Origin of the sequence: Streptomyces sp. NPDC052701, assembly GCF_040678355.1 — a bacterium.
In the GTDB taxonomy this organism is placed as follows: domain Bacteria; phylum Actinomycetota; class Actinomycetes; order Streptomycetales; family Streptomycetaceae; genus Streptomyces.
The window spans coordinates 113,371-212,941 of the sequence record NZ_JBFATO010000010.1 but is presented as its reverse complement, the minus strand read 5'-3'; the positions used below and the strand labels follow the sequence as shown (position 1 = coordinate 212,941).

General features: G+C 72.7%; 70 protein-coding genes and 5 pseudogenes. 35 read left to right on the top strand and 40 right to left on the bottom strand.

What is annotated here, in order from left to right; genetic code table 11:
• Positions 1-177: 177 nt before the first annotated feature.
• From AB0L29_RS14875 to pglX, 4 genes and pseudogenes are all read left to right on the top strand, one after another.
• A pseudogene (locus AB0L29_RS14875) lies at positions 178-380 on the top strand (Scr1 family TA system antitoxin-like transcriptional regulator); the annotation flags it as partial.
• Positions 377-561, top strand: a pseudogene (locus AB0L29_RS14870) (DUF397 domain-containing protein). The pseudogenes AB0L29_RS14875 and AB0L29_RS14870, both read left to right, overlap by 4 nt.
• A gap of 180 nt (positions 562-741) precedes the next feature.
• Positions 742-5,409 (top strand): BREX system serine/threonine kinase PglW, encoded by a 4,668-nt coding sequence (gene pglW, locus AB0L29_RS14865; RefSeq protein WP_365827026.1) that lies wholly within the window; start codon positions 742-744, stop codon positions 5,407-5,409.
• A complete protein-coding gene (pglX, locus tag AB0L29_RS14860; RefSeq protein WP_365827024.1) occupies positions 5,406-9,032 on the top strand; it encodes a BREX-2 system adenine-specific DNA-methyltransferase PglX in 3,627 nt (1,208 codons plus the stop codon). The genes pglW and pglX overlap by 4 nt, the downstream gene beginning before the upstream one ends.
• On the opposite strand, the gene AB0L29_RS14855 is transcribed toward pglX, so the two are convergent.
• Positions 8,959-9,519 carry an ATP-binding protein gene (locus tag AB0L29_RS14855; protein WP_365827022.1) on the bottom strand — a complete coding sequence of 187 codons (561 nt, stop codon included), beginning with the start codon at positions 9,517-9,519 and terminating at the stop codon, positions 8,959-8,961. The two genes, pglX and AB0L29_RS14855, sit on opposite strands and share 74 nt — an antisense overlap.
• A 192-nt stretch (positions 9,520-9,711) precedes the next feature.
• Between AB0L29_RS14855 and AB0L29_RS14850 the strand changes: the two genes are divergently transcribed.
• The 3 genes from AB0L29_RS14850 to AB0L29_RS14840 all read left to right on the top strand — a co-directional run bounded on the left by AB0L29_RS14850 (position 9,712) and on the right by AB0L29_RS14840 (position 11,874).
• On the top strand, positions 9,712-10,542 hold the full coding sequence (locus tag AB0L29_RS14850) for a helix-turn-helix transcriptional regulator (RefSeq protein WP_365827020.1): 831 nt from the start codon (positions 9,712-9,714) through the stop codon (positions 10,540-10,542).
• Positions 10,539-10,742 carry a DUF397 domain-containing protein gene (locus tag AB0L29_RS14845; RefSeq protein ID WP_365827018.1) on the top strand — a complete coding sequence of 68 codons (204 nt, stop codon included), beginning with the start codon at positions 10,539-10,541 and terminating at the stop codon, positions 10,740-10,742. The genes AB0L29_RS14850 and AB0L29_RS14845 overlap by 4 nt, the downstream gene beginning before the upstream one ends.
• Positions 10,743-10,998: 256 nt before the next feature.
• On the top strand, positions 10,999-11,874 hold the full coding sequence (locus AB0L29_RS14840) for a hypothetical protein (RefSeq protein ID WP_365827016.1): 876 nt from the start codon (positions 10,999-11,001) through the stop codon (positions 11,872-11,874).
• A gap of 120 nt (positions 11,875-11,994) precedes the next feature.
• Here the strand turns inward: AB0L29_RS14840 and AB0L29_RS14835 are convergent, their stop codons facing one another.
• A complete protein-coding gene (locus AB0L29_RS14835; RefSeq protein WP_365827014.1) occupies positions 11,995-12,633 on the bottom strand; it encodes a DUF6879 family protein in 639 nt (212 codons plus the stop codon).
• Entirely contained in the window at positions 12,626-12,895 is a 270-nt protein-coding gene (locus AB0L29_RS14830; protein ID WP_365827012.1) for a hypothetical protein, read from the bottom strand. The genes AB0L29_RS14835 and AB0L29_RS14830 overlap by 8 nt, the downstream gene beginning before the upstream one ends.
• 228 nt (positions 12,896-13,123) lie before the next feature.
• Here AB0L29_RS14830 and AB0L29_RS14825 point away from each other — a divergent pair, with 228 nt between their 5' ends.
• The 4 genes from AB0L29_RS14825 (at position 13,124) to pglZ (ending at position 22,867) form a co-directional block, all read left to right on the top strand.
• Positions 13,124-13,534, top strand: coding sequence for a hypothetical protein (locus AB0L29_RS14825; RefSeq protein WP_365827010.1), 411 nt, complete (start codon positions 13,124-13,126; stop codon positions 13,532-13,534).
• Positions 13,531-15,666 carry a tetratricopeptide repeat protein gene (locus tag AB0L29_RS14820; protein WP_365827008.1) on the top strand — a complete coding sequence of 712 codons (2,136 nt, stop codon included), beginning with the start codon at positions 13,531-13,533 and terminating at the stop codon, positions 15,664-15,666. The genes AB0L29_RS14825 and AB0L29_RS14820 overlap by 4 nt, the downstream gene beginning before the upstream one ends.
• A 383-nt stretch (positions 15,667-16,049) precedes the next feature.
• On the top strand, positions 16,050-19,937 hold the full coding sequence (locus tag AB0L29_RS14815; RefSeq protein ID WP_365827006.1) for a phage resistance protein: 3,888 nt from the start codon (positions 16,050-16,052) through the stop codon (positions 19,935-19,937).
• Positions 19,934-22,867 (top strand): BREX-2 system phosphatase PglZ, encoded by a 2,934-nt coding sequence (pglZ, locus tag AB0L29_RS14810; protein WP_365827004.1) that lies wholly within the window; start codon positions 19,934-19,936, stop codon positions 22,865-22,867. Before AB0L29_RS14815 ends, pglZ begins: the two co-directional genes overlap by 4 nt.
• A 79-nt stretch (positions 22,868-22,946) precedes the next feature.
• On the opposite strand, the gene AB0L29_RS14805 is transcribed toward pglZ, so the two are convergent.
• The gene (locus AB0L29_RS14805) at positions 22,947-23,075 is read right to left on the bottom strand and encodes a DUF397 domain-containing protein (RefSeq protein WP_365827002.1); all 129 of its coding nucleotides are present in this window, start codon (positions 23,073-23,075) and stop codon (positions 22,947-22,949) included.
• Here AB0L29_RS14805 and AB0L29_RS14800 point away from each other — a divergent pair.
• A complete protein-coding gene (locus AB0L29_RS14800; protein WP_365826997.1) occupies positions 23,043-23,468 on the top strand; it encodes an ATP-binding protein in 426 nt (141 codons plus the stop codon). The two genes, AB0L29_RS14805 and AB0L29_RS14800, sit on opposite strands and share 33 nt — an antisense overlap.
• Before the next feature lie 19 nt (positions 23,469-23,487).
• Here the strand turns inward: AB0L29_RS14800 and AB0L29_RS14795 are convergent, their stop codons facing one another.
• The 4 genes from AB0L29_RS14795 to AB0L29_RS14780 form a co-directional block, all read right to left on the bottom strand.
• Positions 23,488-24,540 (bottom strand): CBS domain-containing protein, encoded by a 1,053-nt coding sequence (locus tag AB0L29_RS14795; RefSeq protein ID WP_365826995.1) that lies wholly within the window; start codon positions 24,538-24,540, stop codon positions 23,488-23,490.
• Entirely contained in the window at positions 24,537-26,354 is a 1,818-nt protein-coding gene (locus tag AB0L29_RS14790) for a DUF262 domain-containing protein (RefSeq protein WP_365826993.1), read from the bottom strand. The genes AB0L29_RS14795 and AB0L29_RS14790 overlap by 4 nt, the downstream gene beginning before the upstream one ends.
• 221 nt (positions 26,355-26,575) lie before the next feature.
• Complete coding sequence (locus tag AB0L29_RS14785) at positions 26,576-26,842, bottom strand: hypothetical protein (protein ID WP_365826991.1); 267 nt, start codon at positions 26,840-26,842, stop codon at positions 26,576-26,578.
• A gap of 352 nt (positions 26,843-27,194) precedes the next feature.
• A complete protein-coding gene (locus tag AB0L29_RS14780; RefSeq protein ID WP_365827040.1) occupies positions 27,195-29,306 on the bottom strand; it encodes an RNA-directed DNA polymerase in 2,112 nt (703 codons plus the stop codon).
• Between the two features lie 464 nt (positions 29,307-29,770).
• On the opposite strand from AB0L29_RS14780, the gene brxD reads away from it, so the two are divergent.
• Both brxD and AB0L29_RS14770 read left to right on the top strand, forming a co-directional pair.
• The gene (gene brxD, locus AB0L29_RS14775) at positions 29,771-31,120 is read left to right on the top strand and encodes a BREX system ATP-binding protein BrxD (RefSeq protein WP_365826989.1); all 1,350 of its coding nucleotides are present in this window, start codon (positions 29,771-29,773) and stop codon (positions 31,118-31,120) included.
• The gene (locus AB0L29_RS14770) at positions 31,120-33,327 is read left to right on the top strand and encodes a DEAD/DEAH box helicase (protein ID WP_365826988.1); all 2,208 of its coding nucleotides are present in this window, start codon (positions 31,120-31,122) and stop codon (positions 33,325-33,327) included. The genes brxD and AB0L29_RS14770 overlap by 1 nt, the downstream gene beginning before the upstream one ends.
• An 89-nt stretch (positions 33,328-33,416) precedes the next feature.
• Here the strand turns inward: AB0L29_RS14770 and AB0L29_RS14765 are convergent, their stop codons facing one another.
• The 3 genes from AB0L29_RS14765 to AB0L29_RS14755 form a co-directional block, all read right to left on the bottom strand.
• Positions 33,417-34,028 carry a hypothetical protein gene (locus AB0L29_RS14765; RefSeq protein ID WP_365826987.1) on the bottom strand — a complete coding sequence of 204 codons (612 nt, stop codon included), beginning with the start codon at positions 34,026-34,028 and terminating at the stop codon, positions 33,417-33,419.
• Positions 34,029-34,206: 178 nt separating this feature from the next.
• Positions 34,207-40,878 (bottom strand): DUF3320 domain-containing protein, encoded by a 6,672-nt coding sequence (locus tag AB0L29_RS14760; protein ID WP_365826985.1) that lies wholly within the window; start codon positions 40,876-40,878, stop codon positions 34,207-34,209.
• Positions 40,879-41,891: 1,013 nt separating this feature from the next.
• On the bottom strand, positions 41,892-42,668 hold the full coding sequence (locus AB0L29_RS14755) for a CDP-alcohol phosphatidyltransferase family protein (RefSeq protein WP_365826983.1): 777 nt from the start codon (positions 42,666-42,668) through the stop codon (positions 41,892-41,894).
• Between the two features lie 108 nt (positions 42,669-42,776).
• On the opposite strand from AB0L29_RS14755, the gene AB0L29_RS14750 reads away from it, so the two are divergent.
• From AB0L29_RS14750 to AB0L29_RS14730, 5 genes and pseudogenes are all read left to right on the top strand, one after another.
• On the top strand, positions 42,777-43,757 hold the full coding sequence (locus AB0L29_RS14750; protein WP_365826981.1) for a zinc-binding alcohol dehydrogenase: 981 nt from the start codon (positions 42,777-42,779) through the stop codon (positions 43,755-43,757).
• 170 nt (positions 43,758-43,927) lie between these two features.
• A complete protein-coding gene (locus AB0L29_RS14745) occupies positions 43,928-44,326 on the top strand; it encodes a 6-carboxytetrahydropterin synthase (RefSeq protein WP_365826979.1) in 399 nt (132 codons plus the stop codon).
• Positions 44,323-45,522 carry a glycosyltransferase family 4 protein gene (locus tag AB0L29_RS14740; RefSeq protein ID WP_365826977.1) on the top strand — a complete coding sequence of 400 codons (1,200 nt, stop codon included), beginning with the start codon at positions 44,323-44,325 and terminating at the stop codon, positions 45,520-45,522. The genes AB0L29_RS14745 and AB0L29_RS14740 overlap by 4 nt, the downstream gene beginning before the upstream one ends.
• Positions 45,519-46,619, top strand: a complete 1,101-nt coding sequence (locus AB0L29_RS14735) for a methyltransferase domain-containing protein (protein ID WP_365826975.1) — start codon at positions 45,519-45,521, stop codon at positions 46,617-46,619. The genes AB0L29_RS14740 and AB0L29_RS14735 overlap by 4 nt, the downstream gene beginning before the upstream one ends.
• Before the next feature lie 113 nt (positions 46,620-46,732).
• Positions 46,733-47,536: pseudogene (locus tag AB0L29_RS14730) on the top strand (lysylphosphatidylglycerol synthase transmembrane domain-containing protein); the annotation flags it as partial.
• Positions 47,537-47,679: 143 nt separating this feature from the next.
• Here the strand turns inward: AB0L29_RS14730 and AB0L29_RS14725 are convergent.
• Complete coding sequence (locus tag AB0L29_RS14725; RefSeq protein ID WP_365826973.1) at positions 47,680-48,477, bottom strand: creatininase family protein; 798 nt, start codon at positions 48,475-48,477, stop codon at positions 47,680-47,682.
• Between the two features lie 41 nt (positions 48,478-48,518).
• Between AB0L29_RS14725 and ribA the strand changes: the two genes are divergently transcribed.
• Together ribA and AB0L29_RS14715 are read left to right on the top strand one after the other, a co-directional pair.
• Positions 48,519-49,178, top strand: coding sequence for a GTP cyclohydrolase II (gene ribA, locus AB0L29_RS14720; RefSeq protein ID WP_365826971.1), 660 nt, complete (start codon positions 48,519-48,521; stop codon positions 49,176-49,178).
• A 310-nt stretch (positions 49,179-49,488) separates the two neighbouring features.
• Positions 49,489-50,535, top strand: coding sequence for a saccharopine dehydrogenase (locus AB0L29_RS14715; RefSeq protein WP_365826969.1), 1,047 nt, complete (start codon positions 49,489-49,491; stop codon positions 50,533-50,535).
• A gap of 138 nt (positions 50,536-50,673) precedes the next feature.
• On the opposite strand, the gene AB0L29_RS14710 is transcribed toward AB0L29_RS14715, so the two are convergent.
• Positions 50,674-51,906, bottom strand: a complete 1,233-nt coding sequence (locus AB0L29_RS14710; protein ID WP_365826967.1) for a serine hydrolase domain-containing protein — start codon at positions 51,904-51,906, stop codon at positions 50,674-50,676.
• Positions 51,907-52,101: 195 nt separating this feature from the next.
• On the opposite strand from AB0L29_RS14710, the gene AB0L29_RS14705 reads away from it, so the two are divergent.
• Positions 52,102-52,539, top strand: coding sequence for a PPOX class F420-dependent oxidoreductase (locus AB0L29_RS14705; protein ID WP_365826966.1), 438 nt, complete (start codon positions 52,102-52,104; stop codon positions 52,537-52,539).
• 198 nt (positions 52,540-52,737) lie between these two features.
• Here the strand turns inward: AB0L29_RS14705 and AB0L29_RS14700 are convergent, their stop codons facing one another.
• Genes AB0L29_RS14700 through AB0L29_RS14670 form a run of 7 tightly spaced genes read right to left on the bottom strand, consistent with a single transcriptional unit; the run spans position 52,738 to position 60,144 of the window.
• Entirely contained in the window at positions 52,738-54,201 is a 1,464-nt protein-coding gene (locus AB0L29_RS14700; protein ID WP_365826964.1) for a membrane-associated oxidoreductase, read from the bottom strand.
• 46 nt (positions 54,202-54,247) lie between these two features.
• The gene (locus tag AB0L29_RS14695; RefSeq protein ID WP_365826962.1) at positions 54,248-54,835 is read right to left on the bottom strand and encodes a histidine phosphatase family protein; all 588 of its coding nucleotides are present in this window, start codon (positions 54,833-54,835) and stop codon (positions 54,248-54,250) included.
• 5 nt (positions 54,836-54,840) lie between these two features.
• Complete coding sequence (gene gnd / locus AB0L29_RS14690; protein WP_365826960.1) at positions 54,841-55,725, bottom strand: phosphogluconate dehydrogenase (NAD(+)-dependent, decarboxylating); 885 nt, start codon at positions 55,723-55,725, stop codon at positions 54,841-54,843.
• Position 55,726: 1 nt separating this feature from the next.
• A complete protein-coding gene (gene pgi / locus AB0L29_RS14685) occupies positions 55,727-57,394 on the bottom strand; it encodes a glucose-6-phosphate isomerase (RefSeq protein ID WP_365826958.1) in 1,668 nt (555 codons plus the stop codon).
• Positions 57,387-58,322, bottom strand: coding sequence for a glucose-6-phosphate dehydrogenase assembly protein OpcA (gene opcA / locus AB0L29_RS14680; RefSeq protein WP_365826956.1), 936 nt, complete (start codon positions 58,320-58,322; stop codon positions 57,387-57,389). The genes pgi and opcA overlap by 8 nt, the downstream gene beginning before the upstream one ends.
• Positions 58,319-60,010, bottom strand: a complete 1,692-nt coding sequence (gene zwf, locus AB0L29_RS14675) for a glucose-6-phosphate dehydrogenase (protein WP_365826954.1) — start codon at positions 60,008-60,010, stop codon at positions 58,319-58,321. The genes opcA and zwf overlap by 4 nt, the downstream gene beginning before the upstream one ends.
• Positions 60,007-60,144, bottom strand: coding sequence for a hypothetical protein (locus AB0L29_RS14670; protein WP_365827042.1), 138 nt, complete (start codon positions 60,142-60,144; stop codon positions 60,007-60,009). Before AB0L29_RS14670 ends, zwf begins: the two co-directional genes overlap by 4 nt.
• A gap of 430 nt (positions 60,145-60,574) precedes the next feature.
• Here AB0L29_RS14670 and AB0L29_RS14665 point away from each other — a divergent pair.
• A pseudogene (locus tag AB0L29_RS14665) lies at positions 60,575-60,882 on the top strand (AraC family ligand binding domain-containing protein); the annotation flags it as partial.
• Positions 60,883-61,224: 342 nt separating this feature from the next.
• Here the strand turns inward: AB0L29_RS14665 and AB0L29_RS14660 are convergent.
• The 3 genes from AB0L29_RS14660 to AB0L29_RS14650 form a co-directional block, all read right to left on the bottom strand.
• A complete protein-coding gene (locus tag AB0L29_RS14660; protein ID WP_365826952.1) occupies positions 61,225-61,635 on the bottom strand; it encodes a DUF6069 family protein in 411 nt (136 codons plus the stop codon).
• The gene (locus tag AB0L29_RS14655; protein ID WP_365826950.1) at positions 61,632-62,243 is read right to left on the bottom strand and encodes a TetR/AcrR family transcriptional regulator; all 612 of its coding nucleotides are present in this window, start codon (positions 62,241-62,243) and stop codon (positions 61,632-61,634) included. The genes AB0L29_RS14660 and AB0L29_RS14655 overlap by 4 nt, the downstream gene beginning before the upstream one ends.
• A 442-nt stretch (positions 62,244-62,685) precedes the next feature.
• Positions 62,686-64,080 carry a glycoside hydrolase family 16 protein gene (locus AB0L29_RS14650; protein ID WP_365826948.1) on the bottom strand — a complete coding sequence of 465 codons (1,395 nt, stop codon included), beginning with the start codon at positions 64,078-64,080 and terminating at the stop codon, positions 62,686-62,688.
• 458 nt (positions 64,081-64,538) lie between these two features.
• Here AB0L29_RS14650 and AB0L29_RS14645 point away from each other — a divergent pair, with 458 nt between their 5' ends.
• On the top strand, positions 64,539-65,876 hold the full coding sequence (locus AB0L29_RS14645; protein WP_365826946.1) for a 6-phospho-beta-glucosidase: 1,338 nt from the start codon (positions 64,539-64,541) through the stop codon (positions 65,874-65,876).
• Between the two features lie 20 nt (positions 65,877-65,896).
• Positions 65,897-68,959, top strand: a complete 3,063-nt coding sequence (locus tag AB0L29_RS14640) for a glycoside hydrolase family 38 C-terminal domain-containing protein (protein ID WP_365826944.1) — start codon at positions 65,897-65,899, stop codon at positions 68,957-68,959.
• A 324-nt stretch (positions 68,960-69,283) separates the two neighbouring features.
• Here the strand turns inward: AB0L29_RS14640 and AB0L29_RS14635 are convergent, their stop codons facing one another.
• On the bottom strand, positions 69,284-70,411 hold the full coding sequence (locus tag AB0L29_RS14635) for an ATP-grasp domain-containing protein (RefSeq protein ID WP_365826942.1): 1,128 nt from the start codon (positions 70,409-70,411) through the stop codon (positions 69,284-69,286).
• A gap of 306 nt (positions 70,412-70,717) precedes the next feature.
• Here AB0L29_RS14635 and AB0L29_RS14630 point away from each other — a divergent pair, with 306 nt between their 5' ends.
• Together AB0L29_RS14630 and AB0L29_RS14625 are read left to right on the top strand one after the other, a co-directional pair.
• Positions 70,718-71,578 (top strand): metallophosphoesterase, encoded by an 861-nt coding sequence (locus tag AB0L29_RS14630; protein ID WP_365826940.1) that lies wholly within the window; start codon positions 70,718-70,720, stop codon positions 71,576-71,578.
• Positions 71,575-72,252: a 4'-phosphopantetheinyl transferase superfamily protein gene (locus AB0L29_RS14625; protein WP_365826938.1), complete on the top strand. Its 678-nt coding sequence runs from the start codon at positions 71,575-71,577 to the stop codon at positions 72,250-72,252. Before AB0L29_RS14630 ends, AB0L29_RS14625 begins: the two co-directional genes overlap by 4 nt.
• 25 nt (positions 72,253-72,277) lie before the next feature.
• Here the strand turns inward: AB0L29_RS14625 and AB0L29_RS14620 are convergent, their stop codons facing one another.
• The 3 genes and pseudogenes from AB0L29_RS14620 to AB0L29_RS14610 form a co-directional block, all read right to left on the bottom strand.
• Positions 72,278-72,514 carry a hypothetical protein gene (locus AB0L29_RS14620; protein ID WP_365826936.1) on the bottom strand — a complete coding sequence of 79 codons (237 nt, stop codon included), beginning with the start codon at positions 72,512-72,514 and terminating at the stop codon, positions 72,278-72,280.
• A 259-nt stretch (positions 72,515-72,773) separates the two neighbouring features.
• Positions 72,774-73,207 (bottom strand): annotated as a pseudogene (locus AB0L29_RS14615) (toxin-antitoxin system, toxin component).
• A gap of 32 nt (positions 73,208-73,239) precedes the next feature.
• Positions 73,240-73,896: a helix-turn-helix transcriptional regulator gene (locus tag AB0L29_RS14610; RefSeq protein WP_365826935.1), complete on the bottom strand. Its 657-nt coding sequence runs from the start codon at positions 73,894-73,896 to the stop codon at positions 73,240-73,242.
• Positions 73,897-74,134: 238 nt separating this feature from the next.
• Here AB0L29_RS14610 and AB0L29_RS14605 point away from each other — a divergent pair, with 238 nt between their 5' ends.
• The gene (locus tag AB0L29_RS14605) at positions 74,135-74,794 is read left to right on the top strand and encodes a hypothetical protein (RefSeq protein ID WP_365826933.1); all 660 of its coding nucleotides are present in this window, start codon (positions 74,135-74,137) and stop codon (positions 74,792-74,794) included.
• A gap of 160 nt (positions 74,795-74,954) precedes the next feature.
• Here the strand turns inward: AB0L29_RS14605 and AB0L29_RS14600 are convergent, their stop codons facing one another.
• Together AB0L29_RS14600 and AB0L29_RS14595 are read right to left on the bottom strand one after the other, a co-directional pair.
• Positions 74,955-75,887 carry a hypothetical protein gene (locus AB0L29_RS14600; RefSeq protein ID WP_365826931.1) on the bottom strand — a complete coding sequence of 311 codons (933 nt, stop codon included), beginning with the start codon at positions 75,885-75,887 and terminating at the stop codon, positions 74,955-74,957.
• Positions 75,884-76,693 (bottom strand): phosphatase PAP2 family protein, encoded by an 810-nt coding sequence (locus AB0L29_RS14595; RefSeq protein WP_365826929.1) that lies wholly within the window; start codon positions 76,691-76,693, stop codon positions 75,884-75,886. The genes AB0L29_RS14600 and AB0L29_RS14595 overlap by 4 nt, the downstream gene beginning before the upstream one ends.
• A gap of 187 nt (positions 76,694-76,880) precedes the next feature.
• On the opposite strand from AB0L29_RS14595, the gene AB0L29_RS14590 reads away from it, so the two are divergent.
• Entirely contained in the window at positions 76,881-77,495 is a 615-nt protein-coding gene (locus tag AB0L29_RS14590; protein WP_365826927.1) for a TetR/AcrR family transcriptional regulator C-terminal ligand-binding domain-containing protein, read from the top strand.
• 144 nt (positions 77,496-77,639) lie between these two features.
• On the opposite strand, the gene AB0L29_RS14585 is transcribed toward AB0L29_RS14590, so the two are convergent.
• Positions 77,640-78,662 carry a DUF2510 domain-containing protein gene (locus AB0L29_RS14585; protein ID WP_365826925.1) on the bottom strand — a complete coding sequence of 341 codons (1,023 nt, stop codon included), beginning with the start codon at positions 78,660-78,662 and terminating at the stop codon, positions 77,640-77,642.
• A gap of 286 nt (positions 78,663-78,948) precedes the next feature.
• Between AB0L29_RS14585 and AB0L29_RS14580 the strand changes: the two genes are divergently transcribed.
• The gene (locus tag AB0L29_RS14580; protein WP_365826923.1) at positions 78,949-81,633 is read left to right on the top strand and encodes an AAA family ATPase; all 2,685 of its coding nucleotides are present in this window, start codon (positions 78,949-78,951) and stop codon (positions 81,631-81,633) included.
• 540 nt (positions 81,634-82,173) lie between these two features.
• Here AB0L29_RS14580 and pcaD read toward each other — a convergent pair.
• From pcaD to AB0L29_RS14550, 6 genes are all read right to left on the bottom strand, one after another.
• Positions 82,174-83,292, bottom strand: coding sequence for a 3-oxoadipate enol-lactonase (pcaD, locus tag AB0L29_RS14575; RefSeq protein WP_365826921.1), 1,119 nt, complete (start codon positions 83,290-83,292; stop codon positions 82,174-82,176).
• The gene (pcaB, locus tag AB0L29_RS14570) at positions 83,289-84,611 is read right to left on the bottom strand and encodes a 3-carboxy-cis,cis-muconate cycloisomerase (protein ID WP_365826919.1); all 1,323 of its coding nucleotides are present in this window, start codon (positions 84,609-84,611) and stop codon (positions 83,289-83,291) included. Before pcaB ends, pcaD begins: the two co-directional genes overlap by 4 nt.
• Positions 84,608-85,213, bottom strand: a complete 606-nt coding sequence (gene pcaG, locus AB0L29_RS14565; RefSeq protein WP_365826917.1) for a protocatechuate 3,4-dioxygenase subunit alpha — start codon at positions 85,211-85,213, stop codon at positions 84,608-84,610. The genes pcaB and pcaG overlap by 4 nt, the downstream gene beginning before the upstream one ends.
• Before the next feature lie 5 nt (positions 85,214-85,218).
• On the bottom strand, positions 85,219-85,992 hold the full coding sequence (pcaH, locus tag AB0L29_RS14560) for a protocatechuate 3,4-dioxygenase subunit beta (RefSeq protein WP_365826915.1): 774 nt from the start codon (positions 85,990-85,992) through the stop codon (positions 85,219-85,221).
• A 62-nt stretch (positions 85,993-86,054) separates the two neighbouring features.
• Entirely contained in the window at positions 86,055-86,699 is a 645-nt protein-coding gene (locus tag AB0L29_RS14555) for a CoA transferase subunit B (RefSeq protein WP_365826913.1), read from the bottom strand.
• Positions 86,699-87,454 carry a CoA transferase subunit A gene (locus tag AB0L29_RS14550; protein WP_365826911.1) on the bottom strand — a complete coding sequence of 252 codons (756 nt, stop codon included), beginning with the start codon at positions 87,452-87,454 and terminating at the stop codon, positions 86,699-86,701. The genes AB0L29_RS14555 and AB0L29_RS14550 overlap by 1 nt, the downstream gene beginning before the upstream one ends.
• Positions 87,455-87,664: 210 nt before the next feature.
• Here AB0L29_RS14550 and AB0L29_RS14545 point away from each other — a divergent pair, with 210 nt between their 5' ends.
• Entirely contained in the window at positions 87,665-88,129 is a 465-nt protein-coding gene (locus AB0L29_RS14545) for a MarR family transcriptional regulator (RefSeq protein ID WP_365826909.1), read from the top strand.
• Here AB0L29_RS14545 and AB0L29_RS14540 read toward each other — a convergent pair whose 3' ends face one another.
• Positions 88,130-89,128 (bottom strand): DUF3048 domain-containing protein, encoded by a 999-nt coding sequence (locus AB0L29_RS14540; RefSeq protein WP_365826907.1) that lies wholly within the window; start codon positions 89,126-89,128, stop codon positions 88,130-88,132. It abuts the gene before it with no gap.
• Between the two features lie 205 nt (positions 89,129-89,333).
• Here AB0L29_RS14540 and AB0L29_RS14535 point away from each other — a divergent pair, with 205 nt between their 5' ends.
• Positions 89,334-90,524, top strand: a complete 1,191-nt coding sequence (locus AB0L29_RS14535; protein ID WP_365826905.1) for a zinc-dependent alcohol dehydrogenase — start codon at positions 89,334-89,336, stop codon at positions 90,522-90,524.
• Positions 90,525-90,697: 173 nt separating this feature from the next.
• On the opposite strand, the gene AB0L29_RS14530 is transcribed toward AB0L29_RS14535, so the two are convergent.
• Both AB0L29_RS14530 and AB0L29_RS14525 read right to left on the bottom strand, forming a co-directional pair.
• Entirely contained in the window at positions 90,698-92,845 is a 2,148-nt protein-coding gene (locus AB0L29_RS14530; protein ID WP_365827038.1) for a family 16 glycoside hydrolase, read from the bottom strand.
• Between the two features lie 44 nt (positions 92,846-92,889).
• Positions 92,890-95,373 carry a ThuA domain-containing protein gene (locus AB0L29_RS14525; RefSeq protein ID WP_365826903.1) on the bottom strand — a complete coding sequence of 828 codons (2,484 nt, stop codon included), beginning with the start codon at positions 95,371-95,373 and terminating at the stop codon, positions 92,890-92,892.
• A 197-nt stretch (positions 95,374-95,570) separates the two neighbouring features.
• Here AB0L29_RS14525 and AB0L29_RS14520 point away from each other — a divergent pair, with 197 nt between their 5' ends.
• The gene (locus AB0L29_RS14520) at positions 95,571-96,569 is read left to right on the top strand and encodes a multicopper oxidase domain-containing protein (RefSeq protein ID WP_365826901.1); all 999 of its coding nucleotides are present in this window, start codon (positions 95,571-95,573) and stop codon (positions 96,567-96,569) included.
• 265 nt (positions 96,570-96,834) lie between these two features.
• Positions 96,835-97,911 carry a LacI family DNA-binding transcriptional regulator gene (locus AB0L29_RS14515; RefSeq protein ID WP_365826899.1) on the top strand — a complete coding sequence of 359 codons (1,077 nt, stop codon included), beginning with the start codon at positions 96,835-96,837 and terminating at the stop codon, positions 97,909-97,911.
• A gap of 330 nt (positions 97,912-98,241) precedes the next feature.
• Here AB0L29_RS14515 and AB0L29_RS14510 read toward each other — a convergent pair whose 3' ends face one another.
• Positions 98,242-99,024 carry a VOC family protein gene (locus AB0L29_RS14510; RefSeq protein WP_365826897.1) on the bottom strand — a complete coding sequence of 261 codons (783 nt, stop codon included), beginning with the start codon at positions 99,022-99,024 and terminating at the stop codon, positions 98,242-98,244.
• 190 nt (positions 99,025-99,214) lie between these two features.
• On the opposite strand from AB0L29_RS14510, the gene AB0L29_RS14505 reads away from it, so the two are divergent.
• Positions 99,215-99,514: a WhiB family transcriptional regulator gene (locus AB0L29_RS14505; protein WP_365826895.1), complete on the top strand. Its 300-nt coding sequence runs from the start codon at positions 99,215-99,217 to the stop codon at positions 99,512-99,514.
• Positions 99,515-99,571: the final 57 nt, after the last annotated feature.

Below are 99,571 nucleotides of genomic sequence, written 5' to 3'. Positions count from 1 at the left end.
GGGGTGCGGGGGTGGGCGTTGGTCTGCTTGGTCCCCTCCGTCGGGGGGGGGGTGGGGGGGGGGGGGGGGTTGGGGGGGGGGGGGGGGGGGGGGGGGGGTGGGGGCGGGGGGGGGGGGGGGGGGGGGGGGGGGGGGGGGGGGGGGGGGGGCCCGCCCCCCCCCCCACCCCGGGCGGCAGCGGGGACTGGCGGTCCGACGCGGCTGCTGGAGACGCAGGACCACCCGTGGCTGGGGTACTCGGAAGGACAATAGACCGGGCGTTGATCTCCAGCCCGAAAGACGTCAGCCTCATGCAGATGCGCTGTGCCAGGATGCGCTCACAGGCACTGTCCCCGGCGGCCCCGGCGGAACTCTCGACGCGAATGCGAGGAGCGCTATGAGCACCGGCGGCGAACTGCACTGGTTCAAGAGCAGCTACAGCAGGTCCCAGGGAGACGACTGCGTAGAGGTCGCGCACGCGCCGCGGGCCGTGCACGTCCGGGACTCCAAGGACGCGGACGGCCCGAGGTTCGCCGTCTCCCGTCCGTCTGGGTCGATTTCACCGGATACGCCACAGACTGAAGCTTCCCTCGCCTACAGGGATGTGACGTCGAAAACCGGCATTTCGGCGGCACGGTCCGAATGCCCTATAGTCCCGTCCTTCGACTCCTCTTCCCATGTATCCGGCAACCACTAAGATCGGTCCGCTGGGCCCGGACGGTGGGGTGACGGGTCCTGTGGGAACGACGAGTGGGGACAGGCATGCGGGAAGGCCGGTGGGTCACGGTCACCGAGTCCGAGTTCGATCACGAACGCCGCGGCCTGGAGGCGATCCGGGAGCGCTTGCCGGACTCCGACACCTGGCGTGCCTGGTCGAACTTCACCTTCACCGCGCACACCGGCCACGTCCGCGAGGTCGACCTGCTGGTCGTCGCGCCCGGCGGCGTGTACATGATCGAGCTGAAGGACTGGCACGGCTCGGTCACCTCCGAGAACGGCACCTGGGTGCAGACCACCCCCGGTGGCCGGCGCCGCACGCACGGCAACCCGCTGCACCTGGTCAACAAGAAGGCCAAGGAACTGTCCAGCCTGATCGGGCCGGGCCAGGGCGGCCGGCGCGTCTGGATCGGCGAAGCGGTCTGCTTCACCGACGACCGGCTGCGCGTGCGCCTGTCCGCCCACGACCAGAACGGCGTGTACACCGTCGACGAGCTGGTCGAGATGCTCAAGCAGCCCCCGCGCGACGAGCGGCGCCGCCTCACCGCGATCGACTCCCGGCACGTCAAGGCGGAGCTGGACCGCATCGGCATCCGCCGCAGCGAGGCCGAGTACAAGGTCGGCCCCTACGAGCTGAAGCGGCGCCCCTTCGACTCCGGCCGGACCTGGGCCGACTACGAGGCGCACCACACGGAGCTGCCCGAGCGCGCCCGGGTCCGGGTGTACCTGAGCGAACGCGGCTCGGACGCCTCGCTGCGTCAGTCCGTGGAGAACGCCGCACGCCGCGAGGCGGCCGTCCTGCAGCGGTTCCGGCACCCGGGCGCGGTCTCCTACCGGCAGTACTTCCCGACCGGGCACCCCGCGGGCCCCGCGCTGGTCTTCGACTACGACCCGCGGACGATGAAGCTGGACGAGTACCTGGTCCAGTACGGTGCCAAGTTGGACATTCTCGGCCGGATGGCCCTGGTCCGGCAGCTCGCCGAGACCATCCGGTCCGCGCACGCCAAGCGCATCCACCACCGGGCCCTGACCGCCCGCTCCATCCACGTCCTGCCCCGCCCGGACGGCGGCCAGGGGAAGGCGGTCGGCGAGGAGGCCGCCTGGCTCAGCCCGCGGCTGCAGATCTCCGACTGGCAGATCGCCACCCAGCGCGGCGGGGACTCCTCCCAGGGCGGGACGCGCCTGGCCCCGACCGCCCTGTCCGCGATGCACCTGGCCGACGACGAGGACCCCTACCTCGCGCCCGAGCTGACCGCACTGCGCCCCGACCCGGTCTCCCTGGACGTCTACGGCCTCGGCGTCCTCACCTACCTGCTGGTCACCGACAAGGCCCCGGCCGCCAGCCAGGCCGAGCTACGCGCCCGCCTTGAGGCCGGGGAGGGCCTGCGGCCCAGCTCCCTGGTGGACGGCCTGTCGGAGGACGTCGACGAGCTGGTGCAGGCGGCCACGGCGTACAACCCCGACCGGCGCCTGCACAGCGTCGACGACTTCCTGGAGATGCTGGAGGTCGTCGAGGACTCCCTCACCGCCCCCGCCTCCGTTGGTGCGCCCGAGACCGCCGCCGCACCCGAGAAGGACCCGCTCGACGCGGTTCCCGGCGACGTGCTCGACGGCCGCTGGGAGGTGCGCCGCCGGCTCGGTACGGGCTCCACCAGCCGCGCCTTCCTCGTCCGTGACCTGGAGGCCGAGGCGCGCCGCACCCGCCCGCTGGCCGTGCTGAAGGTGGCCCTGTCCGACAGCCGGGGCGACATCCTCGTCCGCGAGGCCGAGGTCATGAGTCGCCTGCGCCCCCACTCGGGCATCATCCGCCTCGTCGAACCGGAGCCCCTGCGCATCGCGGGCCGCACCGTCCTCGCGCTGGAGTATGTGGGCGACGAGCGGGACGACAGCGGCGAGCCGGGCGAGCGGAAGGCGCCCCGCCGCCGCGAGGAGACGGTGGCCCGCCAGCTCCGCGACGAGGGCCGGCTCCCGGTCGACCAGCTGGAGGCATACGGCGACTACCTCTTCGGCGCCGTCGACTTCCTGGAGGGCGAGGGCGTCTGGCACCGCGACATCAAGCCGGACAACATCGCCATCCGCGTCCGCCCCAACCGCACCCGCGAGCTGGTCCTCATCGACTTCTCGCTCGCCGGGTACCCGGCGAAGAACACCGACGCGGGCACCGAGGGCTATCTCGACCCGTTCGTCGACGTCATCACGCGCGGCACCTACGACTCCCACGCCGAGCGGTACGCGCTCGCCGTCACCCTGCACCAGATGGCCTCGCGCGAGCTGCCCAAGTGGGGCGACGGCAGCGTCCCGCCCCGCATGACGGACCCGAAGGAGTGGCCGTACCCGACCATCGCGGCCGAGGCGTTCGACCCGGCCGTGCGCGACGGGCTCGTAGCCTTCTTCCAGAAGGCCCTGCACCGCGACGTCGGCAAGCGGTTTCCCGAGCTCAAGCCGATGCGGGACGCCTGGCGCAAGATCTTCCTCGACGCCTCGCGCACCGTCCCCTCCAGCCACCGCACCCGCCACCCGGCCCCGGCCGGCACCGGCTCCGCCGCGGACGCCACCGGCACGGAGCAGACCCCCCGCGGCGCCATCGCGGACGCAGAGCCGGAGACCGCGGAGCAGCAGCGCGACCGCCTCGCCGCCGAGGTGACCCGCGACACCCCGCTGACCGTCTCCGGCCTCACCGGCGCCGCCCAGTCCTTCCTCTACGGCCTGGGTATCACCACCGTCGGCGAACTCCTCGACTACAGCCGCCGCAAGCTCGTCAACGCCCCCGGCCTCGGCGCCAAGACCCGCAACGAGGTGCAGAAGCGGCAGCGGGAGTGGGGCGAGCGGCTGCGCGCCACCCCCGTCTCGCCGCTCACCCCCCAGGGCCGCGCGGAGGCGAAGGAGGAGCTGGAACAGCTCACCGCCGCCGAGTCCGCCCTCGCGGGCACCCTGGCGACGGCCGACGCCGCCCGCGGCCTGTCCGCCCGCGCCCTGCGTTCCGTCAGCCTCGACGCCCTCGCCACGATCTTCGTGCCGGTCGTCAACAACAACGGCTCCAACCGCAACAAGGCCGAGATGGTGCGGCTGCTGCTGCGCCTGCCCGACGAGCACGGCGTCCTGCCGGACATCGGGGTGTGGCCTAAGCAGAAGGACGTCGCCGAGGCGCTGGGCCTCAGCGCCGGGCGCATCCCGCAAATGCTCAAGGAGGAGCGCAAGCGCTGGAAGGCCGACCCGGCCGTCCGCACCCTGCGGGCCGAGATCATCGACATCCTCGTCGGCATGGGCCGGGTCGCCTCCGCCGTCGAGATCGCGGACGCCCTCGCCGTGCGGCGCGGCAGCCAGCTCGCCACGCGCGAGCAGCGGCGCGCGCTGGCCCTGGCGGCGGTGCGTGCCGTCGTCGAGGTCGAGCAGCTCGTCCCCGACGAGGCCGAGTTCCAGCACCAGCCCAACCGCAAGGCCACCGAGGAGTCGCTGGGCGCGGGCCTGCTCGCCCTGGACGTGCGCGAGGACGACGCGCCTGACACCCCGACCGCGCCCGGCCTGCTGGACTACGCGACCAAGCTGGGCCGCGCCGCCGACCGCCTCGCCAAGCTCGACACCCTGCCGACGGCCGCGACCGTCCTGGCCGAGCTGGGCGCGGTGGCCATGCCGCCCGGCGCGATCGACTGGGACGAGCGGCGCATGGTCGAACTGTCCGCCGCCGCGTCCGTCAATGCCGCCGCCACCCCCCGCCTGGAGATCTACCCGCGGAACCTGCCGCTGGTCCGCGCGCTGCGCCTCACCCAGGCCGGCCTGGTGCGCCGGATCGACGGCGTGCCGGAAGGGCGGCAGCCCGGCCTGACCGCCGAGGACATCCACGAGCGGGTCCGCGCCCGCTTCCCCGAGCTGGTCGTCCCGGACGGACGCGGCGGCACCACCCACGAACTGCCCACCGGCGGCCCGCTCACCAAGGCCCTGCGCGACGCGGGCTTCGAGCTGTCGCTCAGCATGCGCGAGGACACGGGCACGCTCCGCTACCTGTCGGCACGGGTGGACGATGCCTCCAGCTACCTCACGACGGGCGCCTGGCGGCACTCGACGCGTACGGGAACGGTGACCCGGTACGCGGACGACCCGCTGCTCGCGGGCGCGGTGCGTGCGGAGGAACGGCTCCTCGCCTCGGCCCGCCGGGACGGCTACCGGGTGTTGACCGTACGGCAGCAGCTCGTCCGGGACGCGGTGCGGGAACTGGGCGCCGAACGGCTGGGCGCGCGGGCGGTGTCGGTGACCGAGCTGTTCCTCCAGGCCCTGCGCGCGCAGGTCACGCCGGGCACCAAGCCCACCTGGGAGACCCTGCTCAAGGCGGACGCCGCCGAGCCGGGCTCGAAGGGCGCGGTGCGGTTCGCGGAGTACGCGCGGACGGCGTGGGGCTCGGTCGAGCCCCGCATAGTCGAGCTGCTGGGCAACGGCGCCGACGGTCCCGTCCTGCTGACGGAGGCCGGGGTGTTCGCCCGGTACGACGCGATGGGCGTCCTGGACCGCCTGGCGTCGGCGGCCCGGCGGGGCGGGCGGGGGCTGTGGCTCCTGGTCCCGCAGAGTGACCCGTTGCGCGAGCCGAGGCTCGGGCAGGTGGCCGTGCCGTACCAGGCCGGCCTGGGGGAGTGGATCCAGCTTCCGGACACGTGGGTGGGCAACCGCCACCGCGGGTCCGGCGAGAACGTGGCGAGTGGTGTCGAGGGAGACGCGAAGTGATCGACCGCAAGGTTCTGTTGGACGACCTGAAGCAGCAGGTCAAGGCGGTCGAGGCCGACCTGGGCAAGCAGGTCAAGGCACTCGGTGAGGTCGAGGCGCGGCTGCGGGCCGAGTACGACCAGGCCCGCAAGCTCGGGCGTACGGCGGCGACGTGGAACTCGTGGCTGGACGAGCGGGTCACGCAGGTCGCGGTGGCCTGGGTGCTGGGCACGGTCTTCGTCCGGTTCTGCGAGGACAACCGGCTGATCCCCGAGCCGTACCTGACCGGGCCGGACGGCGACCGGCGCGAGCTGGCGGAGGCGCGGTACGACGCGTACGTGGAGACGGACGACAACCCGACTTACCGCGGCTGGCTGGAGAAGGCCTTCGACGAACTGGGCCAGGGCCAGGCGGGCCGGCTCCTCTTCGACAAGCGGCACAACCCGCTGTACCAGATCCCGCTCTCGCACGACGGCGCGCGCGAGCTGGTCGAGTTCTGGCGCCGGCGCGACGAGGCGGGCGTCCTCGTCCACGACTTCACCGACCCGCTGAACGAGGACGGCACCGAGGGCTGGGACACGCGGTTCCTGGGTGACCTGTATCAGTGGTTGAGTGAGGCCGCGCGGAAGACGTATGCGTTGCTCCAAACACCGGAGTTCGTGGAGGAGTTCATCCTCGACCGGACGATGAATCCGGCGGTGCGGGAGTTCGGGTACGAGGAACTGAAGATGATCGACCCTACTTGTGGGTCGGGGCACTTTGTGCTGGGGGCATTCCGGCGGCTCGTGCGAATGTGGGGTGAGGGCCAGCCGGGACGAAATGCGCATGAGCGAGTACGAGAAGCGTTGAACTCGGTACATGGAGTGGACGTTAATCCGTTCGCGGTGGCTATTGCGCGCTTTCGATTGTTGGTCGCGGCTATGGCGGCGAGCGGTGTTCGGACACTGTTGGAGGCGGCGAAATATGAATGGCCGATCCATCTGGCGGTGGGAGATTCGCTCATCAAGGCTCGACAGTTGGAGCTGACTCTAGGAGATGGCGAAGACGACTTTAATGATCCGCTGGCTTCATTCACCTACGCTACAGAGGATGTCCAGGAACACCCAGGGATTCTTCAGCCTGGGCGCTACCACGTAGTCGTGGGAAATCCTCCGTACATTACGGTGAAGGACAGGAAGCTGAACGCATTGTACCGCGAGCTGTATGATGCCTGTGCAGGTACTTACGCCCTGTCGGTACCATTTGCCCAGCGGTTTTTTGAACTCGCCAAGCGGGGAGATCCTGAAGGTCGCGGGTACGGCATGGTGGGGCAAATTACCGCCAACTCCTTTATGAAACGTGAGTTTGGAGTAAAGCTTATCGAAAAATATTTTCGTGATCAGGTTGAGCTCACTGAGGTTATCGACACCTCAGGTGCATATATTCCGGGTCATGGAACACCTACTGTTATTCTCGTAGGTAAGCGGCGTGCAGGTAGCGGGCGTCGATCGACCGTTCGAACGGTGCGAAGTGTTCAGGGCGAGCCTGCCGTGCCAGTGAATGGTGGGGATAGTGTTGTCTGGCGCGCTATAGTCAATCAGATTGACAGGCCTGGTTCTCTAAGTCCTTGGGTTTCTGTCGAAGACTTGGATCGAAAACGCTACTTCGCCAAAAAGCCTTGGATCTTGACTGATGGCGGCCTTGAGTTGGTTGAGTCTCTTTCGGCTGCATCTGTGGGATCGCTCAAGTCGCATGCTGTTCGCATTGGCTTCTATGGTGATACTCATGCAGACGATGCGCTCACACTGCCGACGCGGGCGCTGGAGGTGCGCAACGCTGAGCAAACTTTCGTTAAGTTGATTGGCGTTGGGGATGAGGTGCGCGACTTTGTCATCGCAGAGGGAAGCTCTGTGATTCATCCGTATGACGCCTCGCGAAACATTGCGCCTATCACATCAATGCCAAATATCGAGCGAATCTTGTGGCCTAATCGCACCGAACTTGGAAATCGGTCAACCTTTTCTGGGCGTACGTACTTCAGTGAAGGTCGCCCGTGGTGGGAATGGCATCAACTCCCCAAGGATTCCGGTGCTCATGCATGGTCGCTGAACTTTGCATTTGTAGCTACTCATAATCACGTAGTTCTTGACCGGAGCGGCCGTGCATTTACTAGGACGGCTCCGGTGATCAAGCTGAGAAAGGGGGCGAAAGAGGAGGAATTCTTTCAGTTGCTTGGATTGCTCAATAGTTCCACAGCTGGGTTTTGGTTGAAGCAAGTGAGCCACAATAAGGGCAGTACCGTCGATTCGAAAGGTGCCCGGCAGTCAACGATCCCGTTTGAGGATTTCTATGAGTTTACCGGTACCAAGCTTTATGAATTTCCCCTCCCCTCCACGTACCCGACTGCCGTAGGCGCTGCTCTTGACAGTCTCGCTCAGCAGCTCACTGCCACCAGCCCTGCCGCAGCGGTCGCCGACGCGACCCCTGATGCTCTGGCTCTCCGTGAGGCTAGGACCCGTTGGGAATCCGCCCGCGCCCGCATGATTGCCCTCCAGGAAGAGTTGGACTGGCAGGTATATTCCCTCTACAACCTTCACTCCGAAGACCTCCGCGTCTCCGACAATCCCAACCACCCAAACATCCCTGAGATTTCCCTCGGCGAGCGCGCCTTCGAGATTGTGCTAGCGCGCCGCGTAGCCGCAGGCGAAGCCAGCGATGAGTGGTTCAAGCGGCACGGCTCCACTCCCATCACAGAGATCCCCGCCCACTGGCCCGCCCCCTACCGGGAGATCGTCCAGAAGCGCATCGACGCCATCGAGTCGAACCGCGCCATCGGCATGATCGAGCGTCCCGAGTACAAGCGCCGCTGGGCCACTGAGGGCTGGGACGCGCTCCAGGAGAAGGCCCTGCGCTCCTGGCTGCTCGATCGCATGGAAAACCGGGACTTGTGGTTCAACGAGAACGGGCAGCCCACCATCCTCACCCTGGCCCGCCTCACCGACGCCCTCTCCCGGGACGAGGACTTCGTCTCCGTTGCCAAGATCTACGCGCCCCGCAAGGACCTGCCCAAGGTCGTCGCTGAGCTGATCACCGACGAGCATGTGCCCTTCCTCTCCGCCCTGCGCTACAAGCCCTCCGGGCTGAAGAAGCGCGCCGACTGGGAAGAGGTGTGGGACCTCCAGCGCAAGGAGGACGCCGCCCCGGACGAGCAGGCCAAGCGGAAGATCCGGGACTCCATCCCTGTGCCGCCGAAGTACACTTCGGCCGACTTCCTCCGCCCGTCCTACTGGAGGGCGCGCGGCAAGCTGGACGTGCCCAAGGAGCGGTTCATCTCCTACGGGCAGACCAACGCCGCCACTCCGGACCTCTACGGCTGGGCTGGCTGGGACCACCGGGAGCAGGCTCAGGCGCTGGCGACGTACTTCACCAACACCGCGCTGTCCACCGAGGAGATCACGCCGTTCCTCGCCGGCCTGCTGGAACTCCAGCCGTGGCTGTACCAGTGGCACAACGAGTTCGACATGCTCTACAGCGGCTCCCCGGCGGACTTCTTCGCCGCTTACCGTCAGCAGAAGCAGGGCGAGCACGGTCTCACGGACGACGACCTCCGTGGCTGGCGTCCTCAGGCCGCGACCCGAGGTCGTCGCGCAGCAGTGAAGCGGTAGCCAGGAGCAGATCGATTTCCGACGGTTCAGGGGCCACCCGGTGCGTGGGCGGGTGGCCCTGGGCCCGCACGTGCAGCTCCGCCCACACGGTCTTGCCCGGGGCTGCTGGGCGAGGGCTGACGCCCCAGTCGTCCGCGAGGGTGGCGACGAGGAGCAGGCCCCGGCCGGACTCGGAAAGCGAGTCGGTCGCCGGGGAACTGGCCGGAGGCCGTTTCTCGGCGCGGGTGTCGGTCACCTCGATGCGGAAGGTGCCCCCGGCCAAGGTGAGTTGGACGTGGAAGTCCCTGCCGGGGACGTGGCCGTGGCGTACGGCGTTGGCGGTGAGTTCCGCCGTAATGAGGGTGAGCGTCTCGTTGACCGGGGTCGTGTAGGGGTGGCCCCAGTCGTTCAGCCGGTGCGAGACGAGTCGGCGGGCGAGGCGGGCACCGCGCGGCGTCGACGTGAAGCGCATGGTGAACTCGCGTTCGGGTGCGGAACGCTGCGGCATATGCCCGTTCGGGGGAGTTGCTGACTTCATAGGGTCAACGGTCTTGGACCCTGCGTAGCTTTGACCAGGAGTGACGCGCTGACGGGTACGGGCTGTACACGCGGTCGGTGCGCTTGTATGTGGTGGTGGGCGTGACCGGTTCCCGGGCTCCGAGTTGGCCTGACGGGGCGGTTGCACGAGAGGAGCTGCGGCGTGGACGACGAGGTTCAGCAGCCGGAGTACGAAGTCGGGACGGGCATGCTGTGCGTGTTCGGGCGGCAGTTGAAGTTGTTCCGGGAGCGGGCGGGCCTGGACCGCGCGGGGTTGGGGTCGCTGACCGGGTACTCGGCCTCGACGATCGCGTCGTTCGAGCAGGCGAGACGTATTCCGCCGCCGAAGTTCATCGACCAGGCGGATGAAGTGCTGGGGGCGGGTGGGGTGCTGAGCGCGAGCAAGGAGGAGGTGGCTCGGGCTCAGTATCCGGCGTTCTTCCAGGGTGCGGCCAAGTTGGAGGCCGAAGCGGTTGTGCTGCACGTGTACGCCACTCAGGCTGTGCCAGGGCTCTTGCAGACCGAGGATTACGCGCGGGCCGTGTTCGCCATGTGGCGCCCGCAGCTGGACGAAGAGGTCATCGAGCAGCGGTTGGCCGCCCGGCTGGCACGACAGGAGATCATCGAGCGCCGACCCGTCCCACACCTGAGTTTTGTGATCGAGGAAGCTGTACTGCTGCGCCCGCTCGGTGGTGGGGCGGTATGGCGGGGGCAGCTGGAGCAACTCCTGCTCATCAAGGAAAAGCGGAACGTGGAGGTCCAGGTGATGCCGCTCTCCCGCCAAGAGCACGCGGGATTAGCTGGCCCGTTCACCTTGATGGAGATGAAGGATGGGCGCAGGATCGCCTATGCGGAGGTGCAAGGTGACAGTCGGGTCCACACGGAGCGTCAGAAGGTCCGAGAGCTTGAACGTACGTATGGGTCCCTGCGCGCACAAGCACACACTCCGGCAGAATCGCGAGCGTTGATCGAGAAGCTGTTGGGAGAGAGATGAGCGGGGAAAACACCAGGCTTGGCCTGGACGGCCTTGCCTGGTTCAAAAGCAGTTACAGCGCGGGTGATGGCGGCGAATGCGTCGAGGTCGCCGTCCGTCCCGCCAGGGTCCACGTCCGCGACTCGAAGGACACAACCCGTGCCGCACTCGCCGTACAACCCGCGGCGTGGGCCGCGTTCGTCGAGTTCGCGGCACGCTGACAGACGTGGCGCCGATCGCTGGGCCCTCCGGCGAGCACCCGCTCGCCGGAGGGCCCAGCGCGTCCCGTCTCCACAGCATCTTCAACAGCTCGGCGCCTCGCCGAGCGACCGGATCTCGGCGGAGGTCGCGTCCCCGGGTGGTGATCGGAATCGTGGTAGACCCGGCCCGCAACGCCACCGTCACTCACACAACGAGGTCCTAACGGAGCTGACATTGTCCGGCCCCTACGGCGCGGAACTACTGTAGGTTCCTGCCATGAAGCAGGGTAAAGAGGTCGAGAACCCCGAGTCGCGTTTCTTCGCGCTGCTGGTGGCGGCAGCGAAGCTTCCGGGTGTGCGTATCCACAGGGAGGCGTACCTCCGGAGTGCGCTGGCTCGCCACTGCTCCGAGGAGGACATCCGACGAGCGATCGAAGAAACCCCCGCCGCGGCGGGCATCACCGTCGAGGTTCTCGACAAGGTGGCCAACGACTCCATCCGCTACGAGACGGCCAAGGTCAGCGCCCTCTCCGCCGCCGCAGGGATACCCGGCCTCTTCGCCCTTCCCGCCACGGTGCCCGCCGACACGGCCCAGTACGTCGGCCACATGCTGCGCATCGCGCAGAAGCTCGCCTATCTCTACAGCTGGCCCGATCTGTTCTCCGACGAGGGCGATGACGTCGACGACGCGACCAAGGGGGTGCTCACGCTGTTCTTCGGCGTGATGTTCGGCACCAAATCGGCGAACGTCGCGGTGGGGAAAGTCGCGGGGATGATGGCGGAGCAGGTCGCCAAGAAGCTGCCCCAGAAGGCACTCACCCACGGGGTCGTCTACCCCATGGTGAAGAAGGTCGCGGGCTACCTCGGTGTCAGGATGACGACGCAGTCCTTCGCGACAACCGTCTCGAAGGCCATCCCTCTCGTAGGGGCTGCCGTTTCCGGCGGACTCGCCCTTGCGACCTACCTCCCGATGGCCAAGAGGCTCAAGAAGCACCTCGCCGGCCTGCCGCTGGCGGAGCCGTCACACCGAGTGAGGGACGGGGAAGTCGTGGACGGCGAAGTCGTCGAAGAGCACGAGACGTTCGCCGCAGCACACGCTGAACAGCACGGTGCGGACACCACTGCCCCCGAGCTGGAGGAACCCAGGTCCTGACGCCGCGAGTGCCCTCCTGCCCCCGAAGGGGCGGCCGATGCGGAGGGGGCGTTCTCGTCATCGCCGCCGGGGGCGGTGATCCGTCGGCATGATGGCTCACCCCTCACCCCGTCTCGCTGATCACCGCGACCCGCGAGAATCCGTCGGAGCACCGGACACCCGCGGCGGGGCCAGGGGGACGATCTCCCGGTCGAAGAAATCGTGGAACTCCTCACCACGCTCATACAGCGCATCGAATCCGGCGTTCGTTTCCCGGATCAGTGAGGGGTCCGTGTAGCGGTTGGCTCCGGCCGCATTGCCGTCCTCGTCGTACACGACTTCGTACATGACCACATCGCCGAGAACCACTACTTCCGGTACCGGGTGATTCCGCTCGATGCCGGTGATGTCGCGAGCGTCGATAACCTTGATCGCGTCGCCCACGTCCACGCGCACGCGCAGGACGAACAACTCCCATTGCACATACGGTGTGACAGGGAATTCCACCACCCGGAGGCGGCGGTGCGCGACGCCCATTTCCGATGCCCGCCGGATTTCCCGGGCGTAGTCCTCGCGCCTCTCGTCGGCCAGGGACAGAGCCCTTTCCCAGTCGCCGGCGGCGAAGGCCTCCCAGCTCGGGAAGCCGCGCTCCTTGAAGTGCTGGCCGCGCTCGAGCTTGTTGAGGAAGCCGATCCCGCTGGAGTAGATCCGGCCGAGGTCCGCGTGGTACGTGGGGCGGTCCAGGCGTTCGGAGACGCCGCCCGCGAAGGAGTCAAACACCGGGGATGTCCGGCTTTGCCGCGATGAGCGTGTTCCTGGGGATGACCACGAGGCGTTCGTCCGATCCGATCGAGACCCCGTCGGGCAGGTTCCTGCCGAGTGACTGGGTGAGGTCCCGGCCGATGACGGCGATGTCGCCGTTGGTGAGTTCCCAGATGTCCGGGCAGTCAGGAGTTCCGGTGGTGTTTCCCAGTTCCTGGGGTGTTTTTCCCAGGCGTTGCTTGAAACCCGTGTCCGGATCCGCTTCCCACGGCCTGGCCATTTCCCTCGCCCCCTCGATCGGTCGGGATGCCTCACTGTAGCGTGCGACTCTCCCGCCCGACCATGTGTCAGGCCCGGCCCACAGGGGTATTGGCGAGGATTGATTCCTCCTTGTTCCCTGTCGCTCGGGGGCGGAATGATATTGATCGCAATGAAGATCACGCCAACGCCTGACAGGTGACACTTTCCATCTGCGCTGTCGGACGATCGGGTGAATGGAGGGGCGGCTGTGGACGCGGAAGTGGCCTTGCTCGCGCAGAGCGCGGGGACCACCTTGGTCGCGTTGATGGCGACCGATGCCTGGCACCACGTGCGTGACGGGATCACACAGCTCTGGCGCCGGACGCGACCCGAGCGTGCCGAGACCGTCGCCGCCGAGTTGGAGGCCGGTCGCGAGGACGTGCTGGCCGCCGTGGCCGCGGACGACCAGGAGAGCCTGGACGAACTACGCCTCCAGTGGCAGGGGATGGTGCGGCGGCTGCTCGTCGCCCGGCCCGCCGCCGCCGAGGAACTGCGCGCACTGCTGGACCGACTCGATCCCGGTGGCTCGGCCGCCCGGCAGGTCACCCAGCACGCCACCGCGTTCGGTCAGGCCCGGGTCTACCAAGCGGGACGCGACCAGCACATCGCCGAGCGATGACGGGCGGGACGGACGGCCACGCCGAGGACCAGGGACGCGTCTACCAGTCGCAGGGCGACCAGCACATCAACGAGCACCACCACTACGGCGGTGGCGGGCCGGAGCACGGCGGACCGGACTCGGTGCGACGCCCGGCGGTCGGCCGGCCCCCCGTCGCGCTCCGCGACCGCAGCGAGGTGATGGAACGCCTGCGGGCGGGCGTCGAGGCGGAGCGCGGTGGTCAGGTCTACGTGCTGTACGGCATGGGCGGCTCGGGCAAGACGGCGGTCGCCTGCGCCCTGTTCCAGGAGGTCACCGGAGAACCGGGCCGGGTGGGCCTGTGGGTCAACGCCTCCGACCGCGCGAGCCTGCGCGCCGGCATGCTCGCCGTCGCCGCCGACCGAGGGGCGGGCGACGGCGAACTGCTCGCCGCACGCAACGGCCTCAGACCTGCCGCCGATCTCGCCTGGACGTATCTCGACCGTTCCGCGGAACCCTGGCTGCTGGTCCTGGACAACACCGACGAGCCGGAGATCCTGCGGGACGGCGACTGGCTGCGCACCAGCCCGCGCGGCACCGTCCTGGTGACCACACGGCGAGCGGCGGCCCGGTGGTGGCCGGGCGCCGAGCTGCAGTACATCGGCGTACTGCCCCGAGAGGACGCCGCGCTCGTGCTGCGCGATCTCGCACCGCACAGCGGTACGACGGAGCAGGCGGCGCGGGTGGCGGACCGGCTCGGGCGGCTGCCCCTCGCCCTCACCCTGGCGGGCGGCTTCCTCTCCCGTCAGGTCATCGACCCCTGGACGATGGACACCTACGGGGACCAGCTCGACTCGGACGACCGGGTCCAGCTGATCGACCGGGGAGCCGACGCGCTGTCCGAGGCGGACCCCCGGCGTCTGGTCGGCCTGACCTGGCAGCTGACCCTCGACGCGTTCGAATCGCGCGGGCTGCCCGAAGCGGTGGCCCTGCTCAGACTGCTGGCCCGGTTCGCCGCCGAGCCGCTGCCGCTGACCCTGCTCAACCACGCCGGCATCGGCGCCGTACTGCCTCGTGCCCGAACCGAGACGGCCCTCAGAGCCCTCCTCGACCAGTCGCTGTCCGAACTGGTCGACGCCGCCGGCGCACGCTGCGTACGGAGTCACGGCATCCTGCTCGACAGCGTCTCGACGGCGACCCCCGCGGACCTGGTGCCCGCCCTCGACACGACAGCCGTCCGGCTGCTCGACGCGGCCGTGCCCGGCGTGCCCGACGCCGGTCCGCACGATCCCCGACTGCGCCTACTGGTACCTCACGCGCTGGCCCTTCTGGGGCACATCCGCGGGCCGTCCGCCGCCGACGCCCTGGCCGTCGCGACCCGGCTGTCCGTCGCCCTGCACCGGACCGGTGACTACCTCTCCGCCTGGGAGACCGCCCGGAACGCCGCGGACCTCGCACAGCGACACCTCGGCGCGGACCACCGCACGGTCCTCGCCGCCCGCTCCAGGGCAGGGCGGGCACTGTTCCGGCTGGGCAGGTACGCCGAGGCCGAAGCGGCGCTCAGAGCGGTCCGGGACGCCCAGGAGCGACTGTTCGGCGCCGACGACCCCGACACCACGGACAGCGGCTACGGCCTCCAGCTCGTGCTGGCGAACCTCGGCAGACGGGAGGAATCCGTCGCGCTGCTCCGCGCCACCGTCGCCGGGCGGCGCTCGGCGCTGGGCCCCGCGCATCCGCTGACCCTGCGGGCCCGCGCCGGCCTGCTGGAGATGCTGCCCGCCGCCGAAGTGGTCACCGAGGAGGGCGGCACCCTGCTCACGCTGCCGTCGGAGTACGAACGCGTCCTCGGCCCCGACCACACCGTGACCCTGGGCGCCCGGCACAACCACGCGTGGGCGCTGTACCTCCTGGGCCGCTTCGAAGCGGCCGACCGCGAGATCCGGCAGGTCACCGAGGCGTATGAGCGGCGCTTCGGGCCCGAGTACCCGATCGTGCTCGCCGCCCGGCAACTGCTCTCCCGGACCCGTGCCGCGCTCGGACACGTGGAGGAGGGGATCGCGCTGATGACCGACGTCGTCGAGCGGCGGGAACGCGGCCTGGGCCCCGAACACCCCTTCACGGTCGCGGGCCTGCACCTGCTGGACGCCTACCGGTCGGGGCGACGGCGGCCGTAGTGCCCACGGCGGGACCGAAGCGGCCCGCGGGGACGGTGCGCCAGGGCATATGGCAGGAGGGCGAAGGGAGTACCGATGTAGGGTGCTGTGCGCAGGCCGTGCGGGTGACGTTCAGTACGAGGGGGACGACGAAGAGTGCAGACGCCGCGAAACCGTCCGACCTGAACCGGGCCGACGCCGTGAGCGTCGTTCCCGCCCGGTCACCGCACGACCGGATCCGTCCCCGCCGCAGGCCAGGCCGGCCGGCCCGCCGCACCGGCCATCCGTATCTCTGCCCCCCCACACCACCCCTCGGACCGGCCCCGGGCCTCGGCGGCGGACCCCGCACGACACCGAGTACGAGCAGCAGCACCGACCACCGTCAGGGAGAGCGAGAACCCGCAATGGCCCAGCCGCCCCTCCTCCGCGATGTCATCGACATCAAGGAGTCCATCTCCACCTCGGACTTCGTGCTGTCCCTCGCCGAGGCGACGACGCCCGAGGGCGCCCAGCACGCGCTCAAGGACTACGTCGTCACCGAGCGGCTGCTGGAGAACTTCGACGAGGCGCTGGCCCTCATCAAGTCCGCGCTGGACGGGCACCGCTCCAAGGCGGCGTACCTGCACGGCTCGTTCGGTTCCGGTAAGTCGCACTTCATGGCCGTGCTGTACGCGCTGCTCAGCGGCAACCAGGCCGCCCGCGCCCGCACCGAGTTCGACCCGGTGCTGACCAAGCACGAGTGGCTGCAGTCGGACGGCAAGAAGTTCCTGCTGGTGCCGTACCACATGCTCGGCGCGAAGGCCCTGGAGCAGCGGGTGCTCGGCGGGTACGTGCACCACGTCAAGAAGCTGCACCCGGAGGCGCCCACCCCGCAGGTGTACCGAACGGACTCCCTCTTCGCCGACATCCGCGCCATGCGCGCCAACATGGGCGACGAGGCCGTCATCCGGGGCCTCGGCACCGGCGTGGACGACGATGACGAGGACGAGTGGGGCGAGGGTTTCGCCTGGACCCCGCAGCTCCTGGACGTCGCGCTCGCCGCCGAGGAGAACCACGAGGCGGGCGTCCCGCTCAACCTCCGCAACCCCTCCACCCCGGCCGAGCTGCGGGCCAAGCTGGTCAACGACGCCAGTACGAACCTGCTGCCCGGCTTCACCAAGAACGCCTCCGAGGACGAGCACGGCTTCATCTCCCTGGACGCCGGTCTGTCCGTCATCGCCGAGCACGCCAAGTCGCTCGGCTACGACGGGCTGATCCTGTTCATGGACGAGCTGATCCTGTGGCTGGCCACCCTCATCCACGACCAGAAGTTCGTGGCGCGCGAGGCCAGCAAGATCACGAACTTCGTGGAGGGCGGCGACGCCCGCCGCGCCATCCCCGTCGTGTCGTTCATCGCCCGCCAGCGCGACCTGCGCGAACTGGTCGGCGAGGAGGTGTCCGGCGCGGCCGAGTCGTCCATCCAGGACACCCTGAACCTGGCCTCCGGCCGCTTCGACAAGATCACGCTGGAGGACCGCAACCTCCCACAGATCGCCCACGCCCGCCTCCTCAAGCCCAAGAACGACGAGGCGAAGAAGCTCATCGACGCGGCCTTCGAGCAGACCAAGCGGGTCGGCCCGCAGGTGTGGGACACCCTGCTCGGCTCGGAGAAGGGCACCACCGGCGCGGACGCGGAGTCGTTCCGGCTGACGTACCCGTTCTCGCCGGCGTTCATGGACACCCTCGTCCACATCTCGTCCGCGCTGCAGCGCTCCCGCACCGGTCTGAAGCTGATGGGCCAGCTCCTGGCCGACCACCGCAACGAGATCCGGCTCGGCCAGCTCATCCCCGTCGGCGACCTCTACCCGGTGATCACTGCGGGCGGTGACAAGCCGTTCACCGACAGCCTGAAGGTCGTGTTCGAGGCCGCCGACAAGCTGTACAAGACCAAGCTGCGGCCCTACCTGCTCAGCTCGTACGACATCACCGAGGACGACGTCGAGCAGTACCTCAACCGGCCCGAGACGATCACCGACCCGCAGCGCGCCAACCGCTGCCGGATGTTCGTCGGCGACAACAGGCTGGTGTGCACGCTGCTGCTGTCCGCGCTCGCGCCCAGCGTGCCCTCCCTGTCCGAGCTGACCATCCGGCGGCTCGGCGCGCTCAACCACGGCTCGGTCCTCGCACCCATCCCGGGCGCCGAGGTCGGCATCATCAAGAACAAGGTCGCCGAGTGGGCCGCCCGGTTCCCCGAGATCAAGGAGACCGGCACCGACGCCAACCCCGGCGTCCGGCTGGAGCTGTCCGGCGTCGACGTGGACTCCGTCATCGCCAACGCCCAGGTCAACGACAACCCCGGCAACCGGGCCGCGCTCGCCCGGCGCCTGCTGTCCGAGGAACTGGGCGTCGAACACGGCCAGTTGAGCGACCAGCTCCACTTCACCTGGCGCGGCACCGCCCGCACCGCGGAGATCGTCTTCGGTAACGTCGCCGACGAGGACGAGCTGCCCGACCACGACCTGATGCCGCAGGAGGAGGGCCGCTGGCGCATCGCCATAGACCTCCCCTTCGACGAGGGCGAGTGGGGCCCGGTCGAGGACGTCAACCGCATCCAGCGGCTGCGCGAGCGCCAGCAGGGCGAGCGGTCCCGCACCGTCGCCTGGCTGCCCGCGCACCTGTCCGCGCAGCGCTTCGCCGACTTCCGGCGCCTCGTCGTCATCGACAAGGCCCTCGCCGACGAGCACCGCTTCGACACCCAGTACGCCGGCCACCTCAACGCCGACAACCGCAGCCGCGCCAAGGGCCTGCTCGAAACCCAGCGCGAGGCGCTGCTCAAGCAGGTCAAGGGCGCGTTCAAGCAGGCGTACGGCCTCGCCCAGAAGCAGGCCGCCGACGTCGTGCCCGACTTCGACGACCACCTCGTCGCGCTGCCCGACGTCGACGGCCTCACCCTGTCCTTCGGGCAGAGCCTGCACGACGGCATCCGGCACATCGCGGGCAGGCTGCTCGCCCACCAGTACCCGGCCCACCCCGACCTCGACCCCGACGCCACCGGCACCGCCGTCAAGCCCGCCGACGCCAAGAAGGTGTTCACCCACGTCCGGGCCGCCGCCGAGGCCCGCGACGGGCGGATCGAGGTCCCGGCCGCCGACCGCAAGCTCATGCAGCGCATCGCCGGGCCGCTGCGCCTCGGGCAGCAGAAGGAGGCGTACTTCGAGCTGTCCCGCTACTGGGCCGACCACTTCCGCCAGCTCGCCAGCTCCCAGGGCGTCACCGGGGACCTGTCCCTGATCACGCTCACCGACTGGACCGACAAGCCGGACCCGCGCGGCCTGCCCGACTTCCTCGCCCGGCTCGTCGTCGCCGCCTTCGCCGAGATGGACGACCGGGTGTGGGTGCGCGGCGGCACCGTACTCGACCCCGCGCCCGAACTGACCGCGATCAAGGACCACGACGCGCTGCGCAGCCAGCCGCTGCCCGCCGAGTCCGACTGGGACACCGCACGGCAGCGTTTCGAGGTGATCTTCGGGGCGAAGCCGCCCGCGCTGCGGCGCGGCCGGATGGTCAACCAGTTCGCCCGCCAGATCATCGACGCCGCCCGCACCCACCGGGACCACGCGGCCGACCTCGTGCACCAACTGGAGACCCACGCCTCCTTCCTCGGCCTCGACCAGACCGCCGACACCGGACGGCTCGCCCTCGCCCGCCGCTCCCTGCAACTGCTGGACGCGCTCACGGCGGAGGCCGGCAAGGGCGCGGCCGGGGCGAAGAAGACCGTGGAGGCCCTCGCCTCCTTCGACCTGGGCGAGACCAGCGCCGACCGGTACGGCACCTCCATCGTGAAGGCCCGCGCCGTCGCGGAGGCCGTCGCCTCCGCCCCCTGGAGCACCCTGGAACTCGCCGCCGGACTCGGCCCCGAGGGCGAGGCGCTGCTCGACTCGCTGCGCAACGTGGCCCGCGACGACCAGCGCACCGCCGACCTGCGCGACGCCCTGGCCCGCACCCAGCGCGAGGTCGTCGCCCTGATCAAGCGCAGCCAGGCCGCGGCCACTGCGCGGCCCGAGTCCGTCGCGCCCCACTCCACGGCCGACGACCAGTCCCTGGACACGCCGACCAGCGACCCGCGGATCTCGTACATCAAGCCGCAGGAGACGCCCTCGCCCTCCCTGACGAGCGGCGGCACGGCGCGGAAGTCCGGAGGTCGCCGTACGACCGTGTCCCAGGCCGCCGCCGACCTCCAGGCGGAGCTGTCCGAACTGGCCTCCCGCCACCCCGACGCGACCATCGAGATCACCTGGAAGGTCGTCGAATGACGGACACCGCCACCGCCGTTGCGGGCGCGGTCCGGCTGAACACCGCGACCGTCACCCAATACCTGTCCTCGCAGACGCACCTCGCCGACTCCCTCACCGGGGACGGCAAGGGCAGGCGCCGGGTCGTGCTGCTGCGGTCCGCACCCCAGTGGGACGGTCCCGCCGAGCCCGTCTGGGGCGAGGGCCGCACGGCCGGCGTCGCGGTGGCGCCGTCCCCGCTCGCCGTCCACGAACTCGTCCTCGACCACCTGGCGGGCCGCCGCCCCGGCCCCGCCGTCCTGGTCGTCCTCACCGACCGCGAGCAGCACGAACTCGACCCGGCGATCCTCGCCCGCGTCCACAAACTGCGCATCGACACGGTCGACAGCTGGGACGTGGTCCGCGAGGCGTTCGGCGCCCGGCAGATAGACCCCCGGCTCCGGGACGTCAACTGGGCCGCCGAGGCACTGCTCGACGCCACCCCGCCCACCGCCGGCGGCTGGCCGCCCGTGCCCGGCGGCTGGCTGTCCCGCCAGTACGCCCTCACCGCGCTCGCCCAGCGCCGCCTGCGCCTCGGCCGCTACGACACCGAGGGCGACACCCGCCGCCCCGGCGACGACCGGCTCGACGCCCAGGCACTGCTGCACTGGTCCACCCGGCCCGGCGCCCCCGAACGGTTCCTCGCCCTGCGCGGCCCCGAACGCGCCGGACTGGCCGACTTCCTCGGCGAGGAGGACCAGGCGGGCCTCGCCGGACGCGCCCTGCTCGCCCTCGTCGACGCCGAGCGCGGCGCGGACGCCGCCGCCTTCGGCCTGGTGTGCGCGGCCCTGTGGCAGCACGCCGAACCCGCTCCCGAGACGTACCGGGCACGGGGCCGCGCCGAACGCTACTTCGGTGACCAGCCCCCGGCGGCCGGCGACCAGCTCGACGTCCTGGTGACCGTCTTCGGCCGGGCCGCCGAGGAGTACGTCACCACACTGCTGGCGGCCGGACACCGCACCAACGGCACCGACGCCGAACAGGCCCGCGAAGCACGCCGCACCACCGGCACCGTGCTCGACCGGGCCGCCGCGCTGGCCCGCCAGTTCGGCGCGGAGCAGGCCGTGGCGGCGAGCCCCGTCCTGCGCGGCGGGCTCGAAGCCCGGTTCACCGCCGTCGGCCACGCCCTCGCGGCGGGCGACACGGCCGCGGTGGCCGAGGCCGTACGGCGCCTGGCGGACCACCGGCTGGCCGCCGAGCCGGAGGAGTCCGCCCGCATCGAACGCGCCCGCATGGGCCAGCGCCTCGCCCGCTGGCTGGCCACCGACCCGCCCGCCGACGCCCCCACCGTCGCTGACGCCATCCAGCGGCACATCACCGAGACCGGCTGGGCGGACCTCGCCCTGGAGCACGTCGAGGCCGGCGGCGACCCGGACCCCGTCCTCAAGGCCGCCTACGACACCCTCGGCACCCGCGTCAGGGACCGGCGCCGGCAGATCGACGCCTCCTTCGCCCGCTCCCTGGCCGCCTGGACCGAGGCCGGTACCCAGCCAGGCCGGATGCTCACCGTCGAGACCTTCCTCGACCGCGTGATCGGCCCGGTCGTGCGGCGCACAACGACGACACGACGGGTGCTGCTGCTGGTGCTCGACGGCATGAGCGCGGCCATCGCGAGCGAACTCGGCGAGGAACTGCGCCGCTCCTGGGCCGAGTTCGACCCGCTGCCCGGAGACGACAAACCGCGCCGCCGGGCCATGGCCGCCGCCCTGCCCACCGTGACGGCCGTGTCCCGCACCTCGCTGTTTGCGGGCACCCTCATGAAGGGCACCCAGGCCGACGAGAAGCGGCTCTTCCCCGCGCTGAAGCTGTGGGGTGGGGCCCCGGCCGCCGTGTTCCACAAGGACGACCTGCGCACCGAGGCCGCCGGCGACACCTTCGGACCGGCGCTCACGGAGGCGCTCACCGACGGCAGGACGCACGTCGCCGTCGTCCTCAACGCCATCGACGACCGGCTCGCCAAGGAACAGAAGCTCGGCGACGGGGCCTGGCGGGTGGACGACGTGCCCGGACTGCGCGACCTGCTGCGAGTCGCTGCGGCCGAGGGCATGGCCGTCCTCCTCACCAGCGACCACGGCCACGTCGTCGACCGGCACGGCACCAAGGTCGACACCGCCGCCGACCCCGCGTCCGCCCGCCACCGCCTGCCCGGCGACGGCCCGCTGGCCGAACAGGAGATCACTCTGTCCGGACCGCGCGTGGTGTGGCCCGAGCCCGGCGCGTCCATCGTCGCCCTGTGGGACGCCGACTCCCGCTACACCGCCCTCAAGGCCGGCTACCACGGCGGTGCCTCCCTCGCCGAGTTCACCATCCCGGTCCTCGCCTTCCTGCCGTTCGGGGCGGAACCGCCCAAGGGGTGGCGGGAGCTGGGGGATCAGCGGCCGACCTGGTGGGCCCCGGAAGAAGTCGGGAGGGCACCGCTGCCGAGTGGGTACACCGCTCAGCAGGTGGTCGGGGCGGCCCCTGCTGCTCCCAAAAAACCCACCGGGAAGTCGCAGAGGAAGCAGGCGGAACTCGCGCGGACGCACGAAGCTCTCTTCGACGTGGAGCTGACCGCCGGAGGAGAAGACGCCCTGCTCACGCCGACGGTCGTCTCACGGACCGAGGTGCTCGTGACGGCACTGCTCGACTCGGAGACGTACCAGGCGCAGCTCGACGGCTTGGCGCGCAAGCCGCAGCAGGAACAGGTCCACAAGGCGCTCACCGCCCTGCTCGATGCGGGCGGCACCCTGCCCGTGACCGCGCTCGCCCAGCGCGCCGGCATGCCCGTCACCCGGAGCGACGGCTTCGCCGCCGTCCTGAGGCAACTCCTCAACTACGACGGCGTACAGGTCCTGGAAACCCTGCCGGACGGCCGCACCCTGCGGCTCCACGAGGCACTGCTGCGCGAGCAGTTCGCCCTCGGACCGGGCTGACGACACGACTCGGGGTGCCTCCGGACCTTGTCCTGGAGGCACCCCGAGCGGTACGTCCCTCGCCCGCGGCTCTCCGTCGTCAGACGGCTGCCTCCCGCGCGTAGGCGGTGAACGCGGCCCACTGTTCCTGAGGGAAGGCCAGTACCGTTTCCGCCTGCGCCTTCGAGTCCCGGACATGAACGGCACCGGGCGCGATGGCGACCTCCACGCAGTCACCGCCACCGGGCGCGGGGCGCGCCTCACCCGCCGTCTCGCCGTGCAGCAGCTCGCGGCCTGGGAAGTCCCGTACGACAGCGAGGCGTCCCACGCCGTCGCCGTCGTCACGGCGGAGCTGGCGGCCAACGCCGTCACCCACGGCCGGCTGCCGGGGCGGGACTTCAGGCTGTCCCTGCTGCGACTCCAGGAGCACGTGCCTGTCGAGGTGACCGACGCGCGCCCCGAACGGCTGCCGCCGGCGGCCCTCGCCGCCGGACCCCGCTCACTCGAAGCGGACTCGGGGCGAGGGCTGCTCCTGGTGGCGGCCTGTGCCGAACGCTGGGGCTGCGAGGTGGGGGACACCCGCACGAAGACGGTGTGGGCCGAGATCGCGTGCCCGCGGTGAGCAGCCCCGCCCCACTACTTCACGGCGCGAACGCCCGCAGTACCTTCGCGAAGGTCGTCAGCTCGTCGAGCATCTCCTGCGGAAGCGGCTTCTCGTCGAAGTGGGCGATCCGGTTGCGGATGTCCTTCACCCGCTTCAGCAGGCCGATGAACTGCTCCCGGGGCATGTTGGGCCACTTCAGTGCCTCCCAGTTGCGGTCGGCCCGCTCGGCGAGGGACTGCTTCGTCTGGTCGCCGTCCAGGAGTCTCAGGTAGTCGCCGAACATCAGGTCCGACACCTGGCCGGTGCGCTGCTCCGGCTTCCTGTTCGTCTGGACCGCCTTGATGGCCTCCGTGTCCAGTGCCGCGCCCAGGCAGCGGCGCAGCAGCGACTCGATCTCGCCCACGAGGAAGAAGGGACGCGCCGCCCCCTCGAAGCGTTCCGTGACGTCCGCGGCGGTGACGATGCCCGACAGGCAGCCGTCGTCGCCGCGGACGAGCAGGTAGCCGTGCTCGCGGATGACCGGGAGGGCGGTGAAGAACTCCTGGCGGGCGTCGGCGACGGGCAGGGAGTCCTTCTCCATCGCGTTGTCCAGCGTGGCCGGCTTCCCCGCCTCGTACATCTTGGCCACGGACCCCCAGGTGACGACCCCGTGGACCTGCGCCATACCGGTGGTCACCGGCACCTGGGAGAGACCCTTCGTGCGCATGAGGAAGGTCGTCTGGGACAGGGGCGTGCCGGGACCCACGGACACCACGCCGCGCCGCGCCGACGGGATGTCGCCGAGCAGCAGCCGCTGCGGCAGGGCGTGCGAGGGCAGCGCCTCGTCCGTCGCGTCGGTCTCGTCGTCCGCGTCGACGGGCGTGCGCTGGGCGGGGACGGACGCCAGCGGCACGACGTCGACACTGCTGCGCAGACCGCAGACGGCGAAGTCCGGCAGCGTGGTCAGTCCGGCGTCCGTCAGCGCCTGCGAGATGCGGTGCACCGTGCGGTGGTCGCGGACCCTGACCTGGAACAGGTCGAGGATGTCCTGCACGGACACGGTCCTGCCCTTGAGCGAGGCGACGTCCCGCTCGTGCGGCCTGGTCGTCATCGGGCGTCGTCCTCCGGCAGGTCACGGAGCATCGTCCTCTTGCCCATGGCGGAGTGCACCAGGTCCTGCAACTGCTTGGAGCGGTCGCGGTAGAAGCGCTCGTAGTCGTTCTCGCGCAACGCGTCCGGATCGATCAGATGGGTGGACAGGACGTCGTCGAACCACTCGGGACGCATGTCGGACGCGGCGATCATCGTGGACAGGTACGACGACGGCGCCCCCGTCATGTCCATCGCGGCGCGGTAGGACAAGGGGGTTTTGTTCACGATCGAGTTCGTGGGCAGGCCGTGGCTGTCGCCCCGCCGGAACCACGTCCTGGGGAAGATCTGCCGCACGTCCACGCTGTACTCGTCCAGCCTGCCGGGACTGAGCGGGGCGTCCGTGTAGTGCCAGTCCACCGCCCCCTGCTTGATAAGCAGAGCGTAGATCCCCTTGTAGGCGGCGCTGTTGCGGGTGGTGAGGCTGTCGAGGCGGTCGGCGAAGAAGAACGCCTCCGTGACGGTTTCGGGCGCCCTCTCGTCCTGCTGGATCCAGGGGACGAGCTGCTCGACGTCCCGGGTGAAGCGCGTCTCCGTGGAGCCGCCGTACATCTCACCGAGCACCCCGCACCAGTACCACTGCTCGATCTTCTCCTCCGCCCCCAGACTGTCGGTCGCCGTGTCGAGGATGGCGCGGACGGCCGCGAGCGGGACGAGCTGCGTCTTGTACGGCAGGTCCGCCGGGCGGACGATGCACTGCCGCTCCAGGAAGTCGCCCACCCACGCGAAGGCGTCGGCCAGCCTGGGCGCCAGACGGACGAAGTCGGCAAGGGGAAGGTCCAGCAGATCGCGGCGCTTGCAGGACACCGTCGCCCCGGTGCCCGCCTGCTTCCGCTCCCAGGTGCGCACCAGCGCGATGGCCTGCAGGAAGTCGATGCTGCTCAGCCCGTTCTCCAGGCCGCTGTCCAAGCGGCCGAAGACCGGGTACTTGTTCGCCAGTCCCTGCTTGATCTCCCGCCACACCTCGGGAAGCTGATAGTAGTCCCCGGTCTGTTCGACGTAGTCGCGGTCCCCGGCGTAGGTCGCGGTGAGCAGTTCGAAGACGTTCAAGGGCACGCCGCCCGTGTTGACGCGCTCGAACACCGCGCAGACGGCGTCCATGGACGTGGAGGCCGCCAACCGGATCATCGGGACCTGGAAGGCACGGACCTGCTGGAGGACCGCCTCGTCGAACTGGCCCCACAGGTCCCAGTTCCGGTCCTCGTCCGCCTTGATGTACGCCTTCTTCCACTCGTTCACGCGCTGGGCGTCGAAGACGAAGTGCAGGGGGAAGAGGCCGGCCGCGCACTCGGCCTCGGTGGTGCGCAGATCCAGCACCACGGTGCGGTTGAAGTCCGTCCGCAGCACCTTGTCGGCCGGGACGGACACGATGGCCTCGTCGCGGTCCGCGGACGGTCCGACGGCCTTGGCGATGTCGACGTAGTACCACCGCTGGATGGGCTTGCCCCGGGCGTCCGCCGTCTCCACCGGGGCGTCCAGCCACAGGGCCTGGAAGAGGGAGGTGAGGCGCTGTTGCCCGTCCAGCAGCAGGAGGTCGGCCGCCGGGTCCCCGTCCGGCCGCGCGCCGGTGAGAGTCCGGGAACGAAACCGGGTGGCGCCACCCGTTTGCAGCGTCATCACGACACCGAGCGGGTAGTCCAGCGTGACCGTCGCGATGATCGCCCGGATCCGGTCGTCGTCCCACTTCCAGTTCCGCTGGAAGTCGGGCAGTTGTAAGGAGCCCGAGGCCACATCCGCCAGAACGTCCTTGAGCTTCACGTTGTCGAGGGCCGCCATGTGACTCCACTTTCCACCTTGGTGCCTGTACGGAGAGTGATTTCATCAGCGCTTTGCTGTAACCGTCAACTGATTCACCGAAGAACGAGATCACCACGAGCACCGTCTGGCCGAGGTTTCAAGATCACGGCTTCGAAGAGAGCGACAGAGGGCGCGTTGCGGTCTGTACCGAACGACGAAGACAGGGGCGGCCCACTGGCGGCAGGCCGCCCCTGAGGGCACTACGCGTTGCGCTTCACATGGTTGAGCACGTTCATCCCCGCACTGAGGACGGCGATGAATGCACCACCGCTGCTCGTGAGAGTCGCCAACGGGCTGACGTCGAACGCCATTGTCGTGACGGCAGTGCCGAGAGAGACCACACCGGAGACGAGAGCGACGATGATGATGTCACGCGCCGGATGATGGCACGCCTGATGGGTCGAGTTGGCCGACACCGTTCCTCCATTGACTTGTTGGCTCGCTTGCGGGAAGAGGGCGCGGCTCACCGAGGTGAGTAGCCCTTCCCAGCGATGCGCGTACGAGCTCTACGGAGCTCGCAACCAGCAGGTTGCTGGTAAGTGCGCGCATAAAGAGCGAGTCAATGAGTCCTCCGGGAACGTGGGTGTCGTCCTGCGGAGTCATTGTGCCGCCCGTAGTGGTGCTGTACGGGCAGACCCAGGAGCGTGGCCGAATACCGCCGGTGCCTTGTCTCGACCGCAACCTCTACCTGAGTGGTGCCCCGGCCGTGGGGTGCTCGTGGGGCTGTCCCCGACTCCGTAGGGCAGCACTCGAGGAAGGGCTTCGGCGTAATCCGGCCTTGCTCTTTTTGGTCTTGTGAGGCCGAGGCGGGCGAGGAGATCACTTCTTCGGCTTCTGGAGTTTGGCGGCGGGGATGCGCTTCTTGCCCATCTCGATGATCAGGCCGGCGGCCCTGAACGTGAGGTTGAGGGCGACGGTCTCGGGAACCTGCTGGTCAGAGCCGAGATGTCCGGTGATGTAATCGCCCATCCGAACATCCGGGTCCAGGCGTTTGAGGACCATATAGGCGATGGACTCGGCCTCGACCTCGTTGCGTGCACGGATCTTTAAGGCCTCCTCGTCTGAGAGAGGCCGCGAGCACCGGTCGGGCCACGTGTCCCCGGGGCCTGCGCCGAGGTGCCCGCAGAACAAGTGGCCGAGCTCGTGGGCAAGCGTGGCGTACCGGTCCAGCAGGGGCAGGTTCCGGTTGATCTCTATTTCGAACAACGTCTGGTATGTCTCCGGCCGCCCCCCGGGCCTGCTGCCGGGACGCTTGACGGAACTGCCGGACCTGCTGCGGTAGGTGCGCCCGCAGGAGGAGGCCCCGTGGTCGACCAGGGTGAGCCGGATCCCCAGGGGCGCGAGGTTCGTCTCGGTGTGGTGCCAAACCTTGGCGACTTCCTTCTCGCCGGCTCGAGAGGACACCGATACCGGGGCGGTGATCCCCTTGGGCAGAGGCAGGGCCCCGGGCAGGGCTTCGGTGTCCCCGACGTCGTACACGAGCATGTAGGGCCCACGGGGCTGGAAGATCAGCAGTGGCTGGGCACCTGGCTTGAGTACCCGCCGGTACTTCGACTCCCACTCCGAGGAGGACAGGACGTAGCGTGCCCCCGGCTTCTGGATGTGGACCACCATCGCGTTGAACGGCGCGTACCGCTTGAACCGGCCGACGAACTCAAGCATCTGCAGGTAATCCGAGGACGAGCGATAGCGCTGGGCGCCGCGGACGAGGTCGTCGATCGACTCCTTGGCCAGATCAGCCTGGGAGACCTCGATATCCATGTCCCAGGGCAGATCGAGCCCGTGCTGTACGAGCACCGGTTCTTCGTGCTCGAAGGGAAGCTCGCGCAGCCGCTTCCAGTCCGCGAGTTGTTTCTCGGCCCAGTCGGAATCGACCATGTGCGCGAACGACAGCAGCCCGGTCACGTAGGTGTCGAGCTGGGTCAGGTCATTGAATTTCTGATGGCGGCGATGCTGCTCGATACCGAACGACGCAGCCCCTCGAACATGCTTGGTGATGCGGCGCTTGTACTCGCGCGTCAGACGCGGAGCAGGACCGTCGACGAGAATGCTCAGCACGCTGCGGCGTGCACCGGGACGGGCTACGTAGGTCTTCTTCGTGTTGAGCCTCATGCCCAGCGGTTTCAGGGCATTCTTCACTCCAGCGACGAGACGATCGACGTCATCGTGGCGAACCAGCCCACGGCTCGAGAAGTACATGTCGTCGCTGTAGCGGGTATAGCGCAGCCCCAAGGACTCGGCCTGGTGGGTGACGACCCCATCGACGTCGCGCATGACGATGTTCGACAAGTACCCGCTTGTAGGAGCGCCCTGCGGCAGGAATCCCTCGCGGGTGTGCTGGTAAACCAGGCGGGGCCGACGAACGGAGAAGTCCTGTCCTGTGGCCTCCAGACGCACGCTGCGACACCCGGTGCCACGGTTCGTCCAGGTCTGGCTCGGCTCAGGCGGCGACACGGTGACCAGCCGGGCCACTGTGTAGGTGTCCAGGGTGCGGCCGGTACGACGGAGGCCGATTTCCCGGCGACCGTCGTCGTTCTCCACAAGATCGATCCGGTATTCGTGCTCCGTCGGGCGAGTCCAGGCGTTCTTCAGAGCAGCGTGAACGTGCCGTTCCCGGATATTCCCGAAGAAGTCGGCGATGTCCAGGCGGATCACGGTATGGGCTCGCAGATGGACGGCGGCGCAGTCCACGACCGAGCGGCCCCGTCGGTAGGCGAACGCTGCCGGGTGCGGCTGGAAGCCGGTCGGAAGAGCCTCCAGACGGGCCAGGATCTCCTGCTGCATCCCGGACAACCGCGGGACCGGGGCGTGCAAGGTTCGCAGCCCGCCGCGGCGCTTTGGGATCCGGTGCTCGGTGTAGGGGTAGATCGAGCCGCTGACCACCGCCTTGACGAATTGCGTCGGGGTGAGGTCCGCGAAGTCGCCTGCCATCGTCACCGAACCGCCTCGTCCCCGCTTGTGAGACGCAGCCGACGAGCCTCACCTTGTGGTTTTTCCACGCCCGACAGGCGGGCGGTCCGCTGTATCCCTCCGCCACCCTGTGCAAGCACAGAGACCGATCCCCGGCCCACGGTGTGATCAGCACCGAGGTACCCGGACCGGAGGGCCCATCGCAAGGGATGGGTTCCTGAGACCCGCCGACTGCGTTGAGCCGGATCCTAGCCTTCCTACGAATCGAACTCACAGGCAGGTCACCTGATGACACGTCGAACTGCGGCGCTCCTCGCACCGCTTGGCGGCACGACGACGGCCGCAGCGTCGATCTGTACGTGATCGTCCTGAACGGCGAGGGCGGCGGCTGTACGGTGACGCGCTCGAACTCACATGGTCACGAACTGGACATCATGACACTTCGCCGAAGCCCCGGTGCGCGGGGAGATGGGACACTGGTCCCCGTGAGCGCCACCGGATCCAAGCGTCCCGCCCAGGTCAGTGCGGCCCGCCGCCGTGTCGTCATCGACGCCCTGCGCCGCGGCGCCGTACCCGAGAGCGGACTCGACCTGCTGGCCACCGGCCTCGACCGGTTCGAGGCGGCCCTGGACGCGGAACTGGACGCGGTGGCGTCCGGCGGGTCCGTGTTCAAGGCCGTGCGCGGTGAGTACGGGTCCGGCAAGACGTTCTTCACCCGCTGGCTGGGGGAGCGGGCCAAGCGGCGGAACTTCGCCGTGGCCGAGATCCAGGTATCGGAGAACGAGACGCCTCTGCACCGGCTGGAGACGGTCTACCGACGGCTCACCGAACGCCTCACCACCTCCAGCTTCCCGCCCAGCGCCCTGCGGCCGGTGGTGGACGCATGGTTCTACGCCTTGGAGGAGGACGCCCTCGCCGCCGGCGCGACCGAGGAGGAACTGCCCGGTGAGGTGGAGAAACTGCTCGTCGCACGCCTCGCGGAGGTGTCCCGGCACGCCCCGTCCTTCGCCACCGCCCTGCGGGGCTACCGGGCCGCCCTCGCCGACGGTGACGAGGCGACCGCCGCGGCCGTCCTGGCGTGGCTCGGCGGCCAGCCGCACGTCGCGGCCTCCGCCCGCCGCTCCGCAGGGGTGCGCGGCGACCTCGACCACTTCGGTGCCCTCGGCTTCCTGCAAGGGCTCCTCACCGTGCTGCGCGACTCCGGGCACACCGGGCTCTTCGTCGTCCTCGACGAGGTGGAGACCCTGCAGCGGGTCCGTTCCGACGCCCGCGACAAGGCGCTCAACGCGCTGCGGCAGCTCATCGACGAGGTCCACTCCGGCCGCTTCCCCGGCCTGTACCTCGTCATCACCGGCACGCCCGCCTTCTACGACGGGCAGCAGGGAGTGCAGCGACTGGCCCCGCTCGCCCAGCGGCTCGCCACCGACTTCACCACCGACCCGCGCTTCGACAACCCCCGCGCCGTGCAGATCCGGCTCCCCGGCTTCAACCAGGAGTCCTTGGTCGGCCTCGGTGTCACCATCCGGGACCTGTACGCGGACGCCGCCGCGTCGCCCGAGCGCGTGAAGACGGTCGTCGACGACGCCTACGTCGCGGACCTCGCACGGGCCGTCGGCGGGGCGCTGGGCGGGAAGGTCGGGGTGGCCCCCCGGCTGTTCCTCAAGAAGCTTGTCGGGGACGTCCTCGACCGGGTGGACCAGTTCGACGACTTCGACCCACGGCAGCACTACCGGCTGACCGTCGCGAGCAGCGAACTCACCGACGTGGAGCGGAATCTGGCCGCCAAGGTCACCGACGGCTCCGCGTCCGCCGACGACATCGACCTGGAGCTGTGATGGCGGACGCCGACAGCCCGGCCGGGGCAGGACCGGCCGGGGGAGAGCCCGACGTCCTGGACCGGCTGGATCCCGTCGTCCTGCACCACATCGTCAACACCCTCGGCTGGCCCGACCTGCGCCCCCTCCAGCGGGCGGCGATCACCCCGCTCATGGACGGCGAGGACGCCGTACTGCTGGCGCCGACGGCCGGCGGCAAGACAGAGGCGGCCTGCTTCCCGCTGCTGTCGGCGATGGCCGAGCAGCGGTGGACCGGGACCTCGGTGCTGTACCTGTGTCCGCTCAAGGCGCTCCTCAACAACCTCGTCGGCCGTGTCGACATCTACGCGCAATGGCTGGGACGGCGCGCGGCGCTCTGGCACGGCGACACCAAGGAGTCGCAGCGGCAGCGCATCCGCACCGAGGCGCCGGACATCCTGCTCACCACGCCCGAGTCGCTCGAGGCGATGCTGATCGGGGTCAAGACCGACCACGCGCGCCTGCTGGGGAGCGTACGGGCCGTCGTCGTCGACGAGGTGCACGCCTTCGCGGGCGACGACCGGGGCTGGCACCTGCTGGCCGTCCTGGAACGGCTGGAGCGGGTCACCAGGCGACCCATCCAGCGCATCGGCCTGTCCGCGACCGTCGGCAACCCGGAACAGCTGCTGCACTGGTTGCAGGGCGCGAGCGCCAGCAGTCGCACCGGGCGCGTCGTGGCCCCGGAGGTGAGGCCGCCCGTGTCCGGCGGGACGGGCGACGGCCCAAGGACCACCGCTCAGCAGCCCTCGCGGCCAGCGGGCGAGGTGGAGCTCGACTATGTGGGCTCCCTCGACAACGCCGCCAAACTCATCGCCGCCCTGCACCGGGGAGAGAAGCGGCTCGTCTTCTGCGACTCGCGCCGCCAGGTCGAGGAACTGGGCGCCGCGCTCCGGGCCCGCGAGGTGACCGTTTTCCTCTCCCACGCCTCCCTCTCCGTCGACGAACGCACCCGCTCCGAGCAGGCGTTCGCCGAAGCACGCGACTGCGTCATCGTCTCCACCTCCACCCTCGAACTCGGCATCGACGTCGGCGACCTGGACCGCGTCATCCAGATCGACTCACCGGCCACCGTCGCCTCCTTCCTGCAGCGCATCGGCCGCACCGGCCGCCGCCTCGGTACCGTGCGCAACTGTTTGTTCCTCACCACAAGCAAGGACACCCTGCTGCAGGCGGCGGGACTGTTGCTGCTCTGGTCGCGCGGCTGGGTCGAACCGGTCCTCCCGCCGCCCGAGCCGCGCCACCTCGTGGCCCAGCAGCTCCTCGCCGTCACCCTGCAACAACACAAGCTGGGCGACCAGTTGTGGGACCGACAGTGGAATGGCCTCGCCCCCTTCGACCGGTCCGCCGCCCCGATCCTGAGCTTCCTCACCGAGGAGGGTTTCCTCGACAACGACGGCGGTCTGCTGTTCGTCGGACCCGAGGCGGAACGCCGCTTCGGCAAGCGGCACTTCATCGAACTCACCGCGTCCTTCACCGCGCCGCCCCAGTTCACCGTCCTGTCCGGGCGCAGGGAGATCGGCCGCACCGACCCGAGCGTGCTCACCGAGGAACGCCCGGGACCGCGGCGCCTGCTGCTCGGCGGACGCAGCTGGCAGGTCACCTACATCGACTGGACGCGCAAACGCGTCTTCGTCGAACCCGCAGACGGCGGGGGCGTCGCCAAGTGGATGAACGGCGGCATCGCGGGCCTCTCGTACGCCCTCACCCGCGCCATGCGCGAGGTGCTGCTGGGAGCGGACCCGCCCGTCTCCCTCACCCGGCGCGCCGAGGCGTGCCTGGCCGAGCAGCGCGAGACCGACGCCCCCGACACCGTGCACCCGGGCGGGACCCTGATCACGCGTGCCGGCCGCGACGTGCGCTGGTGGACCTGGGCCGGGTACCGCGCCAACGCCACCCTCGCGGCCACCCTCCCGTCGGTCGCCGACCCCTTGCAACGGCCCACCGACTGCTGGGTACGCCTGCGGGAGGACCTCACCCCGGCCGACTGGCGCGCGGCCCGCGAAAGCGTCGGCGAGAGCCTCGTTCTGCCCGACGTGGACCGACGGGCCGTACGCGGCCTGAAGTTCTCCGCTGCCCTCCCGGAACGCCTCGCCGTCGCCACGGTGGCGGCCCGGCTGGCCGATTTCGAGAGCGCTCGCGCCGTCTTGAGCGAGCCCGTGCGTCTCGTCGGCTTGGACGGTGTTGCCTGAGACATGTGTCCCGCAGTGTGTGAAATGGGCCTTATGGGATTGCCAACCGAGGGCCCGAGCCGCCTGACCGGACGCTCGATGCCCGGACCCTAGAAGCGGGCTTGGACTGCAGTCCAACGACCTTCGCCCGCCTGTCTGCTGGGGGCTTCCACGCGTGCGGTGATGCCGAGATCCTGGCGCATCTCGTCCCGTAGGGCGGTCAGCTGGTCCCAGAGGTCCTCCACCCGCCGACTCAGTTCCTGGAGATCCTCCTCCCGGTCCGACTGCCCTGAATCCAGGCGCTGGACCAGCCCGTAGATCTTCCGCAGCGAGCCGTTGGCGGCGCCCACAACGGGCAGCACGGCATCGGACACGATCATGTGGGACTCCGCGTGCTGGACGACGTAGGCACTCCAGCGCTCATCCAGTTCCGCCCGTCGCGCTTCGTCAAGGGAGCCGCCCCGGCGCAGATCGTGCATGCACCCGGCCAGAGCGTCCCGCGCCGCTCGCGCCGTGGCGTTCAACCGTGTGTACACGGCCCGCCGTTCCTCCAGTAAACGGCTGTCCCACTCACGGATCCGGTCCTCCTCGCGGTGCCGCTCGATCCGCTCGTGCTCAAGAGTCCACCCGCGTTCCGCACCGCGCTGCGTGAGGAAAACCGACGCCAGGGAGACCCCGCCTCCGATCAACGCAGCAGCCAGCGCCAGCAGAGCCGCACCCATCACTCGCCCCCTCATCCAATGACTTCGCGGCATTCTCCCTGACATCACCCGCCGTCGCGCCGGAATCACCGTCAGTGAGGCTCTATCGCGCCATTGCCGACCGGTTGGTGAGCAGACTGCTCAAATCGCGCGAGTCGCCGGCCGTGATCGGACTGTCCCTCCAACCGGCGCACGGTCGTCATCCGGTGACGTTTTCCACCGCCACGAGCCCCGACGGGCTCGTGGCGACGAGTCCGTCGGCGATCAACTCCTCGATGTCCGCCTCGAATGCGGCGCGTATGTCCGGGCCCAGGCGCAGCCAGCCGAAGAACCGAGCGGTCTCCCTGGCCAGTTCCGTGCCCTGCAGACCGGGAGATTCGGACAGCACCCCCAGGAGGGCGACCCGGCGCTCGACCGGCGGGACGTGGGAGACCTTCTTGCGATCGAAGTCCGCGCTCGGCGTGCGGGCCGTCATGACCTCGCGGTCCGGCAGGTCCCACGTCGTCCCGGACCTCACCACGGACCCTCTGCGCACCAGCAGTTTCAGCGCGTTGCGGACACTCACCTGCACGACTTGCTTCGAACTGCCGATGTCCCAGGCGGCGCGGACCCTGCCGATAAGCACCTCCTCCTCGACGGGCCCCTCGATCGCGATGATCTGACGGGCCACCTCCGCCACCAGCCCGCGGGCCTCGGGTTCTCGGAGGTCGATGTCGCCGAGCCCCGTCTGCATGCCCAGCACCCTCCGCAGCTCGTACAGCTCATCGAGGCGCATGGCGCGGTAGGGGCGGCTCCACTCGGAGCGGTCCGACTCGGCGATGGGGACGATCTCGACCTCCGGCGCCGCGGCGGGCACCGTCACCGGCTCGGGCTCCGCCGCGGGCGCGTACGGGTCGGCGGCGCAGGCCGCCTCCACCGCCTCACGCAACCGTCGCTGCGCGTCCTTGCGGTTGCGGTACCAGTCCGTGCCCCAGATCCGGTGCAGGTTCCACCCCAGGCCACGCAGGACCTCCTCCCGCAGCCGGTCGCGGTCGCGGGCCGCGCGCGAGGAGTGGTACATCGCGCCGTCGCACTCGATGCCGAGCGCATAGGAGCCGGGAGCCCCGGGGTGCCGGACCGCCATGTCGATCCGGAAGCCCGCCACGCCCACCTGGGGCTGCACGTCGTAGCCCCAGCCGCACAGGGTGTCGAGCACGTCCTCCTCGAACGGGCTCTCCGGCGCGGCGTCCGCGTCGGGCGCGGCCGTGGCCAGGATCGCGGGCCCCTGTTCCGCGTAGTGCAGATAGCGCTTGAGGTGCTGGACGCTCTTGTTCGAGCTGTCCGGCAGATCGGCGCCGTGGAAGGAGGCCACGACCTCCACCCGGTGCCGTGCCCGGGTCACGGCCACGTTCAGCCGCCGCCAGCCGCCCTCACGGTTGATCGGGCCGAAGGAGGAACGCAGTTTGCCCTGCGCGTCGGGTCCGTAGCCGATCGACAGGATGATCACGTCGCGCTCGTCGCCCTGCACCGTCTCCAGGTTCTTCACGAAGAAGCCGCCCAGACGGTCCTCGGTGAAGTACCCGTCGAGGTCGGGCCGGGACTTGCGGGCCTCTGTGACGGCGTCCTCGACGGCGTCCGCCTGCGCCTTGGAGAGCGTGACGACGCCCAGGGTCAGGTGCGGCCGCCTCGAGAAGTGGTGGATGACCCGCTCGGCCACCAGCTCGGCCTCGCGGACGTTGTCGCGTTTGTTGCTGCGGTCGTACACGCCGTCGGCCTTGTAGAACGCGACGCCCACGTCATGGCCGTCGGTGACCGCACCGGGGAACACGACCATCGAGTTGTCGTAGAACTCGTGGTTGCTGAAGGCGATCAGGTTTTCGTGGCGGCTGCGGTAGTGCCAGCGCAGCGACAACTCACGCAGCACCCCGCTGGCCTTGCAGGCGTCCAGGATGGACTCGAAGGAGTCGGGTGCCTCCTCGTCCCACTCGTCGTCATCGTCGGTGTCGCCGCCGGCGCTGAAGAACGACGTGGGCGGGAGCTGCCGCGGGTCGCCCGCGACGATCAGGGCGTCACCGCGGTAGACGGCGTTCACGGCGTCCTGCGGAAGGACCTGGGACGCCTCGTCGAAGATCACCACGTCGAAGCGGAAGTCCGGAGGCAGGTACTGGCTGACCGTCAGCGGGCTCATCATGAAGCACGGCTTGAGCCGCTGCACGACGTCCCGGGTTTCGTCCAGGAGCCGCCGCACCGGCATGTGCCTTCGCTGCAGCTTCGCCTGACGGCTCAGGGTCGCGGCCTGGCCCGTCGTCGCCCGGCGAGGGCGTCGTGCGTTGCAGGCCTCGATCACCGTCGCGTGGGAGGCCCGCACCAGCCCGCGGTCCAGTCGGCGGTAGCGCTCCACCAACTGGTCGCGGTCGGTGGCCCGTACCACCGCGAGACGGCTGTCGGACGCCATCTGGTGCTCCACCCAGGCACGCAGCACGGTGCGCTCCACGGCCACGGGGAACAGCGATGCGGGCACCTCGCGGTCCGCGAGCTGCGCCGGCAGGTCCTCCAGTCCGTAACGGCTCAGCACCTCGTGGGCCTCGGCGGAACGGAGCCAGGCGTCCGGGCCGTAGGGGTCGTCGGACATGCGGTCGAGGAGCGTCCGGGCGGACGGGAACCCGGCCTCCAGCTCGGTGCGGATCTCCGCCGCCCGGACCGGTGTGAAGTGGCCGATGAGCACCTCCGCCCGCTCCAGCCAGTCGCGGTTGCGGCGCTCCACCGACGAGTCGGGCGCCGCGTGCAGCAGCAGGCGTGCGGCCTCGGGCTTCACAGGAGCGGCCGAGCCGGTGACGGAAGCGGTGCGCCTGATGTCGAGGGCCCAGTCCAAGGCGCTGTGGACGGTCTCCCGGGAGGTGCGCACCCCTTCGTACAGGTCACCGAGCAGACGGCGGTGGTCCGCCTCGGCGCTCAGAAGTTCCTCCTCGGCCGCGCGGACCGCCACCACGGCCGCCACGCAGGAGCGGGCGTCGCCCAGGGACAGCCGGTCGGTGTCCCCGTCCGGAAAGCCCGTGGCACGGGTCACCGAATGAATCAAGGAAGCGGCCTCGTCGAGGGGATCGAGGTGGGCGCGCAGCCAGGCCGTGCCCTCGGGGAAGGAACGGGCCCGCAGTCCGAGGGCGGCAGGGGCCAGGGCGGGGGAGTGTGTGAAGGCCTCCCAGTCGGCACACTCCACCCGCAGGCGGGCGGCCGTCTCCAGCAGACCCGGGACGGCGGACCGCTCGGCGCAGAGGGCGCGGACGGGACCGCTGCGCCGGGCCGGGTCCGCCAGGACCGGGCCGGCCAGCCGGTGGGCGTCGGCCGCGGCGGCGAGCGCAGCGGCCAGGGCGGCGGTGCGGGGGCGGCCGTCCGGTGCGTACTCGCCCAGGAGCCCAACGGTCCCGACACCGGCGGATTCCGTCCCAGACCCGTTGCCGGTGGACGACAACCGCACGGCCCGGTGCAGCAGGTCGTCCTCCACCGTTGTGCCGCCGTCTGTGTCCGGCCGGCCGTCGAGACGGGTGTCCAGGCCCGCGTACCAGGTGCACAGCAGTTCCCGGTCGTGGGCCTCCCAGGCGACGAACGCCGCGTCCTCCCGCTGTGCCGCGTGCGCCGCGGTGATCGCCGTGCGCGCCGAGGCGAGGGTGTGGCCCGCTGCCTCGGAGAACTCCCGGCGGCCGATGGACTGGACCGTGTCGATGAGCCGCGCGGCGTTCTCCAGCGCCGGCACATGAGCGCGCAGCCACGCGGCGGTCGCCGCCGGTCCGAGGCGTTCCAGGTCCGTGCCGTGCTCGCGCAGCCGCGGCTCCCGCAGCGCCGAGTTCCACCTGCTCAGGTCGTCCTCCAGCCGCTTGCCCCACTCGAGCAGGGCGGGGTCGGGAGCGGACCCGTGGGCCAGCTGCGCGACCAGGCGAGTGCGACGGACCGGGTCGGCCACCACATCCGGGGCGAGCCGGTGGGCGTCCTCGGCCTGGTGCAGTGCGCCGTCCAGGGCGTCGAGATCGGGCAGGTCGTCGCCGGCGTGGGCGGCGAGCAGTTCCGCGTGTTCGGTCACCGCGGCGCGCACGGCCCGGTGCGCCTGCAGCCAGGCCGCCGCCTTGCCCAGTTCCGCCTGCAGGCCGCTGTTCCAGGACCCATTGGTGCTGACTCCGCCGACGAGTTTCCGGTCGGCCCGAACCTGGGAGGACAGACCCGCCGCGAATCGTCGGCCGTTCTCCGAAAGGCGGTGCACCGCGTCGGTCAGACCCTCGGTGTGGGGCGTGTCGGGACCGAACACGCTCTGCGCCTCCCGGCGAGCTTCGCCGAGGGCGTTCATGAGGCGGCGCAGTTCGTCCACGGTCCGGCGTGCTCGAGGAAGTACTACCGGATCGAACCAGGCGGCCGGAGCCCGGTGGAAGGAGCGGGCCAGTGCGGCCAGTTCGGCCACGGACCGCGTCGCGGAGGCGGTGTCCGGCGGTTCGCAGCCCAGCAGGTATGCCACGTCCACCGCGCACTTGGCGGTGCCCTCAAGCATGTCGGCGAGGGTGCCCCAGCGGGAGGCGAGCGAGTCGGCCTCGTCCCGGCCGAGGACGGTGAGGTCGGCACCGGGTGGCTGCAGAGAGCCGAGCGCGGTCTCCGCGGCCTCCGGCTGCCGAGGCAGATGGGGCGGCATGTCCGCCCAGCCCGGCCCCGCGTACTCCTGCGCGGTCGTCCGTGCCGCAGCCGTACGGTCACGGCGGGCTTCGAACTCTTCCACTGCGATCGCCACGAGACCGAGGGCCGCTCGCTGTGCGGCGGCGAAGTCCTCCGGGGCGAGCCACGCCTCCAGCGGGCGGTGCGGGACGCCGGACAGGTCCGCCAGATCGCACAGGGCCGTCGCCTCGGCCAGCGAGCGCGGTTCGTCGACGCCCAGGGCCCGGGCGAGTTCGCGGGCCGAGGAGGTGGCGCCCCCCAGCAGATCAGCCGCCTTCTCGAAGTCCCGGCTCAGATCCTCCGCCTGCCGCTCGGTCAGTCCGGTCAGATCCAGACCTCGCGGCTCGAGGGAGACCAGAGCCTGCTCCGCCGTCGGCGGCTCGGGGCGAAGACGCGGGGACACCTCCTGCCAGCGGTCACCCACCAGGTCCCGCGCGGTCTGCTGGGCACGCCGTACGCGGCGCAGCGCGTCGAGGAAGGACTCGACCGGATCGGTCACGGCGTGCGCCATGTCGGGCTCGGTGAGCCACCACTCGGGCACGGGCAGCCGTTCGTTCAGCAGACGGAGCAGCCGGACGAGACGGTTCACCTGGTCCGACGTCGTGAACTGCACGCCCTCCGGGGCGAGCACCCCGTAACCGTCGAGGGCGGACAGGAGCCCGTTCAGGGCCGTGCGCGCCTCCTCCAGCGCGGGGCCGGGATGGGGCCGGTCCGTGCGCAGTCCTCGCCATGGAAAGCCCGGATCGGCCACCGCCTGCCAGGAGTCACCGACGGCGTCGGCGGCCTTGAGCACGTCGTCCAGGTCGGCCGCGGAGAGGGAGGAGGCGTCGAACCGCCGGGACGAACCGTCACCGGGGGAGGAGAGGTAGGCGACCGGGGCGTCGTCGAGACGGCCCACCTGGCCGATGACGTCGTGCAGGGTGCGGCCCAGGGGCAGGCGCACCTCGTTCATCGCTGCGGCGTACGCGGACAGCGCCTCGCGGTCGAGGCGAGCCTGGGCCTTCTCCTGGTCGGGGAGACCGGTCGCCTGCGGCTGCTCGGAGAGCGCGCGGCCCAGTTCCTGCGCCACGGCCTTGCGGCTGGTGTTGTGGCTGTGCAGGGCGAAGGCGTAGGAGTCCAGGCCCACCGACTTCAGCCGCTGCAGCACGACGTCCAGCGCCGCCGCCTTCTCACTGACGAACAGCACTTTGCGGCCGGCGTGCATCAGTCCGGCGATGATGTTGGTGATGGTCTGGCTCTTGCCCGTTCCCGGAGGACCGTCGAGCACGAAGGACCGGCCCGCCACGGCGGCCGCGACGGCCTGCCGCTGCGAAGTGTCCGCGTCCAGGACCAGCGGAGCGTCCTCCGGAGGAGCCAGCTCGTCGACCCGTTCCGCGGGCACCTCCTCGAAGTCGAAGCGATCGGGGGCGAGGGCGTCGCCGGGCCCCACCGCCACCGCGCGCACCAGGTCGCTCGCGAGGAGCCGGTCCTCGTTCTCCAGCAGGTCCCGGTACATCGACTCCTTATGAGAGGCGAAGAGCGCCATGACGACCCGCTCCTCCACCTCCCACTGGGACTTGCCGGCCACCGCCCCGCGCACGGCCGCGACCACCGCGTCCACGTCACGGCAGTCGCTCTCCGCGACGGGCGTCCAGTCGATGCCGAACTGCTCCAACTTGATGGGCAGCGCGGGATTGAGCTGCGGATCCTCGTCCTCGTTCGCCTGGAGGAGCACCTGCCCGGTGGGCGTCCGCACGATTTCCACCGGGAAGAGGATCAGCGGCGCCTGGCTGCTGGTGGTGGCCCCGTCCTCACGCCAGTGCAGCATGCCGACGCCCAGGTGAAGGGTCCACAGACCGTAGTCGTTGAACACCTGGGTCGCCTTGGAACGGAGGGAGCGCAGTGCCCTCTGCAAGGCGGGGGCCGTGGTCTTCTGCGTGACGACGTCGTGCTCACCCGGAAGAGGGCACTCCTGCTCCTCGTCCTCCGCGGGCACCTCGTCCGGGAGCGGCGCGAAGTGCAGAGCGCGGTTCTCCAGCAGGCTCACCAGGTCCGACGGCGAGGGGGCCGACAGTTCCAGCGTCGAGGTACGGGTATGCCGAAAGTTCAGCAGCCGGTTGCGCCCGCTGAGGTCCACGAGCGACGTGCGCCAGTTCGCCAGGACCGTTTTGAGGCGTTCCAGATCGCTGCCGCTCCCGAATGCACCCGGAATGGTCGTCACGGTTGTCCCTGCTCTCACGTTGTGCTGCTCAGGCACCGGAGAGGGAAAGTGTGAACTCCTTTTTCCGGGGGCACGGCAACGCGGACGGACCCGACGTTCTCCGACCAATCCCCCCTGCGCGACATGTTCGCCTTGTCGCACTCGCCCCCCACGGACAGACGGATTCTATGGGGACGGTGTGGAAATCAGAAGTGGACCTTGTGTGTACCGGGGCAGTCGTGCATCTGGTGCTGATGGCTGCTCACCGCCCTCGTCGAGTCCCAGCACCGCGAGAACGCCTGCACACACGCCATGAAGGCCAGGCCCACGCCCGCCGCCCCGTCCGGCGTCGGCCTCACCGCGCGGGCCGACGCCGGACGGGGCGTGCGTACCACTCCCGGGCCGGGCCCTCACCCGGATGAAGGGCGGGCTGCGGCTGCCGGCGCCCAACCGCCTCTTCCTGACGCTGTGCTGTACCTACGGCGCCCACCTGCTCGCCTGCGACCAGCTCCACCTGGCCCTGCCCGCCGAGGTGGAACGGGCTACCGGCTCACGGACGGCGTTCGCCTGGCTGTTCACGCTGCCTTCGCCGCCAGGAGCGACCGCTCAACTGTCGGTCACGTGCCGGGTGGGGAGCAACTCGCGCCGCGCCGGCCCATGACGGCCGGACTGCTGCTGATCGGCGCCGGGTTCGCGGCCGTGGCGGCGGTGAGGCCCGCCGCATGGACGCGGGGGCGGAGCTGGTGTCGGCCGCTCCACCGGCCGTGGCGGCGACGGTGGCAGTGCTGCCGCGACGCCTCCGGGCCAGGGGTACCCGGCCGGTTCGGATGTCATCTCCTGCGGCGTATCCGAGTTGGTCCGGGTGTCATCCCTGGTGGCGCATCCGAGCTGCTCCGGGCGCATCTCCGGGGCGCATTCCGGCCGGTCCAGTCGTCATCCCCGGCGCCGCGCCCCAGTCGCTCCGGGGGATGGGGAGCCGGGGGAGGAAGGGAGGAGAGGAGAGAGGGAAAAGGGATCGTGGCCGGGCCGGAACCTCACCCGGCGACCAGCTCGACGTCCTTCACCACGCGGGCCGTCTCCCCGGCCGGGACCGTCCGGGGCCGCGACGTGCGCCACAGCCACAGCACGTCCCGGCCGAACGACCACACCAGCAGCCCGAGCGCCAGCGCCACCACGCCCACGTTGGCCCCGTGGGGCAGCAGGTCCGCGCCCGCGAGCAGCAGGAGCACGCCCTGCAGGGCGGCCACCGTCTTGCGGGCCGTGCTCGGCGGCAGCGGCGCGGTCAGCCAGGGCCACGCCCGCGCGGCGGCGACGAACACGTACCGCATCCCGCCGATCAGCAGCACCCACGGACCCATCCGCATGGACACGTACACGCTGAGCACCAGGATCAGGAAGGCGTCGACCTCCATGTCGAAGCGGGCGCCCAGCGGGGTGGAGGTGCCGGTGCGGCGGGCGACCTTGCCGTCGACGCCGTCGAGGATGAGCGCCACCGCGGTGAGGCCGACGAACAACGAGACCGGCGGTGAGCTCTGGAAGGAGTCCGCGACCAGGGCGGTCACACCGCCGACGAGGATCGCCCGGCCGAGGGTGACCCGGTTCGCCGCGCCGAAGCTGCGCGGCCGGGAGCGGTGCAGCGCCCGGGAGAGCACCGCCCAGGTGGCGAACGCGAACGCGAGCCCGGTCAGCCAGCCCGCCGGGCCCATGCCGACCGCCGTGCCGAGCAGGGCCAGCAGCAGGACCTGCACCCCCGCTCCCACGGCGGTCTCCTGCTGGACGAGCCTCGCGTCGTACGTGTTGTTCAGGGCCACCGAACACCCTCCGGCCGTGTGACAGAGTCGATCAAGGCCGCTACCTTGTGCGCGGCCCGTGCACCACTCCGTACGCAAGCGGCTTCCCGATCGTTCAGGAGGACTTGGATGAAGCGCACCGCACGCGCGTTCTGGCTGGACTCGCCCGGACGGGGCGTGATCCGGGACGCCGAACTGCCGGAACCGGGCGAGGACGAGGTGGTGGTGCGGGCGCTGTACTCCGGGGTGAGCCGGGGCACGGAGACGCTCGTCTTCCGCGGCGGCGTGCCCGCCGGCCAGTACGCGGCGATGCGGGCGCCGTTCCAGGAGGGCGACTTCCCGGGCCCGGTGAAGTACGGCTACCTGAACGTGGGCGTGGTCGAGGAGGGGCCCGGGCACCTGCGCGGCCGGACGGTCTTCTGCCTCTACCCGCACCAGACCCGCTACGTCGTCCCGGCGAGTGCCGTGACGCCCGTGCCGGACCACGTCCCCGCCGGGCGGGCCGTGCTCGCCGGAACCGTGGAGACCGCGGTCAACGCCCTGTGGGACGCGGCCCCCCTGGTCGGCGACCGCATCGCCGTGGTCGGCGGCGGCATGGTCGGCTGCTCGGTGGCCGCGCTGCTGGCCCGCTTCCCCGGCGTCCGCCTCCAGCTGGTCGACGCCGACCCCGGGCGGGCGGCGACGGCCGAGGCGCTCGGCGTGGACTTCGCCGCGCCCGAGGAAGCACTCGGCGACTGCGACCTGGTCGTGCACGCCAGCGCCTCCGAACAGGGCCTGGCCCGCTCCCTGGAGCTGCTGGCCGCCGAGGGCACGGTCCTCGAACTGAGCTGGTACGGCGACCGGAAGGTGAGCCTCCCGCTGGGCGAGGCCTTCCACTCCCGGCGCCTGGCCATCCGCAGCAGCCAGGTCGGCACCGTCTCCCCGCGCCGCGCCGGCCGTACGTACGCCGACCGGCTCGCCCTCGCCCTCGACCTGCTCGCCGACCCCGCCCTCGACGCCCTCGTCACCGGCGAGTGCGCCTTCGGGGAACTGCCGGACGTGCTGCCCCGGCTCGCCTCCGGCGAGATCCCGGCCCTGTGCCACCGCGTCCGCTACCCCGACATCGGCTGACGAATCGCTCCGTCCGGTACGGGCGAACCGTTCCGTCCGGCACGACGGCAGCCTGACCTGAGAAAAGAGAGAGCCGGAGGCTGAACGCGGGAAGGCGGACAGCCGTACTACCCGGCATCCCCGGCAGCGATCGGCGGGGAACAGACGCGCCGCACCTGGAGGGTCGTCCGTTGTTCAGCATCACCGTCCGCGATCACATCATGATCGCCCACAGCTTCCGCGGGGAGGTCTTCGGACCCGCGCAGCGCCTGCACGGGGCCACCTTCCTCGTGGACGCCACGTTCCGGCGCGAGCAGCTGGACGAGGACAACATCGTCGTCGACATCGGACTGGCCACCCGGGAACTCGGCGCCGTCGTCGGCGAGCTCAACTACCGCAACCTCGACAACGAACCCGACTTCGCCGGGGTCAACACCTCCACGGAGTTCCTGGCCAAGGTCATCGCCGACCGGCTCGCCGAACGCATCCACAGGGGCGCGCTGGGCGAGGGCGCCAAGGGCATCGCGGGCCTCACCGTCACGCTGCACGAGTCGCACATCGCCTGGGCGAGTTACGAGCGTGCCCTGTGACCGACACCACCATCGAGAGGCCGGACGGGGCGAGCCGGGCGACCCTGGCCTACGTGCCCGCCCAGCAGGCCGCACCGACGAACGCCGAGATCATCCCCATGTCCCTGCGCACCGTGCACTTCGTCGTCCCGGGCGGCGTCGACGACCCGGCCGCACCCAGCGGCGGCAACGCCTACGACCGGCGCGTGCGCCTGGACCTGCCCGGCTTCGGCTGGCAGGTGCACCAGCACGCCGTGGCGGGCGCGTGGCCCCGGCCCCGGGCCGCCGACCGCGCGGAACTCGCCCGCACCCTGGGCGAGTTGCCGGACGGCGCCGTCGTCCTGCTCGACGGGCTCGTCGCCTGCGGCGTCCCCGAGGTCGTCGTGCCCGAGGCGGAGCGGCTGCGCATGGCCGTCCTCGTCCACCTCCCACTCGGCGACGAGACCGGACTCGACCCCGACGTCGCGGCGGACCTGGACGCGCGGGAGCGCGCGGTGCTGCGGGCCGTGCCGGCGGTGGTCGCGACCAGCGACTGGGCGGTCCGCCGCCTCGTCTCCCACCACGGCCTCGCCCCGGACCGCGTCCACGTCGCCGCCCCCGGCGCCGACATCGCGCCCCTCGCGCCCGGCACCGACGGCGTCTCCCGCCTGCTGTGCGTCGCCGCCGTGACCCCGCGCAAGGGCCAGCACCGGCTCGTGGAGGCGCTCGCCCAGGTCGCCGACCTGCCCTGGAGCTGCGTGTGCGTCGGCAGCCTGGACCAGGACCCCGAGTACGTCGCCCGGCTGCGGGCGCTCATCGCGAAGTACGGCCTCCAGGACCGGCTGGAGCTCACCGGGCCCCGGTCCGGCGCCGCGCTCGACGCCAGTTACGCCGCCGCCGACCTGATGGTCCTCACCTCCTACGCCGAGACGTACGGCATGGCGGTCACGGAGGCGCTGGCGCGCGGCATCCCCGTGCTGGCGACGGACGTCGGCGGCCTGCCCGAGGCGGTCGGCCGCGCCCCCGACGGCGGCGTGCCCGGCATCCTCGTCCCGCCGGAGGATCCGGCGGCCATCGCCGCCGAACTGCGCGGCTGGTTCGGCGAGGCCGACGTGCGCCGCCGTCTGAAGGCCGCCGCCCGCAGCCGGCGCGCCGCGCTCGGCGGCTGGGCGGCGACCGCGCAGAGCCTGGCCGCGGTGCTGCGTCGGCTCCCGGCCGAACCCCGGAGGGCCGCATGACGAACCCGGCGACGCCGGGGCGGACCCGGCACACCGGCACGATCCCGGCCCGTCCCGGTCCGGGGGAGGAGGAGCGCGCGCGGGACACGGAGGCCGCGCCGGGGCCGGTCCCGCAGGCCGGCGACCCCGTGCCGGACACCGCTCCCGGGCACCCCGTCGCGGCGCCCGGCGACCACCGCGTCATCCCGGGCGCCGGGCCCGCCCCCGCCTCCGGCGAGCGGGCCACCCTGCGGCTGCGGGAGAGCGGGCCGGACGAGCCCGGCGAGCCGCCCCGGTACGCGCCCGAGTGGCTGCGGCTGCGGGAACCGGCCGACGCCGCCGCGCGCGCCCACGACCTGCTCGATCCGCTGCGGATCCGGCTGGCCAACCTGCCGGGCCGGGCCGACGGCCTGGTCGTGCACGACCTCGGCTGCGGCACCGGCTCGATGGGCCGCTGGCTCGCGCCCCGGCTCGACGGCGCCCAGCACTGGATCCTCCACGACCGCGACCCCTACCTGCTGCACTTCGCCGCCGTCGCCACCCCGCGCGCCGCCGCCGACGGCAGCGGCGTCACCGTCGAGACCCGGCGCGGCGACATCGCCCGCCTCACCCCGGACGCGCTGCACGGCGCGTCCCTGGTGACCGCGTCCGCGCTCCTCGACGTCCTCACCCGCGAGGAGATCGACACCCTCGCCGCCGCCTGCGCCGGGGCCGGCTGCCCGGCCCTGCTGACGCTCTCCGTGGCCGGACGCGTCGAACTGACCCCGCCCCACCTGCTCGACGCGGAGATCACCGAGGCGTTCAACGCCCACCAGCGCCGCCACGGCCTGCTCGGCCCCGACGCGGTCACGGTCGCGGCCGAGGCCTTCGCCGGGCACGGCGCGACCGTACGGCTGCACCCGAGCCCCTGGCGGCTCGGCCCGGAGCAGTCGGCGCTGACGGAGCAGTGGCTGCGGGGCTGGGTCGGCGCGGCCGTCGAGGAGCGCCCGGACCTGCGGGAGCGAGCCGAGGGGTACCTGGCGGAACGGCTGCGCGCCTGCGCGGCCGGTGAGCTGCGCGTCGTCGTCCACCACATAGATCTGCTCGCCCTGTGCCGGCCGGCGGGCGGGGCGTCGTGAGCGCGCAGGCGGCGAAGGCGCCCGTGGTGGCCGGGCCCCTGCGCGGGACCGGGCGGTCCGGCGCCGGGCGCGGCGCCGCCCGTGCGCCGCTCGCCCGCCCCGCCTCCCGCGGGATGCGCACCCACCTGGGCACCGTCGCCGGCGTCGTCCTGCTCACCGTGCTGGTGTGGCGCCTGGGCACCGGCGTCCTCCTGGACGGGCTGCGGCGCATCGACGTGCCCACCCTGTGCGCGGCGCTCGGCATCGGAGCGGTGACCACGGTGTCCAGCGCGTGGCGGTGGGCCCTGGTGGCCCGCGGGCTGCGGATCCGGCTGCCGCTCGGCCCGGCCGTCGCCGACTACTACCGCGCGCTGTTCCTCAACGCGGCCCTGCCCGGCGGCGTCCTCGGCGACGTGCACCGCGCGGTCCGGCACGGGCAGCGCACCGGTGACCTCGGCCGGGGCGTCAGGTCGGTCGTCCTGGAGCGGACCGCCGGGCAGCTCGCGCTGTTCGCGGTCGGGGCCGGGATCCTGCTGACCATGCCCTCCCCGGTGCTGACCCAGGCCCGGCACATCGCCCCGCTCGCTGCGCTCGGCGCGCTGGGGGCGCTCGCGGTCGTGCTGGCGCTGCGCATGAACCGGGTGCCGTCCCGCCGGGGCCGGGCGCTGCGCGCCGCGCTCGCCGAGGCGCGCGAGGGGCTGCTCTCCCGCCGCAACGGCCCGGGGGTCGCCCTGTCGTCCGTCGTCGTCCTGGCCGGCTACGTCGCGATGTTCGTGCTCGCCGCCCGCGTCGCCGGGATCACCGCCTCCGTGGCCGTGCTGCTGCCGCTGGCCGTCCTCGCGCTGCTCGCCATGAGCCTGCCGCTCAACGTCGGCGGCTGGGGGCCCCGCGAGGGCGTCACCGCCTGGGCGTTCGGCGCGGCCGGGCTCGGCGCGGGCAAGGGGCTCGCCGTCGCCGTCGTCTACGGGGTGCTCAGCCTCGTGGCGAGCCTGCCCGGCGTCGCCGTCCTGCTCGCCCGCTGGTACACCGCCGTGCGCGCCGGTTCCGGGACGGCCCCGGCGGACCCGGAACCGGCGGCGCGTCAGACCCGCCCGGCCTCCGCCTCCCGCCCGGAGACGGGCGAGGCCAGCAACGAGAAATACGCGGCGAAGGAATCGGCGAGGCTCGCCAGCAACGCCTTCCCCTTTTCCGCCGAACCCAGTGAAGGCCGGCCGATGACACCCGAATCGGTATAGGCGGACATACCGAGGGAGAGCAGATGGCGCCGGTCGTCCGCGACGAAGTCGGAGGTCTCGTAACCGGGGCGGACCATGTCGGGATGAGCGTGCAGAAGGACGGAGGTCTCGATTTCCCCCGCGTGCATGTCGGTGAGCAACGAGGTGGCCACCCCCGCCCGCTCGCGCGCCGTCTCCCAGTCCTCCGGGGCGGGGAACAGCGCCATCCGCTCGCCCCGTGCGCAGGCTTCCTGGACGACGTTGCCCAGCACATAGTTTCCGCCATGGCCGTTGACCAGCACCAGGGCCTCGACGCCCGACCGGCGCAGCGAAGCCGCTATGTCCCGTATCACCGCGTGGAGGGTCACGGAGGAGATGCTGACGGTTCCCGGCCAGGCCGCGTGCTCGTGCGAGCAGGAGATCGTCACCGGAGGAAGGAGGTGCACCGGGTACGCCGCGGCGACCTCCCGCGCGACGGCACAGGCCACCAGCGTGTCGGTCGCCAGCGGAAGGTACGGACCGTGCTGCTCGAAGCTCCCGACCGGAAGCACGGCGACCTGCGTTGAGACGCCGGCGCCCCGCGTCCGTACGTCTTCCGTGGTGTCCGCCGGCAGCAGCCCGTGCTCCGGACCGGATGCCGCCGCCCGCGCTCCCGAACCACTCATTTCTTCACGGCCTTTCGTCTCTGCTTAGGAACTTGAGAATCATGACAGAAAAAATTGGCGTCCTCGGCGAGAAGTCCCCGCAGCGCACCGGCGCGGAACGCGTCGTGAATGCCCCGCTGCCCACGGTGTACGGGAATTTCCAGGCGGTCGGTTACCTCGATCACGACCGCGGCGACGAACAAGTGGCGCTCGTCTTCGGCGAGATAGGCACCGACAATGTGCTGGTGCGGCTGCATTCGGAGTGCCTGACCGGTGACGCCTTCGGCTCCCAGCACTGCGAGTGCGGCGGCCAGCTCGACTCCGCGCTGCGCGCCGTCGTCGCCGAAGGCGCCGGAGTCGTCGTCTACTTGAGGGGGCACGAGGGCCGCGGCATCGGCCTGCTCGCCAAGCTGCGCGCGATGGCGCTGCAGGCGGAGGGCCTGGACACCGTCGAGGCCAACCTCGCCCTCGGCCTGCCGGTGGACGCCCGGGACTACGGCGTCGCCGCCGAGATCCTGCACGACCTCGGCGTGCGCTCGGTCCGCCTGATGTCCAACAACCCGCGCAAGCGCGAGGCGCTGGTGCGGCACGGCATCCAGGTCGCCGAGCAGGTGCCGCTGCTGATCGAGCCGTGCGAGGACAACATCACCTACCTGCGCACCAAGCGGGAGCGCCTCGACCACCACCTGCCCCACCTGGACGCCGTGGCGCACTGGTCGTGACGGCCCCGGGGCGCTCCCCCGGCACGACGGCCGCCGGCCCCGGGAACCGGACCGGGGCCGCCCGCCGCAAGGAGCGTGCCCGCGGCCGGCACGCCCCGGCCGCCCCCGCGGGCGGCGGCGCCACGGGCACGTCCGCCGCCCGCCGCCCGGCCCGCGCCGGTGTCCGCGCCGGCGTCCTCGCAGGGCCCGATCGCCACCGGCACGGTGAGCTGCGCGGTCCGTGCCCGGGCCGCGTACCCTTCGTGGACGTCAGCCCGCTCAGCGCCGGCCGGTCCGCGGCCGGCGCCCCGCGCCCGGAGGGCAACCTGGTATGACCGAGCTCCACCTGTGGCTGCGCCACGAGGCCCGCGCCACCGAGCGCCGCACCCCGATCGTGCCCGAGGACGCCCGCCGCCTCGTGGCCGGCGGCGTGACCGTGACCGTCGAGGAGTCCCCGCAGCGCGTCTTTCCCGTCGGGGAGTACGAGGCGGCCGGCTGCCGGGTCGCGCCCGCGGGCTCCTGGGTGTCGGCGCCGGCGGACGCCGTCGTCGTCGGGCTCAAGGAACTTCCCGACGAGCCGCGGGAGCTGGTGCACCGCCACGTCTTCTTCGGGCACGCCTACAAGCGGCAGCCGGGGGCGGCGGCCCTGCTGCGCCGGTTCGCCGCCGGGGGAGGGGCGCTGCTGGACCTGGAGTACCTGGTGGACGACGACGGGCGGCGCCTGGCCGCCTTCGGCTTCTGGGCCGGCTACCTGGGCGCCGCCCTGGCCGTGCTCCGGCACCGGGGCCGGCTGACGGCGCCCCTGACGCCCACCACGAAGGACGAGCTGGACGAGACGCTGCGGCCCGCCGCCGGGGACGCGGAGTTCACCGCCCTGGTGATCGGAGCCCTCGGCCGCAGCGGCCGGGGCGCCCGCGTGGCGTTCGGCACCGCCGGGGTCGACCCCACCTGCTGGGACCTCGCCGAGACCCGCGACCTGGACCGCCGGACCCTGCTGGAGCACGACGTGATGGTCAACGCCGTCCTCGCCACCAGCCCCGTCCCGCCGTTCCTCAGGGACCGGGACCTCGACGACCCCGCCCGCCGGCTGCGCACCCTGTGCGACGTCACCTGCGACGTCGGCTCGCCGCTGAACGTCCTGCCGGTCTACGACCGCACCACCGACTGGGACGAGCCCGTGCGCCGGCTGCGCGAGGAACCCCCGCTCGACCTCGTCGCCATCGACAACCTGCCCTCCCTGCTGCCGAAGGAGTCCAGCACCGACTTCTCCGCCGCCCTGCTGCCCCACCTGCTCGACTTCGGCGTCGGCGGGCCCTGGGGGCGCTGCCTGGACCGGTACCGCCGGGCCTGCCGCGAACTCGGCATCGCGCAGGGGTAGTCCGTGACCGTGGACGGTGCCGGCGGACGGCACCGTCCACCGGACCGGCGCCGGGCTGCCCACCGGACCGGCGCCGGACTGTCCACCGGGTCTGGTCCGCGCCGCCGGGCGGGTCCGGGTCAGTCGGGACGGTCCGGGTCAGTCGGCGACGGCCTCGTGGACCAGCGTCCTCAGGTCCCGGAACACGGTGTGCGAGGACCTGGGCCGCACCTGCGTCATGAACTGCACCGTCAGGTCACGGCCCGGGTCGACCCAGAACGTCGTCGTCGCCACCCCGCTCCAGCCGTAGGCGCCGAGCCCGGACGGGGCCTGCGTGCGGGACGGGTCGATCACCACGGAGACGCCGAGCCCGAAGCCGACGCCGTCGTTGCCCGGCTCGTCATGGGCCGGGCGGCTGCCGAAGGAGCGCAGGTCGGCGCCGCCGGGCAGCTGGTTGGAGGTCATCAGGTCCACCGTCCGGGGCGCCAGGAGCCGTACGCCGTCCAGTTCGCCGCGCCGGCGCAGGAACTCCATGAAGCGGTGGAAGTCGTGGGCGGAGGCCACCATGCCGCCGCTGCCGGACAGGAACCGCGGCCGGCCGTGCAGGGGCAGTCCCGGGGCCGGCTCGATACGGCCGTCCTCCGTCTCGCCGTACAGCTCGGCCAGCCGGCCCGCCTGCTCCCCGGTGACGTACAGACCGGCGTCGGTCATGCCGAGGGGGCGGAAGATCCGCTCGGCGAGGAAGACGTCGAGCGGCTGCCCCGACACCACCTCCACGACCCGCCCGAGGACGTTGCTGGCCACCGAGTAGTTCCACTGCGTGCCCGGGTCGAACTGCAGCGGCAGGCTCGCGTACACCTCCATGGCCTGGGCGAGGTCGGCGCCGGGCGGCACCGACGACTCCAGGCCCGCCGCGCGGTAGAGGGCGTCCACGGGGTGGGTGTGGTAGAAGCCGAAGGTCAGGCCCGCGGTGTGGGTCATCAGGTGCCGGACGAGTATCGGACCGGCGGCCGGGCGGGTCCGCAGGTCGTCGGGGCCGGAGCCGCCGGCGTACACCCGCGGGCCGGCGAAGACCGGCAGGTGACGGTCGAGCGGATCGTCCAGGGAGAGCCGGCCCTCCTCCACCAGCATCAGCGCGGCCACCGCCGTGACCGGCTTGGTCATGGAGTAGATCCGCCACAGGGTGTCCGCCTCGACGGGCAGCCCCGCCGCCATGTCGCGCAGACCGTGTGTCGTCAGGTGGGCGACGCGACCGCCGCGGGCGACGGCCACGAGGAAGCCCGGCAGGCGCCCCTCGTCGACGTGGCGGGCGAAGTGCCGGTCCAGCCGGTCCAGCGCCTCGGGGTCCAGTCCGACCTCGCCCGGGTCGACCTCTTGTCGCAGTCGTGCCATCGCTCTCCTCCGTCGTGCTCGTCGAGGTGAGTCCGGCATACCCCGCCCGGACCTCCTCAGACCACCCCGTGACGTGGGAAGTTTCATGATCACGCGCGCGGGAGACGCGCCGTGCGCGCCGCCGGCCCGCCCCGGCCGCCGCGCGGCCGTCCGCTCGGGGGAATGCGCAGCCGCCGCCCGCGGGTTGAGTCAGGCATGACTCAGGACGCGACACAGGACGCGCTGCTCCGGCTGCTCTCCGAAGGCCACGCGGGAGTGCTGGTCACCCTCAAACGCGACGGGCGGCCCCAGCTGTCGAACGTCAGCCACGCCTACCACCCCGACGAGCGGATCATCCGGGTCTCGCTCACCGACGACCGCGCCAAGACCCGCAACCTGCGCCGCGACCCCCGGGCGTCCTACCACGCGACCACCCCCGACCGGCTGGCCTACACGGTCGCCGAGGGCACCGCCGAGCTCACGCCCGTCGCCCGGGACCCGCACGACGCGACGGTGGAGGAGCTCGTCCGCCTCTACCGCGACGTCCTCGGCGAGCACCCCGACTGGGACGACTACCGCGCCGCCATGGTCCGCGACCGCCGCCTGGTGCTGCGGCTGCACGTGGAACGGGCGTACGGGATCCCGAAGGGGTAGCGGGGTCCGGCGCGGCGGCGCGGACCGGGGGCGGTGTGTGAACCGGCCGTGGTCAGGGGCGCGGCGCCGCCGCGGAGAGCGCCACCGCCGGCCAGGCCGCCGGGGCCGGCGGTCCGCGCGGCGGAAGTGACCGCGGGCCCGGCCACGGCGCCCCGGACGCGGTCGTGCGGCCGGCCGCACGGCACGCGGTGGCACGGCCTACTGGCGGCTGACGGTCCGGGACACGCCCGCGGCGACCGTCGTGACCAGGATCCAGCCGGCCAGGACGAGGACGTACGCCAGCGTCTGGTGCCAGCCCCGGGGCGCGAACGCGGGCTCCTGCCCGAAGGAGATCACCGGCAGCAGCAGGTCGAGGGTGTAGAAGACCGGGTCGAAGTCCGGTGCCTCGGACGGTTTCAGCGGGCGCGGGTGGCGCGCGGCGAAGGCGACGGAGCCCACGGCGAGCAGCGACAGCAGCCAGCCGGCCGCGCGCAGCGGACGGAAGCCGTAGCCGACCGTGACGTCCTGGACGTGGCCCCACAGACGGCCGTACCAGGACAGCGTGGCGCGGCGGCGGCGCTGCTTGGCGAGCTGCACCAGGCGGGCGGCGTGGTCGTCGCCGACGCGCCGGTAGGCCGCGGTCAGCTGCTCGTAGGCGAGCGGGACGTAGCCGTCGCCGTCGCGCTCCAGCAGGGGGAGGCGGCGTTCGGCGGGCTCGTGCGGGGTGAGCGAGGTGTAGACGAGACCGTCCAGCAGCACCCGGTCCGGCACCGTCTCCGGCTGCAGGAAGAGGTCCTCGACCTGTGCGCGGCGCAGGTTGAGGGTGCCCTCCGGGGGCGGGCCCTTGCGCAGCCACAGCTGCCCGACGGCCGCGCCGGGGGCCCGCAGCACCGCGCCGCCGGGGTTCGACAGACGCGCGTACGACAGGTCGAGACGGCCCGCGATCCGGGCGCCGCGCAGGCCGATCCAGCCGTCCACCCGTGTGTTGCGCAGCAGGACGTCGCCCGTCACGTCGAGCGTCTGCGCGTCGAGGGCGACCTGGCCGGGGCGGGTCAGGCGGGCACCGGTGAGGTTGACCGACCCGCTGACGACGGCGCCGTTGAGGCGGACCTCGCCGTGGGCGCGCAGCTGCGGCGCCGACAGGTCGTCCTCGATCACCGCCCGCTGGAGCTTGAGGACGGGTTCCGAGTCGTCCTGGGCGGTGAGTTCGGCGCGCTCCAGGAACAGCCCCCCGGATATGTGGGCCCCGCTCAGCTGGACCCGTCCGCGCACCCGGCACTCCCGCAGCACCACCGAGCCGTCGACCCGCGCCCCGCCCAGGTCCAGGGCGGGCAGCACCGAGCCGCGCAGGCTGAGCCTGCGCAACTGGGTGCCGTAGAGGTCGGGCGGGTCGGTGAAGTGGCAGCGGCTCAGGCGGACGGGCGGGTCGACGACGGCGTGGGTGAGGTCGAGCGCGCCGGTGATCCGCGCCCCGGTGACGCGCAGCGCGGCGATCTCGCCGTCCTGCCGGGGCGCGCTGACCAGTAACGTCTTGAGCACCGAGGCCCGCAGGGTACGCTCCGGTCCCCAGCCGGCCCCCGCCGCCGCGTCCTCGTCCCTGTCGGTGCGGAAGTCCACGGTCTCCCCGCGCGGGAAGGCCCGCCACACCCGCTCCTCGGCCGGCGTCAGATCGTCGATCTCCATCGCCAGGGGACTCTGACGCAGCCGGCCCGGGGTGTCAACCGGGCCTTCACGGGCGGGCGTTCCACTCCAGGATCACCGGCCGTCCGTGTTCCGTGGACAGCCGGCTGAGCGTTCCGGTCTCCAGGCGGAACAGCCGTCCCTCCCGGGGCGGCAGTCCCAGCCGGCGGGCCGTCAGGACACGCAGGAAGTGGGAGTGGGCCACGAGGATCACGTCGCCGCGCTCCAGCGCCGGAACCACCCGGCCCAGCACCCGGTCGGCCCGCTCTCCCACCTGTTCGGGCGTCTCGCCCGGGTGCCCGTCCCGGCGGGGCGGCACGCCGTCGGTCCACAGGTCCCAGTCGGGTCGCGTCCGGTGGATCTCGTCGGTGGTGACGCCCTCGTAGCCGCCGTAGTCCCACTCGTGCAGGTCCGGGTCCCGCACGGCCCCGGTCAGGCCCGCCAGTTCGGCGGTGTGCGCCGCGCGGCGCAGCGGGCTGGTCAGCACGAGTGCGAAGGCGCGGTCCGCCAGGAGCGGGGCGAGCGAGGCGGCCTGCGCCTCGCCGGCCTCGGTGAGGGGCAGATCGGTGAAGCTGGTGTGCTGTCCCGACCTGCTCCACTCGGTCTCGCCGTGGCGGACCAGCAGCAGATCCCCCACGGTCGCTACGCCTTCTTCGCCGACTCGACGGCGTGCCCGCCGAACTGGTTGCGCAGCGCCGCGATCATCTTCATCTGCGGGGAGTCGTCCTGCCGGGACGCGAACCGCGCGAAGAGGGACGCGGTGATCGCGGGCAGCGGCACGGCGTTGTCGATGGCCGCCTCCACCGTCCACCGGCCCTCGCCGGAGTCCTCGGCGTAGCCGCGCAGCTTGTCCAGGTGCTCGTCCTCGTCGAGGGCGTCGACGGCCAGGTCGAGCAGCCAGGAGCGGATGACGGTGCCCTCCTGCCAGGAGCGGAACACCTCGCGGACGTTGTCCACCGAGTCCACGGCCTCTAGCAGCTCCCAGCCCTCGGCGTAGGCCTGCATCATCGCGTACTCGATGCCGTTGTGGACCATCTTCGCGAAGTGCCCGGCGCCCACCCTGCCCGCGTGGACGTAGCCGTAGGGCCCCTCCGGCTTGAGCGCGTCGAAGACCGGCCGGAGCCGGTCGACGTGCTCCTTGTCGCCGCCGACCATCAGGGCGTAGCCGTTCTCCAGGCCCCACACCCCGCCGGAGACGCCGGCGTCGACGAAGCCGATGCCCTTGGCGCCGAGTTCGGCGGCGTGCTTCTCGTCGTCGCTCCAGCGGGAGTTGCCGCCGTCGACGACGGTGTCGCCGGGCTCCAGCAGTCCGCCCAGTTCGTCGATGACGGACTGGGTGGCGGCGCCGGCCGGGACCATCACCCAGACCGTGCGGGGGGCGTCGAGCCTGCCGACCAGTTCGGTCAGGTCGCCGACGTCGGAGAGGTCGGGGTTGCGGTCGTAGCCGATGACGGTGTGGCCGGCGCGGCGGATCCGCTCGCGCATGTTGCCGCCCATCTTCCCCAGACCGATCAGTCCCAGCTGCATGTCAGTTCACTTCTCCCTGAGCGTCGTCGGCGTTCCTGAGCGAGCGGTACGCGGCCACCAGGGCGGCCGTGGACGGGTCGAGGCCGGGCACCTCGGCGCCCTCGGTCAGCGCGGGCTCGACGCGCTTGGCGAGCACCTTGCCGAGTTCGACGCCCCACTGGTCGAAGGAGTCGATGTCCCAGATCGCGCCCTGCACGAACACCTTGTGCTCGTAGAGGGCGACGAGCTGGCCGAGCACCGACGGGGTCAGCTCGGTGGCCAGGATGGTCGTGGTGGGGTGGTTGCCCCGGAAGGTGCGGTGCGGGACCTGCTCCTCGGGCACGCCTTCGGCCCGCACCTCCTCCGGCGTCTTGCCGAAGGCGAGGGCCTGCGTCTGCGCGAAGAAGTTCGCCATCAGCAGGTCGTGCTGCGCCCTGAGTCCGTCGCTCAGCTCGGCGACCGGCTCGGCGAAGCCGATGAAGTCCGCCGGGACGAGCTTGGTGCCCTGGTGGATGAGCTGGTAGTAGGCGTGCTGCCCGTTGGTGCCCGGCGTGCCCCACACCACCGGCCCGGTCTGCCACTCCACCGGCTGCCCGTCGCGCCGCACCGACTTGCCGTTGGACTCCATGTCGAGCTGCTGGAGGTAGGCGGTGAACTTGGACAGGTAGTGCGAGTAGGGCAGCACCGCGTGCGACTCGGCGCCGTGGAAGTTGCCGTACCAGACGCCCAGCAGGCCCAGCAGCAGCGGCACGTTGGCCTCGGCGGGGGCGTTGGCGAAGTGCTCGTCGACGATGCGGAAGCCGTCGAGCATCTCCCGGAAGCGGTCCGGGCCGATGGCGATCATCAGGGACAGGCCGATCGCCGAGTCGTAGGAGTAGCGGCCGCCGACCCAGTCCCAGAACTCGAACATGTTGGCCGTGTCGATGCCGAACCCGGCGACCTTCTCCGCGTTGGTCGACAGCGCGACGAAGTGCTTGGCGACCGCCTTCTCGTCACCGCCCAGGCCCTGCAGCAGCCAGGACCGCGCCGAGGTGGCGTTGGTGATCGTCTCGATGGTGGTGAAGGTCTTGGAGGCGATGATGAACAGCGTCTCCGCCGGGTCCAGGTCGCGGACCGCCTCGTGCAGGTCCGCGCCGTCCACGTTCGACACGAAGCGGAAGGTCAACTCCCGCGCGGTGTAGGCGCGCAGCGCCTCGTACGCCATCGCCGGGCCCAGGTCGGAGCCGCCGATGCCGATGTTGACGACGTTGCGGATGCGCTTGCCGGTGTGGCCGGTCCACGCACCGGAGCGGACCCGGTCGGCGAAGCCGGCCATCTTGTCGAGGACCGCGTGCACGCCCGGCACGACGTTCTCGCCGTCGACCTCGATCACCGCGTCCCGGGGCGCCCGCAGGGCGGTGTGCAGCACGGCGCGGTTCTCGGTCGTGTTGATCCTCTCGCCGCGGAACATGGCGTCGCGCAGCCCGAACACGTCGGTGGCGGCGGCCAGCTCGCGCAGCAGCCGCAGCGTCTCGTCGGTGACCAGGTGCTTGGAGTAGTCGACGCGCAGGTCGCCGACGTGCACGACGTACCGCTGCGCGCGCCCGGGATCGGCGTCGAACAGGTCGCGCAGGTGTGCCTGCCACCGGGCCCGGTGGTCCTGCAGGGCCGTCCACTCGGGGCGCCGGGTGAGCGTGGGGGAGTCAGACATGTGCGGGAGTCTCCTCGCTGCCCTCGCCCCGCAGGGCGACGGCGTACATCTCGTCCGCGTCGAGGCGCCGCAGCTCCTCGGCGATGAGTTCGGAGGTGGGGCGGACCTTCAGCGCGAGGGTGCGCGAGGGCTGGCCCGGCAGGTGCAGCGTCGCCAGCGGGCCCTCGGGCCGGTCGATGGCGATCTCGCCCTTCCCGGTGCCCAGCCGTACGCCCGTCACGACCGGGCCGGCGGTCTCCACCCGGTCCACCTCCACCTTCAGCCGGGCCTCCAGCCAGCGGGCCAGCAGCTCGGCGCTGGGGTTGTCGGCCTCGCTCTCCACGGCCGCCGAGGTCACCTCCAGCCGGGCCTGGTCCAGGGCCGCGGCCAGCATCGAGCGCCATGGCGTCAGCCGGGTCCAGGCCAGGTCGGTGTCGCCGGGCGCGTAGGACGCCGCCCGGGCCTCGAGCGCCTGGAGCGGGCGCTCGACGGCGTACATGTCGGTGATCCGGCGCTGGGCGAGCGCGCCGAGCGGGTCCTTGGCGGGGTTGTCGGGCGCGTCCACCGGCCACCAGACGACCACGGGCGCGTCCGGCAGCAGCAGCGGCAGGACGACGGAGTCGGCGTGCTCGGACACCTCGCCGTACATGCGCAGCACCACCGTCTCGCCGGTGCCCGCGTCGGCACCCACCCGCACCTCGGCGTCGAGGTGGGAGCGGGTGCGGTCGCGCGGGGTGCGGGCGTGCCGCCTGATGACGACCAGGGTGCGCGCGGGGTGCTCGTGCGAGGCCTCCTCGGCCGCCTTGATCGAGTCGTAGGCGTTCTCCTCGTCCGTGACGATCACCATCGTCAGGACCATGCCCACGGCGGGGGTGCCGATCGCGCGGCGGCCCTGCACCAACGCCTTGTTGATCTTGCTTGCCGTGGTGTCGGTCAGATCGATCTTCATGGCCTGCGCCAGCTCCGTCCGTCTCGTGCGAGCATCTCGTCGGCTTCCGCGGGTCCCCAGCTGCCCGCGGCGTACTGCGCGGGCCTGCCGTGGTGCGCCCAGTACTCCTCGATCGGGTCGAGGATCCTCCAGGACTCTTCCACTTCCTGGTGACGGGGGAACAGGTTGGCGTCCCCGAGGAGCACGTCCAGGATGAGCCGCTCGTACGCCTCCGGGCTGGACTCGGTGAAGGACTCGCCGTAGGCGAAGTCCATCGTGACGTCCCGGATCTCCATCGAGGTGCCGGGCACCTTGGAGCCGAAGCGGACGGTGACGCCCTCGTCGGGCTGGACGCGGATGACGATCGCGTTGGAGCCCAGTTCCTCGGTGGCCGTGGTGTCGAACGGGGAGTGCGGGGCGCGCTGGAAGACGACCGCGATCTCGGTGACGCGGCGGCCCAGGCGCTTGCCGGTGCGCAGGTAGAAGGGGACGCCCGCCCAGCGGCGGTTGTCTATGCCCAGCTTGATCGCGGCGTAGGTGTCGGTCGTGGAGGCCGGGTCGATGCCCTCCTCCTCCAGGTAGCCGCGCACCTTCTCGCCGCCCTGCCAGGCCGCCGCGTACTGGCCGCGCACGGTGTGCCTGCCGAGGTCGTCGGGCAGTCGCACGGCCCGCAGGACCTTCAGCTTCTCGGTGAGCAGCGAGGCCGCGTCGAAGGAGGCCGGCTCCTCCATCGCGGTGAGCGCCAGCAGCTGCAGCAGGTGGTTCTGGATGACGTCCCGCGCGGCGCCGATGCCGTCGTAGTAGCCGGCCCGGCCGCCGATGCCGATGTCCTCGGCCATGGTGATCTGCACGTGGTCCACGTACGACCGGTTCCAGACCGGCTCGAAGAGCTGGTTGGCGAAGCGCAGCGCCAGGATGTTCTGGACGGTCTCCTTGCCCAGGTAGTGGTCGATGCGGAAGACCTGGTCGGGCTCGAACACGTCGTGCACGATCGCGTTGAGCTCCTCGGCCGACCTCAGGTCGTGCCCGAACGGCTTCTCGATGACGGCCCGCCGCCACGCGCCCTCGGGCGCGTCCGCCAGTCCGTGCCTCTTGAGCTGCCGGACGACCTTCGGGAAGAACTTCGGCGGCACGGACAGGTAGAACGCGTAGTTGCCGCTGGTGCCCCGGGAGGAGTCCAGCTCCTCCACGGCGGAGCGCAGCTGCTTGAACGCGGTGTCGTCGTCGAAGTCGCCCGGGACGAACCGCATGCCCTCGGCGAGCTGCTGCCAGACCTCCTCGCGGAACGGGGTCCGGGCGTGCTCGCGGACGGCGTCGTGCACGACCTGCGCGAAGTCCTGGTCCTCCCACTCCCGCCGGGCGAAGCCGACGAGGGAGAAGCCCGGCGGCAGCAGCCCGCGGTTGGCCAGGTCGTACACGGCCGGCATCAGCTTCTTGCGGGACAGGTCGCCGGTGACGCCGAAGATGACCAGGCCGGAGGGGCCGGCGATCCGGGGCAGCCGGCGGTCGCGGGGATCGTGCAGCGGGTTGGCCCAGTCGACGGCGGGCACCACCGGCGGGCGCTCCTCCCGGTCCGCCCCGGCCGCCCCGGCCGTCCCGGTCCGGCCGGGGGTTCCGGCGCCCGCGGCCTGCCCGGCCGCCCCGGCTTCCCGGGCCTCCTCCGTCTTCTTGGTCCCCCGCGCCGCAGCCACGGAACGCTTCTTGCTCATTCCCCGTCAACTCCCTCGCTGTTCGGAGACTTGGTCACGGCGTCCGGCAGTTCCTGCCGGGCCGCCTCCCAGTCGGCCACGCCCTCCTCGGAGAGGTGTTCGAGCGCTCCCGCGCTCGCGGTCGCTTCGGTCACAGTGATCATCTTCTTTCCGGCGGTCGGATCAACCACGCGCGACGGCGAGTGATTCCCGGGCCGCGGCGATCGGTCCCCTCGCACGGCGCCGCCCGTCTGCCGGCGCCGAGGGCACGCCGGTCCGGTCCGGTCCGTTCGAGGCCGTCGTGCGACTGCGTGCTCATCTTCAGAAAGTCCCCGATCCGGACGAAGCGGCTGGTCCGACGTGTTCACAGACGTGTTCCCAGCCAAAAGCCCGGCTTTCCCGGGGGAAGGGGGCGGTGTGCCGGCCCGTGGCGGGAGCGGGACACCCCACGGCGGCACGGCGCGATCGAGGCGGCACGCGACGGACAGGACGGACACCACCGTGCGAGGGGCGGGCGGGGACGATGACGGCGGCGGGATCAGAACCTTCCCCTTCCCGGTCGATCCGAGCGTCCTCGGCGTCGGCATGCACGTCGGTCCCCCGGCCACCGGTCGCACCCGGCACGCCGACGCGTCCCCGGACCGCGTCCACCGCATCGCCTGCCACGTCGTCATGCCGTTCGGCGGCGGCCCGGTCCGACACGTGATCGACTTCGCCGAGTGCGAGGCCACGGCCGGTGACCTGAGGTGGACCCGCCCGGGCGGGTCCACCGCTTCTCGCGCAGCAGCGAGTACCGCGGAACGGCGCCGACCATGCAGCCCGGCTTTCCGCCCCGCGCCACCGTGCAGGCCACCGGCCTCCACCGCTACGGCCCGCCGCCCCTGCCGCGCCCCGGGAGGGACCGGCCGGCCGTGGTCGATGCGGACCCCTGGGCCGGGAACGGGGCGATCCCCCCGGACGAGGGGATCGGCCGGGTCCGCCGCCTTGTCGACCGGGTGCGAGGCGAGCCGACCGACTCACCGGGGAAGGCCACGCCCGGATCCGCTGGTGCTCCAGCCGCAGTCGTGGATCTCCATGGTGCGGCTGTGCGGCGGCGGGAGTGGCATGTGCGGGCCCTGGCTCGATGCCGGCGGCGCCATGAGGACCGGTGCGGACGGTGTCCGCGTCGGTTCCCTCCATCCGGCGCTGTTCGCGGCGTACGTGGTGCCGGCGGTCATCCCCCGGGGTGCCGGCGGTCACTCCCTGGCGGCACCGGCTCCCGCCCCGGGGGACCTGCCGCCCAGCCCCGGAATCAGCACCGCCGCCACCGCCAGGTGCATCAGAGCGAGGGCGACCCGGGCGCCGCCGTCCATGCCGTCGCCGGTGAACGGCAGGAAGGACACGGCCAGTACGGCGCCGGCCACCCAGGTCCAGACGGTGCGGGCGCGCCGCGCCCCGAACCGCTCCAGGACGGCCAGCAGTGCCCAGCCGGAGAGCGAGGCGAGCAGTGCGACGACCGCCACGGGCGCGGCGCCGATGTCGAGCGTCTGCTCGCCGTCGGTGATCCGCAGCCGGTGCCCCAGCAGTGGGTCCGCGACCAGCCACACCAGGACGGGGGCCAGGACGGCCAGGGCCGTGACCCCCAGGCGCCTTCTCCACGTGCTCACTTGGCGTCCCCCGAAAGTGCCCCGTACAGGAAGACCTCCACCAGCTCCTGCGGGGTCAGGTCGGGCTCGTCCCCCGTGCGCGGCTGGGTGAAGAGCAGTCCGAAGAAGAGGGCCGCGATCTGCTCCGGCGGCCGGCGCAGGGCGGCCTTGTCGGGCTCCAGCAGCTCCGCGAGGGCCGCGCGGATACGGGTCGTCGACTCGTCGCGGCCCGCGCCGCGCACCGCGCCGGGGTGCTTGCCGCCGCGATGCCCCAGCGAGCCGACGATCGCGCCCATCCTGGAGATGTGCGCCTGCAGCGCCTCGGCCGCCTCCGCCAGCCGGTCGGGCAGCGGCTGGGACACGTCGATCGCGTCGAGCTCGCGGACCGCGTGCTCGGGGGAGAGCGCCTCGGCCACGCAGGCCTGCAGCAGCTCGTCCTTGTCGGCGAAGACCCGGAAGATCGTCCCCTCGCCGATGCCCGCGGCGCGGGCGATCTTCGCGGTCGTCACCGCGGTGCCGTACTCGGCGATCAGCGGGATCGCGGTCTGGATGATCATCGCGCGCCGCTGCTCCGGCGACATGCCGGGGGCGCGGCGCCGGCTGGTCCGGTTCTCTTTGGGTTCTGTCATGACCGCAAGACTACGGAGTGAGTACTCACTCCGTCAATGAGTGAGTACTCACTCCGCTCTCTTTTCCCGTACTCGGCCACTTGTCGACGGCGGCCTGTCAAGATCCACAACTACGGCCGGAGAGCTGAGCGGTCACGATGGTGCGCCGCGCCCGAAACGGTGTCGTCGCCCTCGGCCTGCCCCGGATCCGCCGACCCCTGCCCGACGTCCGACCGGAGTGACCCGCATGGCCAGGGAGCCCGGGCGCCGCGCTCCGGCGGGCGTCCGGCCGGGGCGTCACCGAGGGGGTGCGCGACCGGACGGCCCGCGGGGGCGGGCCGGGGGTCCGTGCGCCGTTCACCGGTGGCCCCCCACGGCCGGCCGCCGCCCGCACGGGCTTCTCCCACGGCGAAGGGCGCCACGCGCACGCGTGACGCCCTCCTCCGCCGGAGCGGCCGGCCGGTCAGCGGCCGAAGGTGAACCAGTTGACGTTCACGAAGTCGGCCGGCTGGCCGCTGGTGAAGGTCAGGTACACGTCGTGCGTGCCCGTCACCGAGCCGATGTTCGCCGGGATCGTCCTCCAGGACTGCCAGCCGCCCGTGTTGCCCACGGCGAAACTGCCGACGGGCGCGTTGCTCCGGCTGTCCAGGCGCACCTCGACCAGCCCGCTCACCCCGGAGGCCGCGCCGCTGGCCACCCTGGCGCTGAACTGCCTGGCCGCCGTGGAGCCGAAGTCGACGCCCTTGTAGAGCGCCCAGTCGCCGTTGGCGAGGGCGCCGATGTTCTGCCCGCCGCCGGAGTCCGACGTCGACTCGGTGATCACACCGGACTGGCCGTCGTGGGACTCGGCCTGGATGGTGCCGTAGGCGTCGCGGTTGCCGGTCGGCGGAGGCGTGGTGCCGCCCCCGGCCGACAGCACCTGGACGTAGTCGACGACCATCGGGTGGCCGGGCTGGGTGCCGCCGTCCGGGCCGCCGCCGAAGGCGTTGGGGAAGCCGCCGCCCATCGCCACGTTGAGGATGAGGTAGAAGCCGTGGTCGGTGGCGTTCCGCCACGTCGTCGCGTCGACCTGGTTGGCGCGCACCGTGTGGTAGTTGACGCCGTCGACGTAGAAGCGGATCTCCTCCGGGCTCGTCGAGCGGTCCCACTCCATGCGGTAGGTGTGGAAGCCGGCCTGGCACGTGGTGCCGGGACACGCCGTGGAGCCGCCGATGCCGCTCGTCTCGTTGCAGGGGCCGCCCGGCGAGGTGCCGCAGTGCATCGTGGCCCAGACCGTGTTCAGACCCTGCGTGTTCTCCATGATGTCCAGCTCGCCGACGGCGGGCCAGTTCCAGTAGTTGCCGCGGTAGGGCGCGCCCAGCATCCAGAACGCCGGCCAGTAGCCCTTGGCCGCGGCCCCGGTGACGTTCGGCACCTGGATGCGCGCCTCGACGCGCAGCTTGCCGCCGGCCGGGGGCTGGAAGTCGGTGCGGTTGGTCTCGATGCGGCCCGACGTCCAGTTGCCGGCCGCGTCCCGGCGCGGGGTGATGCGCAGGTTGCCGTTGCCGTCCAGCGAGACGTTGTCCGTGCTGGACGTCATCCTCTCGATCTCGCCGGTGCCCCAGTTGGCGGGGCCGCCGGGGTAGCCCGTGCCGGTCGCGTACTGCCAGTTGGCGGTGTCGACGCCGGAGCCCGCGGGGCCGTTGAAGTCGTCGACGAAGACCTGGCTCCAGCCCGACGGGGGAGGCGGCGCCGAGGCGCTCGCGGACGGGGTGGCGACGGCGGTCGCGGCCGCCGCCAGGCCGAGCGTGCCGACGACCGCGACGAACGCCCGCCGCAGCGGGCGCCGTCTGCGGGACATGCCGGAGGTTTCACTCATGTGGGGGTGCCTCTCGGGTACGGAATCCTGATGCGCGGGTGACTGCGAAAGCGCCCCGGGGAGTTGGTGAGAGCGCTCTCAAAGTGCCGCCAATGTGCTCCACGCCCTCCCGGCCGTCAAGAGGTGAAGCGAGGAAAGTCCTTGCGCGGCAGGCCGGTTCACCCCATGAAGGCGTGAATCGCCGGGCCTGTCCGGCCGCCCGGCACCGGCCGGGACACGGCTCCGGCCGGGACACGGCCTCCTCCCGGGTCCGGACCGTTCGCGCGCCCGGCGGCCCCGTACGGCCGCCGCGCCGGCGCGGACCGGCCGGTGACCACGGCCTCCCGGCCGCCACCGGTCCGCCACCGGTCCGCCGCCGGTCCGCCGCCGGGGCGGGGGAGCGGCCCGATGATGGAAGGCGGCGCGCTCCTCCTCCGGGAGGCAGGCGTCGAGGCCGTCGGGAAGGGAAAGGTGCAGGCGTGAAGCTGACGATTCTGGGTGGCGGCGGGTTCCGGGTGCCGCTCGTGTACGGGGCGCTCCTCGGGGACCGCGCCGAGGGCCGGGTGACGCGGGTCGTACTGCACGACCTGGACCCCGGCCGGCTGCGGGCGATCACCCGGGTGCTGCACGAACAGGCCGCGCGGGTCCCCGGCGCGCCCGAGGTGTCCGCCACCACCGACCTCGACGAGGCGCTGCGCGGCGCCGACTTCGTGTTCTCCGCGATCCGCGTCGGCGGCCTGCAGGGCCGCGCGGACGACGAGCGGGTGGCGCTCGCGGAGGGCGTCCTCGGCCAGGAGACGGTCGGCGCGGGCGGCATCGCCTACGGCCTGCGCACGGTCCCGGTCGCCGTGGACATCGCCCGGCGGGTGGCCCGCCTGGCGCCGGACGCCTGGGTCATCAACTTCACCAACCCCGCCGGCCTGGTCACCGAGGCCATGTCCCGCCACCTCGGCGACCGCGTCGTCGGCATCTGCGACTCGCCGGTCGGCCTCGGCCGCCGCATCGCCCGCGTGCTCGGCGCGGACCCGGGCGAGGCGTTCATCGACTACGTCGGCCTCAACCACCTCGGCTGGGTGCGCGGCCTGCGCGTCGACGGCCGCGACGAACTGCCGCGCCTGCTGGCCGACCCCGCCCTGCTCGGCTCCTTCGAGGAGGGCAGGCTCTTCGGGGCCGACTGGCTGCGCTCGCTCGGCGCCGTGCCCAACGAGTACCTGCACTACTACTACTTCAACCGGGAAGCCGTACGCGCCTACCGGCAGGCCGACCGGACCCGCGGCGCCTTCCTGCGCGACCAGCAGGCCCGCTTCTACGCCCGGGTGAGCGATCCCGGCACGCGTGCCCTGGAGGTCTGGGAGCGCACCCGCGCCGAGCGCGAGGCCACCTACATGGCCGAGAACAGGCAGACCGCGGGCGCCGGCGAACGCGACGAGGACGACCTGTCCGGCGGCTACGAGAAGGTGGCCCTCGCCCTCATGCGGGCCATCGCCCGCGACGAGCGCACCACCCTCATCCTCAACGTCCGCAACCGCACCACCCTGCCGGTCCTCGACGCCGAGGCCGTCGTCGAGGTCCCCTGCCTCGTCGACGCCAACGGCGCGCACCCGGTCGCCGTGGACCCGCTGCCCCACCACGCCACCGGGCTGGTCTGCGCGGTCAAGGCGGTCGAGCGCGAGGTGCTCGCCGCCGCCGAGTCCGGCTCCCGCGCGACGGCGGTGAAGGCGTTCGCGCTGCACCCGCTCGTCGACTCCGTGACCGTGGCCCGCCGGCTCCTCGACGGCTACACCGCCGTCCACCCCGCTCTCGCCTACCTCAAGTAGCCCTGTCAGGAGGGGTCCGCATGCACGACGAACGCCGCCGGATCGAGGAACGCGCCGAACGCCTCCACACCCAGCGCATCAGGCCCGCGACCTACGCGGCCAGCGTGCCCCTCGCCGTCGAGGCCTGGCAGGCCCCGGGGGAACCGGTCCCCTTCGCCGAGGCCGCCGCCGCGCCGTACGAGCCCTTCGCCCTGCGCACCCCCTGGGGCCCGCCCTGGGGAACCACCTGGTTCCGGATGCGCGGGCGGGTGCCCGCCGAGTGGGCCGGCCGGCGCGTCGAGGCGGTCATCGACCTCGGCTTCGCGGGCGGCTGGCCCGGCAACCAGGCCGAGGCCCTCGTCCACCGCGCCGACGGGACACCGCTGAAGGCGGTCAACCCGTTCAACCAGTACGTGCCCGTCGCCCGTCCGGCGACCGGGGGAGAGACCGTCCACTACCTGGTGGAGGCGGCTTCGAACCCGGACATCCTGGCGGACGGCTTCGCCGTGCCGACCCCGCTCGGCGACGTCCTGACGGCGGGCGACCGGCCGCTGTACGTCTTCGAGCGGGCCGACCTCGCCGTCCTCGACGAGCAGGTCTGGCACCTGGACCTGGACCTGCAGGTGCTGCGCGAGCTCATGGTCCACCTCGGCGAGCACGAACCGCGCCGCCACGAGATCCTGCACACCCTGGACCGGGCCATGGACGCCCTGGACCTCGACGACGTCGCGGGCAGCGCCCCCGCCGTCCGCGCGGTGCTCGCCCCCGCCCTCGCCAGGCCCGCCCACGCCAGCGCCCACACCGTCTCCGGCGTCGGGCACGCCCACATCGACTCCGCCTGGCTGTGGCCGATCCGCGAGACCAGGCGCAAGGCCGCGCGGACCTTCTCCAACGTGACGTCCCTGGCCGACGAGTACGACGACTTCGTCTTCGCCTGCTCCCAGGCCCAGCAGTACGAGTGGGTGCGCGACGGGTACCCGCACGTCTGGGAGCGGATCGGCAGGGCCGTGCGCAAGGGCCAGTGGGCGCCGGTCGGCGGCATGTGGGTCGAGGCCGACGGCAACCTGCCCGGCGGCGAGGCGCTCGCCCGCCAGCTCGTCCACGGCAAGCGGTTCTTCATGGAGCACTTCGGCATCGAGACCAGGGGCGTCTGGCTGCCGGACTCCTTCGGCTACACCGCCGCCTACCCGCAGCTCGCCAGGCTCGCCGGCAACGACTGGTTCCTCACCCAGAAGATCTCCTGGAACCAGACCAACAGGTTCCCCCATCACACCTTCTGGTGGGAGGGCATCGACGGCACCCGCATCTTCACCCACTTCCCGCCCGTCGACACCTACAACGCCCGCTTCAGCGGCGAGGAGATGGACCGGGCCGTGCGCAACTACGCCGAGAAGGGCGCCGGCACGCGCTCCCTCGCGCCCTTCGGCTGGGGCGACGGCGGGGGCGGCCCCACCCGCGAGATCATGGAGCGGGCGCGCCGGCTGGCGGACCTGGAGGGCTCGCCCAGGGTCGTCGTCGAGCACCCCGACGCGTTCTTCGCCAAGGCCCGCGAGGAGTACCCGGACGCCCCGGTCTGGTACGGCGAGCTCTACCTGGAGCTGCACCGCGCCACCTACACCTCCCAGGCCCGCACCAAGCAGGGCAACCGCCGCTGCGAGCACCGTCTGCGCGAGACCGAGCTGTGGGCGACGACGGCGGCACTGCACGCGCCGGGCTACGCCTACCCGTACGAGCGGCTCGACCGCCTGTGGAAGACGGTCCTGCTGCACCAGTTCCACGACATCCTGCCGGGCTCGTCCATCGCCTGGGTGCACCGCGAGGCGGAGGCCGAGTACGCCCGCGTCGCCCGGGAACTGGAGGAGCTGACGGCCGAGGCCGTCGCCGCGCTGGGCGACGGCGCCCCCCGCGTGTTCAACACCGGCCCGTACGACCGTGCCGAAGTGGTCCGCACGCCCGGGGGCGCACCGGTGTACGTGAAGGTGCCCGCGGGCGGCAGCGCGCCCCTGACGGCCGCCGAGCCCCCGCACCCGGTGACCGTCACGGGCCGCGTCCTGGACAACGGCCTGGTCCGGGTGGAGATCGCCGAGGACGGCACGCTGGCCTCCGTGGCCGACCTGCGGGCGGACCGCGAAGTCCTCGCCGGCCGGGGCAACCTGCTCCGCCTCCACACCGACCTGCCCAACTACTGGGACGCCTGGGACATCGACAAGCACTACCGCAACCGCCACACCGACCTGCCGGACGCCGGGCCGGTCACGGTCGTCGAAGAGGACCCCCTGGTGGGGGCGGTCCGCGTCGAGCGGTCCTTCGGCAGGGGTTCGCGGATCACCCAGACCATCACCCTGCGCGCCGGCAGCCCCCGCATCGACGTCGAGACCGACATCGACTGGCACGAGACCGAGAAGATCCTCAAGGCGTGCTTCCCGCTGGACCTGCGGGCCGCGCACTCGTCCGCCGAGATCCAGTTCGGGCACGTCCAGCGCCCCACCCACACCAACACCAGCTGGGAGGCGGCCCGTTTCGAGGTCTCCGGCCACCGCTGGGTGCACGTCGGCGAGCCCGGCTACGGCGTCGCCGTCGTCAACGACTCCACGTACGGCCACGACGTGACCCGCACGGTCCGCGAGGACGGCGGCACGACCACCACGATCGGCCTCAGCCTGGTGCGCGCCCCGCGCGTCCCGGACCCGGAGGCCGACCAGGGCCGCCACCGCTTCACGTACGCGCTGCTGCCCGGCGCGACCGTCGGGGACGCCGTCGCGGAGGGCTACGCCCTCAACCTGCCGCTGCGGGTGGCGGACGCGGCCGGCGCGCCGGAGCCGGTGGTCTCCGTGACCGGCGAGGGCGTGACCGTGGAGGCGGTGAAGCTCGCCGACGACGCCTCCGGAGACGTCGTCGTACGGCTCTACGAGTCCCGTGGCGGCCGGGCCGCCGGTGTGCTGCACGCCGGCTTCCCGCTCGCGGGCGCCCAGGTGACCGACCTCCTGGAGCGACCGCTCCACGACGCCGGCACCGACGGCGCGGGCGGGGTCCCCCTCGCGCTGCGCCCCTTCCAGATCCTCACGCTCCGGCTGCGGCGCGGGGCGCCGGCCCCCCGGAGCTGAACGCACCGGTCCCCGGCACCGCGACGGCGCCGGGGGCCCGCGCGTTCAGCCGGTGGACCCGCGCGTTCAGCCGGTGGAGCCGACGAGAGACGAACCGCCGGATGCCGCAGCGACCGCTCCTCGCCCCGCCGTCCGGGCGAGGGCGGCCTGGGGCCTGTCGTCGAACTCCCGCCTGCCCGCGACGCCCTGCACGCCCTCTCGCCGCACCGGGCGCAGGCCCGAGTACATCCGGGTACGAGGGCCGGCGCCCGGCACGCCGGGAGCACGCACCCGACGCCGCAGGTCCCGCCCTCCGGGCGGACGACGGGAGTTCGACGACAGGCCCTACAGGGGCAGTGCCTCCGCCGCCGTGGACTCGACCGGGCCGGACGGTGCGGGCACGGCCGGCAGCAGCGGACCGTGCTCCTCCAGCCGCTGCGCCGGCAGCGACACCGGGCGCAGCGGACGCGGCCCGGACACCACCGTGTAGTCCTGGCCCAGGAACGGCGGCACGATCTCGCCCGGGTCCTCGCCCAGCGCCAGCTGCACCGCCGCCCACGGGGCGTTGATCCCGCACAGGGACAGCTGGTGCAGCCCGCCGGCCGGACGGGTGTTGACGTCCATCAGGACGGGCCGCTCGCCGTGCATCCGGAACTGGATGTTGGACAGGTGGTGCAGCCCGAAGCCCTCCGCGATCCGCCGGGCCGGCTCCAGCCACTGCTCGTGGAGGGTGAAGCCCCGGCGGCGGCCGTTCTTGGTGCGGCCCACGGCCAGCCGGATCCGGTTGTCGGGGCCGGTGAGGCAGTCCACCGACACCTCCGGCTGCTCCAGACGCGGCATCACCAGCCAGTCGACCGGCTCCTCGGCCCGGTGCAGCGCCTCCAGCACCAGGCCGAGCGGCACGTGCGGGCCCGGGAAACCGTTCAGGTGCGCGAGCGAGAACGGGGCGCGCGTGATCACACGGAAGCCCACCCCGCCCGCACCGGACGCCGGCTTGAAGCACGCCCGGTGCCCGCCGGCCTCCAACTCCTCGACCGCGGCGAGGAGTTCGTCCGCCGAGCGGACCCGCCACCACGGCGGCACCGGCACGCCGATCGCCTGCACGGCCTCGTAGGCGATCACCTTGTCCTGGAAGACGGCCACCGCCTCGGGCGGCGGTGCCAGCAGCACCGTGCCGGCCGCTTCGAACTCGGCGCGGTGCGCCACGATCGCCGCCTGGTGCAGCCGGGGCACGAACACGTCGATGCCGCGCCGGGCGCACTGGTCCAGGGCGTACTCCACGTACGCGGCCGGGGACAGGCCCTCGGGTTCCAGCTCGGCGGTGTCGGCGGCGGCCAGTACGGGGGAGTCCGGATCGCCGTGCGTCGCGTGGATCTCGACGGCCCGGTCGCTGGGATTTCTCCGCAGCTGGTCCATGAAGAACACGTTCTCCGCGTACGTGCGGTTGAGCCAGACGCGTACGCGAGAGACCATGCGGGCCGCCTTTCACGGTTCGCGGGCAGGGCTCAGCGGCCCGTGCCCGGGCAAGACGTATGGAGGGACACCGAACCGCCCCTGAGAGAGGGAAGTTCACGGCGGCGGTGTTGGGGCAGATCATACGGCTTCGGCAGGCCGCGTCGTGCACCGCGCGTGCCGCGGTTCCTCCGGTCGCGTCCCCCTCGATCGGGTTCGTCCGGACGCGCCGGCCGCCGCCCGCCGCCCGCCGGAGCGGACCGTCCTTGTCCCGGCGGCACGAATGTGATCTCGTGGTGCCGTTCGTGCGCACGGAGGGGGCGAGAGGTGACATCGACGGCCGGTCGGAGCGGGCACCTGCTGGCGATCAGCGATCTGCACATCGGCTACGAGGAGAACCGCGCCCTGGTCGAGCGCATGCGGCCCGTCTCGGACGACGACTGGCTGCTGGTGGCCGGTGACGTCGCGGAGACCGTGGCCGACATCCGCTGGGCGCTCAAGACGCTCGCCGGCCGCTTCGCCAAGGTTGTGTGGGCGCCCGGCAACCACGAGCTGTGGACCCATCCGAGGGACTCGGTCACCCTGCGCGGCGTCGCCCGGTACGACCACCTGGTCGAGATGTGCCGGGAACTCGGCGTGGTGACCCCCGAGGACCCCTACCCCGTCTGGGACGGCCCCGGCGGCCCGGTGGCCGTCGCCCCGCTGTTCCTGCTGTACGACTACTCCTTCCTGCCGGCCGGGTGCGCGACCAAGGAGGAGGGGCTGGCGTACGCGCACGACACCGGGATCGTGTGCAACGACGAGTACCTGCTGCATCCCGACCCCCATCCGAGCCGGGAGGACTGGTGCCGGGCCCGGGTCGCCGCCACCGAGCGCCGGCTCGCCGAACTGCCCGGGGACCTGCCCACGGTCCTCGTCAACCACTACCCGCTCGACCGGCACCCCATGGAGGTGCTGTGGCACCCCGAGTTCGCCATGTGGTGCGGCACACGGCTGACCGCCGACTGGCACCGCCGGTTCCGCGTCCGCACGATGGTCTACGGGCATCTGCACATCCCGCGGACCACCTGGCACGAGGGCGTGCGCTTCGAGGAGGTGTCGGTGGGCTATCCGCGCGAGTGGCGCAAACGGGCACAACCGCCGGGGCGGCTGCGCCGCATTCTGCCGAGGGAGGACGAGGACCGGTGATCGAGGAACTGCTGCCGGACTCGGTGGTCACCGTGGAGGCGTACGGCGGCGACGGGGCGGACGCGCCGCTGTACCCCGAGGAGGCGGCCCTGGTGGAGCGGGCGGTCGCCAAACGGCAGCGCGAGTTCCGGGCCGTACGGTCCTGCGCGCGCCGCGCCATGGAGAAGCTCGGCGTGCCGCCGCAGCCGGTCCTGCCCGGTGAGCGGGGCGCCCCGCGCTGGCCGGCCGGGCTCGCCGGCAGCATGACCCACTGCGAGGGCTACTGCGCCGCCGCGCTCGTCCGGGCCGCCGACCTGGCCTCCCTCGGCATCGACGCGGAGCCCCACGGGCCGCTGCCCGACGGGGTGCTGGCCTCGGTGTCGCTGCCCGCCGAGGCGCAGCGGCTGCGCCGGCTGGCCGCCGACCGGCCCGAAGTCCACTGGGACCGGCTGCTGTTCAGCGCCAAGGAGTCCGTCTACAAGGCATGGTTCCCCCTCACCGGGAAGTGGCTGGACTTCATGGAGGCCGACATCGAGATCTCCGTGGACCCCGGCGAACGGCCCCGCGGCGGTTTCCGCGCGGCTCTCCTCGTCCCCGGCCCGCGGGTCGGGGATCGCCGTGTCGACCACTTCGAGGGCCGCTGGGCCGCCGAGCGGGGCCTGATCGCGACGGCGGTCGCGATCCCGCACGGCTGACCCCGCCGCCCGCTCCCGGCGGGGGTCACCCGCGCGGGCACCAGCTCCGCAGCAACCGGAAGAACTCCTCCTCGTTCCCGGTCAGGCCCGCCCGCGCCAGGGCGCGCTCCGCCTCGGCGAGCACGGACGGCGGGACGACCGGGGGCCGGGCCGGGTCCGGCGGGCCGGAGGCGGTGTCGAAGGCGGCTCGGACCGTGTGCAGCAGCCGCAGGTAGGCCTGGACGGCGGTGCGTTCGCGGTCGGTCGGTACGGTGGTGGGCATCGGTCCGCTCTCCCCGTGTCGGCGTCGGCTCGTCGGTTCGCGCGCCCGGGGGGCACGCACGCCCCCGCACGAGGGGACGCACCACCAGCTTGCCGCCCACCACTGACAATCCGGTCCGGCCCCGTGCCGGTCCGCCCGCCCGGCGGAGGGCGGCCGCGCCGGAGCCCCCGGAGCCCGCCGGAGGAGCACCGTCGCCGCCGCCCGGGCCGGCCGGGGCCGCGCGCTGCCGCACCACCCGAGGGGAGACGGCCCGGCGGGCTCAGCCCTGCGGTCCCGGACACCCCGGCGACGCCTCGGTGCGCCCCGCCGGACGGTCGCGCCGCACCGGTCCGCGCAGCGGGGAACCGGCCAGTTAGGTAAGGCACTTGTCGGCGAGCAGCGGACCGGAGCTCTCGGCCTTCTGCTCGTCGTCGAGGTCGAAGCGGGTGCGAGCCGCGACCTTCAGGACCGTGGCCCGCAGGTCGGCGCCGCCGTCGAGCAGGCGGGCCCCGACCGCGGCACCCGCCACGGCTGGCCGCGGTGCCCGGTCTTCATGTGCCACGGTTCGTGGCCCGGGATCACCCACTGGTGTTCGGGCGGTGCGTTCCTCGATCACGACGAGGTCCTGGTCGGCCACGTCGAGCCACGGTCCGCGGGCCGCGCCGGGGCGGGAAGCGTGGGCTCCGTGACCAACTCGCCGCACAGGCGGCGCATCTGTCTGCCGATGCCCGCAGTTCTCCCCACGGTCACGGCTCGGGTCGCTTGACGCTCTCCAGGAGCATGTCCAGCCACTCGGCGACCTTGTCGCGGTGCTGGTCCGTGGGCAGCTGCGCGGCCCGCCAGGCGATCCCGCGGACCCCGTGGTCCTGCAGCAGCCGCTCCAGCGGGTCGCCGGCGGCGGCCGCGGCCTCCCGCTCGCGGTCGGCGAGCTTCTGCAGCAGCTCCTGCTCGGTGTGCTGCAGGGCGTTCGCGAGCGCTTCGGGGTCCTCGGCCGTCAGGAAGCCGGCGTGCACCCGGAAGAAGCGCTGGATGGCGTCGCAGTGCTCCATGGTGGGCCGCCGGTCGCCGTTGATGAGGGCGCCCGCCTGCTGCCGCGACATGCCCGCGCCGTCGGCGATCTCCTGCTGGGTGTACCTGCGGCCGTTGGGCTTGAGCCGGGTGCGGCGCAGCAGGTCCAGGCGCTGCACGAACCGGGCCTGCACATCGGGCTCGCCCGCGGGCCGGCCGCTCAGCAGGGCCCTGACCACGGGTTCGGGGACGCCGGAGGCGACGGACAGGCGGCCGACGTCGAAGACCTCGCAGTGCGGCACGCCGAGCCGGTCGGCGAGGGCGGTGACGCGGGAGACGACGGCCGGCAGCGCGGCCGTCGGCGTGGTGCCCGGACCCTCGAAGCCACCTGTCACCGACAGATCTCCTACGTCTCTCACAGGTTTCTCACAAGCAGGCTTCTCACAAGCGGTTGCCGTGAACTTCCCGGAGAGTAGCGGGTGTCTCGAACTCACATCCAGGTCTCGCCACAACTGTGGCCAATTTCAGCCGTCAACAGGCATGAAATGCCACGATAGTTGACACGCGTTGCGTCGGGGCAGCAGGATCGGGGCGCCGCGTCAAGGCCGCACAGGCAAAAGGGGTGACCTCCCGATGGCACATCAGGCAGGAGGACCGTGGCCGGCGCCGCGGCCCGTCCCCGGCACTTCCGAGGCCCAGGCCTACCTGGAGGACTACGGTGCCCTCCTGGAGGCCGTCCCCTTCCCGTCCTTCGTCGTCGACCACCGCTGGGACGTGGTGCTGGCCAACGGCGCGTTCCGGACACTTTTCGGCGGCGTCGGACCGCACCCGACGGCGCTGCCGGGCGACAACTTCCTCCGGTTCGTCCTCTTCCACCCCGAGGCGGCCACGGTGCTGGGCGAGCACGAGTCGAGCTGGTGCCTGCCGATGCTCGCGCACTTCGCCGCCGCCCTGGAGCGCTACGGCCACGACCACGCGCTGCAGGCCGTCCGCCGTGACATCGCCCAGGACCCGATCATGGAGGCCGCCTACCGGCACGGCCTGCCGCACTGGATCCGCGCGGTCGGCGCCGGCGCCGTCGAGCACGACGGCGCCGTACGGCCGCTGCTGCACCCCGACCCGCGCTGGGGCGCCACCGACTGCCGGATCGTCGTCGAGACGCCCCGGACGCTGGAGGAGATGGGCTGCACGCGGCTGACGCTGGTGCTGCGCGAGGCGCGCCGCGCCCCGTCCAGGGAGCGCAGGGCGCGCCGCGCCGCCTCGCACCTGAGGGTGGTCCCCCCGGCCGGCTGAGCCCTCCCGCCCGACGGGGCCCGCCGTCCCGGCCGCACCTCACGCCGGACTCGTCCCGGGGCGCGCCGGCGGCCCGCTCCCCGTACCGGCCCGGCTCCTGCGCGAAGGCCGGCCCGGCGTTCCCGCGGCGGTTCGCCGGGAACGGGCGGCCCCGCGATCGTCACCGGGCGGCGCCCGTGAGGCGACCCGGCTCCTGCGGGCGGGGCACCGGTGCCGGTGCCCCGCCCGCGAGCCCGGGCCGGAGCGCCGCCACGGCAGCCGCCGGACGGCCCTCGCGCGGTGCCGCCCGGCTCAGCACGGCCACGCCCCAGGACGCCAGCGCCGCTCCCGCCAGCGCGAGCAGGACGCCCCCGGGACCGCCGTGCAGGTGCTCCCCGAGCAGCGACAGGCCGATCACCGCGGCGGCCACCGGGTTGGCCAGAGTCACCACCGCGAGCGGGGCGCCGAGGCCGCCGCGGTAGGCCGTCTGCGACAGCAGCAGTCCGCCGGCCGCGAAGACCGCCACCAGCAGCGCCACCCCGGTCACCTGCGCGCCGAGCAGCGGTTGCGACCGGTCCGTGGCGGCCACCGTCACGGTCTGGGTGAGCGCCGAGGCCACCCCCGAGGCCACCCCGGACGCGGTCGCGTGCCGCAGGCCGGGCCGGGCTCCGGGCCACGACAGCATGCCGATCAGGGCCGCCGTGACGCCCGCGACGGCCAGTGCCTCGGGCGCGCTCAGCACGGCGTCCGGCGCGGGCCCGGTGGCGGTGGCCAGGAGCGCGGCCAGACCCAGGAGGGTCAGGGCGGTGCCCCGCCACTCGGCCGCGCTCACCCGCCGCCCCGCGATCCGCGCGCCCAGCGGCACCGCCGCGACCAGCGTCAGCGCGCCGAGCGGCTGCACCACGGTCAGCGGACCGTACTTCAGGGCCCCCACGTGCAGCAGCGCGGCGAAGGCGTTCAGCACCACCGACCACCACCACGCGCCGCTGCCCAGCAGCCGCGGCGCGCCCGTGCCGGGGTCCCGGGAGGCCAGCCGTTCCTGGGCGACGGCCGCCGCCGCGTAGGCGACGGCCGAGACGAGCGACAGCACGACGGCGAGCAGGACGGCGCTCACCGGCCCGCCCCCACCAGCGCCCGGTCCGCGGCCGGGTCCCCGGCCGGCCGGCGCCCGGGCCGCGCGCGCCTTGCCGCCGGCGTCGTCCGGTGCGGCAGGCGGAACGCCGCGAGCGCGAGACCGAGCAGGGCCGTCGCCGCGATCGCGTCGAGCCAGTAGTGGTTGGCCGTGCCCACGATCACCAGCAGGGTCAGCAGCGGGTGCAGCGGCCAGAGCCACCGCCACCGCCCCCGGACGGCGGCGGCCAGGCCGACCGCCACCATCAGCGCCCAGCCGAAGTGCAGTGACGGCATGGCCGCGAACTGGTTCGACAACTGGTCGGTCTCGGGCGGGCCGTACACCGACGGACCGTACACCCGCGCGGTGTCCACCAGCCCGGTCCCGGCCAGCATCCGCGGCGGGGCGAGCGGGAAGGCCAGGTGCAGCACCAGCGCGGCGGCGGTGACCGCGGCCAGCACCCGGCGGGCCCGGACGTAGTGCGCCGGGCGTCTGAGGTAGAGCCAGACCAGGAAGGCCGCGGTGGCCGGGAAGTGGACCGCGGCGTAGTAGGTGTTCGCCAGGTGGACCAGGGTGTCGTGCTGCAGCAGCAGGGACTGCGCCGCGCCCTCGCCGGGCAGGTGGACCGCTCGTTCCAGGTCCCACACGCGGTGCGCGTTGCGGAAGGCCTCGCCGGTGTGGTCCGCCGTCACCTGCCGGCCGAGCTTGTAGGCGAGGAAGAGCCCTGCGACGAGCAGGAGCTCACGGACGAGCGGCGGCCGCGCTACGGCGTCGGGCGCCGCCGGTTCAGGCTCGGTGCGGGCATTCATCCCCCGGCCCCTTCGCTGACGGTGGTGCGGGTGCGTTCGATGCGGTGCGTGTCATCGATACGCCTACGTATCGATACGTCAGTGTACCGATACGATCGAGTATCGGTACACTGGCGTATCGATGAATGTGCGCCACACTGGAGGCCGGGCCCCCGGGGCCGCAGGCCACGAGCGAGGAGCAGAGCCGATGACGTCGCAGGACGCGGACGGACCGGAGACGGTCGCCGCCTCGCGCCGCTCCAAACTCACGCGCGAGCGTGAGCAGGAGTTCTTCGACGCCGTCCTCGACCAGATCCGCGAGTGCGGCTACGACGCCGTCACCATGGAGGGGGTCGCCGCCAGCACGCGCTGCAGCAAGTCCACGCTGTACCGCCAGTGGCGGACCAAGCCCCAGTTCGTGGCGGCGGCGCTGCGCTCGAACCGGCGGGCGCGCTTCGCCGGTGTCGACACCGGCTCGCTCGCCGGGGACCTGCGCCGGGCCGCCCGGGTCGCGGGCGAGTGGTCGGCGAAGGACACCAAGCTGCTCCAGGCGCTCGGGCACGCCGTCATGCAGGACCGGGAACTGGCGCGGGCGCTGCGCGAGGCGCTCGTCGAGCCGGAGATCGCCGCGCTGAAGGAGATCCTGCGCCGCGGGGTCGAACGCGGCGAGGTGCCCGCCGGGCATCCGGCGCTGGAGTACGTCCCGGTGCAGATGTTCGGCGTCCTGCGGGTGCGGCCCGTCCTGGAGGGCGAGTACGCCGACCCGGACTACCTGGTCCGCTTCGTGGAGGCCGCCGTGCTGCCGGCGCTCGGCCTCACCTGAGACTCGGGCCGCCGTCCACGGGATGACCGGACGGCGGTCTGTCCGCGCCGCACCGTGGGGACGGGGGCGGCGCACCCCCCGGCCGGGTGGGGCTCCCCTTGAGCGGAGGGGCGCCCCACCCGGCCGGCTCATGTCCGGGACCGGTCAGACGTCCTGGCCCCGGCCGCCGCCCTTCGCCGCCTTGATGCCCTCGGTGATCTCGTCGAGGACGGACTGCCGCTGGTCGGTGTCGACACCGAGGCGGACGACGACGATCTGCCGCGGGTTGGCCGGGGAGGGGAAGGCGAGCGACTGCACGTAGCCGTCGGCGCCCTTGCCGGTGACGGCCCTCCAACGGACCAGGTAACCCTTCTGCCCGGCCACCGTCACCGCCCTGGAGGCCAGCACGTCGTGCGAGGTGATCGCGCCGTAGCTCTTGCCCCCGTAGGACTCCTCGGCGTTCGCGGAGATGTCCGCCTTCGCGACCTCCTCGGCGGTGCCGCCCCTGGTGCCCAGCGCCGGCGCGGGCGCCGAGTAGGCCCCGCCCTTGGTGCAGGTGGCGGAGGCGTCGCCGGGGCACTTGTAGGAGTCCTTGGACGACACCTGCGCGCCGACGGCGAGCTCCTGGCCGTACCAGCCGTCCGGGATGGGCAGGCTGATGCCGCTGACCGCGTCGGTCACCGACCCGCTCTCGATCCTCGGCGCCCCGGACCCGTCCGGCGACGGACTCGGACCGCCGGAACCGCCGGAACCGCCCGGTCCGCCGGACGGCCCGCCCGGCCCCCGCGAGGCCGCCGAACCGCCGCCACCGTCGTCGCCGGCGGCCAGCGCGTACACGCCGGCACCGATGCTCGCCAGGACCACGGCGGCCACCGCAGCGGCTATGCCCGCACGCACCCCGCGCCGAGGACCCGGCGGCGCGGCGGCGGGGTACCCCGGGTACCCCGGATGCGCCGGGGCGGCCGGATACCCCGGATACGCCGGAGCGGCCGGATACCCCGGATACGCCGGAGCGGCCGGATGCGCCGGGGCGCCCGGCTGCGGCGCCGGGGGACCCCAGGCGGCGGCCGGCCCCGCGGGGCGGGTCCGGTCCGTCCACGCCCTGCCGTCCCACCAGCGCTCGGTGGCCGGCCCGTCACTTGTCTGCCCGGGGTCGGGGTACCACCCGGGAGGAGTCGCCTGCGTCATGCCCCCACCGTATGAGGCGTCGGTGAAAGCGGCATGAGAGGAGTCCCCCTCGGCGTGCGGCCACCAGGCGGGCGGCCGGTCCCGTACCGGCCAACAGGGCCCCGCAGCCCGCCGGTCCGGCCGCCGTCGACGGCGAAGGCGGCCGGTGGCCGGACCGGCGCGTCCTGCGCCCGTACCCGGTTTCGGCCGCCGTGGCAACAGCTGCCCGGACCCTCCTCCGCCGGGACGACCGGAGGACTACGCTCAAGTTCTGTACGTCGTTCGGACGACTCGGGGAGGTAGCGGGATGACGGAGGTACGGCCCACGGCCGCCGCCTCGGCTTCCCTGTGGGAGCGGGACGAGGAAGTCGCGGCCCTCACACAGGCGGTGGAGACCCTGTGCGCGGACCGCCGGTCGTCCGGCAGCCTGCTCGTCTTCCGCGGCGAGGCCGGCCTCGGCAAGACCGCGCTGCTGGCCGAGGCGCGCCGCATCGCCGAGGCCCGCGGCTGCACCGTGTGGTCGGCCCGCGGCGGCGAGACCCTGCGCTCCGTCCCCTTCAACGTGGTACGGCAGTTGCTGCAGCCCGCGCTGGTGTCCAACCCGCCCGAGGAGATACGCGAGTACCTCGGCGACTGGTACGACATCGCCGGTCCCGCCCTCGGCATAGCCGACCCCGGCGACCGGCAGGCCGACCCGCGGTACGTGCGCGACGGCCTGGTCGCCGCCGTGCGCCGGCTCGCGCGGCGCGAGTGGCCGCTGGTGCTGCTCGTCGACGACGCCCACTGGGCCGACCCGGAGAGCCTGCGCTGGCTCGCCGCGTTCGCCGAACGCCTCGACGACCTGTCCGTCCTGGTCGTGGTGGCCCGCCGCCCCGGCGACGTCGGCGGCGCGGGCGCCCGCCACCTGGACGCGGTCGCCGCCGCGTCCGACCGCCCCGTCGCCACGCTCAGCGCGCTGACCCCGGACGCGACGGCCGGCCTCACCCGCGCCACCCTGGGCGAGCACGCCGACGCCGCGTTCTGCCGCGAGGTGTGGGCCGTCACCGCGGGCAACCCGTACGAGACCGTCGAACTCCTCGCCAAGGTGCAGGACAGCCAACTCGAACCGGTCGAGGCGCGGGCCGGGGAGCTGCGCGAGCTGAACCGCTCGGCCCGCGGCTGCGGCATCGTCGCCCGCCTGGAGCAACTCGGCATCGACGCCACCCGGTTCGCCTGGGCCGCCGCCATCCTCGGCACCGGCATCTCCGTCGACCAGGTGGCCCGGCTCGCCACCCTCAAACGAGATGAGGCCGTGCGCTGCGCCGAACTGCTGCGCGGCGCCCGCATCCTGACCGCGCCCGGACCCGCGGCCGGCGGACCCGGCGACGGCGACCTGGAGTTCGTCCACCCGCTGATCGCCACCGCCGTCTACAACTCCATCCCCGACGCCCTGCGCACCGCCCTGCACGGCATCGCCGCCCGGGTCGTCAGCGACTCCGGCCGCGGCGCCGCGGCCGCCGCGCGGCACCTGCTCGAAGTCCACCCGGACGCCGACGAGGAACTCGTCGGGCAACTGCGCGAGGCGGCCCGCGAACACCTCGCCGTCGGCGCCCCGGACGCCGCCCGTCGGTGCCTGGAACGCGCCCTGGAGGAGCCGCCCACCCCCGAGATCCACGCGCAGGTGCTCTACGAACTGGGCTGCGCCACCCTGCTGACCGCGCCCGCCAGGACCATCGGCCACCTGCGGGCCGCGCTCGGCATGCCCGGCCTCGACGGCGACCGGCGCGTGGACGCCGTGGTCCGGCTCTCCCAGGCGCTGCTGCACAACGACCAGATGGAGGAGGCCGTCCGCACGGTCGAGGCGGAGGCCGCCCGGCTGGAGGCGGGCCCGGCGCGGATGCGGCTGCAGGCCGTGCAGTTCATGTGGGAGGGCATACACGCCGGCGAGGCCGCCTCCCCGGGGCGCTCCGAGAGGCTGGCCGAACTCGCCCGCACCTGCACCGGCCGGGACAACTCCGAACGCGCGCTGCTCATCCTGCGCGGCTTCGACGCCCTGATGCACGGCGAGAACGCCGAGGAGGTCGCCGAGCTGTGCGACCGCGCCCTGGTCAACGGCCGCCTGGCGCCGGGCCTCGGCTGGACCGACACCGAGTGGGGCATCGAACTGCTGCTGATGCTCGCCAACACCTACTGCTTCACCGACCGCCTCGACCGCGCCGAAAGCCTCTACAACGAGGCGCTGCGCGCCTACGAGACGGCGGGCTGGAGCGGCGGCCACCTCGCCCTGGCCCACGCCTACGTCGGCCTCGGCCACCGCAGGCGCGGCCGGCTGAGGGAGGCGGAGGCCTCGCTGCGCGAATCGCTGCGGCTCGCCGAGCGCGTCGGCCGCGGCCTGCCCCTGTACTGGACCGCTACCTGCAACCTCGTCGACACCCTGCTCGCCCGCGGCCACGTCGACGCGGCCTGGGAGGTCGCCGAAGGCCACGGCTTCGCACCGCCCTACCCGTCCACCATCGTCCTGCCCGATCCGCGCTCCGTGCGCGGCCGGCTGCTGCTCGCGGTCGGCCGCACCAAGGACGGCATCAACGAACTGGAGGCCGCCGGGAAGGCGGCGGCCGCGCGCGGCCACCACAACCCGGTGCTCGTGCCGTGGGCGGTCGACCTCGCCCGCGCCCTCGCCACCGAGGACCCGTCCCGCGCCGCCCGGCTCGCCGTCGACGTCCGCCGGCAGGCCGAGCGCTTCGGCACGGACACCGCCATCGGCGAGGCCCTGCGCTGCGCCGCGGTCCTGGAGACCGGCCAGCGCGCGGTCCGCCTCGCCGCCCAGGCCGTGACCTACCTGGAGGCCTCGCCCTGCCAGTACGAGCACGCCGCGGCCCGCGTCGAGTACGGCATCGCCTCCCGCTCGGTGTCCGAGCTCGACCGCGGTCTGGCGCTGGCGCGTTCGTGCGGGGCGGACGGACTGGTGGCCGTGGCGGGCGCCGAGCTGCAGGCGGGCGCCGGGCTGCGGTAGGGCACCCGGTCGTCCCGCTTCCCCGGCCGGCGGCCGGCCGGTGACCGCCGCCGGCCGCCCGCGTCCCCGTGGGGCCGTACACCGCTTCGCGCGCCCGCACCGGTCACGTGCCGCCGAAACGGCCGCCCGCGCCCACGCCCCGCGCGGCCGGGACCGGCGCGCCGGACGCGCCGCGCGGCCGGCGCCGCGACCGTGGGCGGGGACGTGGTGTCCGGTATGGGCCGGTGCGGGGGTGATGTGGTGTCCGGTGTGGGCCGGTGCGGGGGTGATGTGGTGTCCGGTGTGGGCCGGTGCGGGGGTGATGTGGTGTCCGGTGTGGGCCGGTGCGGGGGCGATGTGGTGTCCGGTATGGGCCGGTGCGGGGGCGATGTGGTGTCCGGTATGGGCCGGTGCGGGGGCGATGTGGTGCCCGGCATGGGCCGGTGCGAGGGCGACGCGGTGCCCGGGCCCGGGGCGCCGGTGGCCGGGCCGGTGGACGCGCCTGCGCCGCGGGCGCGCGGCACGGACCTGCGCGAGCCGCCGGGGCGGGGACCGGCCGGGTCAGGGCTGCTCCTCGGCGAGGACCCGCCGGGCCGTCGCGAACGCCGAGTTCGCCGCGGGCACCCCGCAGTACACGGCCGTCTGGAGCAGCACCGCGCCGATCTCCTCGGGGGTGAGCCCGTTGCGCCGGGCGGCCCGTACGTGCAGGGCGAGCTCGTCGTGGTGGCCGTGTGCCACCAGCGCCGTCAGGGTGATCATGCTGCGTTCGCGGCGGGTGAGCGTCGGGTCGGTCCAGATCTCGCCCCAGGCGTAGCGCGAGACGAAGTCCTGGAAGCGGGCGGTGAACGGGGTCTGCCCGGCCTGCGCCCGGTCCACGTGCGCGTCGCCCAGCACCTCGCGCCGCACCCGCACGCCCCGCCCGGCGGGCCCTTCGAAGTGGGTCCGCAGCGCGGCCAGCACGACCTCGGGGCACTGCGCGGGCGCCAGGTGCGAGGCGCCCGGGATCTCGACCAGCGCGGCGCCCGGCACCGCGTCCGCGATCTGCCGCAGGTGCGCGGGCGGCGTCGCCGGGTCCTCCCGGCCCGCGACCAGCAGGGTCGGCACGGCGATCTCCGCGAGCCGGTCCCGCAGGTCGAACGCGGCCAGCGCGTCGCAGCAGGCCGCGTACGCGTCCGGGTCGGCCGCGCGGTGGTCGGCCACCAGCCCCGGCACGGTGAAACCGGGCGTGAACCAGCGGGTGTCCGCGCTCCGCGCCAGCCCCGCCAGCCCTTCCCGCCGCACCAGCGCGGCCCGCTCCCGCCAGGGCCCCGCCCCGCCGAAGTGCGCCGACGAGCAGATCACCGCCAGCGACGACAGCCGCTCCGGGTGGTGCACGGCCAGGTGCAGGCCGACCGCCCCGCCCAGCGACACGCCCGCGTAGGCGAACCGCTCGACGCCGAGCGCGTCGGCGAGCGCCAGCACCAGCGCCGCGAGGTCGCCGACGGTCGCGCCGGGACCGATCAGGCCGGCCGCGGAGCCGCCGTGCCCCGGCAGGTCCCAGCGGATCACCCGGTGCGTGGCCGACAACTCGGGCGCCACCTGGTCCCACAGCGCGTACGAGGTGCCCAGCGAGGGGCCGAGCAGCAGCGGGGGAGCGGTCCCCGGCCCCTCGGCGCGGTGGTTGAGGAGTCGGCCGGTCAACGTCGCTCCAGGGCGCGGTCGGTGAGGGCTGCGGCACAGCCGGTGTAGCGGGTGGGGTCGGTGTCGGTCCCGGTCCCGGTGTCCTTCAACGCGGGCTCTTCGGAAAGGAGTTCGCCCAGAGGGCGGCTCTCGGACCAGGTTCGCGCGGCGAGTTCGGCGAGCAGGGCCTTCGCCCGGGCCCGGCCCAGCACGGGGGCCAGTTCGGCCGACAGCCGCTCGGACACGATCAGTCCGTGGGTGGCGTCGAGATGGTCGCGCATGGCCTCGGGGCGCACCCGCAGTCCCTCGGCGAGGTCGGCGGCGTCCCGGGCGGCCCCGCCGGACAGTCGCAGCAGGTCCCGCAGCGGCTCCCACTCGGCGTGCCAGGCCCCGGCCGGGCGCTCGTCCTCGGCCGCCAGCGAGCCGTACAGCGTGGCCGCGAGCTGCGGCGCCCGGCGGGCGGCCGCCGCGAGGAGCGTCGCCCGGACCGGGTTCGCCTTGTGCGGCATGGCCGACGAGCCGCCGCCACCACCCTCCGCGACCTCGGCGATCTCGGTCCGGGACAGCACGAGCACGTCCGCCGCGAGCTTGCCCAGCGCCCCGGCCGCGAAGGCCAGGCACCCGGCGAGGTCGGCGACCGGGGTGCGCAGTGTGTGCCACGGCAACAGCGGTGCCCGCAGGCCGAGTTCGCGGGCGTAGGCCGCCGGCAGCGCGGTCGCGTCCGGCGCGCCGTACGCCGTGAAGGCGGCCAGCGTCCCGGCGGCGCCGCCGAGCTGGGCGGGCAGGGAGTCCCGTACGGCCGTCACCCGGTCCCGGGCGTCCAGCACCAGGGAGCGCCAGCCCGCCGCCTTCAGCCCGAACGTCGTCGGTACGGCGTGCTGGGTGAGCGTCCGGCCCGGCATCGCGGTGTCGCGGTGCCCGGCGGCCAGCCGGGCCAGCGCCCGCTCGCAGCGGCCGAGGTCGGCGAGGAGCGGCTCCAGCGTCCGCACGGCGACCAGCATCGTCGCCGTGTCCATGATGTCCTGGCTGGTCGCGCCCCGGTGGACGTAGGGGCCGTACTCCTCGCCGACCGCCCGCGTCAGGTCCGCGACCAGCGGGATGACCGGGTTCCCGCCGTCCCGGGCGCGTTCGGCGAGCGAGCGGACGTCGAAGCGCGCCGCCCCGGCCGCCTCGGTCACCGCCGCGGCCGCCCCGGCCGGGGCGAGACCCAGCGCGGCCTGGGCCCGGGTCAGCGCGGCCTCCGCGTCGAGCAGCGCCCGCAGGTACGCGGCGTCGCCGGTGGCGGCCGCGGCGGGCGACCCGGCCCAGCCGGGGGCGAGCAGCGAATCGGCCGATGTCACCGGAACTCCAGGAAGACCGTCTCGCCTTCGCCCTGAAGGCGGATGTCGAAACGGTACGTGCCGCCGCCCTCGTCCCCGGCGACCAGCGTGTCGCGCCGCTCCCCGGGCACCCGCGACAGCAGGGGGTCCGCCGCCAGCGCGGCCTCGTCGCCCGGCAGGTAGATCCGGGTGAACAGGTGCACCAGCAGGCCCCGCGCGAACACGCAGACGCTGAGGTAGGGGGCGTTGCGGCCCCGGGCGCCGGGCCGCAGGGTGCGCGCGTACCAGTGGCCGTTCGCGTCCGTCTGGATCCGTCCGAAGCCGGTGAACTCCACCCCGTTGCGGCCCAGGAAGCCGCCGGAGGCCGGGTCCCGCCGCATCGAGCCGTCGGCCGTCGGCAGGGTGCCGGCGGGGTCCGGGCCCCACAGCTCCACCAGCGCGTCCGGCAGGGGCGCGCCCTCGCCGTCGTACACGTACCCGTGCACGGTGACGGTGCCGGGGTGCCCGAGGGGCGCGATGTCCTCGCCGCCGGGGAAGGGCAGCGCGTGGCCGTAGAACGGGCCGACGGTGTGCGCGGGGGTGGGCGGCACCCTCCCCGGCCGGCTCGTGTCGATCCTCGTCATGGCGGTCAGCGTCCTTCTTCCGTCCAGGTGGCGGCCGGGCCGTCGAGCACGATGTCCCAGTGGTAACCGAGCGAGAACTCCGGCACCGACAGGCCGTGGTCGTAGGTGGCGACCAGGCGCTGCCGGGCGGCGTCGTCCGTCACGGACTGCAGGATCGGGTCGTACGGGAGGAGCGGGTCGTTCGGGAAGTACATCTGCGTCACGAGCCGCTGGGTGAACGCCGGGCCGAAGACCGAGAAGTGGATGTGGGCCGGGCGCCAGGCGTTGACGTGGTTGCGCCACGGGTAGGGGCCCGGCCGGACGGTGGTGAAGCGGTAGAAGCCGCCGTCGTCGGTGAGGGTGCGGCCCACGCCGGTGAAGTGGGGGTCGAGCGGGGCGTCGTGCTGCTCGCGCCGGTGGGCGTACCGCCCGGCCGCGTTGGCCTGCCAGATCTCGACGAGCTGGCCCCGCACCGGGCGGCCGTCGCGGTCCAGCAGCCGGCCGGAGACGGTGATGCGCTCGCCGATCGGCTCGCCCGCGTGCCGGCGGGTGAGGTCGTTGTCGGTCTCGGTGACGTCCCGCTCCCCGAAGGCGGGGGAGGACAGCTCCACCAGCTCGGGGTCCTCGGTGACGTCGATGGCGACCGGCGGCTGCCTGGGGTGGCGCAGCACCGAGGAGCGGTACGGCGGGTAGGCGCGGCGCGGGTGGTGCTCGACGGGCGCGCCGCCGGCGACGCGCTTCGCGTACGCGGCGTGTTCGGCCGCGATCTCCCGGTCGATGTCGTGCTGGGTGAGCGTCATGGGAGTCCCCGGGGGTTCCTGGAAGGGCCTGGCGTGGTTCCCGGTGCTGACGTGGACGTCCTTCACCCGCTCGCCTCCGGGACGGTCAGCCCGGCGCCGGTCCTGCCGGTGATCTCGTCGACGCTCACGCCGGGGGCGCGCTCCACCAGCACCAGCCCGTCGCCGGTGACGTCCAGGACGCCCAGGTCGGTGACGATCCGGTGCACGCACGCCCTGCCGGTCAGCGGCAGCGTGCAGACGGGCAGGATCTTCGCCGAGCCGTCCTTGGCGGTGTGCGTCATCACCACGATCACCCGCCGGGCCCCGTGCACGAGGTCCATCGCCCCGCCGATGCCGGTGACCAGCCTGCCCGGGACCGCCCAGTTGGCCAGGTCGCCGTGTTCGGAGACCTGCATCGCGCCGAGCACGGCGACGTCGATGTGCCCGCCGCGGATCATCGAGAACGACAGCGCGGAGTCGAAGAAGGAGGCCCCGGGCCGGACGGTCACGGTCTCCTTGCCGGCGTTGACCAGGTCGGGGTCGACCTGGTCCTCGGTGGGGTAGGGGCCGGTGCCCAGGATGCCGTTCTCCGACTCCAGGACGACCTCGACGCCCCGGGGGAGGTGGTTGGGGATCAGGGTGGGCAGGCCGATGCCCAGGTTGACGTACTGCCCGTCCCGCAGCTCGCGGGCCGCGCGGGCGGCCATCTCCTGACGCGTCCAGGCCATCAGCGGCTCACCGTCCGCCGCTCGATCCGCTTGTCCGCCGCCTGCTCCGGGGTGAGGGCGACCACGCGCTGCACGAAGATCCCCGGCAGGTGCACCGCGTCCGGGTCGATCCGGCCGGGCTCGACCAGCTCCTCCACCTCGGCGACCGTGACCCGCCCGGCCATCGCCGCGAGCGGGTTGAAGTTGCGGGCGGACTTGTTGAACACCAGGTTCCCGTGCCGGTCGCCCCGCGCCGCGCGCACCAGGGCGAAGTCGGTGCGGATGCCGCGCTCCAGCACGTACTCCACGCCGTCGAACTCCCGGACCTCCTTCGGCGGCGAGGCGAGCGCGACGCCGCCGTCGCCGTCGTAGCGCCAGGGCAGGCCGCCCTCGGCGACCTGGGTGCCCACTCCGGCCGGGGTGTAGAAGGCGGGGACGCCGGCGCCGCCGGCGCGCAGCCGCTCCGCCAGGGTCCCCTGCGGGATCAGCTCCACCTCCAGCTCCCCGGCCAGGTACTGCCGGGCGAACTCCTTGTTGGCGCCGATGTAGGAACCGGTCACCCGGGCGATCCGCCCGGCCGCCAGCAGCACCGCGAGCCCGGACTCCATCGCCCCGCAGTTGTTGGACACCACCGACAGGGCGCTCACCCCCCGCTCGTACAGCGCCCGGATCAGCACGTCGGGCACACCGCTCAGCCCGAAGCCGCCGACCGCCAGCGACGCGCCGTCCGGCACGTCGGCCACCGCCTCCAGGGCCGAGGCGACCACCTTGTCCATCCGCGAGGCCCCCTGTCCCCCTGGCGTCCCGACCCTCGGATTTAGTCAGGGCACTGATTATTTCCGCGAAGTGCCCTCACGCTTCCATCGGAGGGGCGGAGCGTCAAGGCCCCTGTCCGAACAGGGAAAGGGGGCGGGAGGAGTGGCGGGCGGGAGAGGTGAAGCCGGGTATTGTTCAGTGCACCGACGAAAACGACCGTGGGAGCGCACATGGCCGCGGTGGACCTCACCACCCACCCCGGGCACCTGGCCCGGCGGCTCCAGCAGGCGCACCACCTGCTGTGGAACACGATGGTCTCCGAGGAGATCACCTCGCCGCAGTTCGCCGTCCTCAACGCGCTCGTCGCCGAGCCGGGCCTGGACCAGCGCACGGTGGGGGAGCGGGTCGGACTCGACCGGTCCACCACCGCCGAGGTGATCGGCCGGCTCGGCCGCCGCGGGCTGCTGGACAAGGTGCGCGATCCGCAGGACGGCCGCCGATTCCTGCTGCGCCCCACCGGCGAGGGCGTGCGCGTCCACCGCAGGCTGGCCGTGCGCACGGCCCGGATGAACCAGGTCTTCCTCGCCCCGCTCTCCGCCGAGGAGCAGACCCTCTTCCTCGACCTCGTCCGGCGGGTCGCGGACGCGGCCGAGGGGCTGCGCCGTCCGGCCGAACCCCTGGCCGCCCCGCGCTGATCAGGGCGCCTTGACGAGCACCACCCACACCGGGCCCCCGGCGAAGTTCACCGGCGTGCCGTCGCCGGTGGTGAACGCCGTCCCGCCGGCGGCCGTCGCGCGCTTCCAGCGCACGTCGTGGGCCCGCCCGTCGCGCAGCACCTGCGCCGTCCCCGAACCCACCGTCTCGGTGTAGGGCGAGTTGCTGCCGAGGAAGTCCCGGTAGGCGGACGCGCGCACCGTCACGTACTGCACGACCACGGTCGCGGCCGTCACCCGCCCGCCCTCGGGCGTGACGGCCGGCGTGCCGTCCATGGCGACCAGCCAGCGGCCCTCGGAGCCGGACCAGGTGAAGGTGAAGCGGGCCGCCGGGTAGCGCACCGTGCGGGAGGACTCGGGCGTGCCGCCGGCGGGCGCGGGACCGTAGTGGAAGCCGGTGGTCAGGGCCTCGGGGCCGGGGGCGGAGGGCAGCAGCCTGCCGGGCCGCAGGTAGAGGTTGTGCGGGGCGGGCCTGTCGCCGCCGCGGAAGTACGCACCGGGCGCCTCGGCGGGCGTCCTGGCCTCCAGCGGTGCCCGGTCGATCACCGGCAGCAGTTTGCTCTGCGCCCCCGAGAAGGCGAGGACCGGCCGGTGGAACTGGCGCAGCAGTTCCAGGTCGGACTCGCGTGCGCTGCGCACCGGTCCGACGGCGTCCGGCAGCCCGGTCGCGTACACCGCCATCAGACGGCTCAGCCCGCCCTCGACCTGCTCCACGTACACCACGTCCGCGGCGTCGACGCCCGCGTGGGGGCGGGCGTCGGGCGCGTTGTCGAGCTTCACGGCCAGCACCGGCGGGACGGTCCGGGGCGGCTTCGGCGACGACTCCTGCGGCGACGTCCGCGGTGACCGCTGCGGCGAACCTCGGCCGTCGTCCGGCGAGCCGCCCGTCCCCGTGCAGCCCGCCGCCAGGGAGGCCGTCAGCGCCGCGGCCAGCAGCGCCGTCGCCGTCGTGCCGCGCCGTGCGCGCGTCCTTCGTCCCATGCCCACCGTCGCCCTCGCGCCCCGAATCCTTGATATGTCTCGATTGTCAGCTTATGTACCTATCGATGGCCACAGTCGATCGTTTTTGGTCCAAAATGATGCAACTTGTGGCCTGTCGTGGCGAACGTGTTCGGCGCGGGACGCCCGGGTACCCGGGCACGGCCGTACGACCGGCGCGCACACACGACGGAGGGAGCGCGAGGCGATGAGGGCAGTCACCTGGCAGGGCAAGCGGGACGTGCGAGTGGAGACCGTGCCCGATCCGAAGCTCCAGGAGCCGACGGACGCGATCATCCGCGTCACCTCCAGCGGGCTGTGCGGATCCGATCTGCACCTGTACGAGGTGCTCACCCCGTTCATGACGCCGGGCGACATCCTCGGCCACGAGCCCATGGGCATCGTCGAGGAGGTCGGCGCCGGCGTGCCCGACCTGCAGGTCGGGGACCGGGTCGTGGTGCCGTTCCAGATCGCCTGCGGCAACTGCTGGATGTGCCTGACCGGACTGCAGACCCAGTGCGAGACCACCCAGGTCACCGGCGAGGGCATGGGCGCCGCCCTGTTCGGCTACACCCGCCTGTACGGCGCGGTGCCGGGCGCCCAGGCCGAGTACCTGCGCGTCCCGCAGGCGCAGTACGGCCCGATCAAGGTGCCCGAGGGCCCGCCCGACGACCGCTTCGTCTACCTCTCCGACGTCCTGCCCACCGCCTGGCAGGCGGTCGCCTACGCCGGCGTCCCGCAGGGCGGCAGCGTCGCCGTTCTCGGGCTCGGCCCCATCGGCGACATGGCCTGCCGGGTGGCCCAGGTGCAGGGAGCCGGACGGGTGTTCGGCGTGGACCTGGTCCCGGAGCGGCTGGCCCGGGCCCGCGAGCGGGGCGTGGAGACCTACGACCTGAGGAGCTTCGACAACGAGAAGGAGCTCGTCGCCGCGATCCGCGACGAGACCGACGGCCGCGGCCCCGACGCCGTGATCGACGCGGTCGGCACCGAGGCCCACGGCAGCGCGGTGGCCCGCCTGGTGCAGAACACCTCCGCCCTGCTGCCCCGCAAGCTGAGCGGCCCGATGGCGGAGCGCTTCAGCGTCGACCGGCTCGCCGCCCTGTACACCGCCATCGACCTGGTGCGGCGCGGCGGCACCATCTCGCTGTCCGGCGTGTACGGCGGCATGGCCGACCCGCTGCCGATGCTCACCCTCTTCGACAAGCAGGTCCAGATCCGGATGGGCCAGGCCAACGTCCGCCGCTGGACCGACGACATCCTGCCGTACCTCACCGACGAGGACCCGCTGGGCGTGGAGGACTTCGCCACCCACCGGGTGCCGCTGACCGACGCGCCGCGCGCGTACGAGATGTTCCAGCGCAAGCAGGACGGCGCGGTCAAGGTGCTGATGCAGCCCTGACGGCGGGCGCCCGCCGCGTGCCGAGGACCTCCGCGCGCCCGTCACCGGCCCGGCGGGCGGCACCACGGGCGGGCTCCCCGGCTCCCGGCACCCCGGTCCCACGAACGCGCCCGCCCGGGTCCCCGGAGGTGCCGGGAACCCGGGCGGGCGCGGCCGGGCCGGGCGGGGACCGCCTACAGCTCCCTGATCCGGATGTCCCGGTACGAGACCACGTCCGTCGTGCCGTGCACCTGGAGCCCGATGTAGCCGGAGGCGAACCGCCGCCCGTCCGTGCCCGGGTCGTCCGAGCGGGGCGGGGAGAAGACCTGGCCGCCGGCGTTGTCGAACTCGTTGATCAGCACGCCGTTGCGGAAGACCGAGTAGTGCTGGCCGACCACGCGGATCTCGTAGTCGTTCCAGGTCCCCTTCTGCGTCACGCCCGCGCCGGCCAGGCCCACCCGGTCGAAGCCGTAGACCGAGCCCGTCTTGTACATGTCGCCGTCGGGCCGGTCGAACACCTGCACCTCGTGGCCGTACTTGATGGCGGCCCACTCCGGCCGGGGCTCCTCGGGGTGGTCGTGGACCCACGGGAAGCGCACGAACACACCGGAGTTGGCGTTGCCGGTGCCCGGCGCGTCGTCACGCCACTGCAACCGCAGCGAGAAGTCGCCGTACCTGCGCTGCGGGAACCACAGCATGCCGAGCCCCGGCTTCGTGGTGCCCGAGGTGATCGACCCGTCCGGGTTCAGCGCGAAGGAACCGCCGCCGACCTGCTGCCACTGCGCGAAGGACGCCGCGCTGCCGTCGAGGATCTTCCGGTAGCCGTCGGTCTGGCCCGGCCTGCCGATCCCCGACTCGCGGGCGGCCCGCTGCACGGCGCGGTACTCGCGCCGGTCGACGACCCCCTCCTGGAGCAGCCCGTCCAGGACGGTCTCCACGTGCTTCAGGAACAGCGCGTGGGACGTCCACTCCTTTTCGTCCTCGATCAGCTCGCCGATCCGGCACCGGCTGTCGGTGACCCGGTTGGGCACACCGGAGTCGACCGTGCCGACGATCACGGTCGACCGCTCGTCGAGCTCCGGGCAGTCCGGCGCCGGGACCTGGCCGGCCACCACCGTGAGGACGGCCGTGCGGGCCGCGGCGGTGTTGCCCGCCTTGTCGGTGGCCCGGTAGGCCACGGTGTGCGCCCCGGCGCGGTCCACCACCACCGGACCGGAGTACACCAGGTACGGGCCGCCGTCGAGCGAGTACTCGATCCGGTCGACGCCCGAGCCGCCCTCGTCGGTCGCCGTGACGGTCACCTTGGCGCTGTTGACGTACGCGCCGTCGGAGGTGCGCGTGCCCTCGACGGTCACGCCCGTCACCGGCGGGACGGTGTCCTGCGGGGGCGCGGCGACGACCGTGAACGTCACGCTCTTCTCGGCGGAGACGTTGCCCGCCTTGTCGGTGGCGCGGTAGCGCACGGTGTGCGCGCCCGTCTGGTGCACCATCACCGGGGCGGTGTAGGGCTGCCAGGCGCCGGAGCCGACGGCGTACTCGATGCCGTTGACGCCGGACCCGGTGTCGGAGGCCGTGACGGTGACGGTCGCCATGCCGACGTACGCCCCGTCGGCGTCGCGCTGCCCGCTCACCGTCGCCGAGGTCTCCGGCGGCGCCGTGTCGTCCGACGGCGGGGCGACGACCGTGAACGTCACGCTCTTCTCGGCGGAGACGTTGCCCGCCTTGTCCAGGGCGCGGTAGCGGATCTCGTGGGTACCGGCCCGGTCGACGACGACCGGTGCGGTGTAGGGCTGCCAGGCGCCCGCGTCGCCGGCCGCGTACTCGATCCGGTCGACGCCCGAGCCGCCCTCGTCGGTGGCGTGGATCGTCACGCTCGCCGAACCGACGTACTGGCCCTGCGGGTTCTGCGCCCCGTCGACGTGCGCCGAGGCCTGCGGCGGCGTCGTGTCGCCGCCCCCGCCCCCGGTCACCACGAGCACGCCCCGCATCTGCCCGTGGCCGGGGATCGTGCAGTGGTACAGGTAGCGGCCCGGTGTGAGGGTGACCTCGGCCGTGTACCGGCCGCCCGCGTCGTCGGCGGGGTTGGCCAGGATGTTCAGCGGGACGTCGTCGTTGTACTCGGGGTCGCTGGTGACGAACGTCAGCGTGTGCGGCATGCCGGTGGTGTTGCCGGTCGCCGCGCTGTTCTCGAAGACGATCGTCGCGGGGCCGGCGACCGCGGTCTCCGGCGCCGAGGTGTACCGGGTGATGTCGTCGCCGGCGGTCCAGGTGAGGACCTGTCCGGCGGCGGCCGGCGCGTCCGGCCGTCCGGTCGCGGGCGCGACCTGCAGGCCGAGCACCATCAGCACGGCGGCCAGCAGGGCCGTCCGGATCCTTCGTCCGCGTGTCACCGCTGTGTCCCCCTCGCCAGCCGGTCGGCGGACGGCGTCGGCCCGCCGCCCGTGTACGTCACCCGCCACAGCGCCGACCTGGAGTCGGAGGTGAAGAAGCCGCGGCCGTAGTCGAGGACGTACAGCGCGCCGTCCGGGCCGAACTTCCAGTCCATGAGGTTGCGGATGCCGTCGTTGCCGCCCGGCACGATCCGCTTCAGCGACTCCGCGTGCACGGGCGGACCACCCTCTCCCTGCGTCGCCGGGTCCATGAGCACCGCGTGGCGCGGCTGGTCGCCGTCGTAGAAGTCGCCGACGAACCACTTGCCGTCCCAGTAGGACGGCCACTTGACGGTGCTGCCGGCCGGGACGTCGGCGTACCGGTAGACCGGCCCGTTCATCGCGGCCTGCCCGCCGCCCTTGAGCCACGGCAGCCGGTAAGTGGCCTCCTCCGGCTTGTAGGAGGGGATGCCGTTCGCGTCGCGCGGGTAGACCGGGGCGCCGCCCTGCGGGGAGTACCAGATGTTGTTGCCGGTGACCGGCGGCAAGTCGACCAGGCCGTCGTTGTTCGGCGACTCGTTCCTCGGGTGGGCGCAGTCGTACCAGCCCAGCGGCTTGGACGGATCCGGCAGGTTGCGGTCCCGGTAGGGCTGCGCGTCGCCCACGCAGTACGGCCAGCCCCGGTTGCCGGCCTCGGTGATCACGGCGAAGGTGTCGTACTTGGCGGGACCCCACACCGGCGACGGGGCGGTCGCGTCCGGGCCGACCCATCCGGCGTAGAGGACGTCGGTGGTCCTGTCGACGAAGATGCGCGCCGGGTTGCGCACGCCCATCACGTAGATCTCGCCGCGCGTCTTGCCGCCGCCCTCGTCGCTCTCCCTGCCCGTGAAGAGGTTGCCCTCGGGGATCGTGTAGGTGCCGTCGGGCTCCGGGTGGATGCGCAGGATCTTGCCGTTGAGGTTGTTGGTGTTGCCGGCCGTGCGGCGCGCGTCGGCGAACGACACCCCCTTGAAGTGGGGTTGCGGGTTGTTGCCCGAGTAACCGCCGCTGAAACCGCTGGAGTTGTTGTCCCCGGTGGCGATGTACAGGTTGCCCCGGGAGTCCCAGGCCATCCCGCCGCCCGCGTGGCAGCAGCTGTGGATCTGCACCGGCCAGGCGAGCAGCACCTTCTCGCTGTCCAGGTCCAGCTTGTCGGTGGCGTGGTCCAGGGTGAAGCGGGAGACGCGCCGCTCGGCCATGTGGGTGTCGCGGTTGATCCGCGCGTGGGGTGTGTAGTGCAGATACACCCAGCCGTTCCGGTCGAAGTGCGGGTCCAGTTCGATGCCGAGCAGTCCTTCCTCGACCTTGGTCAGCTCGTCGCCCCCGCCCTTGTTGCCGAAGACCGTCAACTCGCCGGCCAGGGTGACCTCCCCGGTCGCCGGGTCGTAGACGTGGACCTGCCCCGTGCCCTTGCCGACGTCGGGGTCGTTCCAGTCGGTGATCACGGGCCGGGAGGAGTCGGTGCCGCCCCGGCCGATGTAGAACACCCGGCCGTCGGGCGCGGTGACCAGGCCGTGCGGCTCGCCGATCTGGTCGTTCTGCCCGGGCTGGTTGGGCCGGGTGAGCCGCTCCGCCTTGTAGTTGCCGGCGATCGTCGCCTTGCAGTCGGCCTGCACCAGGCGGGTCGCCCACAGCAGCGCGCCGCGCAGATGGGCGCGGAAGTCGGTCTCGTCGTACGACGACGCCGTGCCGCCCATGCCGGTGTAGAAGGACCGTCCGCCGTCGTAGTCCCGGCACCAGCTGACCGGGTGGTCCCAGCCGTTGGCGCCCGCCCCCGGCTGGTAGGTGGACTCCCGTACGCGTGCGACCGTGTGCACCGTGCCCGACGGGTTCTTCGCCCAGTTCAGCCACTTGTCGGGCCGCTTCCACTGGACCGGCAGGTCCCGGGTGGCCGGGTGCCGCCGGTCGCCGACCTCGACCGTGGCCCGCTGCACCGCCGCGGGAGCGGAGGCGGCCGGGCGGGCGCCGACGAGGCCGGTGAACCAGTCGGAGTACGGCTCCGCGCGGGCCGCGTCGTGGATCCCGACGAAACCGCCGCCGGCCTCCATGTACGCCTCCAGTCCCGCCTCCTGCTCGGGATCGAGGACGTCGCCGCCGCCGGTCAGGAACACGATCGCGTTGAACCGCCCCAGCCTCGTTCCGTCGGTGAAGACGGAGGCGTCGTCGGTGGCCCGGACCTCGAAGCGCTGGTCCGCCGGACCGGACAGGCCGATCCTCTCGATCGCCTCGATCCCGGCGTTCACGACGGGCGACTCGTCCCCGGCCGCCGCGGATCCGTGGAAGATCAGCACCCGCACGTTCGCGCCGCCCGGCGGCGACTTGATCGACATCGTTGTCAGGGGCGGCTCCGGAGCGGGGCGCGCGCTCGCGGCGGGAGCCGACAGCAGCCCGGCGGCGACGGCGGCGGCCGCTGCGGCGGCCGCCCAGGCCCGTCTCGTCGTGCTCAACCCTCGTAAGTGCATGGGCCCCTCCTCGGTCACGGCAGCAGCGCCAAGGAAGCTAGACCTTTTCGCGTCACCCGCCAAGAGATAGGACCGCAACGCAACGAACTTTGTCCTGACCGTGGATAAACGGCCGCGGGACCGCTACCGTCTCACGGGTTCATGACAACCATGTCGCGGTTCGTCCCGTCAGTTCCTTCTGGAAGTGGGGAGTTCGCATGGACAGGCGCAGCTTCAACCGGCGGGTCCTGCTGGGGGGCGCGGCCGTCACGACATCGTTGTCCCTGACTCCCGAGACGGCCGTCGCCGGCCCGTCGGCGCGGACGGCGCCCGCCGGGGGCGAGGTGAGGCGCATCAGGCTGTACGCCGAGAGACTCCCCGACGGACAGATGGGCTACGGCCTCGAGAAGGGCGGGGCGACCGTCCCCGGCCCGCTGATCGAGCTCAACGAGGGCGACACGCTGCACATCGAGTTCGAGAACACGATGGACGTCCCCGTGAGCCTGCACGTCCACGGTCTGGACTACGAGATCTCCAGCGACGGCACGAAACTCAACGGGAGCGACGTCGAACCGGGCGGCACCCGCACCTACACCTGGCGCACCCACGCCCCCGGCCGCCGCAAGGACGGCACCTGGCGGTCGGGCAGCGCCGGCTACTGGCACTACCACGACCACGTCGTGGGCACGGAACACGGCACGGGCGGCATCCGCAAGGGCCTGTACGGCCCGGTGATCGTCCGCCGCAAGGGCGACGTCCTGCCGGACCGGACGCACACGGTCGTCTTCAACGACATGCTGATCAACAACAGGCCGGCGCACAGCGGACCCGACTTCGAGGCCACGGTAGGAGATCGCGTCGAGTTCGTCGTGATCACGCACGGCGAGTTCTACCACACCTTCCACCTGCACGGTCACCGCTGGGCCGACAACCGCACCGGCACGCTCACCGGGCCCGACGACCCGAGCCAGGTCGTCGACAACAAGATCGTGGGCCCGGCGGACTCCTTCGGTTTCCAGGTGATCGCGGGGGAGGGCGTCGGAGCGGGCGCCTGGATGTACCACTGCCACGTGCAGAGCCACTCCGACATGGGGATGGTGGGGCTGTTCCTGGTGAAGAAGCCGGACGGGACGATCCCGGGGTACGACCCGCACGAGCACGGGCACGAGCCCCGGCGGGCGTCCCGGTCCGAGCCCCGGCACGAGCACGAGCACTGACGGATCATGGCCGGGTGCTCTCCGTCCTGACCCGGTGCTCCTGACGCGGTGCTCCTGACGCGGTGACCCGCGGGCCCCGCCGGGCCCCGGGTGCCGCCCGGCTCCGCGACGGCCGCCGCCCGTCGCGCCGGGTCCGCGCCCGCCGGCGGGGTTCGGACCGGTCCCCGGGACGGCCGGCGCGGGCGCTTCCCGCCCGCAGAGAGCGCTCTCACCTCCGTGCCCGGCCGGGGCTATCCTGATCGGCAACCGCCGGTGAGGAGCAGAAGTGACCGAGACAGCGCCGCGTCCCACACTGGAGGCCGTGGCCGCCCGGGCCGGGGTGTCGCGGGCCACCGTCTCGCGCGTGGTCAACGGCGCGGACGGCGTGCGCGAGCCGCTCGTCGAGCGCGTCCGGCGGGCGGTGGAGGAACTCGGTTACGTCCCCAACCAGGCAGCCCGCAGCCTGGTGACGAAACGGCACGACGCCGTCGCCGTCGTCATCGCCGAACCGGAGACCCGCGTCTTCGCCGACCCCTTCTTCGCCCAGCAGCTGCGCGGCATCAGCAAGGAGCTGACCGCCCACGACAACCAGCTCGTGCTGCTGCTCACCGAGGGCCGTGACGACCACGCCCGGGTGGGCCGCTACCTCGCCGGCGGCCACGTCGACGGCGCGCTGGTGTTCTCGCTGCACCTGGACGACCCGCTGCCCGGACTGATCCACAACGCGGGGGTGCCGACCGTGTTCGGCGGCCGGCCGGGGTGGAGCGACGGCACGGCCCCCCGGGCACCCGGTTCCGCCGGAGCGGGGGACGCCCCCGCCGCCGTGTACGTGGACAGCGACAACCGGGGCGGCGCCCGCGAGGCCGTACGGCACCTCGTCGGCCTCGGCCGCACCCGCATCGCGCACATCACCGGCCCCCTGGACCAGACGTCGGCGGTGGACCGGCTCGACGGCTTCCGGGACGTCATGGCCGACGCCGATCCGCGGCTCGTGGCCGAGGGCGACTTCACCCCGTCCGGCGGCGAGCGCGCGATGCGGGAACTCCTCGGCCGCCGCCCCGACCTGGACGCCGTGTTCGCCGCCAACGACATGATGGCCGCGGGCGCGCTGCGGGTGTTGCGCGAGCACGGGCGGCGCGTACCCGAGGACGTCGCCGTGGTCGGCTTCGACGACATGCCGCCCGTGGCCGAGCAGACCGACCCGCCGCTGACGACCGTCCGCCAGGACATCGAGGCGATGGGCCGGCTGATGGCCCGCCTGCTGCTGCGCGACCTGGACCACCGCGCCACGGGCGAGCCGTCCGCCGGCGCCCCCTCCAGCGTGGTCCTGCCGACGACGCTGGTACGGCGGGCGTCGGCCTGAGGCCTGTCGTCGGACTCCCGCCTGCCCCGCGACGCCCCGCACGCACTCCCGCCGCACCGGGCGCAGACCCGAGTGCATCCCGTGCGCGGGCCGGCGCCCGGCACGCCGGGAGCACGCACCCGATGCCGCGGGGCCCGCCCTCCGGGCGGACGACGGGAGTTTGACGACAGGCCCTGGAACGGCCGCAGCGGTCGGCCGAAGCGGAAGGAGCCGAGCCGGTCCGGCGCCGGCTCCGCCCGGGCCGGGGACCGCGGTCCGGCGCTCACGCACATCCGGGAAGTGCCCACGGTGGTGCGGGCGGGGAGCGGCGTCCGCGCACGGGCGCGTGTCTCACCCCTCCCGCGGCGCACTCCTGATCACCGCGAAGCGGGCCCCGAAGGGGTCCGCGAGGCGGGCGGCGCGGCCGGCGCCCGGGACGTCCGCGGCGGGCACGCGGACCGTGCCGCCCAGCCGCCGCGTCGCCGCGACGACCGCGTCGACGTCGGTCACCTCGAAGTACGGCAGCCAGAACGCCTGCGTCTCCACCGGGTCGTCGGCCAGCGGGACGACGCCGCCGAACACGCCGTCCTCCCCGGTCCCGGCGGGATTGAGGCACGTGTACGCGCCGCCGGGGAAGACGGCCGAGGTCTCCAGGCCGAGCACGGCGTCGTAGAACGCGGCCGCCGCGGCGACGTCCGGGGTGTACAGCTCCACCCAGCTCAGCGCACCGGGCTCCGCGGCCACGTCCACGCCCCCGGTCCGCCCCGGCTGCCAGACGCCGAACGGCACACCCGCCCGGTCGGCCAGGACCGCCATGGTGCCCCGGTCCATCACGTCCACCGGCTGGAACAGCACCCTGCCGTGCGCCCGCTCGGCCGCCCTGGCCGTGGCCTCGGCGTCCGGGCTGCGGAAGTACACGGTCCAGGACGGCGGGCCCTGCCCGGGCGCGGCCCGCACCGCGCCGGTCACGGTCCTGCCGTCCAGTTGGAAGAAGCCGTAGCCGCCGGCCTCGGGCCCCGCCGGGCGGAACGTCCAGCCGAGGACGCCGCCGTAGAAGGAGATCGCGCCGTCGAGGTCGGGCGCGGTGACGTCGACCCAGTTCGGCGAGCCGTCGACGAAACGGGTGGTGAGCATCGTCGCCCTCCTCGCGAGCCCCCGCGGCGGATCCCGCGGTCTGCCCTGTCGAGTCTTCCACCGCCCCGTGGCCGTCGCCCCCCGGCCGTGACCCCGGGCCGTCGTCTTCGGAGCGCCGCCGTGCGCCGGGGCGCCCGGCGCGGCAGCATCAAGGCGGCCGGAGGCCCCGGGCACCGGCGTTGATCGCACGTTGACCGAACGTTTTGCGCTGCCGGGCACGCTGCTGACCATGCACATCGACACGATCACGACGTCCGGCCCCGACTGGCAGCAGGAGGCGCTGTGCGCGCAGACCGGGGCGGACTTCTTCTTCCCCGAGCCGGGCAGCTCGGTGCGGGAGGCCAAGCGGATCTGCGGCATGTGCCCCATCCGCTCCGCGTGCCTGGAGTACGCGCTCGACAACGACGAGCGGTTCGGCGTCTGGGGCGGCCTGTCGGAGAAGGAGCGGCTGGCCCTGCGGCGCGCCTCCCGCTGGGCACACGGCTCGTGAGGTCGTCCGGCCGGGCGGGCGGCGGGCGGCGGGCAGGGGCGGAAGGCCCGTCCGTCC

Bases quoted from the DNA above. Each gene is read 5' to 3' on its own strand.
- pglW (WP_365827026.1), top strand. From the start codon at position 742: ATGCGGGAAGGCCGGTGGGTCACGGTCACCGAGTCCGAGTTCGATCAC.
- AB0L29_RS14815 (WP_365827006.1), top strand. From the start codon at position 16,050: ATGGCCCAGCCGCCCCTCCTCCGCGATGTCATCGACATCAAGGAGTCC.
- AB0L29_RS14640 (WP_365826944.1), top strand. From the start codon at position 65,897: ATGCACGACGAACGCCGCCGGATCGAGGAACGCGCCGAACGCCTCCAC.
- AB0L29_RS14715 (WP_365826969.1), top strand. From the start codon at position 49,489: ATGACCGAGCTCCACCTGTGGCTGCGCCACGAGGCCCGCGCCACCGAG.
- pgi (WP_365826958.1), bottom strand. From the start codon at position 57,394: ATGTCTGACTCCCCCACGCTCACCCGGCGCCCCGAGTGGACGGCCCTG.
- AB0L29_RS14525 (WP_365826903.1), bottom strand. From the start codon at position 95,373: ATGCACTTACGAGGGTTGAGCACGACGAGACGGGCCTGGGCGGCCGCC.
- AB0L29_RS14635 (WP_365826942.1), bottom strand. From the start codon at position 70,411: ATGGTCTCTCGCGTACGCGTCTGGCTCAACCGCACGTACGCGGAGAAC.
- opcA (WP_365826956.1), bottom strand. From the start codon at position 58,322: ATGAAGATCGATCTGACCGACACCACGGCAAGCAAGATCAACAAGGCG.
- AB0L29_RS14545 (WP_365826909.1), top strand. From the start codon at position 87,665: ATGGCCGCGGTGGACCTCACCACCCACCCCGGGCACCTGGCCCGGCGG.
- AB0L29_RS14780 (WP_365827040.1), bottom strand. From the start codon at position 29,306: ATGGCAGGCGACTTCGCGGACCTCACCCCGACGCAATTCGTCAAGGCG.
- AB0L29_RS14855 (WP_365827022.1), bottom strand. From the start codon at position 9,519: ATGCCGCAGCGTTCCGCACCCGAACGCGAGTTCACCATGCGCTTCACG.
- AB0L29_RS14510 (WP_365826897.1), bottom strand. From the start codon at position 99,024: ATGCTCACCACCCGTTTCGTCGACGGCTCGCCGAACTGGGTCGACGTC.
- AB0L29_RS14520 (WP_365826901.1), top strand. From the start codon at position 95,571: ATGGACAGGCGCAGCTTCAACCGGCGGGTCCTGCTGGGGGGCGCGGCC.
- AB0L29_RS14620 (WP_365826936.1), bottom strand. From the start codon at position 72,514: ATGCCCACCACCGTACCGACCGACCGCGAACGCACCGCCGTCCAGGCC.
- AB0L29_RS14590 (WP_365826927.1), top strand. From the start codon at position 76,881: ATGACGTCGCAGGACGCGGACGGACCGGAGACGGTCGCCGCCTCGCGC.
- AB0L29_RS14655 (WP_365826950.1), bottom strand. From the start codon at position 62,243: ATGACAGAACCCAAAGAGAACCGGACCAGCCGGCGCCGCGCCCCCGGC.
- AB0L29_RS14845 (WP_365827018.1), top strand. From the start codon at position 10,539: ATGAGCGGGGAAAACACCAGGCTTGGCCTGGACGGCCTTGCCTGGTTC.
- AB0L29_RS14765 (WP_365826987.1), bottom strand. From the start codon at position 34,028: ATGGGTGCGGCTCTGCTGGCGCTGGCTGCTGCGTTGATCGGAGGCGGG.
- AB0L29_RS14555 (WP_365826913.1), bottom strand. From the start codon at position 86,699: ATGGCCTGGACGCGTCAGGAGATGGCCGCCCGCGCGGCCCGCGAGCTG.
- gnd (WP_365826960.1), bottom strand. From the start codon at position 55,725: ATGCAGCTGGGACTGATCGGTCTGGGGAAGATGGGCGGCAACATGCGC.
- AB0L29_RS14795 (WP_365826995.1), bottom strand. From the start codon at position 24,540: ATGACGACCAGGCCGCACGAGCGGGACGTCGCCTCGCTCAAGGGCAGG.
- AB0L29_RS14550 (WP_365826911.1), bottom strand. From the start codon at position 87,454: ATGGACAAGGTGGTCGCCTCGGCCCTGGAGGCGGTGGCCGACGTGCCG.
- pcaG (WP_365826917.1), bottom strand. From the start codon at position 85,213: ATGACGAGGATCGACACGAGCCGGCCGGGGAGGGTGCCGCCCACCCCC.
- AB0L29_RS14710 (WP_365826967.1), bottom strand. From the start codon at position 51,906: ATGGCACGACTGCGACAAGAGGTCGACCCGGGCGAGGTCGGACTGGAC.
- AB0L29_RS14820 (WP_365827008.1), top strand. From the start codon at position 13,531: ATGACGGGCGGGACGGACGGCCACGCCGAGGACCAGGGACGCGTCTAC.
- AB0L29_RS14585 (WP_365826925.1), bottom strand. From the start codon at position 78,662: ATGACGCAGGCGACTCCTCCCGGGTGGTACCCCGACCCCGGGCAGACA.
- AB0L29_RS14595 (WP_365826929.1), bottom strand. From the start codon at position 76,693: ATGAATGCCCGCACCGAGCCTGAACCGGCGGCGCCCGACGCCGTAGCG.
- AB0L29_RS14770 (WP_365826988.1), top strand. From the start codon at position 31,120: ATGGCGGACGCCGACAGCCCGGCCGGGGCAGGACCGGCCGGGGGAGAG.
- AB0L29_RS14535 (WP_365826905.1), top strand. From the start codon at position 89,334: ATGAGGGCAGTCACCTGGCAGGGCAAGCGGGACGTGCGAGTGGAGACC.
- AB0L29_RS14700 (WP_365826964.1), bottom strand. From the start codon at position 54,201: ATGGAGATCGACGATCTGACGCCGGCCGAGGAGCGGGTGTGGCGGGCC.
- AB0L29_RS14725 (WP_365826973.1), bottom strand. From the start codon at position 48,477: ATGAGTGGTTCGGGAGCGCGGGCGGCGGCATCCGGTCCGGAGCACGGG.
- AB0L29_RS14540 (WP_365826907.1), bottom strand. From the start codon at position 89,128: ATGGGACGAAGGACGCGCGCACGGCGCGGCACGACGGCGACGGCGCTG.
- zwf (WP_365826954.1), bottom strand. From the start codon at position 60,010: ATGAGCAAGAAGCGTTCCGTGGCTGCGGCGCGGGGGACCAAGAAGACG.
- AB0L29_RS14705 (WP_365826966.1), top strand. From the start codon at position 52,102: ATGACTCAGGACGCGACACAGGACGCGCTGCTCCGGCTGCTCTCCGAA.
- AB0L29_RS14530 (WP_365827038.1), bottom strand. From the start codon at position 92,845: ATGGTGCTCGGCCTGCAGGTCGCGCCCGCGACCGGACGGCCGGACGCG.
- AB0L29_RS14790 (WP_365826993.1), bottom strand. From the start codon at position 26,354: ATGGCGGCCCTCGACAACGTGAAGCTCAAGGACGTTCTGGCGGATGTG.
- AB0L29_RS14830 (WP_365827012.1), bottom strand. From the start codon at position 12,895: ATGGCCAGGCCGTGGGAAGCGGATCCGGACACGGGTTTCAAGCAACGC.
- pglZ (WP_365827004.1), top strand. From the start codon at position 19,934: ATGACGGACACCGCCACCGCCGTTGCGGGCGCGGTCCGGCTGAACACC.
- AB0L29_RS14750 (WP_365826981.1), top strand. From the start codon at position 42,777: ATGAAGCGCACCGCACGCGCGTTCTGGCTGGACTCGCCCGGACGGGGC.
- AB0L29_RS14800 (WP_365826997.1), top strand. From the start codon at position 23,043: ATGAACGGCACCGGGCGCGATGGCGACCTCCACGCAGTCACCGCCACC.
- AB0L29_RS14605 (WP_365826933.1), top strand. From the start codon at position 74,135: ATGGCACATCAGGCAGGAGGACCGTGGCCGGCGCCGCGGCCCGTCCCC.
- AB0L29_RS14580 (WP_365826923.1), top strand. From the start codon at position 78,949: ATGACGGAGGTACGGCCCACGGCCGCCGCCTCGGCTTCCCTGTGGGAG.
- AB0L29_RS14735 (WP_365826975.1), top strand. From the start codon at position 45,519: ATGACGAACCCGGCGACGCCGGGGCGGACCCGGCACACCGGCACGATC.
- AB0L29_RS14840 (WP_365827016.1), top strand. From the start codon at position 10,999: ATGAAGCAGGGTAAAGAGGTCGAGAACCCCGAGTCGCGTTTCTTCGCG.
- AB0L29_RS14650 (WP_365826948.1), bottom strand. From the start codon at position 64,080: ATGAGTGAAACCTCCGGCATGTCCCGCAGACGGCGCCCGCTGCGGCGG.
- pcaH (WP_365826915.1), bottom strand. From the start codon at position 85,992: ATGACGCTCACCCAGCACGACATCGACCGGGAGATCGCGGCCGAACAC.
- ribA (WP_365826971.1), top strand. From the start codon at position 48,519: ATGACAGAAAAAATTGGCGTCCTCGGCGAGAAGTCCCCGCAGCGCACC.